The 110,720-nt window shown below is 70.9% G+C and carries 105 protein-coding genes and 2 riboswitches (1 of these 107 running past the window's edge); of the genes, 61 read left to right on the forward strand and 44 right to left on the reverse strand.

The features are described 5' to 3' along the window. Window positions 1-37: 37 nt before the first annotated feature. The gene (locus LZ017_RS03710) at window positions 38-2,920 is read right to left on the reverse strand and encodes a TonB-dependent receptor (RefSeq protein ID WP_241298726.1); all 2,883 of its coding nucleotides are present in this window, start codon (window positions 2,918-2,920) and stop codon (window positions 38-40) included. Window positions 2,921-3,020: 100 nt separating this feature from the next. Between LZ017_RS03710 and LZ017_RS03715 the strand changes: the two genes are divergently transcribed. Continuing rightward, complete coding sequence (locus LZ017_RS03715) at window positions 3,021-3,995, forward strand: LysR substrate-binding domain-containing protein (protein ID WP_241298727.1); 975 nt, start codon at window positions 3,021-3,023, stop codon at window positions 3,993-3,995. A 27-nt stretch (window positions 3,996-4,022) separates the two neighbouring features. Here LZ017_RS03715 and gshA read toward each other — a convergent pair whose 3' ends face one another. After that, window positions 4,023-5,318, reverse strand: coding sequence for a glutamate--cysteine ligase (gene gshA / locus LZ017_RS03720; RefSeq protein WP_241298728.1), 1,296 nt, complete (start codon window positions 5,316-5,318; stop codon window positions 4,023-4,025). 114 nt (window positions 5,319-5,432) lie between these two features. Here gshA and LZ017_RS03725 point away from each other — a divergent pair, with 114 nt between their 5' ends. After that, window positions 5,433-5,816, forward strand: a complete 384-nt coding sequence (locus LZ017_RS03725) for a response regulator transcription factor (RefSeq protein ID WP_241298729.1) — start codon at window positions 5,433-5,435, stop codon at window positions 5,814-5,816. Window positions 5,817-5,945: 129 nt separating this feature from the next. Here the strand turns inward: LZ017_RS03725 and LZ017_RS03730 are convergent, their stop codons facing one another. Genes LZ017_RS03730 through LZ017_RS03740 form a run of 3 tightly spaced genes read right to left on the reverse strand, consistent with a single transcriptional unit; the run spans window position 5,946 to window position 8,616 of the window. Further along, the gene (locus LZ017_RS03730) at window positions 5,946-7,463 is read right to left on the reverse strand and encodes an ammonium transporter (protein WP_241299257.1); all 1,518 of its coding nucleotides are present in this window, start codon (window positions 7,461-7,463) and stop codon (window positions 5,946-5,948) included. Window positions 7,464-7,516: 53 nt separating this feature from the next. Beyond that, window positions 7,517-7,855, reverse strand: coding sequence for a P-II family nitrogen regulator (glnK, locus tag LZ017_RS03735; RefSeq protein WP_241298730.1), 339 nt, complete (start codon window positions 7,853-7,855; stop codon window positions 7,517-7,519). A 20-nt stretch (window positions 7,856-7,875) separates the two neighbouring features. After that, complete coding sequence (locus LZ017_RS03740; RefSeq protein ID WP_241298731.1) at window positions 7,876-8,616, reverse strand: TorF family putative porin; 741 nt, start codon at window positions 8,614-8,616, stop codon at window positions 7,876-7,878. A gap of 260 nt (window positions 8,617-8,876) precedes the next feature. Between LZ017_RS03740 and LZ017_RS03745 the strand changes: the two genes are divergently transcribed. Beyond that, entirely contained in the window at window positions 8,877-10,373 is a 1,497-nt protein-coding gene (locus LZ017_RS03745) for a YifB family Mg chelatase-like AAA ATPase (protein ID WP_241298732.1), read from the forward strand. Window positions 10,374-10,451: 78 nt separating this feature from the next. Beyond that, entirely contained in the window at window positions 10,452-11,063 is a 612-nt protein-coding gene (locus tag LZ017_RS03750) for a LysE family translocator (RefSeq protein ID WP_241298733.1), read from the forward strand. Window positions 11,064-11,107: 44 nt separating this feature from the next. Here LZ017_RS03750 and LZ017_RS03755 read toward each other — a convergent pair whose 3' ends face one another. Together LZ017_RS03755 and metH are read right to left on the reverse strand one after the other, a co-directional pair. After that, the gene (locus LZ017_RS03755; protein ID WP_241298734.1) at window positions 11,108-11,782 is read right to left on the reverse strand and encodes a glycine zipper 2TM domain-containing protein; all 675 of its coding nucleotides are present in this window, start codon (window positions 11,780-11,782) and stop codon (window positions 11,108-11,110) included. Window positions 11,783-11,940: 158 nt separating this feature from the next. Then, on the reverse strand, window positions 11,941-14,688 hold the full coding sequence (metH, locus tag LZ017_RS03760; RefSeq protein WP_241298735.1) for a methionine synthase: 2,748 nt from the start codon (window positions 14,686-14,688) through the stop codon (window positions 11,941-11,943). A gap of 73 nt (window positions 14,689-14,761) precedes the next feature. Beyond that, window positions 14,762-14,869: riboswitch (S-adenosyl-L-homocysteine riboswitch) on the reverse strand. Between the two features lie 117 nt (window positions 14,870-14,986). Between metH and LZ017_RS03765 the strand changes: the two genes are divergently transcribed. Next, window positions 14,987-16,195, forward strand: coding sequence for a hypothetical protein (locus LZ017_RS03765; RefSeq protein ID WP_241298736.1), 1,209 nt, complete (start codon window positions 14,987-14,989; stop codon window positions 16,193-16,195). Window positions 16,196-16,213: 18 nt separating this feature from the next. On the opposite strand, the gene LZ017_RS03770 is transcribed toward LZ017_RS03765, so the two are convergent. The 4 genes from LZ017_RS03770 to LZ017_RS03785 are packed head-to-tail and all read right to left on the reverse strand — an operon-like array spanning window position 16,214 to window position 19,717. Next, on the reverse strand, window positions 16,214-17,272 hold the full coding sequence (locus LZ017_RS03770) for a homocysteine S-methyltransferase family protein (RefSeq protein WP_241298737.1): 1,059 nt from the start codon (window positions 17,270-17,272) through the stop codon (window positions 16,214-16,216). A gap of 60 nt (window positions 17,273-17,332) precedes the next feature. Next, window positions 17,333-17,980: a pyridoxamine 5'-phosphate oxidase family protein gene (locus LZ017_RS03775; RefSeq protein WP_241298738.1), complete on the reverse strand. Its 648-nt coding sequence runs from the start codon at window positions 17,978-17,980 to the stop codon at window positions 17,333-17,335. Between the two features lie 40 nt (window positions 17,981-18,020). Continuing rightward, window positions 18,021-18,719: a DUF4197 domain-containing protein gene (locus LZ017_RS03780; protein WP_241298739.1), complete on the reverse strand. Its 699-nt coding sequence runs from the start codon at window positions 18,717-18,719 to the stop codon at window positions 18,021-18,023. Beyond that, window positions 18,716-19,717, reverse strand: coding sequence for a fumarylacetoacetate hydrolase family protein (locus LZ017_RS03785; RefSeq protein WP_241298740.1), 1,002 nt, complete (start codon window positions 19,715-19,717; stop codon window positions 18,716-18,718). Before LZ017_RS03785 ends, LZ017_RS03780 begins: the two co-directional genes overlap by 4 nt. Window positions 19,718-19,758: 41 nt before the next feature. Here LZ017_RS03785 and LZ017_RS03790 point away from each other — a divergent pair, with 41 nt between their 5' ends. The 15 genes from LZ017_RS03790 to LZ017_RS03860 all read left to right on the forward strand — a co-directional run bounded on the left by LZ017_RS03790 (window position 19,759) and on the right by LZ017_RS03860 (window position 36,321). Then, window positions 19,759-20,829 carry a hypothetical protein gene (locus tag LZ017_RS03790; protein WP_241298741.1) on the forward strand — a complete coding sequence of 357 codons (1,071 nt, stop codon included), beginning with the start codon at window positions 19,759-19,761 and terminating at the stop codon, window positions 20,827-20,829. 201 nt (window positions 20,830-21,030) lie between these two features. Further along, a complete protein-coding gene (locus LZ017_RS03795; protein WP_241298742.1) occupies window positions 21,031-21,315 on the forward strand; it encodes a DUF3567 domain-containing protein in 285 nt (94 codons plus the stop codon). Window positions 21,316-21,428: 113 nt separating this feature from the next. Beyond that, the gene (locus tag LZ017_RS03800; protein WP_241298743.1) at window positions 21,429-21,935 is read left to right on the forward strand and encodes a TIGR02281 family clan AA aspartic protease; all 507 of its coding nucleotides are present in this window, start codon (window positions 21,429-21,431) and stop codon (window positions 21,933-21,935) included. Beyond that, window positions 21,932-22,879, forward strand: a complete 948-nt coding sequence (locus tag LZ017_RS03805; RefSeq protein ID WP_241298744.1) for a TraB/GumN family protein — start codon at window positions 21,932-21,934, stop codon at window positions 22,877-22,879. The genes LZ017_RS03800 and LZ017_RS03805 overlap by 4 nt, the downstream gene beginning before the upstream one ends. Before the next feature lie 67 nt (window positions 22,880-22,946). Next, entirely contained in the window at window positions 22,947-23,624 is a 678-nt protein-coding gene (locus tag LZ017_RS03810) for a MarC family protein (RefSeq protein WP_241298745.1), read from the forward strand. A 63-nt stretch (window positions 23,625-23,687) separates the two neighbouring features. After that, window positions 23,688-24,377 (forward strand): PhaM family polyhydroxyalkanoate granule multifunctional regulatory protein, encoded by a 690-nt coding sequence (locus tag LZ017_RS03815; RefSeq protein WP_241298746.1) that lies wholly within the window; start codon window positions 23,688-23,690, stop codon window positions 24,375-24,377. Between the two features lie 23 nt (window positions 24,378-24,400). Next, window positions 24,401-25,570: an FIST N-terminal domain-containing protein gene (locus tag LZ017_RS03820; RefSeq protein ID WP_241298747.1), complete on the forward strand. Its 1,170-nt coding sequence runs from the start codon at window positions 24,401-24,403 to the stop codon at window positions 25,568-25,570. Then, on the forward strand, window positions 25,567-26,451 hold the full coding sequence (locus LZ017_RS03825) for a LysR substrate-binding domain-containing protein (RefSeq protein WP_241298748.1): 885 nt from the start codon (window positions 25,567-25,569) through the stop codon (window positions 26,449-26,451). The genes LZ017_RS03820 and LZ017_RS03825 overlap by 4 nt, the downstream gene beginning before the upstream one ends. Before the next feature lie 210 nt (window positions 26,452-26,661). Next, window positions 26,662-28,323 carry an L-lactate permease gene (locus LZ017_RS03830; RefSeq protein ID WP_241298749.1) on the forward strand — a complete coding sequence of 554 codons (1,662 nt, stop codon included), beginning with the start codon at window positions 26,662-26,664 and terminating at the stop codon, window positions 28,321-28,323. A 17-nt stretch (window positions 28,324-28,340) separates the two neighbouring features. Then, complete coding sequence (locus LZ017_RS03835) at window positions 28,341-29,843, forward strand: FAD-linked oxidase C-terminal domain-containing protein (RefSeq protein WP_241298750.1); 1,503 nt, start codon at window positions 28,341-28,343, stop codon at window positions 29,841-29,843. Beyond that, window positions 29,843-30,931, forward strand: coding sequence for a glycolate oxidase subunit GlcE (gene glcE / locus LZ017_RS03840; RefSeq protein ID WP_241298751.1), 1,089 nt, complete (start codon window positions 29,843-29,845; stop codon window positions 30,929-30,931). Before LZ017_RS03835 ends, glcE begins: the two co-directional genes overlap by 1 nt. Then, window positions 30,931-32,172 carry a glycolate oxidase subunit GlcF gene (gene glcF / locus LZ017_RS03845; RefSeq protein WP_241298752.1) on the forward strand — a complete coding sequence of 414 codons (1,242 nt, stop codon included), beginning with the start codon at window positions 30,931-30,933 and terminating at the stop codon, window positions 32,170-32,172. The genes glcE and glcF overlap by 1 nt, the downstream gene beginning before the upstream one ends. After that, on the forward strand, window positions 32,169-32,447 hold the full coding sequence (locus tag LZ017_RS03850; protein ID WP_241298753.1) for a hypothetical protein: 279 nt from the start codon (window positions 32,169-32,171) through the stop codon (window positions 32,445-32,447). Before glcF ends, LZ017_RS03850 begins: the two co-directional genes overlap by 4 nt. A 90-nt stretch (window positions 32,448-32,537) precedes the next feature. Continuing rightward, a complete protein-coding gene (locus tag LZ017_RS03855; protein WP_241298754.1) occupies window positions 32,538-34,229 on the forward strand; it encodes an alkaline phosphatase family protein in 1,692 nt (563 codons plus the stop codon). Window positions 34,230-34,425: 196 nt separating this feature from the next. Continuing rightward, window positions 34,426-36,321 carry an ABC transporter ATP-binding protein gene (locus LZ017_RS03860; protein ID WP_241298755.1) on the forward strand — a complete coding sequence of 632 codons (1,896 nt, stop codon included), beginning with the start codon at window positions 34,426-34,428 and terminating at the stop codon, window positions 36,319-36,321. On the opposite strand, the gene LZ017_RS03865 is transcribed toward LZ017_RS03860, so the two are convergent. After that, window positions 36,314-37,291 (reverse strand): SGNH/GDSL hydrolase family protein, encoded by a 978-nt coding sequence (locus tag LZ017_RS03865; protein WP_241298756.1) that lies wholly within the window; start codon window positions 37,289-37,291, stop codon window positions 36,314-36,316. The genes LZ017_RS03860 and LZ017_RS03865 overlap by 8 nt on opposite strands. A gap of 218 nt (window positions 37,292-37,509) precedes the next feature. On the opposite strand from LZ017_RS03865, the gene LZ017_RS03870 reads away from it, so the two are divergent. From LZ017_RS03870 to pssA, 6 genes are all read left to right on the forward strand, one after another. Further along, complete coding sequence (locus LZ017_RS03870) at window positions 37,510-38,403, forward strand: neutral zinc metallopeptidase (protein ID WP_241298757.1); 894 nt, start codon at window positions 37,510-37,512, stop codon at window positions 38,401-38,403. Window positions 38,404-38,562: 159 nt separating this feature from the next. Then, window positions 38,563-39,213 (forward strand): hypothetical protein, encoded by a 651-nt coding sequence (locus LZ017_RS03875; protein ID WP_241298758.1) that lies wholly within the window; start codon window positions 38,563-38,565, stop codon window positions 39,211-39,213. A gap of 15 nt (window positions 39,214-39,228) precedes the next feature. Then, window positions 39,229-39,597: an HPr-rel-A system PqqD family peptide chaperone gene (locus LZ017_RS03880; protein WP_241298759.1), complete on the forward strand. Its 369-nt coding sequence runs from the start codon at window positions 39,229-39,231 to the stop codon at window positions 39,595-39,597. Then, window positions 39,594-40,517, forward strand: coding sequence for an HprK-related kinase A (locus tag LZ017_RS03885; protein ID WP_241298760.1), 924 nt, complete (start codon window positions 39,594-39,596; stop codon window positions 40,515-40,517). Before LZ017_RS03880 ends, LZ017_RS03885 begins: the two co-directional genes overlap by 4 nt. Further along, window positions 40,514-41,596 carry a nucleotidyltransferase family protein gene (locus LZ017_RS03890; RefSeq protein ID WP_241298761.1) on the forward strand — a complete coding sequence of 361 codons (1,083 nt, stop codon included), beginning with the start codon at window positions 40,514-40,516 and terminating at the stop codon, window positions 41,594-41,596. Before LZ017_RS03885 ends, LZ017_RS03890 begins: the two co-directional genes overlap by 4 nt. Window positions 41,597-41,686: 90 nt before the next feature. Beyond that, complete coding sequence (pssA, locus tag LZ017_RS03895) at window positions 41,687-42,304, forward strand: CDP-diacylglycerol--serine O-phosphatidyltransferase (protein WP_241298762.1); 618 nt, start codon at window positions 41,687-41,689, stop codon at window positions 42,302-42,304. Between the two features lie 54 nt (window positions 42,305-42,358). On the opposite strand, the gene LZ017_RS03900 is transcribed toward pssA, so the two are convergent. After that, complete coding sequence (locus tag LZ017_RS03900; RefSeq protein WP_241298763.1) at window positions 42,359-43,984, reverse strand: S41 family peptidase; 1,626 nt, start codon at window positions 43,982-43,984, stop codon at window positions 42,359-42,361. Window positions 43,985-44,210: 226 nt separating this feature from the next. Between LZ017_RS03900 and LZ017_RS03905 the strand changes: the two genes are divergently transcribed. Beyond that, on the forward strand, window positions 44,211-45,746 hold the full coding sequence (locus tag LZ017_RS03905) for a methyl-accepting chemotaxis protein (protein ID WP_241298764.1): 1,536 nt from the start codon (window positions 44,211-44,213) through the stop codon (window positions 45,744-45,746). Here the strand turns inward: LZ017_RS03905 and LZ017_RS03910 are convergent. The 4 genes from LZ017_RS03910 to LZ017_RS03925 are packed head-to-tail and all read right to left on the reverse strand — an operon-like array spanning window position 45,736 to window position 49,598. Next, window positions 45,736-46,707 (reverse strand): DMT family transporter, encoded by a 972-nt coding sequence (locus tag LZ017_RS03910; protein ID WP_241298765.1) that lies wholly within the window; start codon window positions 46,705-46,707, stop codon window positions 45,736-45,738. The genes LZ017_RS03905 and LZ017_RS03910 overlap by 11 nt on opposite strands. Before the next feature lie 20 nt (window positions 46,708-46,727). Then, window positions 46,728-47,567: an AraC family transcriptional regulator gene (locus LZ017_RS03915; protein WP_241298766.1), complete on the reverse strand. Its 840-nt coding sequence runs from the start codon at window positions 47,565-47,567 to the stop codon at window positions 46,728-46,730. Between the two features lie 55 nt (window positions 47,568-47,622). Further along, window positions 47,623-48,669 (reverse strand): AraC family transcriptional regulator, encoded by a 1,047-nt coding sequence (locus LZ017_RS03920; RefSeq protein WP_241298767.1) that lies wholly within the window; start codon window positions 48,667-48,669, stop codon window positions 47,623-47,625. After that, entirely contained in the window at window positions 48,669-49,598 is a 930-nt protein-coding gene (locus LZ017_RS03925) for a diguanylate cyclase domain-containing protein (RefSeq protein WP_241298768.1), read from the reverse strand. The genes LZ017_RS03920 and LZ017_RS03925 overlap by 1 nt, the downstream gene beginning before the upstream one ends. 217 nt (window positions 49,599-49,815) lie before the next feature. Between LZ017_RS03925 and LZ017_RS03930 the strand changes: the two genes are divergently transcribed. Both LZ017_RS03930 and LZ017_RS03935 read left to right on the forward strand, forming a co-directional pair. Then, window positions 49,816-52,392, forward strand: coding sequence for a TonB-dependent receptor (locus LZ017_RS03930; RefSeq protein WP_241298769.1), 2,577 nt, complete (start codon window positions 49,816-49,818; stop codon window positions 52,390-52,392). A gap of 46 nt (window positions 52,393-52,438) precedes the next feature. Next, window positions 52,439-54,094, forward strand: a complete 1,656-nt coding sequence (locus tag LZ017_RS03935) for a phytase (RefSeq protein WP_241298770.1) — start codon at window positions 52,439-52,441, stop codon at window positions 54,092-54,094. 99 nt (window positions 54,095-54,193) lie between these two features. On the opposite strand, the gene LZ017_RS03940 is transcribed toward LZ017_RS03935, so the two are convergent. Next, window positions 54,194-54,817 (reverse strand): diguanylate cyclase domain-containing protein, encoded by a 624-nt coding sequence (locus LZ017_RS03940; RefSeq protein ID WP_241298771.1) that lies wholly within the window; start codon window positions 54,815-54,817, stop codon window positions 54,194-54,196. Between the two features lie 281 nt (window positions 54,818-55,098). Here LZ017_RS03940 and LZ017_RS03945 point away from each other — a divergent pair, with 281 nt between their 5' ends. The 7 genes from LZ017_RS03945 to LZ017_RS03975 all read left to right on the forward strand — a co-directional run bounded on the left by LZ017_RS03945 (window position 55,099) and on the right by LZ017_RS03975 (window position 61,144). Then, window positions 55,099-55,665, forward strand: a complete 567-nt coding sequence (locus LZ017_RS03945) for an ECF-type sigma factor (protein WP_241298772.1) — start codon at window positions 55,099-55,101, stop codon at window positions 55,663-55,665. A 58-nt stretch (window positions 55,666-55,723) separates the two neighbouring features. Then, complete coding sequence (locus LZ017_RS03950) at window positions 55,724-58,468, forward strand: serine/threonine-protein kinase (RefSeq protein WP_241298773.1); 2,745 nt, start codon at window positions 55,724-55,726, stop codon at window positions 58,466-58,468. 20 nt (window positions 58,469-58,488) lie between these two features. Continuing rightward, the gene (locus LZ017_RS03955) at window positions 58,489-58,866 is read left to right on the forward strand and encodes a hypothetical protein (RefSeq protein ID WP_241298774.1); all 378 of its coding nucleotides are present in this window, start codon (window positions 58,489-58,491) and stop codon (window positions 58,864-58,866) included. A 190-nt stretch (window positions 58,867-59,056) separates the two neighbouring features. Continuing rightward, window positions 59,057-59,830, forward strand: a complete 774-nt coding sequence (locus LZ017_RS03960) for an ABC transporter substrate-binding protein (RefSeq protein WP_241298775.1) — start codon at window positions 59,057-59,059, stop codon at window positions 59,828-59,830. Window positions 59,831-59,863: 33 nt separating this feature from the next. Next, the gene (locus LZ017_RS03965; RefSeq protein ID WP_241298776.1) at window positions 59,864-60,292 is read left to right on the forward strand and encodes a hypothetical protein; all 429 of its coding nucleotides are present in this window, start codon (window positions 59,864-59,866) and stop codon (window positions 60,290-60,292) included. A 5-nt stretch (window positions 60,293-60,297) separates the two neighbouring features. Continuing rightward, complete coding sequence (locus LZ017_RS03970) at window positions 60,298-60,783, forward strand: hypothetical protein (RefSeq protein WP_241298777.1); 486 nt, start codon at window positions 60,298-60,300, stop codon at window positions 60,781-60,783. 13 nt (window positions 60,784-60,796) lie between these two features. After that, the gene (locus LZ017_RS03975; RefSeq protein WP_241298778.1) at window positions 60,797-61,144 is read left to right on the forward strand and encodes a DUF2200 domain-containing protein; all 348 of its coding nucleotides are present in this window, start codon (window positions 60,797-60,799) and stop codon (window positions 61,142-61,144) included. Window positions 61,145-61,186: 42 nt separating this feature from the next. Here the strand turns inward: LZ017_RS03975 and LZ017_RS03980 are convergent, their stop codons facing one another. Then, on the reverse strand, window positions 61,187-61,480 hold the full coding sequence (locus tag LZ017_RS03980; RefSeq protein ID WP_241298779.1) for a hypothetical protein: 294 nt from the start codon (window positions 61,478-61,480) through the stop codon (window positions 61,187-61,189). A 357-nt stretch (window positions 61,481-61,837) separates the two neighbouring features. Here LZ017_RS03980 and LZ017_RS03985 point away from each other — a divergent pair, with 357 nt between their 5' ends. Then, entirely contained in the window at window positions 61,838-62,020 is a 183-nt protein-coding gene (locus LZ017_RS03985) for a hypothetical protein (RefSeq protein ID WP_241298780.1), read from the forward strand. A gap of 228 nt (window positions 62,021-62,248) precedes the next feature. On the opposite strand, the gene LZ017_RS03990 is transcribed toward LZ017_RS03985, so the two are convergent. Both LZ017_RS03990 and LZ017_RS03995 read right to left on the reverse strand, forming a co-directional pair. Next, the gene (locus tag LZ017_RS03990) at window positions 62,249-62,707 is read right to left on the reverse strand and encodes a T6SS immunity protein Tdi1 domain-containing protein (protein ID WP_241298781.1); all 459 of its coding nucleotides are present in this window, start codon (window positions 62,705-62,707) and stop codon (window positions 62,249-62,251) included. Further along, entirely contained in the window at window positions 62,707-63,045 is a 339-nt protein-coding gene (locus LZ017_RS03995) for a hypothetical protein (RefSeq protein WP_241298782.1), read from the reverse strand. The genes LZ017_RS03990 and LZ017_RS03995 overlap by 1 nt, the downstream gene beginning before the upstream one ends. A gap of 136 nt (window positions 63,046-63,181) precedes the next feature. Here LZ017_RS03995 and LZ017_RS22225 point away from each other — a divergent pair, with 136 nt between their 5' ends. Next, window positions 63,182-63,808: a transposase gene (locus tag LZ017_RS22225; RefSeq protein WP_241298783.1), complete on the forward strand. Its 627-nt coding sequence runs from the start codon at window positions 63,182-63,184 to the stop codon at window positions 63,806-63,808. 311 nt (window positions 63,809-64,119) lie between these two features. Here the strand turns inward: LZ017_RS22225 and LZ017_RS04005 are convergent, their stop codons facing one another. From LZ017_RS04005 to LZ017_RS04030, 6 genes are all read right to left on the reverse strand, one after another. Further along, window positions 64,120-64,593: a hypothetical protein gene (locus tag LZ017_RS04005; RefSeq protein WP_241298784.1), complete on the reverse strand. Its 474-nt coding sequence runs from the start codon at window positions 64,591-64,593 to the stop codon at window positions 64,120-64,122. A gap of 187 nt (window positions 64,594-64,780) precedes the next feature. Further along, complete coding sequence (locus LZ017_RS04010) at window positions 64,781-66,013, reverse strand: transposase (RefSeq protein WP_241298785.1); 1,233 nt, start codon at window positions 66,011-66,013, stop codon at window positions 64,781-64,783. A gap of 355 nt (window positions 66,014-66,368) precedes the next feature. Then, window positions 66,369-66,773: a hypothetical protein gene (locus LZ017_RS04015; protein ID WP_241298786.1), complete on the reverse strand. Its 405-nt coding sequence runs from the start codon at window positions 66,771-66,773 to the stop codon at window positions 66,369-66,371. 410 nt (window positions 66,774-67,183) lie between these two features. Next, window positions 67,184-67,552, reverse strand: coding sequence for a DUF2834 domain-containing protein (locus LZ017_RS04020; RefSeq protein WP_241298787.1), 369 nt, complete (start codon window positions 67,550-67,552; stop codon window positions 67,184-67,186). A gap of 500 nt (window positions 67,553-68,052) precedes the next feature. Beyond that, on the reverse strand, window positions 68,053-68,268 hold the full coding sequence (locus LZ017_RS04025; RefSeq protein WP_241298788.1) for a putative motility protein: 216 nt from the start codon (window positions 68,266-68,268) through the stop codon (window positions 68,053-68,055). A gap of 121 nt (window positions 68,269-68,389) precedes the next feature. After that, complete coding sequence (locus LZ017_RS04030) at window positions 68,390-69,964, reverse strand: diguanylate cyclase domain-containing protein (protein ID WP_241298789.1); 1,575 nt, start codon at window positions 69,962-69,964, stop codon at window positions 68,390-68,392. Between the two features lie 342 nt (window positions 69,965-70,306). Here LZ017_RS04030 and LZ017_RS04035 point away from each other — a divergent pair, with 342 nt between their 5' ends. From LZ017_RS04035 to LZ017_RS04075, 7 genes are all read left to right on the forward strand, one after another. After that, the gene (locus tag LZ017_RS04035) at window positions 70,307-71,197 is read left to right on the forward strand and encodes a tetratricopeptide repeat protein (protein ID WP_241298790.1); all 891 of its coding nucleotides are present in this window, start codon (window positions 70,307-70,309) and stop codon (window positions 71,195-71,197) included. Between the two features lie 128 nt (window positions 71,198-71,325). Next, complete coding sequence (locus tag LZ017_RS04040) at window positions 71,326-72,345, forward strand: zinc-binding dehydrogenase (RefSeq protein ID WP_241298791.1); 1,020 nt, start codon at window positions 71,326-71,328, stop codon at window positions 72,343-72,345. A gap of 8 nt (window positions 72,346-72,353) precedes the next feature. Then, window positions 72,354-72,656, forward strand: a complete 303-nt coding sequence (locus LZ017_RS04045) for a YciI family protein (protein WP_241298792.1) — start codon at window positions 72,354-72,356, stop codon at window positions 72,654-72,656. A gap of 15 nt (window positions 72,657-72,671) precedes the next feature. Further along, complete coding sequence (locus LZ017_RS04060; protein ID WP_277604510.1) at window positions 72,672-73,583, forward strand: LysR family transcriptional regulator; 912 nt, start codon at window positions 72,672-72,674, stop codon at window positions 73,581-73,583. Between the two features lie 305 nt (window positions 73,584-73,888). Then, window positions 73,889-74,953 (forward strand): ribosome small subunit-dependent GTPase A, encoded by a 1,065-nt coding sequence (gene rsgA, locus LZ017_RS04065; RefSeq protein WP_241298793.1) that lies wholly within the window; start codon window positions 73,889-73,891, stop codon window positions 74,951-74,953. A gap of 314 nt (window positions 74,954-75,267) precedes the next feature. Continuing rightward, window positions 75,268-76,146 carry an RNA ligase family protein gene (locus tag LZ017_RS04070; protein ID WP_241298794.1) on the forward strand — a complete coding sequence of 293 codons (879 nt, stop codon included), beginning with the start codon at window positions 75,268-75,270 and terminating at the stop codon, window positions 76,144-76,146. A 24-nt stretch (window positions 76,147-76,170) separates the two neighbouring features. After that, window positions 76,171-77,328 (forward strand): AAA family ATPase, encoded by a 1,158-nt coding sequence (locus tag LZ017_RS04075; protein WP_241298795.1) that lies wholly within the window; start codon window positions 76,171-76,173, stop codon window positions 77,326-77,328. A 13-nt stretch (window positions 77,329-77,341) separates the two neighbouring features. On the opposite strand, the gene LZ017_RS04080 is transcribed toward LZ017_RS04075, so the two are convergent. Continuing rightward, window positions 77,342-78,892 carry a hypothetical protein gene (locus LZ017_RS04080; protein WP_241298796.1) on the reverse strand — a complete coding sequence of 517 codons (1,551 nt, stop codon included), beginning with the start codon at window positions 78,890-78,892 and terminating at the stop codon, window positions 77,342-77,344. Window positions 78,893-79,310: 418 nt separating this feature from the next. Next, a complete protein-coding gene (locus tag LZ017_RS04085) occupies window positions 79,311-79,832 on the reverse strand; it encodes a hypothetical protein (protein ID WP_241298797.1) in 522 nt (173 codons plus the stop codon). Between the two features lie 685 nt (window positions 79,833-80,517). Between LZ017_RS04085 and LZ017_RS04090 the strand changes: the two genes are divergently transcribed. Further along, entirely contained in the window at window positions 80,518-80,760 is a 243-nt protein-coding gene (locus tag LZ017_RS04090; RefSeq protein WP_241298798.1) for a hypothetical protein, read from the forward strand. Beyond that, the gene (locus LZ017_RS04095; protein WP_241298799.1) at window positions 80,753-82,648 is read left to right on the forward strand and encodes an AAA family ATPase; all 1,896 of its coding nucleotides are present in this window, start codon (window positions 80,753-80,755) and stop codon (window positions 82,646-82,648) included. The genes LZ017_RS04090 and LZ017_RS04095 overlap by 8 nt, the downstream gene beginning before the upstream one ends. On the opposite strand, the gene LZ017_RS04100 is transcribed toward LZ017_RS04095, so the two are convergent. After that, the gene (locus tag LZ017_RS04100; RefSeq protein WP_241298800.1) at window positions 82,645-83,136 is read right to left on the reverse strand and encodes a hypothetical protein; all 492 of its coding nucleotides are present in this window, start codon (window positions 83,134-83,136) and stop codon (window positions 82,645-82,647) included. The genes LZ017_RS04095 and LZ017_RS04100 overlap by 4 nt on opposite strands. 172 nt (window positions 83,137-83,308) lie before the next feature. On the opposite strand from LZ017_RS04100, the gene LZ017_RS04105 reads away from it, so the two are divergent. The 3 genes from LZ017_RS04105 to LZ017_RS04115 all read left to right on the forward strand — a co-directional run bounded on the left by LZ017_RS04105 (window position 83,309) and on the right by LZ017_RS04115 (window position 85,170). Further along, the gene (locus tag LZ017_RS04105) at window positions 83,309-83,857 is read left to right on the forward strand and encodes a hypothetical protein (protein WP_241298801.1); all 549 of its coding nucleotides are present in this window, start codon (window positions 83,309-83,311) and stop codon (window positions 83,855-83,857) included. A gap of 24 nt (window positions 83,858-83,881) precedes the next feature. Continuing rightward, window positions 83,882-84,373: a GNAT family N-acetyltransferase gene (locus LZ017_RS04110; RefSeq protein WP_241298802.1), complete on the forward strand. Its 492-nt coding sequence runs from the start codon at window positions 83,882-83,884 to the stop codon at window positions 84,371-84,373. Window positions 84,374-84,543: 170 nt separating this feature from the next. Further along, window positions 84,544-85,170, forward strand: coding sequence for a GNAT family N-acetyltransferase (locus LZ017_RS04115; RefSeq protein WP_241298803.1), 627 nt, complete (start codon window positions 84,544-84,546; stop codon window positions 85,168-85,170). Window positions 85,171-85,181: 11 nt separating this feature from the next. On the opposite strand, the gene LZ017_RS04120 is transcribed toward LZ017_RS04115, so the two are convergent. After that, on the reverse strand, window positions 85,182-85,832 hold the full coding sequence (locus tag LZ017_RS04120) for an FMN-binding negative transcriptional regulator (RefSeq protein WP_241298804.1): 651 nt from the start codon (window positions 85,830-85,832) through the stop codon (window positions 85,182-85,184). A gap of 149 nt (window positions 85,833-85,981) precedes the next feature. Here LZ017_RS04120 and LZ017_RS04125 point away from each other — a divergent pair, with 149 nt between their 5' ends. Then, a complete protein-coding gene (locus LZ017_RS04125; RefSeq protein ID WP_241298805.1) occupies window positions 85,982-86,368 on the forward strand; it encodes a VOC family protein in 387 nt (128 codons plus the stop codon). Between the two features lie 51 nt (window positions 86,369-86,419). Here the strand turns inward: LZ017_RS04125 and ppk2 are convergent, their stop codons facing one another. After that, entirely contained in the window at window positions 86,420-87,652 is a 1,233-nt protein-coding gene (ppk2, locus tag LZ017_RS04130; protein WP_241298806.1) for a polyphosphate kinase 2, read from the reverse strand. 211 nt (window positions 87,653-87,863) lie between these two features. On the opposite strand from ppk2, the gene LZ017_RS04135 reads away from it, so the two are divergent. Beyond that, window positions 87,864-89,237 (forward strand): DUF3422 family protein, encoded by a 1,374-nt coding sequence (locus LZ017_RS04135; RefSeq protein ID WP_241298807.1) that lies wholly within the window; start codon window positions 87,864-87,866, stop codon window positions 89,235-89,237. Between the two features lie 21 nt (window positions 89,238-89,258). On the opposite strand, the gene LZ017_RS04140 is transcribed toward LZ017_RS04135, so the two are convergent. Beyond that, window positions 89,259-89,810, reverse strand: a complete 552-nt coding sequence (locus LZ017_RS04140) for a hypothetical protein (RefSeq protein ID WP_241298808.1) — start codon at window positions 89,808-89,810, stop codon at window positions 89,259-89,261. Between the two features lie 127 nt (window positions 89,811-89,937). On the opposite strand from LZ017_RS04140, the gene LZ017_RS04145 reads away from it, so the two are divergent. Both LZ017_RS04145 and LZ017_RS04150 read left to right on the forward strand, forming a co-directional pair. Then, window positions 89,938-90,513 (forward strand): outer membrane protein assembly factor BamE, encoded by a 576-nt coding sequence (locus LZ017_RS04145; RefSeq protein ID WP_241298809.1) that lies wholly within the window; start codon window positions 89,938-89,940, stop codon window positions 90,511-90,513. Between the two features lie 164 nt (window positions 90,514-90,677). Then, a complete protein-coding gene (locus LZ017_RS04150) occupies window positions 90,678-92,231 on the forward strand; it encodes a methyl-accepting chemotaxis protein (RefSeq protein WP_241298810.1) in 1,554 nt (517 codons plus the stop codon). Window positions 92,232-92,287: 56 nt separating this feature from the next. On the opposite strand, the gene LZ017_RS04155 is transcribed toward LZ017_RS04150, so the two are convergent. The 5 genes from LZ017_RS04155 to glpD all read right to left on the reverse strand — a co-directional run bounded on the left by LZ017_RS04155 (window position 92,288) and on the right by glpD (window position 96,719). Continuing rightward, a complete protein-coding gene (locus tag LZ017_RS04155) occupies window positions 92,288-92,791 on the reverse strand; it encodes a DUF1993 family protein (RefSeq protein ID WP_241298811.1) in 504 nt (167 codons plus the stop codon). 106 nt (window positions 92,792-92,897) lie between these two features. Then, window positions 92,898-93,599, reverse strand: coding sequence for a signal peptidase I (gene lepB / locus LZ017_RS04160; protein WP_241298812.1), 702 nt, complete (start codon window positions 93,597-93,599; stop codon window positions 92,898-92,900). Between the two features lie 160 nt (window positions 93,600-93,759). Next, complete coding sequence (locus LZ017_RS04165) at window positions 93,760-94,440, reverse strand: hypothetical protein (protein ID WP_241298813.1); 681 nt, start codon at window positions 94,438-94,440, stop codon at window positions 93,760-93,762. A 163-nt stretch (window positions 94,441-94,603) separates the two neighbouring features. Continuing rightward, the gene (locus LZ017_RS04170; RefSeq protein WP_241298814.1) at window positions 94,604-95,038 is read right to left on the reverse strand and encodes a GNAT family N-acetyltransferase; all 435 of its coding nucleotides are present in this window, start codon (window positions 95,036-95,038) and stop codon (window positions 94,604-94,606) included. Window positions 95,039-95,090: 52 nt separating this feature from the next. Further along, a complete protein-coding gene (gene glpD / locus LZ017_RS04175) occupies window positions 95,091-96,719 on the reverse strand; it encodes a glycerol-3-phosphate dehydrogenase (protein ID WP_241298815.1) in 1,629 nt (542 codons plus the stop codon). 96 nt (window positions 96,720-96,815) lie between these two features. On the opposite strand from glpD, the gene glpK reads away from it, so the two are divergent. From glpK to LZ017_RS04195, 4 genes are all read left to right on the forward strand, one after another. Further along, window positions 96,816-98,309 (forward strand): glycerol kinase GlpK, encoded by a 1,494-nt coding sequence (gene glpK, locus LZ017_RS04180; protein WP_241298816.1) that lies wholly within the window; start codon window positions 96,816-96,818, stop codon window positions 98,307-98,309. 145 nt (window positions 98,310-98,454) lie between these two features. Then, window positions 98,455-98,889 (forward strand): VOC family protein, encoded by a 435-nt coding sequence (locus tag LZ017_RS04185; RefSeq protein WP_241298817.1) that lies wholly within the window; start codon window positions 98,455-98,457, stop codon window positions 98,887-98,889. A 180-nt stretch (window positions 98,890-99,069) separates the two neighbouring features. Next, window positions 99,070-99,426 (forward strand): hypothetical protein, encoded by a 357-nt coding sequence (locus tag LZ017_RS04190; protein ID WP_241298818.1) that lies wholly within the window; start codon window positions 99,070-99,072, stop codon window positions 99,424-99,426. Between the two features lie 242 nt (window positions 99,427-99,668). Beyond that, a complete protein-coding gene (locus LZ017_RS04195) occupies window positions 99,669-100,853 on the forward strand; it encodes a M48 family metallopeptidase (protein ID WP_241298819.1) in 1,185 nt (394 codons plus the stop codon). 91 nt (window positions 100,854-100,944) lie between these two features. Here LZ017_RS04195 and LZ017_RS04200 read toward each other — a convergent pair whose 3' ends face one another. The 3 genes from LZ017_RS04200 to LZ017_RS04210 all read right to left on the reverse strand — a co-directional run bounded on the left by LZ017_RS04200 (window position 100,945) and on the right by LZ017_RS04210 (window position 104,693). After that, window positions 100,945-101,529 carry a TMEM165/GDT1 family protein gene (locus LZ017_RS04200; RefSeq protein WP_241298820.1) on the reverse strand — a complete coding sequence of 195 codons (585 nt, stop codon included), beginning with the start codon at window positions 101,527-101,529 and terminating at the stop codon, window positions 100,945-100,947. Between the two features lie 67 nt (window positions 101,530-101,596). After that, a riboswitch (yybP-ykoY riboswitch) is annotated at window positions 101,597-101,805 on the reverse strand. 24 nt (window positions 101,806-101,829) lie between these two features. After that, window positions 101,830-103,260 (reverse strand): insulinase family protein, encoded by a 1,431-nt coding sequence (locus LZ017_RS04205; protein WP_241298821.1) that lies wholly within the window; start codon window positions 103,258-103,260, stop codon window positions 101,830-101,832. After that, window positions 103,257-104,693 (reverse strand): pitrilysin family protein, encoded by a 1,437-nt coding sequence (locus tag LZ017_RS04210; RefSeq protein WP_241298822.1) that lies wholly within the window; start codon window positions 104,691-104,693, stop codon window positions 103,257-103,259. The genes LZ017_RS04205 and LZ017_RS04210 overlap by 4 nt, the downstream gene beginning before the upstream one ends. Window positions 104,694-104,813: 120 nt before the next feature. On the opposite strand from LZ017_RS04210, the gene LZ017_RS04215 reads away from it, so the two are divergent. Continuing rightward, a complete protein-coding gene (locus tag LZ017_RS04215; RefSeq protein ID WP_241298823.1) occupies window positions 104,814-105,200 on the forward strand; it encodes a VOC family protein in 387 nt (128 codons plus the stop codon). A gap of 22 nt (window positions 105,201-105,222) precedes the next feature. Here LZ017_RS04215 and LZ017_RS04220 read toward each other — a convergent pair whose 3' ends face one another. Together LZ017_RS04220 and LZ017_RS04225 are read right to left on the reverse strand one after the other, a co-directional pair. Then, window positions 105,223-105,891: a PEP-CTERM sorting domain-containing protein gene (locus tag LZ017_RS04220; protein ID WP_241298824.1), complete on the reverse strand. Its 669-nt coding sequence runs from the start codon at window positions 105,889-105,891 to the stop codon at window positions 105,223-105,225. Between the two features lie 34 nt (window positions 105,892-105,925). Continuing rightward, the gene (locus LZ017_RS04225; RefSeq protein ID WP_241298825.1) at window positions 105,926-108,100 is read right to left on the reverse strand and encodes a phosphocholine-specific phospholipase C; all 2,175 of its coding nucleotides are present in this window, start codon (window positions 108,098-108,100) and stop codon (window positions 105,926-105,928) included. Window positions 108,101-108,338: 238 nt separating this feature from the next. Between LZ017_RS04225 and LZ017_RS04230 the strand changes: the two genes are divergently transcribed. Further along, window positions 108,339-109,034 (forward strand): YafY family protein, encoded by a 696-nt coding sequence (locus LZ017_RS04230; RefSeq protein WP_241298826.1) that lies wholly within the window; start codon window positions 108,339-108,341, stop codon window positions 109,032-109,034. Window positions 109,035-109,055: 21 nt separating this feature from the next. On the opposite strand, the gene LZ017_RS04235 is transcribed toward LZ017_RS04230, so the two are convergent. Beyond that, on the reverse strand, window positions 109,056-110,156 hold the full coding sequence (locus tag LZ017_RS04235) for an acyltransferase (protein ID WP_241298827.1): 1,101 nt from the start codon (window positions 110,154-110,156) through the stop codon (window positions 109,056-109,058). A 181-nt stretch (window positions 110,157-110,337) separates the two neighbouring features. Here LZ017_RS04235 and LZ017_RS04240 point away from each other — a divergent pair, with 181 nt between their 5' ends. After that, window positions 110,338-110,720, forward strand: partial view of a Crp/Fnr family transcriptional regulator gene (locus tag LZ017_RS04240; RefSeq protein WP_241298828.1) — the 5' portion only. Its footprint extends 301 nt past the window's final position; 383 of the gene's 684 nt are visible here — the first part of the coding sequence; the start codon lies at window positions 110,338-110,340; its stop codon lies off the right edge, out of view.

Here is a 110,720-nt window from a genome sequence, read left to right on the forward strand (position 1 = left end):
CGCCGAAGCGGGCCCTGGCGTCGCGCGAGGGCGCGGATTACAGGAAGCTGTAGCTGGCGCTGACCGTCAGCGTGCGGCCCGCAGCGCTGTACAGGCCCTTGTCCCAGCCATACAGATCGTAGGTCGGGGTGTAGGGCGCGGCGCGGTCGAAGGCGTTGCGCATGGTCGCTTGCAGGCTCAGGCCCTTGATCGGCCGGAAGGTCACGCCCAGATCCACCGTGGTGTACGAGGCCACGCGGCAATCGCCACCCAGGGCCGCCGTCACCTGCGGGCTGCCCGAGTAGGACGGGCTGCAGTCCTGGCGCTCGCCGGTGGCCAGGTTGTAGCGCGGCAGGCCCATGCTGTGGACATAGTTCACCGCGCCGAACAGGGTCACGTCGCCCAGCGAGTAGGACGAGCTGATGCGGCCCTTGTACTTGGGCAGTTCGTCGGCCATGGAGTCGTTGATGTCCACCATCGGCAGACCCTTGTCGCGCTGCATGCGGAAGTCATGCACATAGCCCAGGAACAGGCTGGTGTTCAGACGACCGCCACCCAGCGCGGCACGGTGCGACAGCTCCAGGTCGATGCCGCGCACGCGGGTCTGGCCCAGGTTCAGGTACTTGCGCTTGACCAGGGCCACGCGCTCGGTGCCGGGGATGACGTTGCCGTCCTTGTCCTTCAGCGCGGTCGCCGGGTCGGCACTGCGGATGATGTCGTTCTTGTACGAGGTGTCCCCCAGTTCGAAGAAGCGCTGCATCACGTCGCTGGAACTCAGGCGGTCCACCTCGTTCTTGCGCGTGATCTGGTAGACGTCCAGCGTGCCGTTCAGCGACTCGATGGGCGAGAACACCATGCCCAGCGTGAAGCTGCGCGACGTCTCAGGCCGCAGGTCCGGGTTGGCCACGATGAAGGCGGCGATGGTGCGCGAGTTGCCGCTGCTGGCGTTGCGGTTGCACTCGTTGGCCAGCTGGGTGTCGTAGTTGGTCGCGCCCGGGATCTTGGCCGGCAGGCCATCGGCGCCCAGCGGGCAGCGCACGGCGTCGCGCCAAGTGCCGATGGACTGGAAGCTGGCCACGGCGGACTTGGAGATCTGCGTCAGGCTGGGGGCACGGAAGCCCTCGGCCGCGGTACCGCGGAAGGCCAACTGAGGCAGCGGCTTCCACTTGAAGCCCAGCTTGGGCGTCGTGGAGTTGCCGTAGTCGCTGTACTGGTCGGAACGCAGCGCGGCTTCCAGCGTGAAGGTCTTGAACACAGGCAGCACCGCCTCGGCGAAGACCGAGGTCACACGGCGGTCGCCGGTGGCCTTGGAGCCGCCGCGGCCGACGAAGTTGCCGGCGTCCAGGTTCGCGTCGGGACGCATGTCGATGCTTTCCTGGCGGAACTCGACACCCGCGGCCACGCCGATCGCGCCACCGGCCAGTCGGCCGAATTCGCGGCTGCCCTTCAGGTTCACCATGGTGACCTTGGTGTCCCCCTTGCTGATGGCGGTCGGGCTGATCTGGGCCAGCAGCTCGGGGCTGTTGTTGCCACCGAAGCGGTACTTGTCCAGCGCGGCCTGGGCGGTCACGGAGTGGATCAGGCCGGTTTCGGTCTCGGTGCGCTTGGAGGTGTTGTACAGAATGCCGCCGTTCCAGTCCCAGCCGAAGTGCGAACCGCTCAGGTCGAAGACCAGTCGCACATCATCCTGCTTGACCTCGGAGCCACGGGGGATGTCTCCCAGGCGCGCGCTGGTCACCACACGCAGCTTGTTGTTCGGGTCCGCCTGGAACAGCGGATTGTCCGGATGATTGGCCGCCATGATGTGGCGGAAGGTGCGGCGGTTGCCGTTCGGGTCGAACCACTCGGACAGGCCGGAACCCAGCGTCGCGTAGCCGGCGGCGTTGGTGTATTGGTTTTCCAGGCGCGAATAGGCCGCTTCCACGGTCGCCGTCAGGTCAGGCGACACGATGAAGGTGGCACGCGAGAACAGGTTGGCGCTCTTGGAGGGCTCCTGGAAGCGCTCGTAGACGCTGGTGTCCATCGCACAGACCGGGGCGCCATTGGCCAGGAAGGTCGTGCTGTAGACAGCGGGCGCCGGGCAGCTGCCGTTCTTGGGCGGGATGGGTGTGGAGGTGTTGAACGAACCCGTGCCAGCGCCGGTCTCGCGCCAGAAGTTGGGCGAGAAGACGAGAGCGCTGTCGGGGTCGGTGCGATTGGACAGCTTGCCGCCGGTGCCGGTGGCGAGGGCCCATTCGTCATAAGACACGCCCTGCAGCTTGTCCACGCCGGTGGAGTAGCGCTTGGAGACGTCCAGGCCCACCATCACGTTGAAGCCCTGGCTGTCAATGTCGCCGAAGCCCCCGAAGATGTTGGCGGAATTGGTGCGGAAACCACCCTGCGTCGCGCCGGAGGCGGTCAGCTTGGCTTCCAGGCCCCGGTATTCCTTCTTCAGAATGAAGTTCACGACACCGGCCATGGCGTCGGAGCCATAGATCGCGGACGCGCCATCCTTCAGCACCTCGATGCGCTCGATGGCGGACATCGGGATGTTGTTCAGGTTGTACAACGTAGACTGGCCGGCGTTCGGGTTGGCCGTGGCGGCGGCGGCCATGCGGCGGCCGTTGATCAGGGTCAGCGTGGATGCCGAGCCCAGGCCACGCATGGAGATCGTCGACACACCATCGGAGAAGCTGCTGCTCGTGCCGTCGGCCTGGCCACCACCGGACACGGACGGCAGCATCTGGATCAGCTCAGCCAGGCTGGTCGCGCCGGAGCGGGCGATGTCCTCGGCCTTCAGCACCTGCAGCGGCGAGGCGGTTTCCGAATCGACGCGCTTGATCGACGAACCGGTCACTTCGACGCGTTCGATCTTCTGGGCAGGCACGGGGGCTTGCTGGGCCTGAGCGTGGGCCGCGATGGCCATGGCGGCCAGCGCGATCAGATGGGGGCGGTGCTTCATCGGTATCCTCTGTGTTCTGTCAATCCGCCTGATGGCGGAAGCTGGACCGTATTTCAGTCATAAGTACGGCACATGAAGCTTTGTTAAGTGGAGTTTCTGGATGGTTATGAACGCGCCGCCAGCGGTATCGCCCGAGCAGGCCGAGGCCTTCGTCGCCCGACGCCTGAGCCTGCGTCATCTGCGGGTGTTACTGGCCGTTGCAGATGGGGGAAGCGTCAGCGCGGCGGCCGAGTTGCTGCATGTCACGCAGCCCGCGGTCAGCAAGGCCTTGGCGGAGCTGGAGCAAGAGCTAGGACAAACCCTGTTCGCCCGCCGCGGCCGTAGCTTCCGCGCGACAGCCGTCGGTGAAAGGCTGCTGCTGCTGGCCCGCAAGCTGGAGGCCGACCTGCGCCGCGGCAGCGAGGACATCGCGTCCATGGTGCGCGGCGCCTCGGGCGCGCTGCTGATCGGCGCCACCAACGCGGTGCTGGCCGAGGTGTTGCCCAATGCGCTGGTGGCAATGAAGGCCGATTACCCGCAGGTCACGCTCAGTGTGCGCACGCACGCGCTGCGCGACCTCTTCGCCGAGCTGCGCGCGGGGCGGCTGGACATGGTGATCGCGCGCACGCCCGAACCGGAAGAGCCCACAGACCTGGAAGGCCACTCGCTAGGGGAAATCCCGGAGGTGGTCATCATGAGCCTCAACCATCCGCTGGCCAAGGCGCGGCGCGTCAGCTGGGAACAGCTGCGCGACCAGACCTGGATCTGGCAGCTGCCTGGCACACGCTCGCGCGCGCTGCTGGACCGCATGTGGCAGAACATCGGACTGCCGCCGCCCACGCAGCTGATCGAGCTGGGCGACGTGATGCTGGCGATGGAATTGATGCGTCGCATGCCGCTGGTCAACATCGTGCCGCTGCACGTGGCGCGCCTGGCGACGCGCCGCGGCATCGCCAAGATCCTGCCGCTGCCCGTGGACATCCGCCTGTCCTCGCTGATGGTCTGGCATCTGCCCGAACCGCAGGGCGAGGCGGTGCAGCACTTCAAGATGCTGCTGGACCGCGCGGCGATCGATGCCGCACAGGCCGGCGACTGACGCGGCGGCGCGCGCCGCGCCGCCGGATCAGCTGTAGTTCTCGGCCTCGGGATCGGTGGCCTCCAGCTCGTAGCTGGCGGCCAGCATGGCCAGGCGGGCGATCACACCGTACATGTAGAAGCGGTTGGGGGCGCTGGCGCCCGGCCGCTCGCCGGGTCGCGGCAGCTGGGTGGCCTGCGCGAAGGCCAGCGGCACGAAGCTGGAGCCCGGGGCGTTGAGGTTTTCGTCCTCGCCGCGCTCGGCATGCACGCGGTAGAACCCGCCCACCACGTAGCGGTCCATCATGTAGACCACCGGCTCGGCCACGGCGTCGTGGATGCGCTCGTGGGTGGCCACGCCCTCCTGCACGATGACCTCGTGCACCGGGCGGCCGTCCTTGATGGTGCACATCTTGTTCTTGGTACGCCGGTTCAGCTCGTCCAGTTCCTTGGCGTCGCGCACCGTCATGATGCCCATGCCGTAGGTGCCGGCGTCGGGCTTGACGACGACGAAGGGCCGCTCCTGAATGCCGTACTCCTTGTACTTGCGCCGGGTCTTGGTCAGCACCGCGTCCACCTGGGCCTGCAGCGCGTCCATGCCCTGGCCGGTCTGGAAGTCCAGCCCGTCGACCGCCACCGACATCGGATGGATCAGCCACGGATCCATGCCCAGCAGCTTGGAGAACTTCTTCGCCACCTCTTCGTAGGCACGGAAGTGGTTGCGCTTGCGCCGCAGCGCCCAGCCGGCATGCAGCGGCGGCAGCAGGTACTGCTCGTGCAGATGGCGCAGCATGTCCGGGATGCCGGCCGACAGGTCGTTGTTGAGCAGGATGGTGCAGGGATCGAAGTCCTTCAGCCCCAGCCGCGAGCGCTGGCGCTGCACCGGCTCCAGCAGCAGCGTGCCGCCGTCGGGCAGGTTCAGGGTTTGCGGCTCCTTGACGCTATCGTCCAGCGTCCCCAGCCGCACATTCAGGCCCGCCAGCGTGAACACGCGCACCAGGGTCTCGATGTGGGTCAGGTAGAAACTGTTGCGGGTGTGGTTCTCCGGGATCAGCAACAGGTTCTTGGCCTCGGGGCAGATCTTCTCGATCGCCGCCATTGCCGCCTGCACCGCCAAAGGCAGCATCTCCGGGGTCAGGTTGTTGAACCCGCCGGGGAACAGGTTGGTGTCCACCGGCGCCAGCTTGAAGCCCGCGTTGCGCAGGTCCACCGAGGTGTAGAACGGCGGCGTGTGCTCCATCCATTCGAGGCGAAACCAGCGCTCGATCGCTGGCATGGACTCGAGGATGCGCTGCTCCAGCTCGTTGATCGGGCCGGTCAGGGCGGTGATGAGATGTGGGACCATGTTGGACAATCGGGCGGGGCCAAACGGATCCGGCCCATTCTAGGGACCGATGAAGGTGGGGGCGCGGGCCAGCCGTTCAAGGGTGTACACAGAGCTTGCGAGGAAGCAGCTGGCATGACCGCCAAGGTATTGATCGTCGACGACCAGGCCGAGATCCGGCGCCTGGTGCGTTGGACACTGGAGGAGGAAGACCTCCAGCTCTTCGAAGCCACCAATGCGCAGCTGGGCCTGCAGATGGCCCGCACCATGCACCCGGACGTCGCGCTGCTGGACTGGATGATGCCGGGCGAGATGGACGGCCTGGCTCTGTGCCAGGCCTTGCGCTCCAGCCCCGACCACGCGCGGCTGCGCATCGTGATGCTGACCGCGCGCGCGGGCACCGCCGACCGCAACACCGCGCTGGAGGCCGGGGCACATGCGGTGCTGCACAAGCCCTTCAGCCCCGCCAAGCTTGTGGAGCTGATCAAGCAGCAATTGACCGAATCCGCTCCGGACTAAGGCACGCGGCGGCGTCAACGCTTGCGCCCGCGGAGTCTCCCCCGCGGGCGCGTTTGGCCGGGTTGGCCGGATTGGCGGCCGTCCGGGGCTCGGCCCGCCCCGAGCCCACCGGGCTCCGGGGCGATCCCGTCACTTGTGATAGGCCGTCTCGCCGTGGGCCGAGATGTCCAGGCCCTCGCGCTCTTCTTCCTCGCTGACGCGCAGGCCGATCACCAGGTCCACGATCTTGTAGGACAGCAGCGACACGACGCCGGACCAGACGACGGTCACGCCCACCGCCTTGGCCTGGGTCCAGACCTGGCCGGCGATGGAGTACGCCTCGGCGGTGATCGCGCTGGCCGTAACCCAGTCGCCCACCGCGCTGGGGCCGCCCAGGCTGGGCGAGTTGAACACGCCGGTCAGCAGCGCGCCGACGATGCCGCCCACACCGTGGACGCCGAACACGTCCAGCGAGTCGTCCGCGCCAAGCAGCTTCTTCAGGCCCGACACGCCCCACAGACAGGCAAAGCCAGCAATCAGGCCGATCACCAGCGCGCCACCGATGCCCACGTTGCCCGCGGCCGGCGTGATGGCCACCAGGCCGGCCACCGCGCCCGAGGCGGCGCCCAGCATCGAAGCCTTGCCCTTGGTCAGCGCCTCGCCCACGCACCAGGCCAGCACCGCGGCGGCGGTCGCGAAGAAGGTGTTGATGAAGGCCAGCGCGGCAAAGCCGTTGGCTTCCAGCGCCGAACCGGCGTTAAAGCCGAACCAGCCCACCCACAGCAGCGAAGCGCCCACCATGGTCAGCGTCAGGCTGTGCGGCGTGAAGGCTTCGCGGCCATAGCCGATGCGCTTGCCCACCATGAAGGCGCCCACCAGGCCCGCCACCGCGGCGTTGATGTGCACCACCGTGCCGCCGGCGAAATCCAGCGCGCCCCACTGCCAGATCAGGCCGGCCTTGCCGTTCATCTCGTCCACCACGTTGGCGGCCGTGTAGGCATCCGGGCCCATCCAGAACCAGACCATGTGAGCGATCGGCAGGTAGCTGAAGCTGAACCACAGCACCATGAACAGCAGCACCGCGCTGAACTTGATGCGCTCGGCGAAGGCGCCAACGATCAGGCAGCAGGTGATGCCGGCGAAGGTGGCCTGGAAGGCGGCGAACACGATCTCGGGGATCACGACGCCCTTGCTGAAGGTCGCCGCGTTGGCGAAGGTGCCGGTGGCGTTGTCCCAGATGCCCTTCATGAACAGCCGGTCGAAGCCACCGATGTAGGCATTGCCCTCGGTGAAGGCCAGGCTGTAGCCGTACAGGGCCCACAGCACGACGATCAGCGAGAAGGTCACCATCACCTGCATCAGCACAGACAGCATGTTCTTGCTGCGCACCAGGCCGCCGTAGAACAGCGCCAGGCCCGGCACCGTCATCAGGATGACCAGCAGCGTGGACAGCATCATCCAGCCGGTGTCGCCCTTGTTGGGCACGGGGGCCGCAGCGGCGGCGCTGGCGGCTTCGGCCGCCGGAGCGGCGGCGGAGGCCGCCGCGGTGGCGACCACGGCGGAGGCGGCATCGGCGGCGGAGGCCGCGGCGGACGCGGCCTCCTGCGCCCAGGCGCCCGGCGCCAGCACCGCCAGCGCCAGCACGGCGCCGGCAAGGAGTTTCTTCAACATGAACGATCTCCGGGTTGTCTAGGGGCTAGTGAGGGAGAGCCGGCGCGCCGTCAGAGCGCGTCCTGGCCCGTTTCGCCGGTGCGTATGCGCACCACCTGATCCAACGGGGAGACGAAGATCTTCCCGTCACCGATCTTGCCGGTCCGGGCAGCTTTTTCAATCGCCTCGATGACCTGCTCGACCACCGCGTCGGCCACCGCCGCCTCGATCTTCACCTTGGGCAGGAAGTCGACGACGTACTCGGCGCCTCGATACAGCTCGGTATGGCCCTTCTGGCGACCGAAGCCCTTGACCTCGGTGACCGTCAGTCCCTGCACGCCGATGGCGCTGAGCTGCTCGCGCACCTCGTCCAGCTTGAACGGCTTGATGACCGCAGTGATCAGTTTCATGGCTCTCTCCTCGAGCGGATTCAGAAGTTGTACTTGAGCGCGACGACCACGCCGGTCTTGCCCAGGAACTTGGTGCTGTTGGCGTTGGCGCCCGGCACGTAGAAGTCCTTGTCGGCATTGGTCGAGACCACGCTGAGGCTGGGGACCAGGCCCTTGAAGTCCTTGGACAGCGCCAGCGAATAGTCGGTGTAGGACGCGGCCGAGCGGGCCGGCCCCTTGATCCACTGGTGGCCCACATGCGGCGCCAGCGTCCACCCATCAACGATCTCGAAGCTGGCCGACACGTCCAGGTAGCCGCTGTTCTTGCTGTCCACGTTGCCGAAGGTGTTGGTCAACGCATGCGAGTACTTGGCCGTCACCGGGCCATAGCTCAGCGCGGCGTACAGCTCGGTGGTGTTGGCGTTGGGGCTGAGCTTGTTGCTGGGGTAGATGTAGGTCAGCGCGCCCACGTCCAGCGTCAGGCCCTGGGCGACCTCGGTCTTGTAGCCGCCATAGACATCGATCTCGACGCTGGCGTCGCCGCCGGGCACGTCCTTGATCCACTTGATCGTCGAGGCCCAGCTGCCGATGTAGAAGCCGCTGGCGTGGGCATAGTCCACCCCGCCCTGCAGCGCCGGCTTCAGGCGCGACTGCGAGATGCCGCGATAGCGATAGTCGCTGGTCGCGCCGATGTTGAAGGTCAACGGGCTGGCCTCCTCGGCGTGGACCGGCAGGGCGGTGGCGGCGAGGCTGGCAGCAAGCACGGCGATCATGGACTTCATGCGAGGGCTCCTGGAGCGTTGAGTAGCGTGGGAGAAAGGGTTCGAGCTGCTTTACGCAGCTTCCGTGCCAGCTCGCGGCGCGGCCTGCACCAGCTCGGGCCTCCCTCCGGCAACCCGCTCCCGGATGGCATCGATGCACCAAGATGGTGAGAATCCGTCTGGCCCCGGCCGGCCGATGTCGCCCCGAAAACGTGCATGACGGCCGCCACGGTGCATGCCCACAATGCGGCCGGCCGCAAAGGCCGGCACGAGGAGGCGCGATGTCGTTGGCGGTGGTGCACAGCCGGGCCCTGGACGGCCTGCATGCGGCGGCGGTGGACGTGGAAGTCCATCTTGCCAATGGCCTGCCCAGCTTCACGCTGGTGGGTCTGGCGGAGACCGAGGTCAAGGAATCGCGCGAACGCGTGCGCGCGGCGCTGATCAGCAGCGGCCTGAGCTTCCCCCATGACAAGCGCATCACCGTCAACCTGTCCCCGGCCGACCTGCCCAAGGAGGGCTCGCGCTTCGACCTGCCCATCGCGCTGGGCCTGCTGGCGGCCAGCGGCCAGATCGCCGCCGACCGCCTGCCCGGACTGGAATGCGCCGGGGAGCTGGCGCTGTCCGGCGAGCTCAGGCCGGTGCGCGGCGCGCTGGCCATGGCCCTGGCCCTGCGCAACGGCAGGCGCGAGCTGCTGCTGCCGCGCGGCAGCGCCACCGAGGCGGCGCTGGTGCAGGGCTTGACGGTGCGCGAGGCCGGCCACCTGCTGGAACTGGTCGCCGCGCTGCAAACCCCACCTCAGCGGACGCTGCCGCCGCCCTCCGGCAGCGCCGCGCCGCCGGCCCCGGACCCGCTGGACCTGCGCGACATCAAGGGCCAGGCCGGCCCGAAGCGAGCGCTGGAGATCGCCGCGGCGGGCGGCTTGAGCCTGCTGCTGATCGGCCCGCCCGGCACCGGCAAGTCCATGCTGGCGCAGCGCCTGCCGGGCCTGCTGCCGCCGCTGGACGACGAGCAAGCCCTGGAGTCGGCCGCGCTGCAAAGCCTGGCCGGTCCCTTCGATCTCGCGCGCTGGGGACGGCGCCCCTTCCGCGCGCCGCACCACAGCGCGTCCGCGGTGGCCCTGGTGGGTGGCGGATCCCCCCCGCGCCCCGGGGAGATCACGCTGGCCCAGCATGGCGTGCTCTTCCTCGACGAACTGCCCGAGTTCAGCCGCCCGGCGCTGGAGGCGCTGCGCGAACCGCTGGAGACCGGCCGCATCCTCATCTCGCGCGCGGCGCGGCAGGCCGAATTCCCCGCCCGCTTCCAGTTGCTCGCCGCGATGAACCCATGCCCCTGCGGCCAGCTGGGCAATCCGCTGACCGCCTGCCGTTGCTCGCCTGAACAGGTGACGCGCTATCAAGGCCGCATTTCCGGCCCCTTGCTGGAGCGCATCGACCTGCGCGTGGAGGTGCCCGTGCTGCCGCCCGAGGCACTGTCCGCCGCGCCCGACGGCGAAGCCAGCACGGCGGTCGCCGCCCGCGTGCGGCAGGCCCAGACCCTGGCGCTGGCTCGCCAGGGCCGAGTCAACGCCCGGCTCGGGGCCGCCGAGCTGGACCAGCAGGCCCACCCCACCGACGCGGCGCTCGCGCTGCTGCACCGCGCGGCCACCAAGCTGGCCTGGTCGGGCCGCAGCTACCACCGCGTGCTGCGCATCGCGCGCAGCATCGCCGACCTGGCGGGCAGTGATTCGATCCAACCGGCACAGATGGCCGAGGCGGTGCAGCTCAGGCGCGGGCTCTGAGCCCGTCTATGCCGGCAAGTCCTCGGTCCAGGGTTGCGCCGGAGCCAGCCGGCCGTCGCTGGCGCTTAGCATGCGCGCATGGACCTGCACACCTGGCTGATCTATCTGCTGGCCGCCACCGGCCTGTCGCTCTCGCCCGGACCCAACGGCCTGTTGGCGCTGACCCATGGCGTGATGCACGGGCCGCGGCGCACGCTGTTCACCATCCTGGGCGGCGCGCTGGGCTTCGTGATCGTGATCGCCGGGTCCATGTTCGGCATCGGCGCGCTGCTGAAGAGCTCGCTGACCTGGCTGATCGTGATGAAGTGGCTGGGGGGTGCCTATCTGGTGTGGCTGGGCCTGCAGGTGTGGCGCTCGCCTCCCATCGGGGTGGAGCTGAGCGCCAAAGCCCAGCCGGCGCGCGGCATGCAGATGTTCCGCCAGGGGCTGCTGTCGGCGGTCACCAACCCCAAGGGCCTGCTCTTCTTCGCCGCCTTCCTGCCCCAGTTCATCGATCCGCAGCGCAGCCTGTGGCTGCAGTTCGCGATCATGGCGGGCAGCTTCGCGCTGGTCGAGATCGCCACCGAATGCCTGATCGCGGGCATGGCCCACCGCATCAGCCCCTGGCTCAAGCGCAGCGGGCGGCGCTTCAACCAGGGCTGCGGCGCGGTCTTCATCGCCATCGGCGCGGCGCTGCCCGCGCGCAGCTGACGCGGGGACGGCTGCGACGGGCGGTGCGCCTCGCGCGCAGCGCCTTACTGACGCTCGATCTGGCCGTCGCGCACGCGCACGACGTCGCCACTGCGCAGGCCGGGGTCATGGCGCAGCTCCATGCTGCGGGTGCTCTGGTCGCCATAACGCAGCCGTACCACCCAGACCTGGTGGGAGTTGGCGCGCTTCTCGATCTCGCGGCCGGCATAGCCACCCGCCACCGCGCCCCCCACCGTCGCGATCTTGCGTCCGGTGCCGCCGCCGATCTGGTTGCCCAGCAGGCCGCCCACCACCGCACCGCCTATCGTGCCCAGCGCGCTGGCTTCGCCCTGGCGAGTCTCGGCCCGCACCGACACCACCGTGGCGCATTCGGCGCACAAGCGAGGCGCCGCGGCCTGAGCCGGGGGAGCCGTTTCGCCAGCCACCACGGGGGGCTTGCCACCACCCTGATGCGTCATCGGCGGCTGGGCAGTGCCCGTGCGCGCCATCGGCGCCGGCTTGGACGGAGCGGCCTCGCGCGCGGCCTCCGTGCCTCGGCTCTCCGTCAGCACGGCCTGACTCGCCGCCGGAGCCAGTGCTTGCGAAGACGCCGCGGCCAGCGCCGCCGGGGCGGTGACCGGTTCCGAGACGCCCTGGTGCCGCCCCAGCGCATAGGCGGCGACGAACACCACACCGGCACCCGCGACGCCGGCCAGGATCTGGTTGGAACTGAGGGCCATGGAACTACTCCTTCTTGTTGCTGCGCCCGGCAGAACCCGGGCACCCATGGAGAAAGAATGCCACGCTGTTACATGTTTGCGGCCCGGGCCGACGCAACGGGTGCAACAGCCTGAAACAGCAGGGCCGCAGGGCGGCGCTGCCGCGCCGGGCCTGCCGCTCAGTCCAGCAAGGGCGCCAGCGCGCGCTGCGCCGCCGCGGCGTCCAGCGCCATGCGCGCCGCCCAGTCCTGCAGCTGGTCGTCGCCGATGCGGCCGACGTTGAAGTACGTGGATTCGGGATGCGAGAAGTAGAAGCCGCTGACGCTGGCGGCCGGCGTCATCGCCATGCTCTCGGTCAGGCCCATGCCGATCGCGTCGGCCTGCAGCACGCGCAGCAGGTCGCGCTTGACCAGGTGGTCCGGACAGGCCGGATAGCCCGGCGCGGGGCGGATGCCGCGGTACTGTTCGGCGATCAGCGCCTCGTTCGACAGCTGCTCATCGGCCGCATAGCCCCACAGCTCGGTGCGCACGCGCTGGTGCAGCCGCTCGGCGAAGGCCTCGGCCAGACGGTCGGCCAGCGCCTTGAGCATGATGGCGGAGTAGTCGTCGTGGTCGGCGAGGAACTGCGCCTCTTTCTTGTCGCAGCCCAGGCCGGCGGTGACGGCAAAGAGGCCGATGTAGTCCGGCACCGTGCCGGCCGGCGCGACAAAATCGGCCAGCGCGCGGTTGGGGCGCTTCACGCCGTCGACCACCGGGCGCTCCGACTGCATGCGCAGCCCGCGCCAGGTCATCAGCACCTCGCGGCGGCTCTCGTCGCTGTAGATCGCGATGTCGTCGTCGCCGACCTGGGCCGCGGGGTACAGCGCCATCACGCCATTGGCGGTGAGCCAGCGCCCTTCGATCAGGCGCTGCAGCATGCGCTTGCCGTCACTGAACACGCGCTGCGCCTCGGTGCCGACGATCTCGTCCTTCAGGATCGCCGGGAAAGGACCGGCCAGGTCCCAGGTCTGGAAGAACGGGCCCCAGTCGATGCACTGCGCCAGCTCGGCCAGGTCGTAGTTGCGGAACTCGCGCCGGCCGACGAACTTGGGCGCAGGCGGCGCATAGTGCGCCCAGTCCACGCGGTGCTTGTTGGCGCGCGCCTCGGCGAGCGTGACCAGCGGCGTTTTCTTCTTGTTCGCGTGCAGCGTGCGGACCTTGTCGTAGTCGGACTTCAGCTCGTCGATGAAGCGGGTGGCGCGCTCGTCGGACAGCAGATCGGCGCACACGCCCACCGAGCGCGAGGCGTCGGGCACGTAGACCACCGGGCCTTCGTAGTGCGGCGAGATCTTCACCGCGGTGTGCACGCGGCTGGTGGTGGCGCCGCCAATCAGCAGCGGGATCTTCTTCATGCGGAAGTAGTCGTCGCGCTGCATCTCGGCGGCGACATGCTGCATCTCCTCCAGGCTGGGCGTGATCAGGCCCGAGAGGCCGATGATGTCAGCGCCCTCCACCTTGGCCTTGGCCAGGATGTCCTGGCAGGGGACCATCACCCCCATGTTCACGACCTCGAAGTTGTTGCACTGCAGGACGACGGTGACGATGTTCTTGCCGATGTCGTGCACATCGCCCTTCACGGTGGCGATGACGATCTTGCCCTTGGGCTTCACGTCCCCGCCGGCCGCGGCCAGCTGGCGCTTTTCCTCCTCGATGTAGGGCACCAGGTGGGCCACCGCCTGCTTCATCACGCGGGCGCTCTTGACCACCTGGGGCAGGAACATCTTGCCGGCGCCGAACAGGTCGCCGACCACGTTCATGCCCGCCATCAGCGGTCCCTCGATCACATGCAGCGGCCGCCCGCCCTTGGCGTGGATGGCCTGCCAGCACTCCTCAGTGTCGGCATCGATGAACTCGGTGATGCCGTGGATCAGCGCGTGCGAGAGCCGCTCGTCCACGGTGCCGGCGCGCCAGGCCAGCTTGGCGCTGTCATCCTTGGCCGCGCCCTTCACGCTCTCGGCCACCTCCAGCAGGCGCTCGGTGGCGTCGGCGCGGCGGTTCAGCACCACGTCCTCGACGCGCTCGCGCAGGTCCGGCTCGATCTCGTCGTAGACACCGACCATGCCGGCGTTGACGATGCCCATGTCCATGCCGGCCTGGATCGCGTGGTACAGGAACACCGTGTGGATGGCCTCGCGCACCGGCTCGTTGCCGCGGAAGCTGAAGGACACGTTGGAGACCCCGCCCGAGACCTTGGCGCCGGGCAGGTGCTGCTTGATCCAGCGCGTGGCCTCGATGAAGTCCACCGCGTAGTTGTTGTGCTCCTCGATGCCGGTGGCGATGGCGAAGATGTTGGGGTCGAAGATGATGTCCTCGGCCGGGAAGCCCACCTCATCGACCAGGATGCGGTAGGCGCGCGCGCAGATCTCGGTCTTGCGCTGGTAGGTGTCGGCCTGGCCCTGCTCGTCGAAGGCCATCACCACGGTGGCCGCGCCATAGCGGCGGATCAGCGTGGCCTGGCGCTTGAACTCGGCCTCGCCCTCCTTCAGCGAGATGGAGTTCACGATGCCCTTGCCCTGGATGCACTTCAGACCCGCCTCGATCACCTCCCACTTGGAACTGTCGATCATGATGGGCACGCGGGCGATCTCGGGCTCGGACGCGATCAGGTTCAGGAAGCGCACCATCGCGGCCTTGCTGTCCAGCATGGCCTCGTCCATGTTGATGTCGATGACCTGGGCGCCGTTCTCCACCTGTTGGCGGGCCACGCTGAGCGCCTCCTCGAACTGGCCGTTCAGGATCATGCGCGCGAAGGCCTTGGAGCCGGTCACATTGGTACGCTCGCCGATGTTGACGAACAGCGTGCCCGCGCCGATCTGCACCGGCTCCAGGCCGGACAGCTTCATCGGCGCGATGGCAAGGGTCGGGGCGGGGGCGGCGGTGGCGGTCATGGCGGCGGCCTTTTTCGGGGTCGGGACGGGACCGTCCCCGCAAGGCCGCGGACTCACCGCGGCCATGGACATGGGACGGTGAGCGTCGTTGGGCTGCGGCCTCCGCCCAGAAGGAAGAAGACCGCCGGTCCGAGCCTGGCGGGCCGGCTTGGCCGGTCCCATCGCAACGCTCCTCGGAACGCGCGCAATTCTACCCGCGGCCGCGCGGAATCCCGTGTCGGGACGCGGGAATTCAAGCGTATGCTGCGCCGCGCCGATAAGCATCTGGGGACGCCCCACGCGTGCCCGCGACCTCATCTTGGACCTGGTTCATCTGCCTCCCCACAGCCTGCGCCTCGGCCAGGTGCTGAGCTTTTCCGTGCGCGACGCGCAGGGCAAGCTGCTGTTCGCCGCCGGCCAGGTGCTCAGCGACACGCCGCAGGTCCGCGAGCTGATCCAGTCCGGCGGCTGGGTCGCCGCACACGAGACACGCGAGTACCAGCGCGCGCTGGCGCACAAGATGGACACCCTGATGCATCAGGGCGCGCCGCTGGCCAAGATCGTGCAGGCCGAGGCCGAATTCCGGCCCGACCGCCCCGCCGCGCGCGGCATCGAGACCGGCGAAGCCGCGCTGTGGGCCGACCTGCAGCTGCAGACCCACACCCTGCTGCGCGACCCCGCGCGCAGCGAACTGCCCGGCCGGCTGGACGAGCTGCACCGACGCCTGCTGGAGCGGCTGGATGCCCAGCCCGACGCCGCGCTGATGCTGCTGATCGCCGAGGCCGGCCACGACTACCAGAACTACAGCGCCCGCCACGGCCTGCTGTGCCTGGTGCTGGCCGAACTGGCCGCCCGCGCGCTGGACTGGCCGGCCGCCGAGCGCCAGGCCCTGGGCCGCGCGGCGCTGACCATGAACCTGGCCATCACGCTGCAGCAGGACCGCTATGCCGGGCAGACCGAGCTGCTCAGCCCGGCGCAGCGCCAGCAGCTGCAAGACCATGGCGAACGCGCCGCCGCGCTGCTGGCCCGCCAGGGCGTGGACGACGCGCTGTGGCTGAACACCGTGCGCCTGCACCACGACGCCGGCCCCGGCGCGCTGGCCGGGCGAGAGCCGGCCGACCGCCTGGCGCGGCTGCTGCACCGCGTGGACCTCTACGCGGCACGCCTGAGCCCGCGCCGCTCGCGGCCGGCGCTGTCGGCCACGCAGGCGGCCCGCGCGATCCATCTGGACGAGCTGCAGCAGTCCGACGAGGCCGGCGCCGCGCTGCTCAGTGCGGTGGGCCTGTACCCACCGGGATCGCTGGTGCGCCTGGTCAGCGGCGAACAGGGCATGGTGCTGCGCCGCGGCCCGCGCCCCAACGAGCCGCGCGTCGCCGCGTTGCTGGGCAAGAGCGGCACGCCGCTGAGCGACCCCGTGCCGCGCGACACGCGCCAGAGCGCCCATGCGGTGGCCGCCAGCCTGGCGCCGCACGAGCTCAAGCTGCGGCTCAACTACGACAAGCTGCTGAAGGCCGCGCGCTCCGCCTGAGCCGGCGCGCGGAGCGTGTCAGCCCTGCACCAGCTCGCTGAACAGCTTGCTGCCCCAGCGGCGCGGCTGGTAGGCCGAAACCTTGTGCGCGATCGCGCGGATGTGCTCCGGCGTCGTGCCGCAGCAGCCGCCGGCGATGTTCAGGAAGCCCGCCGCGGCGAACTCGCCGACCAGGCGGCCGGTGACGTCCGGCGTCTCGTCGAAGCCGGTGTCGCTCATCGGGTTGGGCAGGCCGGCGTTCGGGTAGCAGGAGATCGCGGTGTCGCCCGCGGCCTTGGCCAGCTCCTCGATGTAGGGGCGCATCAGCGTCGCGCCCAGCGCGCAGTTCAGCCCCACGGCCAGCGGCCGCGCATGGCGCACGCTGTGCCAGAACGCGGTCACCGTCTGGCCGGACAGGATGCGGCCCGAGGCGTCGGTCACGGTGCCGGAGATGATCACCGGCAGCCGCTCGCCGCTGTCCTCCATCAGCTCGTCCAGCGCGAAGATCGCCGCCTTGGCGTTGAGCGTGTCGAAGATGGTCTCGACCAGGAAGAGGTCCACGCCGCCTTCGAGCAGCCCCTTGGCCTGCTCGTAATAGGCCGCGCGCAGGGTGTCGAAGTCGACATTGCGCGCACCCGGGTCGTTCACATCGGGGCTGATGGATGCGGTGCGCGGCGTCGGGCCCAGCGCGCCGGCGGCAAAGCGCGGCTTGTCCGGCGTGCTGTACTTGTCGCAGGCCTGGCGCGCCAGGCGCGCCGCGGCCACGTTCATCTCGTAGGCCAGGTCCTGCAGGCCGTAGTCCTCCTGCGCCACCGAGGTGGTGCCGAAGGTGTTGGTCTCGATGATGTCGGCGCCGGCCGCCAGGTATTGCTCGTGGATCTCCAGGATCACCTCGGGCTTGGTCAGCACCAGCAGGTCGTTGTTGCCCTTCAGGTCCTTGGGATGGTCGGCAAAGCGGCTGCCGCGGAAATCCGCCTCGGTGAGCTTGTAGCGCTGGATCATGGTGCCCATGGCCCCGTCCAGCACGGCGATGCGCTGTTGCAGGATCTCGGGCAGGGCGGCACCGCGGGTGTAGCGGACGGAGGCGGGGGCGTTCATGACCACCATTGTAGGAAGGCGGTCAAGCCCCTGGCCGGGAAAGGCCACGGGGCGCTCAGCTCAGTACAGCGTGCGCGCCTGGCGCGCCTCCAGCTCGGCGTCGTAGGCGGCGCCATCCACGCGCGGGCTCAGCGCGGCCAGGATGGTGCCGGTGGACGGCAGCCGCTCGCGCGGGACCTGCGCGGACGGGTCCCACAGCCGCGAACGCTTGACGGCGCGGGCGCACTGGAAGAAGACCTTGTGCACCTCGACCACCAGCACCGAACGCGGCAGCTGCCCGTCATGGCGAAAGCGCTCGCACAGCGGCGGCGACGCGCTGATGCGGCCGCGCCCGTTGACGCGCAGCGCCTCGCCGATGCCGGGGATCAGGAACAGCAGCGCCAGATGGGGATCGTGGACGAGGTTGCGCAGGCTGTCGATGCGCTGGTTGCCGCGCCGATCGGGCAGCAGCAGCGTGTGCGCGTCGGCCACCTGCACGAAGCCCGGCCCGTCGCCGCGCGGCGAGGTGTCCAGCCCATGCGGGCCGCGGGTCGCCAGCACCGCGAAGGGCGCGGCCTCGATGAAGGGCCGGTAGACCGGGTGGATGTGGTCGGCCTCCTTGTCCAGCGTCGCTGGCGATTCCGGCTCCGGATAGACGCGCCGCAGCGCCTCCACGCTGGCCAGGTCGTGCGTCAGGTCCAGCCAGGGCGGCCGGGGATCCGGGCTCATCAGGGCGCCCTCCGAACCCGCCTCGTCGGCGCCCCCACGGTCAGGCACCGAACACCCGCTTCAGGATCGCGCTGCCGGTGCCCACCGGGTCCTGGCGGATCTTCTTTTCCTCTTCGCCGATCATCAGGTAGAGCCCGTCCAGCGCGCGCTCGGTGACATAGCCCTGCAGATTGGCGTCTTCCTTGCGGACCAGCCCGAAGCCGGCGGCGCGGCCGGCCACGGCGTTGTACTTCTCGGCCAGCTGCTGGCGCTCGGTGGCCTGCGTGACGATGGGCAGGAACTTCTGCGTCAGCGGCGCGCGCGTCTTGGTTTCGAAGAAGCGCGTCACCGCGTCGTCGCCGCCACGCACGATGCGCAGCGCGTCGTCCACCGAGATGTTGCGCACGGTCTGCACCAGCAGATGGCGGGCCTCGGGCATCGCCGCCTCGGCCGCACGGTTCATCGCGGTGATCAGCTCGTCCAGACGCTGCCCCTGGCCCATGCCGCGCATCAGCTTGGCGCCGTCGCGCAGCGCGCCGGGCAGCTCGATGCGCACCAGCGGATTGCCCAGGAAGCCGTCGCGCCGGCCCAGGCTGGCCAGCGCGGCATCGGCGCCGCGTTCCAACGCCGCGCGCACGCCGGACGCCGCATCGCTCTCGCTCAGGGCCAGCGCGGGGCGCAGCCCGCCCAGCAGGGCCAGACCGCCCAGGCTGGCGTTGCGAAGCAGACGGCGGCGGCGGATGGGCATGGGGTTCTTCATGGGCTGGTTCCTCCGGTTTCGGTGGGAGCAAGGTCGGCGGCCGGATCGACGAGGTCCAGATCCAGCACGCCGAAGGGTGTGTCGCCGTCGGCATTCTTCAGCAGGATGTGCAGGCTGTCGCCGGGTTGCAGGGCGCCGGTGCGGGCGTCGCCGCGGTCCGCGGTCTCGCGCGCCTGCAAGTCGGCCAGGCAGGCCGGGTCGCCGGCCGGGCAGCCCAGCCCCACCAGGCTGCCGGCCGCGAGCGGGCGGCTGCGCGCCAGCTGGGCCAGCAGTTCGCCGCCACCCCAGCGCTGTCCTTCGTCCAGCGTGGCGCGGCCCAGCTTGCGGCCGTTCCACATCCAGTGCAGCGCCAGCCGCGCCCGCCCCTGCGCCCAGGCCAGGCCCAGCTCATCGGGCGTGACGAACACCGGCGCGAAGCTCAGCGCCGGCCGGCTGTGCAGCGCCGGCTGCCCGCGCTGCAGCTCCAGGCGCTGCAGCGCGCGCGCCACCCAGGCGCAGCCCAGGCCCAGCAGCCGCACGCCCTCCAGCGCCTGCCCCGGCTCCGCGCCCTGCGCGATGTCGCCACAGACCATCACCAGCTGCGGCTCCAGGTCCAGCTCGTGCGCGGCGAGCACGCCACCCAGCGCCTCGGTCGCCCCCAGCAGCCGTTCGCTGCCACCGGCCTGCCAGGGCGCGTCGGTGCCCGGCTCGGGCAGGGCCAGGCCCAGACCGCGCAGCCTCTCGGTCGACGCCGGATAGGCCGCGGCCGACAGCCAGCAGGCCGGGCGCGGCAGCGGCGCCATGCATTGCCTGGGGTCGAAGGCGAAGGCGTGGCGCGCACGGCCCTGGTTCAGGGCCTGCGACAGCGCCTCCAGCTGCGGCGCGACGAAGCCCCAGTCGTCCAGCAGCTCGCGCATGCGCGTGGCGATGCCATTCGCGTAGCATGCCTGGCTCAGATCGCGCGAGACCACGACCAACTGGCCGTCGCGCGAACCGTCTCTGTAAGTGGCGAGTTTCATTGCTTGCGCAATCCTTGATTCAGGCCCAGTTCCCAGCCCGGTTGTTTGCCTGGCTTCGCGCCCATTGTCGCCCGCGGCTCGCGGAGTCCCCGCATGCGCTGCGGCGCTGGTTCGTCTGCCTGGCCCTGGTGCTGGCCGGGCACCTGTGGCTGCTGCGTCCCTCGACGCCCCTCCCGCTGGCCCAGCGGCACGGCGACGCGCGCGCGGTGCAGGCGCGCCTGGTGCTGCCGCCGGTGGCGCCGCCGGCGGCCGTGCCCCAGCCCGTCCCGCAGGCGCGCCCGCGCGGACCCGCGCCCGCCACCCCGACCAGCCCCTCGCCCGCGGAGCCCACGCCGGCAAGACCTGACACCGACATGCCCCGCCCGCTCCCCGACGCCGGGCATGCGTCCACCCGGCCGGTCGCCGGCTTCGCGCTGACCGAGGGCGAGGGCATGCAGGCCTATGTGCTGAGTCAGGGCGACGAAACCGGCGAGGCCCGGCTGGACTGGCAGTTCGGCGATGGCCGCTACCGACTGGAGCTGCAGCGCCAGCTCGGCGAGCGCGCGCTGCCCGGCTGGCGCAGCGAAGGCCGCTGGGACCGCGACGGCATGATCCCCGAGCGCTTCGCGGTGCTGCGCAAGGGGCGCGAACGCCAGGCCCTGCAGTTCCGCAACGGGCGCGATCCTGATGCCGCGCTGCTGCGCACCGGCGCCGGCGCGCTGCCCGAAGGCGCGCAGGACCCGCTGTCCGTCTGGTGGCAGCTCGCCGGCTGGGTGGTCGCCCAGCACCTGGGCTCAGGCGACCGGCCGCTGCCGCGGCCGGGGCTGCAATGGCAGGTGCCGCTGGCCACGCCGCGGCGCGGCCTGCAGACCCAGGTCTACGAACTGATCAGCGCCAACTACGAGGTCTGGAAGCTGCGGGGCCTGCCCCCCGTCGGCGCCCCGCCACAGGCCGCGCACTGGGAGCTGTGGCTGGATCCCACCGGCGCCGGCGCACCGCTGCGCATCCGCCTGTGGCAGGGCGGCGAGCTGCGCTGGGACATGTGGCGCGTCCCGGCCGCGGCGGTGGAGCCCGGCCCGGCGACCGCGCCGGAGGGGTCAGAGGGGCCGGAGCGGCCGGCGTCGGCCCCCTGAACCTCGCGCGCCCGGGGGGCGGCCGTATCCGTGATCTTGTGCCGCGCCCGCCACAAATAAAGCCCCGCCCATCGGCAGCCCGCGCGCTTTCTGCCACCATGGTTCAAGGATGCCCACCTCTTGAGCGGCCGCGCCGGGGTTACCCGGCCGGCTCTTGAAAAGACAGGAGGCGCCCGCAACTCCGCGTCAAAGGAGTCCGCCATGCACATGCTCTACAACTCGTCCAGCTACATCGTGCTGCAGTTCGATGTGCCCCTGCAGACGCAGAGCCACGAACGGCACGAGGACGGGCCGGCGCTGCGCCGCGGCGGCTTCGAGATCGTCGACAAGTTCTCGCGCAAGGAAATCTTCATCGAGGGCGCGCTGGCGGAGCAATTCCAGGAAGGCGTCGCCGCGCTGATCGAGCAAGGCCCCGACGAAGAGGACCTGGACGACTTCATCGGCCGCTATGCCGACATGGGCCAGCAGCCCGTCGTGATGCACTGAGTCCGCACGCACCTCGCACGGCCGGACGCAGCCCCCACGTCGGCCGTGGCAGGGTGGCGTCCTGGTGAACGCCCGGCCGGGCGTGGAAAATCGCCAGGCTCCACCATCGTTCCATGTCCGCCCGCGAACTGCCCTCCACCTTCAAGCTCGCCACGCTGTGGCTGCTCATCCTCACGCTGGGATTCCTGGGCTTCAAGGCCTGGGAGCACCAGCGTGCGCAGAGCCGCATCGAGATCGCCGGCGGCGAGATCGTGCTGCAGCGCGGCCCCGACGGCCATTTCCACTGGCGCGGCCAGCTGCGAGGGCCGCAGCACAGCCGCATGGTGGACTTCCTGGTCGACACCGGCGCCACCAGCACCGCGCTGCCCGAGGCGCTGGCGCGCGAGCTGGCGCTGGAGACCGAGGGCTTCGCACTGTCGCAGACCGCTGGCGGCACCGCGCAGGGCCGCATCGCACGCACCGATCTGCAGTTGCAGGGCGGCGTCAGCGCGCAGCGGCTGCGCGTGATGGTGCTGCCCCAGCTGGAATCGCCACTGCTGGGCATGGATGTGCTGTCGCGCCTGCGCTTCAGCCAGCAAGGCGGCGAACTGCGCATCCAGGCCCCGGTGACCACCCCATGACCCGCGCTCTTCGCCCCTGGCACCGGCTCGCCCGGCTGTTGCTGCTGCTCGCCCCGCTGCGGGCGGCGGCGCTGGAGCCGCCCGCGCCACCAGCCTGCCCCGCCGCGCCCGCGCCGCTGGCCGCCGCCCAGCTGGCCGAACAGGCCAGCGACCGCGGCATGCTGTGGCGGCTGCGCCGCGATGGCCGCGACTCCTATCTCTACGCCACGCTGCACCTGGGCCAGCCCGGATGGGCTTACCCCGGCCCACGGCTGCAGCAGGCGCTCGCGGGCGTGCGCCGCATCGCGCTGGAGCTGGACCCGCTGGACCCCGCCGCGCTGCAAATGCCGCCCACGCCGCCGCTACCCCTGGACGCGCCGCTGCGCCAGCGCCTGGCCGCGCAGGCGCGCGCGCAATGCCTGGACGCCGCGGCGCTGGAACGCCAGCATCCGCTGCTCGGCCTGAGCCTGCTGAGCCTGCTGGACGCGCGCCGCGACGGCATGGACGTGCTCTACGGCCAGGACCTGATGCTGGCCGTCTGGGCGCGCCAGCATGGCCTGCCGGTGCTGGCGCTGGAAAGCGCGGCGCTGCAGCTGCAGGCGCTGATCCCCGCCGATGCCGGGCTCGCCCGCGCCGAACTGGCGGAAGGCCTGGAAGCGCTGGAGCGTGGCCGCAACCGGCCGCAGATGCGCACGCTGGCCGCGCTGTGGGCCGCCGGCGACCTGGCCGCGCTGCAGGACACCGGCCGCTGGTGCGACTGCGACCCCGAGGGCCCGACGCGCCAGATGCTGGCGCGCCTCAATGACGAGCGCAACCCCGCGCTGGCGCGCCGCATCGCCGCGCTGCATGCCGAGGGGCCGCCGCTGCTGGCGGCCGTGGGCGCGCTGCACATGACCGGCCCGCAGGCCTTGCCGCGGCTGCTGCGCGAGCTGGGTTTCGAGGTCAGCGCCGTCCATCCGCGCTGACCCGGGGATCGCGGGCGCCGTTCTGCGGCACACTGCCGCTCTCCGTCCTCTCGAGAGCCCGACACCCGTGGAAGCCCTGCCCTCGGTCCTGCAATCGCTGCTGCTGGTCCCGCTGACCCTGCTGCCCATCATCAACCCGCTGGGCGCCGCCCCTATCGTGCTGACCATGGCCGGCGGCCAGGAGCACATGCTGAAGAAGCTCTCGCGCCAGGTGGCGCTGAACGGCTGGTTCGTGATCGTGGTCTCCATGCTGGTCGGCACCTATGTGCTGGACCTGTTCGGCATCTCGCTGCCCATCGTGCGCGTCGGTGGCGGGCTGCTGGTGGCCAGCAGCGCCTGGCAGATGCTCAGCAGCCAGGAGGCCGACGCGGTGCGCGCCGCGGTGCGCAACCAGTCCAGCCCCGACCTCGGCGAATCCGAGATCGCGCGGCGCAGCTTCTTCCCGCTGACCTTTCCGCTGACCACCGGTCCCGGCTCCATCGCCGCCTGCATCGCGCTGGGCGCCCAGCTGCCGCGCAAACCGCTGCTCTACGTGGCCGGCGCCGGCATCGCGGCGCTGGGCGCGGCGCTGACCGCGCTGGTGATCTACCTGGTGTTCCGCCATGCCGGCCGGCTGCTGATGCGCCTGGGCAGCATCGGCACGCTGGTGATGATGCGCATGAGCGCCTTCATCCTGCTGTGCATCGGCATACAGATCCTGTGGACCGGCTGGAGCGAACTCAACGCCCTGCACGCAGGAGGCTGAAGAAGCCGGCCGACACCCCCGCCCATTAACATCCGCACACTGGCAACGCGAACGGAGGGCCTCATGGCCGACAGCAGCAGCTTCAGCAAATTCGTTCCCGGTTTCGACTTCCTGCAGGGCCTGGTGAAGAACGCCGGCGCCGCGCTGCCGGGCATAGGTCAGTGGGTGGCCCCGACGCTGAACCCGCAGGAGCTGGAAAAGCGCATCGAGGAGCTGCGCACCGTGCAGTTCTGGCTGGAGCAGAACGCGCGCATGCTGGGCGCCACCATCCAGGCCCTGGAGGTGCAGCGCATGACCCTGTCCACGCTGCAGGCGATGAACGTGCCCATGGCCGACCTGAAGGACGTGCTCAAGCCCGCGGCCCCCGCGCCGGCGGCCACGGACGCCGGCAAGCCAGCGGGCCGCGCGTCACGCCCCGCCGCCGCCGACGCCAAGCAACCCGCGGCCGAAGCGGCCGCGCTGCCGGTGGACCCGATGCAGTGGTGGTCCGCGCTCAGTCAGCAGTTCACCCAGCTGGCCACCACGGCGATGAAGGAAGGCGCCACCGACGCCGCGAAGAACCTCGCGGGTGCGATGGTCAAGCAAAGCTTCGATGCCGCCGGCGAAACCCTGCGCAAGGCCGCCGCCGTGCCCGGCGCGATGGCCGGCGCGGTGGCGGGCAGCGTGGCCAAGACCGTCGCCGGCGCGGCGGCCAAGCCGGCCGGCAAGACGACGGCGCGCCGTCCGGCCGCTTCCCGATCACGCAAGACCTGACCCCCGGGCGCCGACCGGCCTCCATGGCGCGCTTCATCCACGCCCACGCCACGCATCCGGACGCCTTCATGGCGCTGGCGCTGGCCGCGGCGCAAATCGACGCCCAGCTGGCCACGCCGCTGTGGGCGGAGGGCCCTCGGCCGACGCTGGGCTGGGTGTATTTCAGCGAGCTCTTCGCCGGACAGGCGCAGCCCCTGCTGGAGGAGCTGCGCCAGCGCTGGCCCGGGCTGGCCTGGGTGGGCTGTTCGGCCGTCGGGCTGTGCGCCACCGGCGTCGAGTATTTCGACGAGCCGGCGCTGGTGCTGCAGGTCTGCGACCTGCCGCGCGACCAGTGGCGGGTGTTCTCCGGCGTGCGGCCGCTGGGCCACTGGCCGGCCGCGACGCTGCAGCTGCACGCCGATGGCGGCACGCCGGAGCTGCAGGAGCTGATCACCGAACTGGCCGGGCGCAGCCAGGACCACTACCTGTTCGGCGGCCTGGTTTCCGGCCGCGAACAGACGCTGCAGCTGGCCGACGGCGTGTTCAGCGGCGGTTTCTCCGGGCTGGCGTTGGGGCCGCAGGTGGCGCTGGTCTCGCGCGTCAGCCAAGGCTGCCAGCCGCTGGGGCCGGAGCGCCGCATCAGCGCCTGCGAAGGCGGGCTGCTGCTGGAACTGGACGGCCGGCCGGCGCTGGACTGCCTGCTGGAAGACCTGGGACTGCCCGCGGCGAGCAACCAGGCCGCGCTGCGCGGCCTGCTGCCGCGCCTGCGCAACACGCTGGCGGGACTGCGCCACGAGCGCGAAGCGCGCCGGCCGGGCTATGGCGCCGAGATCCGCGTGCGCCACCTGCTGGGCGTGGACCCGGCGCGGCGCGCGGTCGCGGTGGCCGAGCGGCTGGAGTCCGGCGATGCACTGAGCTTCTGCGTGCGCGATGCCGAGGCCGCGCGGCGCGACCTGCTGCGCATCTGCACCGAGATCCGCGCCGAGGCCGAGGACCGCGAGCAGCGCATGGCGGGCGCGCTGTACTTCAGCTGCGCCGGCCGCGGCGGCCCGCATTTCGGCGCGCCGTCGGCCGAGCTGCAATGGGTGCGCCACGCGTTGGGCGATCTGCCGCTGGCGGGCTTCTTCGCCGCCGGCGAGATCGCCCATGACAAGCTCTATGGCTACACCGGCGTGCTGACCGTGTTCCTGTCGCCGGCCGAGGGCGCGCGATGAGCCCCCCGCCGCGCATCCCGCCCATCCAGTGCCTGCTCGCGTTCGAGGCGGTCAGCCGGCTGCGCAGCGTGAACTTGGCGTCCGAGGAGCTGGCGGTCACGCCCAGCGCGGTCAGCCACCGCATCCGCCAGCTGGAGTCGCAGCTGGGGCTCAAGCTGTTCAAGCGCGACTTCAGCCTCACCGCCGACGGGCTGGCCTACCTGGGGCCGGTGCGCCAGGGGCTGAAGTCGCTGCAGCAGGTGCCCGGCCGGGCCGACCACGTCGAGCGCCCGGTGCGCCTGCGCCTGGCGGTCACGCCCACCTTCTCGCGCCAGATCCTGCTGCCGCGCCTGGCGCTGTTCCGCCACGCCTACCCGGACATCGAACTGGTGATGCAGGTCTCGGTGCCGCTGGGCGACCAGAAGCACGACGACGCCGACCTGGAGGTCCGCTACAGCCTCGGCCCGCTGCCCGGCATGGAATGCCGGCGCGTGCTCAGCGACGAGGTCACCCCGGTCTGCAGCCCCGAGTACCTGCATGAGTTCGGCCCCTTCGGCGAGTTCGACCGCGCCGAGGACATCGCCCGCGCACGCCTGATCCGCAGCCCGCTCGACCCCTGGAACACCTGGTTCCAGGCCCATGGCCTGCTGCTGTCCGAACCGCGCGAGGGCGCGCAGTTCAACGATGTGGGCCTGGTCGCCGATGCCGCCGCGGCCGGTTTCGGCGTGGCGTTGATGCGCATGAAGCTGGGGCTGATGTGGCTGGACTCGGGCCGGCTGCTGCGCCTGTCGCCGCGCACCGTGCCCTCGCCCTTCCATCACTGGCTGTGCTGGCGGCCCGGCACCCTGGAACGCTGGGAGTGCGCCGCCTTCGTCGACTGGCTGGTGCGCGTGCTCGCCTGAGCCCGCCGCCGCGGACGCCTCCACGCCGCGGCTGTGCCGCCCTGCTCTCAGGGTTGACCCTGTGTCAGCCCTCCGGCTGAAAAATGCTCAATCGGGTTGTCGGGAAGTTTCACGCGCCCGATTCGTGCGAAATCCGACCATTGCGCCTCGCGCACGCACCGGACATCCGTTGTCCGCACGTTTGTGCGCCATCGACAACAGGAGACAAGCATGGTCTGGCAACAGGTCTACGACCCCTTTCACAGCATGACGCTGAGCACCTTGGTGGCGGTGATTCCCGTCGCGGTGATGCTCATCGGCCTGGGCTTTCTGCACCTGAAAGCCCATATCGCGGCCGCGGCCGGCCTGGTCGCGGCGCTGGCGATCGCGGTCTTCGCGTTCGGCATGCCCGCCGGCATGGCCGGGCGGGCGGCTTTGCTGGGCGGCCTGACCGGGCTGCTGCCCATCGGCTGGATCGTGCTCAACATCATCTTCCTGCACCAGCTGACCGAACAGAACGGCAGCTTTCAGGTGCTGCAGGACTCCATCGCCGGCATCACCCAGGACCGCCGTCTGCAGCTGCTGCTGATCGCCTTCGCCTTCGGCGCCTTCTTCGAAGGCGCGGCGGGCTTCGGCACGCCGGTGGCGGTGACCGCGGCCATCCTGATCGGCCTGGGCTTCTCGCCGCTGGCGGCCTCGGGGCTGAGCCTGATCGCCAACACCGCGCCGGTGGCCTTCGGCGCGCTGGGCACGCCGGTGATCACGCTGGCCAAGGTGCATGGTTACGACGTGCTCGAGGTCTCGGCCATGATCGGCCGCCAGCTGCCCTTCTTCTCGGTGCTGGTGCCCTTCTGGCTGATCTGGGCCTTCGCCGGGCGCAAGGCCATGATGGAAATCTGGCCCGCGATCCTGGTCACCGGCGTGGCCTTCGCGGTGCCGCAGTTCCTGGTCTCCAACTACATGGGGCCGGAACTGGTGGATGTGATCGCCGCGATCTGCTCCATGGTCGCGCTGGTCGGCTTCCTGCGCGTCTGGCAGCCCAAGACCATCTGGACCTCGGTGTCGCTGAAGGGCCGCGAGAAGGACGGCGGTGTCGCCAGCCAGCCCGTCGCGCCGCGCCAGCACAGCACCGCGGCCGTGGTGAAGGCCTGGACGCCCTGGGTCATCCTGACCGTCTTCGTCTTCGTCTGGGGCCTGCCCGCGACCAAGACCTATCTGAACGGGCTGTTCGCGCCCAAGTTCCCGATCGAAGGCCTGCACAAGCTGATCGAGAAGATGCCGCCCGTGGTGCTCAAGCCCACGGCCGAAGGCGCCGAGTACGTGCTGGGCCTGCTGTCGGCCACCGGCACCGGCATCTTCGTCGCCGCGGTCATCGGCGGCCTGGTGATGGGCTATGGCCTGCCGTCGCTGCTCAAGCACTTCTTCCGCACGCTGTGGCTGGTGCGCTACTCGCTGCTGACCATCGTGCTGATGCTGGCGCTGGGCACGCTGACGCGCTACTCCGGGCTGGACACCACGCTGGGCCTGGCCTTCGCGTCGACCGGCGTGTTCTACCCCTTCTTCGGCACGCTGATGGGCTGGCTGGGCGTGGCGCTGACCGGTTCGGACACCGCGTCCAACGTGCTCTTCGGCGGCATGCAGAAGGTCGCGGCCGAGCAGCTCGGGCTGTCGGGCAACCTGATGGGCGCGGCCAACAGCTCCGGCGGCGTGATGGGCAAGATGATCGACGCCCAGTCCATCGTCGTCGCCTCCACCGCGACGCGCTGGTTCAACCACGAGGGCGACATCCTGCGCTATGTCTTCGTGCACTCCATCGTGCTGGCCTGCCTGGTCGGCGTGCTGGTGACGCTGCAGGCCTACGTCTGGCCGTTCACGCTGATGGTCGTGCATTGACCCTAGACTAAGCGTCGATGAACGCCTTTTCCGAGCTCCCCGCCGCCGCGCCCGGCGAGCGCGCCGCCGCCCAGGCCCGCCTGGTCGATGCGCTGCGCCCGCTGCTGCCGGCGCATGCGCTGCTGTGGCAGTCCGAGGACACCACGCCTTATGAATGCGACGGCCTCACCGCCTACCGCGAGCGTCCGCTGGCGGTGGCGCTGCCCGAAACCGAGGCCCAGGTGGCCGCGGTGCTGCAGGCCTGCCATCGCCTGGGCGTGCCGGTGGTGGCGCGCGGCGCCGGCACCGGGCTGTCCGGCGGCGCCATGCCCCACCCCATGGGCCTGACGCTGGCCCTGGCCAAGTTCAACCAGATCCTGGCCGTGGACCCGCTGGCGCGCACCGCGCGCGTGCAGTGCGGTGTGCGCAACCTTGCGATCTCCGAGGCCGCGGCGGCGCATGCGCTCTATTACGCGCCCGACCCCAGCAGCCAGATCGCCTGCACCATCGGCGGCAACGTCGCCGAGAACTCCGGCGGCGTGCACTGCCTGAAGTACGGGCTGACGCTGCACAACGTGCTGCGCGTGCGCGGCTTCACGGTCGAGGGCGAGCCGGTGGAGTTCGGCGCCGAGGCGCTGGACGCGGCCGGGCTGGACCTGCTCAGCGTGGTCGTCGGCAGCGAAGGCATGCTGGCCGTGATCACCGAGGTCACGGTCCGACTGACGCCCAAGCCCCTGCTGGCGCGCTGCATCATGGCCAGCTTCGACGACCTGCGCAAGGCCGGCGACGCGGTCGCGGCCATCATCGCCGCCGGCATCATCCCGGCCGGGCTGGAGATGATGGACAAGCCCATGACCGCGGCGGTGGAGGATTTCGTGCACGCCGGCTACGACCTGACGGCCGAGGCCATCCTGCTGTGCGAAAGCGATGGCACGCCCGAGGAGGTGGCCGAGGAGATCGAGCGCATGAGCGCCGTGCTGCGCGACAGCGGCGCCACGCAGATCGCCGTCAGCGAGGACGAGGCGCAGCGCCTGCGCTTCTGGAGCGGGCGCAAGAACGCCTTCCCCGCGTCGGGTCGCATCAGCCCGGACTACATGTGCATGGACTCGACCATCCCGCGCAAGCGCCTGGCCGACATCCTGCTCGCGATCCAGCAGATGGAGCAGAAGTACGGGCTGCGCTGCGCCAATGTCTTCCATGCCGGCGACGGCAACCTGCACCCGTTGATCCTCTTCGACGCCAACGACCCCGACCAGCTGCGCCGCTGCGAGCTTTTCGGCGCCGAGATCCTGGAAACCAGCGTGGAGATGGGGGGCACGGTGACCGGCGAGCACGGCGTGGGCGTGGAGAAGCTCAACAGCATGTGCGTGCAGTTCTCGCCCGAGGAGCGCGCGCAGATGCTGGCGCTCAAGGCCGCGTTCGACCCCGCCGAGCTGCTCAACCCCGGCAAGGTCATCCCCACGCTGCACCGTTGCGCGGAGTACGGAAAGATGCATGTGAAGCGCGGCCTGCTGCCGTTCCCGGAACTGGAGCGCTTCTGATGTCTATCGCCTTCCTGCAGGACCGCATCCGCGAGGCCGGCGCGCGCGGCCAGTCCTTTGAAATCCTCGGCCATGGCAGCAAGCGCTTCTATGGCGGCACGCCGCGCGGCGAGCCCCTGTCCACGCTGGGCCTGGCCGGCGTGCGCGCCTACGAGCCCAGCGAGCTGGTCGTCACCGTCGGCGCCGGCACGCCGCTGGCCGAGCTGGAGGCGCTGCTCGCGACCCAGCAGCAGCACCTGGCCTTCGAGCCGCCGCGCCTGGGCGGCGCGACAGGCCACGGCACCGTGGGCGGCATGGTCGCGTCCGGGCTGTCCGGCCCGGCGCGCGCCACGGCCGGCTCGGTGCGCGACCATGTGCTGGGCGTGGCCCTGCTCAACGGCCGTGGCGAGCTGCTGCACTTCGGCGGCACGGTGATGAAGAACGTGGCCGGCTACGACCTCTCGCGCCTGATGGCGGGCAGCCTGGGCGTGCTGGGGCTGATCGTCGAGGTCTCGCTGAAGGTGCTGCCCCAGCCGGTGGCCACGCGCACGCTGCGCTTCGAGGCCACGCAGGAAGCGGCGCTGCAGCAGCTCAACCGCTGGGGCGGCCAGCCGCTGCCCATCTCCGCCAGCGCCTGGTGGGACGGCGCGCTCGTGCTGCGCCTGGCCGGCGCGCGCGCCGCGGTGGACGCCGCGACCCAGCGCCTGGGCGGCGACGCCATCCCCGACGAAATGGCCACGGCCTTCTGGCAAGGCCTGCGCGACCAGAGCGACGAGTTCTTCGCCGGCGCCCGCCGCGCCGTGGCCGGCGGCGCGCGGCTGTGGCGCATCAGCGTGCCCAGCACCGCGCCGGCGCTGGCGCTGCATGGCGAACAGCTGGTGGAATGGGGCGGCGCCCAGCGCTGGGTGGTGACGCCGATGGCGCCCGAGGCACTGCGGGGCGCCGTCGCCGCGGTCGGCGGCCATGTCACGCTGTTCGCCGCGCAGGACAAGAGTCCCGGCGCCTTCACCCCGCTCTCCGCCCCGCTGGCGCGCATCCACCGCGAACTGAAGACCCGCTTCGACCCGCAGGGCGTCTTCAACCCCGGCCGCCTCTATCCCGAGCTCTGATGCAAACCCATCTGTCTCCCGAGTTCCAAGGCACGCCCGAAGGCGAGGCGGCCGAGGCCATCCTGCGCCGCTGCGTGCATTGCGGCTTCTGCACCGCGACCTGCCCCACCTACCAGCTGCTGGGCGACGAGCTGGACGGCCCGCGCGGCCGCATCTACCTGATCAAGCAGGTGCTGGAAGGCACGCCGCCCACGGCCGCGACCCAGGCCCACCTGGACCGCTGCCTGACCTGCCGCAACTGCGAGTCCACCTGCCCGTCCGGCGTGCAGTACGGCCAGTTGGTCGAGATCGGCCGCCAGGTCGTCGAGGCCAAGGTGGCGCGGCCCGCGGGCGAACGCGCGCGCCGCTGGCTGCTCAAGGAAGGGCTGACCTCGCCGCTGTTCAAGCCCGCGCTGCGCCTGGGCCAGGCACTGCGCCCGCTGGTGCCCGAGTCGCTGCGCGACAAGGTGCCGGCGCGCCCGGGGCCGCGCGCCCACCAGTGGCCCCAGCGCCAGCACCCGCGCAAGGTGCTGATGCTGATGGGCTGCGTGCAGCCGGCCATGATGCCCAACATCAACGCCGCGACCGCGCGCGTGCTCGACGCCGTCGGCATCCAGACCCTGGTCGCCGACGAGGCCGGCTGCTGCGGCGCGATCCGGAGCCACCTCAACGACCATGAGGGCGGCCTGGCCGATGCGCGGCGCAACATCGACGCCTGGTGGCCGCGCGTCCAGGCCGGCGAGGTCGAGGCCCTGGTGATGAACGCCTCCGGCTGCGGCGCGACGGTGAAGGACTACGGCCGCCTGCTCGCCCACGACCCGGCCTATGCCGACCAGGCGCGCCGCATCAGCGAGCTGACCCGCGACCTCAGCGAACTGCTGCCCGCGCTGGCCCCGCGCCTGAAGGCCGTGCTGGACACCCGGGCCCAGCGCCCCACGCTGGCCTACCACCCGCCCTGCACGCTGCAGCACGGCCAGCAGCTGCGCGGCGGCGTCGAGGGCCTGATGCGCGAGCTGGGCTTCCGCATCGAGCTCGCGCCCTGCGACAGCCACCTGTGCTGCGGCTCGGCCGGCACCTACTCCGTGCTGCAGCCCGAGCTGTCCAAGCAGTTGCGCGAACGCAAGCTCGCCGCGCTGGCGCCGCTGCAGGCCCAGACCATCGTGTCCGCCAACATCGGCTGCATCCAGCACCTGCAGGCCGGCACCGGCACGCCGGTGCGCCACTGGGTCGAGGTGCTGGACGAGGCGCTGCAACAGCCATGAGCCTCTCCCGCAAAGACGGGGGCGCCGGCCCCGAAGGCATGAGCCCGGAACTCACGTCCGGCATTGTCATCGGCCTCCTGCATGTGCTCAGCGCGATGACCGACGCGCTGGTGCGCTCCGGCAGGATGCCCAAGGACGAGTTCCTCGCGCTGATCGAGGCGCAGATCCGTGAGGAGACCGGCAAAGAGTCGCCCAGCGGCGCCGCCGTGAAGGCCTACACCTTGGGATTCCTGGAAAGCTACAAGGCCCAGGTCACCCGGATCGACCCCGAGTGAGGGCGGGCAAACGCTGACCGCTGTGCGCCCCTCGGCGCGGCGTGCGGAGCGATACTGCGCGCTTCCCACGCTCCGCCCTGCCCGCACGCCATGGTCCTGCGTCCTGCCTTCTCCCGCCTTCCCTCCATCCGCGCGCTGGCGCCGGCCCTGCTGGCCCTGGGCCTGCTCGCCGGCTGCGCCACCTCCAGCCCGCCGGCCGCCGGCCCCGCGCCCAAGCCACCCAAACTGGTGGTCTTCATGGTCGTCGACGGCCTGCCCATGCGCCAGGTGCTGGGCTACCGCGACCAATTGCAGCCCGACGGCTTCCGCCGCTTCCTGGACCGCGGCCTGTGGTTCTCCGACGCGCACTACGGCCACGGCTACACCGTCACCGCGGCCGGCCACTCGGTGATGCTGTCGGGCGCCTACCCGCAGCGCAGCGGCATCATCGGCAACGAATGGCGCGACCGCCAGAGCGGCGAGCCGGTCTACTGCACCGGCGACAGCCAATACCAGTACATCGGCAACAAGACCGAGCCGCTGGCCGGCACCAGCCCGCGCAACTACAAGGTCGAGACCGTCGGCGATGTGCTGCGCACGCTGCAGCCCGAATCCAAGGTCATCGGCATCTCCGGCAAGGACCGCGGCGCCATCCTGCCCGCCGGCCACAAGGGCACGGCCTATATGTTCATGGGCGCCAGCGGCCAGTTCGCGTCCAGCACCTATTACATGCAGCAGCACCCGGCCTGGGTCGAGGCCTTCAACGCCGCCAAGCCGGCCGACGCCTTCTTCGGCAAGACCTGGGCGCCGCTGCTGAAGGAAGCCGACTACGCCCGCTCGGTGCCGGACGGCCAGCCCTGGCAGGCCAACAGCGGCAACGGCAACAAGCTGCCCGCCGTGCTGGGCGCCGGCATGGACGGCCCGGGGCCGCGCTTCTACGGCAACATCCTGCCCAGCCCCTTTGGCGACGAGATCACGCTGGCCTTCGCGCGCAGCGCGATCGAAGGCGAGCAGCTAGGCGCCGACGACAAGACCGACATCCTGTCGGTGAGCCTGTCCAGCCACGACTACGTCAACCATGCCTTCGGCCCCGAGTCGCGCCTGTCGCACGACCACTTCCTGCACCTGGACCGCTATCTGCAGGGCTTCTTCCAGTACCTGGACGCCAAGGTCGGACGCGACAACTACGTCGCGCTGCTGACCGCCGACCACGGCTTCATGGACACGCCCGAATGGGCCAAGACCCAGGGCCGCGATGCCGGCCGCCTGCCGCCGGCCCAGGTGATCGCGGCGATCAACACCGGGCTGTCGCAGCGCTATGGCGAAGGCCGCTGGGCGCTCAACTTCTCGGCCACCGGCGTGCTCTTCGACGAGGCGCTGATCCGCAGCAAGGGTCTGGAGCCCGACGCAGTCTACGCCGAGGCCAAGCGCGCGGCCGAGCAGCTGCCCGGCGTACAGGCCGCCTTCACGCGCGCCCAGCTGGCCGGCGACGACACGGCCACGCCGCACCTGGCGCAGATGCGCAAGTCCTGGCACCCGGACGTCGCCGCGCCGCTGCAGATCGTCGTCAAACCGGGCTGGATGCTGGGCTCGCGCATCGGCGGCACCACCCATGGCTCGCCCTACCGCTACGACACCCATGTGCCCATCCTCGGCTGGGGACCGGGCTGGCTGGGCCAGGGCGAGGTGAAGACGCCGGTCGAAGTGGCCGACATCGCGCCCACGCTGGCGCGCCTGCTGGGCATTCCCGCGCCGGCGCAGGCCCAGGGCAAGCCGCTGCCCGTGCCCGCCATGGCGCGCTGAGCGCCCGCCCCGGGGCCACACCGGGGCTCGCCGGGCCGCGGGGCCCGGGCGGCGTGCGCATCGCGCGCGCCGCCGTCCAACCGCCCCGGCCGCCATTCGGGCGGCCGCTCCCACCACCCGCCGCCTGCTGACAAGGCCGGCAACCCGCTTGCGCTACGCTGACCGGCTGTTCATCACCCCACGAAGGTGAGCCCCCGTGTTCAGCTGGTTCGAGAGACGCGTCAACCCCTTCCCCGAGACCCCGCCGCCGCAGCCGCCGGCCGGCTTCTTCGCTTTCATCTGGGCGGGCACGCAAGGCATGCGCGGCCTGATCCTCGTGCTCACCCTGCTCACGGCGGGCATCGGCGCCTTCGAGGCCCTGCTGTTCTCCATGCTGGGCTCGGTCGTGGACTGGCTGGCCGCGGTGCCGCCGGCCCAGTGGTGGGACACGCAGAAGCCCAAGCTGCTGCTGCTGTTCGGCATCCTGATGGCCAGCCCGCTGCTGATCGCGCTGCAGGCGATGTGCAAGTACCAGGGGCTGTCGAGCAACTTCCCGATGCGGCTGCGCTGGAACTTCCACCGCCACCTGCTCGGCCAGAGCATGAGCTTCTACCAGGACGAGTTCGCCGGGCGCGTCTCGGCCAAGCTGATGCAGACCTCGCTGGCGGTGCGCGAGGTGGTGCTGATCATCACCGACATCCTGGTCTTCGTCGGCATCTACTTCGTCACCATGCTGGGCGTGGTGGGCAGCTTCGACCTGACCCTGCTGGGCCCCTTCCTGCTGTGGCTGGCGGCCTATGTCGCGGCACTGGTCTACTTCGTGCCGCGCCTGGGCAAGGCGGCGGCGGCGCAGGCCGACGCGCGCAGCCTGATGACCGGCCGCGTCACCGACGCCTACACCAACATCAGCACCGTCAAGCTGTTCTCGCACAGCCAGCGCGAGGCCGGCTTCGCGCGCGGCGCGATGCAGGAGTTCCTGCAGACCGCCTACCGCCAGATGCGCCTGATCAGCGGCTTCGAGATCGTCAACCATGCGCTGTCCATGGGCCTGATCGCCAGCACCGCCGGCATGACGCTGTGGCTGTGGACCCAGGGCCAGGTGGGCGTGGGCGCGGTCGCCGCGGCCACCGCGATGGCGCTGCGCCTGAACGGCATCTCGCACTGGATCATGTGGGAGATGGCCAGCCTGTTCGAGCACATCGGCACCGTGCAGGACGGCATCACCACGCTGTCGCGTCCGGTCGCGATCCGCGACGCCGAGGACGCCCGCCCGCTGCAGGTCAGCCGCGGCGAGCTGCGCTTCGACCAGGTGGACTTCGGCTACGGCAGCGGCAAGACCGTGCTGCACGGGCTGGACCTGACCATCCACCCGGGCGAGAAGATCGGCCTGGTGGGCCGCTCCGGCGCGGGCAAGAGCACGCTGCTGAACCTGCTGCTGCGCTTCCACGACATCGAGAAGGGCCGCGTACTCATCGACGGCCAGGACATCGCCCACGTGACCCAGGACAGCCTGCGCGCCCAGATCGGCATGGTGACCCAGGACACCTCGCTGCTGCACCGCTCGGTGCGCGACAACCTGCTCTACGGCCGGCCCGACGCCGATGACGCGCAGATGATCGCCGCCGCCCAGCGCGCCGAGGCGCACGAGTTCATCCAGGGCCTCAGCGACCCCAAGGGCCGCCAGGGCTACGACGCCCATGTCGGCGAGCGCGGCGTCAAGCTCAGCGGCGGCCAGCGCCAGCGCGTCGCCATCGCCCGCGTGATGCTCAAGGACGCGCCCATCCTGCTGCTGGACGAAGCCACCAGCGCGCTGGACTCCGAGGTCGAGGCCGCGATCCAGCGCAGCCTGTACCGGCTGATGGAGGGCAAGACCGTGGTCGCGATCGCGCACCGGCTCTCCACCATCGCGGCGATGGACCGGCTGATCGTGATGGACCAGGGCCGCATCGTCGAGCAGGGCGACCACGCCAGCCTGCTCGCGCAGGGCGGTCTCTACGCCCGGCTGTGGGCGCACCAGAGCGGCGGCTTCCTGGTCGACGAGGACGCGCCCGCGCCGCGCGAGGACGAGGACGACGACGCGGCCGAGGCGATCACCGAGGAACCCGTCAGCTGACCCGGCGGCGCCGGCTCCAGCCCAGCAGGGCCAGCGCCAGCAGCGCGCAGCCCAGCGAGGCCGGTTCCGGCACCGCCCGTTCGCGCATGAACTCGGCCAGCAGCTCGTGGCCGCGCGCGGTCGGATGGATGCCGTCCCAGAAGAGCGCATGCTCTGGGTCGCAGCCGGCCAGCGCGCCGCAGGCGTCGGCCACATTGCTCAGGCCATAGCCCTGCGCGTTTGCCGCCACCTGGTGCAGCGCCGAGAACACGTCGAAGCGCGCCACCGAGCTGCCCGACAGGCGCTGGTCCAGCGCCTGGTTCATCGCCATCGACAGCGCCGTGGCCAGCCCCGCGCCGCCGGGGCCGAAGCTGCCGGCCAGCGGCGTCAGCCCGAAGTCCGGCGCGTTCCAGACCACGATGTGGCGCGCGCCCGCGGCCTGCAGCCCGTCGACGATGTAGCCCAGGTCATCGGCGAAATGCGCCGCCTGGGTCTGCAGCGTCTGCGCCGGATCGGCGCCACCCAGCACCGCCAGCAGCCCGCGCAGCGCGTTGCCGCCGCCCGCGCTGAGCACATAGAGCGCATCGGGATCGGCCTGCAGCCCGTGGCCGCCCAGGTACATCTGCATCTGCGTGCGCAGGCTGGGCGAGCCGCCGGGCGTCTCGTCGCCGGTCATCGCGCCACCGAAGGCGTAGTTGCTGCCGCCCAGCAGCGCCGGCGCGGCGCTCAGCCCCAGCCCGGCGGCATAGCGCTGGCTCCAGACCGGGCCGGTGCTGTAGGTGCCACCGGCATAGGGCAGGCTGGCGAAATAGCCGTTGCCGCCGATCACCTGCCCGGCGTCGGTGCCACGTGCCACGGCGACATTGCCCGCGTCCGACAGGCTGTCGCCAAAGACGACGAACTGACTGTAAGCACTGGCCTGGACCGCGCCCAGGCTCAGACCCAATACGCCCGCGGCCACGCCCGACCGGACGATCTCAAACAATTTCATGACTGGCTCTCCCTGATGTCCCATGTGCGCTATGCGCCATGCACAGCATCCGGGTCGCGGCCCGACCCTGTCAACGGCAACGCCGGGGGGAGCTCCCACCTGTTTCGAGGGGGTGGCCCGCCGCGATCGCGGGCCGACCCCAGCCCCGGCGATGACGTCGAACAATCACAATCCCACTCAGGGCCGGCCACCAGGGACCGCGCCCGAGGAGGTCCGGCATGAAGTGGGAAGGCGAGCGCGAAAGCGACAACGTGGAAGACCGGCGCGGCCAGCCCGGCGGCGGTGGCGGTAGCGGTGGCGGCATGCGCCTGGGCAGCGGACGCGGCCTGGGGCTGGGTGGCGTGGTCGTCGCGCTGCTGGCCGCCTGGCTGTTCGGGTTGGACCCGGGCAACGTGCTGCAGATGCTGGACGGCGGCGTGCCCGGCACGGCCGCGCCGGAGTCCCCCGCCGCGCCGCGCGCCAAGCCGCAGGACAGCCCGGGCCGCTTCGTCAGCACCATCCTGGCCAGCACCGAGGACGTCTGGCGCGACTACTTCGCGCGCCAGCAGATGGAATACCGCCCGCCCAAGCTGGTGCTGTTCAGCGGCCAGACCGGCACCACCTGCGGCCAGGGCGTCGCGGCCATGGGCCCCTTCTACTGCCCCGGCGATCGCAGCGTCTACATCGACCTGGGCTTCTACGCCACGCTGAAAGAGCGCCTGGGCGCGCCGGGCGACTTCGCGCAGGCCTATGTGATCGCCCATGAAGTTGGCCATCACTTGCAGAATCTGCAAGGCATCACCGCGAAACTGGACGAGGCGCGCAGCCGCGTGTCGGATCGCGTCTACCGTGGCCTCAGCGTGCGGCTTGAGCTGCAGGCCGACTGCTATGCCGGCGTCTGGGCGGCGCGCGCCCAGGCGGCCAAGGGATGGCTGGAGTCCGGCTATGTCGAGGAGGCGCTGAACGCGGCCTCCCGCATCGGCGACGACGCCTTGCAGCGCAGCGCCGGCGGTCCGGTGGTGCCGGAAAGCTTCACCCACGGCAGCAGCGAACAGCGCGTGCGCTGGTTCCGCCGCGGCCTGGAGGCCGGCGATCTGTCCGGCTGTGACACCTTCGGCAGCCAGCGGCTCTGACCCGCCCCCCGGATGGCAGGGGCCGCGCCGGCCCTCCACCCGTTCAGGGGGGCCGCCGCAAACGCCGCGGCGGCCGAATGTGGAACACTTCGCATACACGGCCGGGCGAATCCGCATAGCATGCCTGTCCGCGTTCCGCATTCCACTGAAAGCCCAGCCATGGTCAACCGCAGCACCCCCGAAGCTCCGCAAGCTCGCGGCACCGAGCCCGTCAAGGCTCCGCTGTCGTCCAGCCGCCGCCGCCTGCTGAAGGCCGGCGCCGTGCCGGTGGGCCTGACCCTGGCCAGCCAGCCGGTGCGCGCCTGGCACTGCAACACCGCGTCCGCCTGGGGCTCCGCCCAGGTCAACGCCACCGCCAGCGTGACCGCGCGCGCCGCCGACGCCGAGATCGTCAACGAGTGCTGGACCATCACCGAGTGGAAGAACAACACCTACCACTCGCCGGTGGGCTATCCCTGGTGCAAGCTGGGCACGCAGAGCAGCACCTACGGCGTGACCGGCACCTCCAAGAACTACACGCTGGCGACGCTGTTCGGCAGCTCGGGCCCCTTCCCCAAGGGCTGCAGCGGCAGCCAGACCGTCTGGTACGTGCTGAACAACGGCACCACCTTCCAGAAGTACATGGTCGTGGCCAAGCTCAACGCCAAGCTGCTGCCCGGCACCGTGGGCCAGTGCCTGAAGTCCAATACCTCCGACCAGATCACCGCGATGCTGGACGGGGTCTACTCGCCCAATGGCGTGGATGGCAGCGGCTGGGACGAGTCCAAGATCATGACCTATCTGTACGACAACTGGATCGTCCGCCCCTGATTCCCTGACCACGGGGTGCACTCGCAAGAGGCGTACGCCACCCAGGAGGCCTGGGCCTGGCGCTGGGCCGCGGATCCCGGACGTTTCGTCGCGCGGAGCTGGCCCGACGAGGATTCGGCGCTGGTCTTCGACCGCGCCAGCGGCGACACCCATCTGGTGTCCTCCCTCGCGCTGGACCTGATGGAGCGCCTGCGCACCCACGGCCAGCCGCGCACCCCCGAAGCCCTGCTCGCCGAGCTGCAGGACGAACTGCAGGACGACCCGCCCGGCGAACCGCTGGACGACCAGGCCCTCGCCGTGCTGCTGCAGCAGCTGCGCCGGCTGGAGCGGCTGGGCGTGCTGGCCTCGATCCCGGCCGATGCTTCCATGTCCGCCCGCTCATGAAGGTCGCCGAGCTGAGCGTGCCCGACTTCGCGCGCCGCCTGCGGCGCGGCGAGCTGTTGCTGGACATCGCGCCCTTCGTCGCGCGGCTGCGCAGCGGGCTGCCACGCCTGGCGCAGGAGCTGCAGGGCCTCTATGCCGACTTCGAGCTGCTGCCGCCCGAGCGCTTCGCCGACTTCCACCTGGAAGTGCGCCGCGAACCCGGGCTGCGCGGCTGGCTGCGCCCGCAAGCGCGCTTCTTCTACGACGGCCAGCCCGCCTTCCTGCCGCTGCCCGCGCCGCATGGCCCGGTGATGGTGGAGTGGGGGCTGAACTGGTGCGTCGCGTCGCATGCCCACCAGTACCTGGTGATCCACGCCGCGGTGCTGGCGCGCGGCGAGCAGGCCGTGGTGTTGCCGGCGCCGCCGGGCTCGGGCAAAAGCACGCTGTGCGCGGCGCTGATGCACCATGGCTGGCGTCTGCTCAGCGACGAACTGGGCCTGCTGGACATGCCGAGCGGCCTGCTGCGCGGCATGGCGCGGCCGGTCAACCTGAAGAACGACGCCATCGCGCTGATCCAGGCCTTCGCGCCCGCCAGCCGCTTCGGCACCCCCATTGCCGACACCACCAAGGGCCGCGTCGCGCTGCTCGCGCCGCCGCCCGACAGCGTGCGCCAGCGCCGCGTGCCCGCGCGCCCGGCCTGGGTGGTGCTGCCACGCTATGAGGCCGGCGCCGCCACCTCGATGACGCGCTGCGACAAGGCGCGCGCAATGATCCTGCTCGCCGAGCAGTCCTTCAACTACCACGTCCATGGCGAGGCCGGCTTCGACGCGCTGACCCGCCTGGTCGACGAGGCGCAATGCCTGGAGTTCCGCTACAGCCGCCTGGACGAGGCCATGGCCGCCTTCGACGCGCTGTGCCCGCGGCCGGAGGCGGCGCGATGAGCCTGCTGCTGCGCGTGCTGCTGGACCCGGCGCAGGCGCGGGCGCTGCCCGAGTCCGGCTGGGACCTGCTGGTGCGCCAGGCGCGGGCCGCCCGCCTGCTCGCCGAGCTGGACCGCCGGCTGGCCGCCACGCCGCAGCTGACCGTCCCCGAGGCCCCGCGCCTGCACCTGGAGGCCGCGCGCCGGCTGGTGCAGCGCCAGGCGCAGATGACACGCTGGGAGCTGCGCTGCATCGCCCGCGCGCTGGACGGCGAAGGCCTGCGCCCGGTGCTGCTCAAGGGCGCCGCCTACCAGGCCCTGGGCCTGCCGCTGGCGCGGGGCCGCATGTTCGGCGACGTCGACCTGCTGGTGCCGCGCGAACAGCTGGAGCGCACCGAGAGCGCGCTGCTGCGCCAAGGCTGGGAGCCCGAGCCCATGTCGGCCTACGACCAGCGCTACTACCGGCGCTGGATGCATGAAATCCCGCCGCTGCGCCACCGCCACCGCGCCAGCGTGCTGGACCTGCACCATGCGCTGCTGCCGCCCACCTCGCGCATCGCGGTGCGCAACGCGCTGCTGTTCGACGCGCTGCAGCCGCTGCCCGAATGGCCGGGGCTGTCCGCGCTGGCGCCTGCCGACCTGCTGCTGCACAGCGCCACCCACCTGTTCCAGGAGGGCGAGCTGGAAAGCGGCCTGCGCGACCTGCTGGACCTGGACGCGCTGCTGCGCCACTTCGGCGCCACGCCGGACTTCTGGGCGGCCCTGCTGCCGCGCGCCCGTGCGCTGGGCCTGGGCCTGCCGCTGTACTACGCGCTGTGGCTGTGCCACGAGCTGCTGCAGACCCCCGTGCCGCCCCAGCTGCTCGCCGCCAGCCGCGCCGACGGCCCGCCGCGCTGGCGCGCGCCGCTGATGCGCGCGCTCTACCGCCGCGCGCTGCGGCCCCACCATCCCAGCTGCGACGGCGCCACCGAGCGTCTCGCCCGTTTTGCGCTGTATGTGCGCTCGCACTGGCTGCGCATGCCGCTGCCGCTGCTCAGCGCCCACCTGGCACGCAAGGCCTGGATGCGGCTGTCGCCGCCCGCGCTGCCCGAGCAGGCCTGATCCGGCCCGGCGCCCATGGGACCGCAGGCCCGGGCCCCCTGCCCAGGGTCATAGGTCGCAGACCCGGGACCATCGCGTATGCTGACGGCCATGGACCGACCCAAGCCTTTCTCGATGATCCGCGAGTTCCACCTCGCGGACTGGTTCACGCTGGCCAACGCCTTCTGCGGCGTTGGCGCGCTGTTCTCGGTGATGACCTATCTGCAGACCCGCGAGGTCCTGCACCTGTACTACGCCTGCGCGCTGATCCCGGCGGCGCTGGTGTTCGACGTGCTGGACGGCCGCATCGCGCGCTGGCGCCAGCAGAGTTCCGCGATGGGCCGCGAGCTGGACTCGCTGGCCGACGTGATCTCCTTCGGCGTCGCCCCCGCGGCCATCGCCTACGGCTGCGGCATGCAGGGCCTGTACGACCGCGTCGTGCTGGTCTTCTTCGTCGCCTGCGGCGTGTCGCGCCTGGCGCGCTACAACATCACCGCCGAAAAGCTCTCCGATGGCGGCGACAAGGTGCGCTACTTCGAAGGCACGCCCATCCCGACCTCGCTGCTGCTGGTGCTGCTGCTGTGGGTGGCCGCCGCGCAGGGCGCGATCGGCGACGCGTTGTGGCTGGGCGTCACCACCGTCGCCGGCTTCAAGCTGCACCCGCTGGTGCTGCTGTTCGCGCTCTCCGGTTCGCTGATGATCAGCCGCATCCGCATTCCCAAGCTCTGACGCAGCCGGCCCGCCGACGGCGGGCGCGCCGGGGCGCCCGCCTCGGCGCGGGCTTCAGCGCACGCCCAGGAAGCGGTTGTTGCGCAGCTGCGGTCCCTCGCTGATCGCCAGGCCCGGCAGCGCGCTGTGGCGCGCCTGCTGCGACTGCACCGAAACCGGCGGGCAGCTGCCGTTCAGGCGGTGCTGCAACGCGGCCGCCAGCTGGCCCTCGCGCACGTCGCCCAGGTCGCGGCTCAGGTCGTCGGCCACCTGGCAGCCCGGCACGCCGGTGCCCGGCTGGCTGCTGGCGGGGATGAAGCCGTCCGAGTAATCGCCGAAGCCCTTGGCGTTGACGCCCTCGAACTCGATGGGCAGGAAGCGGTTGCCACAGTTCTCCTGCCCCGAAAAGCCATAGGGCTTGCCGCAGGTGCGCCCGCCGACCAGCCGCACCTCGACGTCCACGCCGCGCAGCCCGTTGATCAGCGCCTCGCTCGCCGAGCAGGTGCCGGACTGGCTGAGCACATAGAGCCGGCGCAGGTTCAGCGTGGGCAGGTTCTGCGGCGTGCTGCACTTGCCGTTCACCGGCAGGCAGGACTGGTTGTAGAAGGGCGTGCTCTCGTTCTCCGTCGAACGACGCGCGTTGTAGCGCAGCTGCTCGAAGGTGCGCCCGTTGGTGGGCTGCGCGCCGGCGATCATGTAGGCCAGCTCGCTGGCCAGGTAGAGGTAGCCGCCGCCGTTGTAGCGCAGGTCCAGCACCAGCTCGCTGACCCCGGCCGCCGAGAAGCCGCGCACCGCGTCGATCAGCCCCTGCTCGGCGGTCTGGATGTGGGTGGTGAAGACCAGATAGCCCACCTTGGCGCCGTCCGCCGCGTTCAGCACGCGCGCCATCGGCACGGCGTTGGTGTTCAGCTGCGCGCTGACCAGGCTCATGCTGCGCGCGATGCCGTCGCGCGTCGTGAACACGAAGTTGTGCGTCTCGCCGCTGGCGCCGGGATAGAGCGCCGCGTTGAGCTTGTCCACGCCCGTGCGGTCGTTGGCGTCGGCGCTGACGCCGTCCACCGTCACCAGCCGGTCGCCGCGCTGCAGGCCGGCCAGCGCCGCCGGGCTGCCCGGCTCCACATAGGCCACGCGCAGGTTGCGCGGCGGCGTCGGCGACCCCATGGACCAGCGCAGCCCGTAGCCGGCCGCCACGCCCGCCTGCATCTCCTGCTGCCATTCCTGCTCCGGCACCATGAAGCTGAAGCGGTCGCGGCGCGCGCCGCTGGCGGTCAGCTGCGGCGTGCGCAGGTCGTCGAAATAGGCCTGCAGCGCCTGCTGCACATCGCTGCCGCTGTAGGCCGCCGCGTCGGCGTTGAGCTGCGGCACCTGATCGCGCCACAGATAGGCCTCGTCGTAGTAGGCGCGCAGCCATTGCTTCTCGGTGCCCAGGCTGGCGGTGCGCCGCGCCGCCGGCGCCAGCATGTTGCCGGGCGCGCACTGCTGGGCGTAGGTGCTGCTGGGCTTGATCGGCTCGCTGCCGCTGCCCGAGCTGCCCCCGCCACTGCCGCCGCCGCCGCTGCTGCCGCTCCCGGGGCTGGGGCCCACCAGCGGATCGCCGGCGCGGCCGCCGCCACCGCCACACCCCTGCAACGCCAGCAACAGCGCCACCGCGGCCGCCAGCAGGCCGCGCTCGTTCCAGTTCCGGTTCTTCTTCGTTCGCAAGGCTTGTTCTCCCTGTGCCGGAAGGTCCGGCTCCCTGTCGTGGCCCGCTTTATACCGTCGGCGGCCCCAAAGACCGAGCAAAACACTCCACTTTGAGCCCTCGGCACTGTTGCGCGCCAGCACATCGAACAGCACGCAACAGCGCCCTGTATTTCCATGGCGGGAGCGTGGATGTCGAACTAGAGTCAAGACCTGACACCCCCCCTGTCACTCCCCAAGGTCCATCATGAAGTCCTTCCACAGCATCAAAACGAGGCTGCTGCTGCTTTCCGCCGTGCTGCTGGCCCTGCTGGCCATCGTCGGCGGCTGGAGCGTCCTGTCCCTCAACCAGGTCCAGGGCGCGCTCGCCACGGTCTACCAGGACCGCGTCGTGCCGCTCAAGCAGCTCAAGCGCGTGGCCGACGCCTACGCGGTCAGCATCGTCGACACCAGCCACAAGGCGCGCGCCGGCTCGCTGGACAAGGCGGCGGCGCTGAAGTCCGTGCAGGACGCCGAAACACTGATCCGCAATGAATGGTCGGCCTACACCGCGACCCGCATCGAGGGCCGCGAGCGCGAGCTGGTCGACAAGGCCAAGGCCGCGCTGGCGCCCGCGCAGGCCGCCACCGAGAAGCTCAAGGCCATCCTGCAGGCCAACGATCACGCCCAGCTGGAGGAGTTCTGCAACAAGGCGCTCTACCCGGCGATCGACCCGCTCAGCGGCACCATCGGCGAGCTGGTCGACGAGCAGCTGCGCATCGCCGCCGCCGAGTACGCCAAGGGCGAGGCCACCAGCCGCCAGGCGCGCTGGGTGGTCATCGCCGTGTTCGCGCTGGCGCTGGCCAGCGGGCTGGTGCTGGCCTGGCGCATCATCGCGTCCATCATGACGCCGCTGGGCGAGGCCCTGCACCTGGCCGAGCGCATCAGCCAGCGCGACCTCTCCGCGCCCAAGGCGACCGCCGGGCGCGACGAAATGGGCCGCCTGCTCGGCGCGATGCAGTCCATGCAGGAGCAGCTGAGCCAGACCGTGGTGCAGATCCGCAGCAGCGCCGACACCGTGTCCAGCGCCTCCGAGGAAATCGCCAAGGGCGGCAGCGACCTCAGCATGCGCACCGAGCAGCAGGCCGCGTCGCTGGAAGAAACCGCCGCCTCCATGGACCAGATGGCCGCCGCCGTGCGCAGCAACGCCGACCTCGCCGCGCAGGCCAACCAGCTCGCCACCGAGGCCTCCGGCACCGCCACGCGCAGCGGCGAGGCGGTGGAGCGCGTGGTTTCGACGATGGCGCAGATCAACCGCAGCGCGCAGCGCATCGCCGACATCATCGGCGTGATCGACGGCATCGCCTTCCAGACCAACATCCTGGCGCTGAACGCGGCGGTGGAAGCCGCGCGCGCCGGCGAGCAGGGCCGCGGCTTCGCCGTCGTGGCCGGTGAGGTGCGCACGCTGGCGCAGCGCAGCGCGCAGGCCGCGCGCGAGATCAAGTCGCTGATCAGCACCAGCGTCGAGGAGGTGCACAGCGGCACCCAGGTCGCCGAGGAGGCCGGCCGCACCATGGAGGAGCTGGTGGGCCAGGTGCGCCACGTCACCAGCCTGCTGGCCGACATCTCCACCGCCACGCGCGAGCAGAGCGCCGGCGTCGGTCAGGTCAACATCGCGATCTCGCAGCTGGACAGCACGACGCAGCAGAACGCCGCGCTGGTGGAGGAGTCCGCCGCCGCCGCCGACAGCCTGCGCTCGCAGTCGCGCCAGCTGGCCGAGATCGTCGGCTCTTTCAGGCTGTAGCCGCGCCGCCGGCCGGGCGCTGCGGCTTCACGCGCAGCGCCCACAGCACGCCGCCCACCAGCAGCGCCACGCCCAGCAGCGTCATCAGCGGCGGCCGGCCGCCGCGCAGCATCAGCGCATAGGCCAACGCGGCCAGGGTCTCGAACACGATCAGCTGGCCCACCAGCGTGGTCGGCAGGCGCTGGCTGGCCTCGTTCCAGCACAGCGTGCCCAGCCAGGAGGCGAACAGGCCCACCGCCAGCATCAGCCCCAGGTACACCCAGGGGCGCGGCCCCAGTGGCGCCGCGAAGCCCGGCGGCAGCAGGTCCAGGCCCGCCGCCTGCAGCCCGCCCAGCACGGCAAAGCCCAGCAGCGCCATCGGCAGCGTCACCAGCCCCTGCGCCGTGGCCCAGACGCGCGGGCTGCGTCCCGCATGCTCGCGCAGCCAGTCGGCATTGCGGATGGGATACCAGGTCCAGCACAGCAGCGCCACGCCGGCCAGCAGCGCGCCCTGCAGATAGCGGCCCAGCTCGCCGTCGGCGAGCGCGGCGCGCTCCACCGCGTTGACGCAGGCGATGCCGGCACCGATCAGCAGCAGCGCCGGTGCCAGCCGGCCCCAGGGGTACTGGCCGTCGCGCGCCGCGTTGCGCCGGTTGGATGCGATCGCGATCACCACCGGCAGCGTGCCGATGATCATGGTCGGCAGCGGCCCGCCGGCGCGCTGGATGGCCGCCGACAGCGTCAGGTAGTAGAGGAAGTTGCCGATCGCGCTGAGCCGCACCGCCTGCCACCAGTCCGCGCGCGTCAGGCGCGCCAGCTCGGCGCGGTCCATCAGCGCCAGCGGCAGCGCGATCAGCCCGAAAGCCAGGTAGCGGCCCGCGGTGAGCCAGGCGGCCGGATAGTCCGGCAACAGCAGCGGCGTGACGAAGACCAGGCCCCACATCAGGCCGGCCGCGAGCGCAAAAAGAAGTCCAGACAGCATGGACGCCACTGTGGCGCCGTTCAGCCCGCGGGTCTTGTACGCGCTTGCGCCGCGCCCACCTGCTGCTGGTAGCGCGACGGCGTCACGCCATAGCGGCGCGCGAACTGGCGCGTCAGATGCGCCTGGTCGGTCAGCCCCACGGCGGCGGCCACCGCGGCCGGCGCCTCGCCGCCGGCCAGCCGGCGCTTGGCCTCGGCCAGGCGCAGCACCATCAGCGCCTGCTGCGGCGTCGCGTCGCAGGCGCTCTTGAAGCTGCGCAGGAAATGGAAGGGGCTCAGCCCCGCCACCGCGGCCAGCTCCTCGGTGGACAGCTTGCGCTCCAGGTGGGCGCGCATGTACTCGGTCACCGCGGCGAAGCGCGGCGACGCGCGCTCGTCCGCCGGCGCCGGGCCGTGGCGCGCATGGCGGGCGAGCGTCTGCAGCAGCTCCATCAGCAGGCTGTCGAAGGCCAGCGGCTCCTGCGCGCGCCACAGCGCCGCGATCAGCGCGGCGGCACGCGCCGAAGCCTCGGCGTCGTGCGCCACCGCCGCGTGGAAGCTCCAGGCCGAGCCGCCGCACAGCTCGCGCAGCAGGCCCTCCTGCAGGTAGACCATGCGATAGCCCCAGGCCTCGCCGCTGGCGGCGCGGCCGGTGTGCAGGTCGTCCGGGTTCATCAGCATCAGGCTGGCGCGCGGCGCGAAATGCTCGCCGCCGCGCCAGCGAAAAGCGCCCACGCCCGCGGTGATCGCCCCCAGCCCGTAGGCCTCGTGGGTGTGCGGCTCGAAGCTGTGGCGCAGGATGTTGGCGTGGTACAGCTCCACCCCGGCGCGGTGCGCGGGGCGGCGGTACTGCGCCTGGTCCTGGGGATGCTCGAAGCCCATGGCCGCGATGATCGCAGATCGTGCCCCCTGTTTCCCCGACAGGGTCGGCCCCAGGTCAGCGCCGCAGCGCCCCCGGCGTCAGCCCGGTCCAGCGCTTGAAGAAGCGGCGGAAATTGGCGGCGTCGAAGAAGCCCAGCGCGCGCGCCACCGACTGGCTGGGTTCGCCGCGGCGCAGCAGCAGGTAGACCGCGCACAGCGCGCGCACCTGGTCCAGCTCCGCCTGGAAGTGGGTGCCGTGCTGGGCCAGGTGGCGCTTCAGCGTGGCCGGGCTCACCGCGAAGGCGGCGGCCGCCTGGTCCAGCGTCGGCGCCTGCTCCAGCCGTGGCGCCAGCCAGTCGTGCAGCGCCGCCAGCAGCCCACGCCGCCGCCCCGCCGGGTCGGCCTCCAGCGCCTGGCGCCACAGCGGCGGCGCCGCCGCGCCGGCCTGCCCGCGCCAGGGCCGCGTCGCGGCGGCCAGCGGCAGGCGCAGCGCGTCCGCCTGGGCGCCGAAATGCAGCGCCGCGCCCAGGTGCACCGCATGGTGGGCCAGCTCGCGCGGCCGGCCACGGTTGAAGCAGAAGGCCCAGGGCAGGCGCTCGCCGGCCAGCCAGTCGCACATGCCCGCCACCGCGGCCACGTGCAGATCCACGATGAAGCCGCGCCGCGCCGGCGGCAGACCGCAGGCGTCGGTCCAGAGCAGCAGCAGCTCGTCGCCCTCCTCCAGCAGCCGCGGCGTCAGCAGGGGCGTGAGCCGGCCGGCATGGCCGCAGAGCAGGCGCAGCGCTTCGCGCGCGTCGGCCGCCTGCTGCAGCGCCTGGCTGGCCAGCCCGTAGTGGCCCGGCAGCCAGGCGCGGCCGAGCACGAAGGCGGCGTCCGGCCCGCAGTCCGCCAGCGGCGCCAGCAGCGCCAGCAGCTGGCGCGGGCTCAGCAGCTGGCCCTCCCGCACGCCCGCGGCGGCCAGCCAGTCGGCGCGGTCCAGCTCGCGGCTGCGCGCGAACTCGGCCAGCAGCACGCCCTGCTCGCCCCAGGGCAGCAGCGGCGTGTCCAGCTGGTAGGGGCGGGCCTCGCCGGGCGCCGGCAGCAGCCCGGGCGGCAGCATCGGGGTACCGGCCTGCGCCGCCATCAGCCGCGCTCCAGCCGGGCCAGCAGCGCCAGCATCAGCGCCTCCGGGTCGGTGCCCTGCGCCACCGGCGCCCAGGCCGTGCGCAGCGTCAGACCCAGGCCCGCCGTGCCGCCGCCGCCGCCGTCCCAGAGCGCCAGCGCGGCCTCCAGCCGCTCACCCAGCCGGCGCGCGCGCGCCGCGTCGGCGCCGGGCAGCAGCAGCACGAAGCGGTCGCCGCCGTAGCGGCACAGCAGCTCGCCGGGCCCCAGGTGCAGCAGGATCAGCTGCGCCGCGTTCTGCAGCAGCCGGTCGGCCTCGGCCAGGCCGAGCGCCCTCGCCCGCGCGTCGAAACCCTGCCAGCCCAGCATCAGCAGCTGCGCCGGTCGATCCAGGCGCCGCTCCAGCGCCACCTGGCGCGCCATGTAGCCGGCGTCGCCCAGGCGCGTCAGCCCGTCCACCTGGCGGTGCTCGCGGAACAGCCGCTCGCGCTCGCGCAGCTGCGCGTTGAGCACCTGCTGCTCGCCGCGCCACAGATGCAGGCCCCAGGTCAGCAGGCCCATGCCCAGCGGCGTCAGCCCCGACTCCATCCAGTTGTCCCACAGCACCGACTTGGGCAGCAGCCAGAACTCGTCCAGCCAGTCGACGAAGCCGCCCAGCATCATCGCCGCCAGGCCCAGGCACAGCAGGTCGGTGACGCGCCCGGCCGGCCGGCTGGCGCGCAGATAGCCCATCCACAGCGCCAGCATCAGCGCGCCACCGCCCTCGCCCAGCACATCCATCCAGCGGTACTGGGCCAGCGGCCGCGGCCCGCCCTGCTGCGTGAAGGCCCAGACCAGCAGCGCCATCGCCAACAGCAGCAGATGACCGAAGTGGCGCAGCCCCAGCACCGGCGCCAGCTGCAGGCGCCGGCGGCGGCGCCCGAGCACGAATCCCGGAGTTCCGATACGCATGGGCGCGCATGCTAGGCCGCGCCTGTGACAGCCCGCGCACGCGCCGGCGCGGGGGGTCAATTCGGCTCAGCCGGCGCGCGCCGCTGCGCCGCGCGGCCCGCGGCGACGGCGCCACGCCACGCTGTCACGGGAGCGCCATCTGCGCCACCCAGGATGCGGCCCCGATCGACTTATCGCCCCGACGCGGGCCCCAACGCTGCACGCAGCCCCCACCACCATGGCCTCCTCCACCCCGACCTCCCTGCGACTGAACCCCTTCTGCGCCCCCTGGGCCGGCCCGCGCCCGGCGCGCGGCCTGCTCACCGGGCTGGGCCTGCTCGGCGTGCTGGGCCTGGCCCAGGCCCAGACCACGGCCGCCCCCACCGCGCCGGCCCGCCCGGCCGACACGCTGGAGCGCGTCGTCGTCACCGGCCAGGCGGCCAGCCTGCGCTCGGCGCTGGACAAGCAGCAGGCCGCGCAGGGCGTGGTCAACGTGGTCCATGCCGACGGCATCGCCCAGCTGCCCGACAACAACGCCGCCGAGGCGCTGGCGCGGCTGCCCGGCGTGTCGGTGGAGCGCGACCAGGGCGAAGGCCGCTTCATCCGCGTGCGCGGCCTGGGGCCGGACTACAACAGCGTCAACATCAACGGCGCGCTCACCCCCGCGTCCGAGTCCGACCGCCGCGCGCCCGGGCTGGACCTGGTGCCCGCCGGGCTGATCCGCGCGCTGGAAGTCGAGAAGACCCTGAGGCCCGAGCAGGACGCCAACTCGCTGGGCGGCCTGGTCACCGTGCGCACGCTGAGCGCCTTCGACCAGCCCGGCTCGCTGTTCAGCCTGGAGCTGGGCGCCAACCACGACGCCAACGCCGGCAAGACCCGGCCCCGCGGCGCGCTGACCTGGGCCGACCGCCTGGCCGGCGGCCGCCTGGGCGTGGCGCTGGCGCTGTCCGCCGACCAGCGCCGCTTCGCCAGCGACAACAGCGAGACCGGCGGCGCCTGGGACGGCGCCAAGCTCGCCAGCTTCGAGCTGCGCCGCTACGAGATCACCCGCGAACGCCTGGGCGGCGCGCTCAACCTGGACTTCAAGCCCGACGAGCACAGCCTGGTCTACCTGCGCAGCTTCAGCAGCCGCTTCACCGACGAAGAAGTGCGCCAGTCCCTGAAGATCAGCTTCAAGAACCCGCAGCTGGAGGGCCAGCGCGGCGATGCCAGCGCCACCCGCGGCCTGAAGTCGCGCCGCGAGGTCAACCGCTCCACCGCGCTGGTGCTGGGCGGCGAGCGCCGCATGGGCGACTGGACGGGCTGGCTGGAAGGCGGCTGGGCGCGCGCCAGCGAGGCCAAGCCCGACGCGCTCGCGTCCTCGGGCTACAAGGCCAGCCTGAAGAGCGTCGGCTTCGTCGACGGCGCGCGCCCACTGCCGCTGGCCGGCCTCGAGCTGAACCTGAGCGGCCCCTACAGCTTCGACAAGGCCAAGCTGCAGGACAGCGAGGCCACCGACACCGTGCGCCATGTCAAGCTGGACCTGCAGCGCGAGCTGGAGCTTTCGGGCTGGGAGCTCACGCTCAAGGGCGGCGCCAAGCACAGCCGGCGCGACAAGGACAACCAGCTGGAGACCTACGCGCCCAGCGCCAAGCTGCTCGGCAAGCCGCCCTACAACCTGAACGACGCCCAGCTCTCGCTGTACGCCGTGCGCGCCAGCGACGCGCTGCGCTACCCCTGGGCCGACCTGGGCGCGGGCATCTCCGAGCCGGCGCTGCGCGCGCTGCTGGCGCCGCTGCCGCGCGCCGCCTTCCGCGACGCGGTGGACTCCGAGGTCAACGACTTCCAGATGCGCGAACGCGTCAGCGCCGGCTACCTGCAGGCCCAGCTGGAGCGCGGCGCCACGCAATGGCTGGTCGGCCTGCGCCATGAGCGCCTGGACTTCGAGGCCCAGGGCCAGGCGGCGCGCGACGGCAAGCTCAGCCCCACCCGGCACGACAGCCGCAGCCGCCACTGGCTGCCCGCGCTGATGCTCAAGCAGGGCCTGGGCAGCGCCACCTGGCTGCGCGCCGCGCTGACCCATTCGGTGGTGCGCCCGGCCTTCGGGCAGCTCAGCCCCGGGCTGACCGTGGACGGCGACCAGGCCACGCTGGGCAACCCCGAGCTCAAGCCGCTGCGCGCGCGCAACCTGGACCTGGGCGTGGAGCACCGGCTGGACCGCGACGGCGCCCTGTCGGCCTACGTCTTCCACAAGACCATCCGCGACTTCGCCTTCCAGACCGACCTCGCCGGCACCCCGGGCTGGACCGCCTTCAGCCATGTGCAGACCTATGCCAACGGCGACGACGCGCGCGTCAGCGGGCTGGAGCTGTCCTACACCCAGGCGCTGCGCCGGCTGCCGGCGCCGCTGGACGGGCTGATCCTGGGCGCCAACGCCAGCTTCACCGACTCGCGCGCGCGCATCGGCGGCCATGGCGCCAAGGGCTATGTGGCGCGCGACATCCCACTGCCCAGCCAGTCCGACCGCAGCATCAACCTCAGCCTGGGCTGGGAGCGCGGCCCGCTGAGCACGCGGCTGGCGCTCAACCACAAGTCGGCCTACCTGCTGGAGGTCGGCGACGTGATGGACGCCAGCAAGGACCGCTGGGTCGCCGCGCAGAACCAGGTCGACTTTTCGCTGCGCTGGCAGATCACGCCGCGCTGGCAGCTGGGCCTGGAGGCGCTCAACCTGGGCAACGCGCGCTACCGCGTCTACCAGGGCGATGCCTCGCGCAACGTGCAGTACGAGCAGTACGGCCGCAGCTACAAGCTGGGCCTGAAGATGGCCATGTACTGAGCCGGCCCCGCAGACCGCCATGCCGACGAACCCGACGAATCCGACGATGACGACCTCTTCCGCCCCCTGGCGCCCGCGCGCCGCGGCGCTCGCCACCCTGCTGGCGGCGGCGCTGCTGGCGCTGTCCGCCCCGCCCGCCGCCGCGCAGACCCTGCGCCTGGACGACAAGAAAGGCCTGCTGCTGCTCGATGACCAGGGCCGCGAGCAAGACCGCCTGACGCTGCGCGCCAAGCGCTGGGACCAGCGCCGCGGCGCCGACGGCGCGCCGCAGGCCGTGGTGCTGGACGCCGACCGCGGGCGGCTGCACTGGCTGGCCGCGCGCGGCGGCCGCCTGCAGCCGCTGGCCACGCTGGACGGCCCGGACTTCGCGGTCGAGCGCCTGTGCCTCTACCGCGATGCCGACCAGGGCCTGCTGCAGCTCTTCCTGCTCGGCGAGGACGGGCTCAGCGAGCAATGGCTGCTGCACCAGGGCCGCGCGCACGTGCTGCGCCGCCTGGCCACGCCGCTGCACCCGGCCGCCTGCCAGGCGCGCGACGCCGACGCCGAGCTGCTCGTGGCCGAACCCGGCGTCGGCCTGTGGGCCTATGCCGCCGACGCCGAGCAGACCCGGCGCCGCCTGCTGCAGGCCCTGCCCGCCCAGGGCGACGGCAAGGCCCAGGAGCAGGCCGCCGCGCAGGCCCTGGCGCAATGGCAGGCCGCCCATCCCGAGGCCGCGGCCCGCCCCGGCCCGGTGCCCGTGCTGCGCCCCAGCGCGCAGACCGAGCCGGTGCGCGGCCAGGGCGACGCCGCCGACGACCCGGCAATCTGGGTCCACCCGCGCCGGCCGGCCGACAGCCTCATCCTCGCCACCGACAAGAAGCGCGGCCTGGCCGTCTACGACCTGCGCGGCCGCGAACGCCAGTTCCTGCCCGTGGGCCGGGTCAACAACGTCGACCTGCGCCAGGGCCTGCGCTATGGCGGCCAGCGCTGGGACCTGGCCGTGGCCACCCAGCGCGACGAGGCCAGCCTGCTGCTATGGGCCATCTCGCCGCAAGGCCGGCTGCGCGAGCTGGCGCGCCTGCCCAGCGGGCTGGACGACCTGTACGGCGTCTGCGTGGGCCGCGCCGCCGGCGGCGAACTGGACATCTACGCCAACGACAAGGACGGCCGATTGCGCCGCCTGCGCGTGGAGCGCGGCGCCGACGGGCGCTGGCAGGGCCGGCTGCTGCGCGAATGGAAACTCGCCAGCCAGCCCGAGGGCTGCGTGGTCGACGAGGCCGGCGCCCAGCTCTTCGTCGGCGAGGAAAAGCGCGGCGTCTGGCGCATCGCGCTGGACGACGCGGCGACGGGCGGCGAACCGCAGCTCGCCATCCCGCTGAGCGACGCGCTGCACGCCGACGTCGAAGGCCTGGCCATCCATGCCGCGTCGCCCACCGAGCGCCTGCTCGTCGTGTCCTCGCAGGGCAGCGACAGCTACGCCGTCTACGACGCCCAGGCGCCGCATGCGCTGCGCGGACGCTTCCGCATCGGCATCCATGCCGAGCTGGGCATCGACGGGGTGTCCGAGACCGACGGGCTGGATGTCGTCGCGGCGGACCTGGGCGGGGCCTACCGCGAGGGGGTGCTGGTGGTGCAGGACGGGCACAAGCGCCTGCCGCAGGGGCGGCAGAACTTCAAGCTGGTGCCTTGGGCGGCGGTGAAGGGGGTGTTGGGGGCGCGGTGAGGGCTAGGCCCTGTGGCCTGGCTGGGTTGCTGGGCCTTCGCCTTGGGCCTGGGATCATCTAACCCGCACCGGAGCTTCGGTGCTCAGGCCAAAAAACGCTCAGTTCGGATTCACCGGCACCGCATCCCCACCGGGAGCAATCCGCCCCGCGCGGTAGCGGTCGTCGGCCCAGGGCCCCAGGTGCCAGCTCAGGCTGGCTTCGGCGCGCTGAACCAGCTCGGTGCCGGAACCGCCCTGCTGCGGGAAACTGGCCGAGCCCATGCTGAGCCCGACGTAGAGCAGGTGTTCGTCCAGGCCATAAGGGCCGTTGAGCACCTCGTGCAGACGCAGCTGCACGATGGCCACTTCGGCCGCGCCGCAGTCGCCCAGCAGCACCGCGAAGCGCTGCGGCCCCACGCGGTAGACCTGGTCGGTGCCACGCACGCGCGCCACCAGGCGGCGGCCCATGGCCTGCTGCAGCGACTCCATGCGCTCTTCAAGCGGCGGGCTGTCGGGATGCTCGCCGCCCAGCACGCGGGCCTGCACCAGCAGCAAACCCAGGCGGCGGCCGTAGCGGCGGCAGACGTGCAGCTCGCGGGTCAGTACCGCGGCCAGCTGCGACGGGGTGGACAACGCGACGGGGTCGGCCAGCGTGCCGCGCGCGCCGTCGGACAAGGCCGGGTCCGCCGCATTGGTGGCCCAGCCTTTCTTGCCCGACGTCAAGTCTCCCTCACGTGCGCTCATCGCCCTCGCCGCCCAAGGCGGTTCCTGTGATTAGTGGGGCATGGTGCGTAATCCCCCGCGCGTTGGCGGCCTCCCCGGGACCACGCTCCTTGCCCTCACCTCTATAAACGCCCGCCCGACAGCAGACCCGACATCGACACCGAAAATAATTTTTCACCGCCTTCCGGGGCCGCCCGAGGCGGCTCGACAAGCCGGGCCACGTTCTTTCATTGCCCTGCCCCACGGACGCGGCTAGAGTGCAGGCCGGCCCGCGGCTTGCCCCGCCCGCGCGCCGCAGCTCGATGAACAACGAAATCACCCAACTGCTGCACAAGGCCGGCGCTGGCGACGCGCAGGCCGCCGATCAGGCGGTCTCCCTGCTCTATGGGGAGCTGCAGAAGATCGCGCGCAGCAAGCTGCGCCACAGCGGCGACCTGACCCTGCTGGACACCGGCGCCGTGGTCCACGAAGCCTGGATGCGCCTGCAGGCCGCCGGCCCGGCACCGCGCGACTTCCCCGACCGCGCCCATTTCCTGGCCTATGCCTCGCGGGTCATGCACTCCGTCATCGTGGACATGGTGCGCGCCCGCCGCGCCGAGCGCCGTGGCGGCGGCCAGATCTTGATGACGCTCAATACCGCGGTCGCCGAACAGCTGGCCCCCGAGGGCGAAGACGAAATCCTGCGCGTGCACGAGGCCCTGGCCGAACTCGCCGAGATGGACCCGCGCCTGGCCCAGGTGGTGGAGATGCGCTATTTCGGCGGGCTGATGGAGGCGGAGATCGCCGCCGCGCTGGGCGTTACCGAGCGCACCGTGCAGCGCGACTGGAAGAAAGCACGCCTGCTGCTCGCCCAGGCGCTCAAGAATTGAGCGCAACGGCCGATTTCCCCGGATTGGACCGACACCTTAGAACGACAAGCCTGCCCGGATGGACAAATCGCGTTGGGCCGAACTGAGCCCTCTGCTGGACGAACTGCTGGACCTGGCCCCCGCCGCCCGCGAGGCGCGGCTGCGCGCGCTGGGCGAGCAGGACAGCACGCTGGCCGCCGATCTGCAGGAACTGCTGGCCGAGGAAGACCAGCTCAGCCGCGAAGGCTTCCTGGACCGCGCCAGCGTGCTGCGCGCCGATGCCGTGGCCCAGGCCGCCGCAGCGCTGGACGGCGGCGCGCCCAAGCCGCAGATGCCCGACCTGGGCGGCCAGCGCCTGGGCCCCTACGAACTGGAACGCGAGCTGGGCCAGGGCGGCATGGGCGCCGTGTGGCTGGCGCGGCGCGCCGACGGGCGCTTCGACGGCCTGGTGGCGGTCAAGTTCCTCAAGGCCGGCCTGGTCGGCAAGACCGACAGCGGCCGCTTCGCGCGCGAAGGCCAGATCCTCGCCCGCCTCTCGCACCCCCACATCGCGCGCCTGCTCGACGCCGGCGTGCAGACCCTGCCGCAGGGCCCGCAGCCCTATCTGGTGCTGGAGTATGTCGACGGCCAGCCCATCGACCGCTACTGCCAGGAGCAAGGCCTGGGCGTGGAGGGGCGCATCCGCCTCTTCCTCGACGTGCTCGCCGCGGTGGGCCACGCGCACCAGCGCCTGATCCTGCACCGCGACCTCAAGCCCAGCAACATCCTGGTGGACGCCCAGGGCCAGGTGAAGCTGCTGGACTTCGGCATCGCCAAGCTGCTCGACGACGCCACCCAGGGCGAACAAGGCGCCGCCGCCACCGAGCTGACGCGCCGCGCCGGCCATGCCTTCACACCGCAGTTCGCCGCGCCCGAACAGGTGCAGCAGCTGGACGTGACCACCGCCACCGACGTCTATGCGCTGGGCGTGCTGCTCTACCTGCTGCTGGGCGGCCGCCACCCCACCGCCGACGACACCCAGACCGAGCTGGACCGCCTGCGCGCGGTAATGGAGCTGGAGCCCAAGCGCCTGTCCGAGATCGCGCGGCGCAGCGGCGACCCCGCCATCTCGCGCGAAGCCGGCCTGCTGCGCGGCGACCTGGACACCATCGTCGCCAAGGCGCTGAAGAAAAAGGCCGCCGAGCGCTACCCCAACACCGAGGCCTTTGCCGACGACCTGCGCCGCTGGCTGGTCCACGAACCCATCAGCGCGCGGCCCGACAGCAGGCTCTACGTGCTGGGCCGCTTCGTGCGCCGCCACCGGCTGGCCGTGGGCGCCGGCAGCCTGGCCGTGCTGGCCCTGGTGGGGCTGACCAGCGTCAGCGTGCTGCAGGCGCGCCGCGCCGAGGCCGCCGAACAGCAGGCCCAGACCCGCCGCCAGCAGGCCGAGGACCTGCTCTCCTACATGCTGGGCGAGTTCGCCGACAAGCTGCGCCCGGTGGGCCGGCTGGAGCTGCTGGACAGCGTGGGCAGCAAGGCCCTGCACACCCTGACCCAGGGCCGTGACGGCACGCTGGGCGCGATGGAGCGCCTGCAGCGCGCCAAGGCCCTTACCGTGATCGGCGAGGTGCGCGTGTCCAAGCGCGAGCTGGAACAGGCCATCGAGCCGCTGACCGCCGCCAACGCGCTGCTGCAGGGCGAACCGCCGTCGCCCGAGATGAACGCCGCATGGCGCAAGGCCCAGGGCGCGACGGCGTTCTGGCTGGGGCATGTGGCCTACACCCAGCGCCGCTTCGACGCCGCGCAGCAGTCCTGGTCACGCTACCGCGAGGTCAGCCGGCAATGGCTGAAGGCCGCGCCGCAGGACCTGGACGCGCAGGTGGAGCTGTCCTATGCCGAGAACAGCCTGGGGTCGCTGCACCTGGACCAGGGGCAGCTGGACGAGGCGGAGCAGGCGTTCAGGCGGTCGATTGCGTTGAAGGACAGGGTGCTGGCGAAGAGACCGGAGGATGCGGATCTGACCGGTTATTGGATCGACAGCGCCAGTTGGTTGGGTTCCACGTTGATGCGTCGGGGACGCTTTCTGCAGGCACGAGCGGTGTCATTGGAGGCGCTGCAGCGTGCCGATCAATTGCGCAGGCGCTACCCAGCAGACCTCAGCTGGCTCAAGCGGTATGCGGACAGCGCATACGCGACTGGACTTGCAGAGTTCCAAATCGATGGACGAGTTGGTGCGTCGGGCTACTTCGCTCAGTCGGTTCAAGGATTTGCCAGCCTGACCCGTCAAGACCCGAGTAACCGCCTATGGGCTTCGGGATTGATCCGCGCAGAAACCGCTCTGCTACGCACGAGCAACAAGACTCCATCGCTGGCGCCAGTACAAGCGCTGTCACAAAGGCTGACTGCGCTGGAAGCTGGGCGCCGTCCCTCTGCTCGCTGGCATCCGTTAAGGGTAGAGCTGGCCCTCATGGAGGCTCAGGCTTTGGCAGGCCAAGGCCAAGGCCGCCTGGGACGAGTGCGGCTGGAAAAGGCCTGGGAGCTGGTTCAGACTGATTTGAGTACCAGCCTTCGTGATTTGGACCTGACGGTCGCGGACTTAGACCTGCAGCTCATGATGGCGCGGCTTACTCAGCAAGGATTGGAGCGCCGAGCAGAGTGCCAGCGACTGATGCACCAACATCCAGTTGGCACTGGTATGCAACTGCTGCGGGTTCATGCCGGCGTCACTAAGGCGTGGGCCGGAGTTCTTGAGTGCGCCGGCCTGAGTTCTGACGCCCGATCACTGCAGCATTGGTTGGAATCCCAGCGAATGTTGCCCGCACAACCCCTTTCTTCCACCCCCTAACCATATTGAGGGAGTTTTCGATGTCCAACACCTTCTACGTCACCGCGCTGGTCTCGGCCGATGGCACCCATGCCGCCTGCGAGTTCTATGACAACCCGCAGGGCACCGGCGAGCCGCTGCAGCAGCCGCTGAAGATCAAGAAGAGCGCCGGCTCCGCGCTCTTTGCGCTGATCCAGTCGCAAAGCCCGGACCTGGTGCTGGTGGGCGCCATCGCCGACCGCGCCGACACGCCGGAGATCGACCCCGCGTTCACCCCTGCCACCTACAACCAGGTGGCGGTGGCCATGCCCACCGACAAGGTGGTGACCAAGGGCGTGCTGCTGACCTTCTCGACCATGGGCGCGGTCACCGAGCTGTACTCCAGCACCGACCCGCAGGTCCTGAACGACGGCCTCTGATCCGCATCCGCCACGATCCCCTAGACATCCCCCGCCTCCCGCGCCACCATCGCAGCACGAACGCGATGAAGGCAGATCCAACAGGGAGGATCGGATGCGCGGGGTGGTGTTGGCGCTGGTGCGGCGGCCGTGGCCGCCCGGATGGAGACCGCGGCGCGCCTGGGCCGTTCTGATCGCAGGCGCGCTGGCCGTGACGGCCGCCCAGGCCCAGCCGGGCTGGGCGGCCTATACCCACAGCACCGGCGAACAGGCCGAGGTGCGCGACGGCGAATTGCGCGGCCGGCCCCACGCCGGCAAGCGCGCCTATTACCTGGAATTGCTGCGCGCGCTGCTGCAGGAGCTGGGGCTGCCGCCCCAGGTCGAGGACGTGCCGCTGGCGCGCGGCCTGATGCTGCTGCAGAACCAGGACCGCGTGGCCCTGGTCAACGTGAACCGCAGCCCCGAGCGCGAAACCCAGTTGCACTGGGTGGGCCCGGTTTCGCTGGAACACTTCTACCTCTACGACAACCCCGGCCGGCCGGTGGCGCTGAGCCGGCTGGAGGACGCGCGCCAGCTGCCCGTCTGCGTGGTCAAGGGCAGCTCGGTCGAGGCGCTGCTGCAGGCGCGCGGCTTCGCGCGGCTGACGCCGGTGAGCAGCTACACCGGCTGCATGCGCATGCTGGTCGCCGGCCGCGTGCGCCTGGCCGTCGCCGCCGAAAGCAACCTGGCCCAGCACCTCAGCGAAGCCCAGCTGGACGAGAACGCCGCGCGCAGCACCGGCGCGCTGGTGCTGCGCATCGAGGGCTATGTGGCGCTGTCGCGCAACACGCCTCAGGCCGAGGTGGCCCGCTGGCAGGCGGCGCTGCACCGCCTGACGCAGAACGGCCGCCTGCAGGCGCTGTGGAGCCAGTACGCGCTGGCCGCGTCGCCGCCCGAGCAGGGCGCGCGTTCGCGCCCGCTGCCCGGCGACGCCACGGCGCGTTAGCATGGCCCACGCACCACGGCCGGACGCCCACCCATGGACCTTCCCCAGATCGCGCGCCTGCTTTCCGCGGCGGACACCTATGCCGTGCCGATCGGCTTCGCGCTGGTGACGATGTATCTGCAGCTGATGTGCCGGGTGTTCAACGCCAAGACCTTTGGCGCCGACCTGGCCGCGGCCGCCACGGCCATGGTGGTGTCGGCGGCGGTGTCCAAGGCCACGGGCATCGCGGCCTCGGGGACCGTGGGGCCGGCGGTGCTGGTGGCCGCGGCCTTTCCCGTGGTCTGGTTCACTTGCCTGCGCCTGGCCGCGCCGGACGAGCGCCGCTTCGCGCTGGCGGCCGAGTCCCCGCCCTCGGCCCGGCATGCGCTGTCGGCCTTCATCGGCCTGCTTTCGCTGTTTCTGGCCACCTGGTTCGTCAAGCAGCTGCTGGCACTGGGCGCAGCCACCACCCAGGGGGCGTGATGCGAATGAACGAACTGGTGCTGGCCTTGCTGTGCGCCGTGGTGGCCTTCCCCCTCGTCTGGTGGCTGGCGTTGCGCGCGCATGCGCGCGTGGGCGGCGCGGCGCGGGCGGTGCTCGACCGCGACCGCACGCTGGGCGACGAGATCGCGCGCCGGCGCGAGCAGGCCGACGCCCAGGCGCGGCAGCTGCGCGAGCAGGCCGAGGCCGACGCGGCGCGGCTGCGCGCCAGCGCCATGCACGAAGCCGCGCAGCTGCAGGCCACGGCCCGCGCCGAGCGCGAGCGGCTGGAGGCCGAGACGCGCGCGCGCGTGCAGGCGCTGGTCGACGGCGGCCTGCGCGAACTGGAAGCCAAATCGCAGGAAGCCCGCGCCCGGCTGCGCGGCGAGCTGGTCGACGAAGTGCTCAAGGTGACGGCCGACGCGCTGCGCCAGCAGGTTGGCCCGCAGGCCGCCACCGAATTCCTGGCCCGCCTGAAGACCGAGCTGCGGTAGACGGAGCCGGCGCATGACCCGACCGCGCATCTTCGCCACCGAGTTCGCCAAGGTCTATCCGCTCTACGTCCAGAAGGCGCAGCGCAAGAGCCGCAGCGCCGACGAGGTGGACCAGATCATCCACTGGCTGACCGGCTACGGCCCGGCCGGCCTGCGGGAACAGATCGAGCGGCGGCACGACCTTGAAACCTTCTTCGCCCAGGCGCCCGCCTTTCACCCGAACGCCGCGCGGGTCAAGGGCAGCGTCTGCGGCGTGCGTGTGGAAGCGGTGGAAGACCCGCTGATGTGGAAGATCCGCGTGCTGGACAAGCTGATCGACGAGCTGGCCCAGGGCAAGGCGATGGAGAAAATCCTGCGCTAGGCGCGGACGCGGGCGCGGGCGTGAGCGCTGGCTTATCGAGGGTCAGGTCTTGCCCTGCTTCTTCGCCGCGCGGTCCAGCGCGTTGACCAGGCCCCACCACAGCGCGCCGCCGATCACAGCCGCCGCCGTCGTGATGAGCGCCGCCCGGCCCAGGCCGGCGAACCACCACAGCCCGCCGAACCCCAGCGGCATGCTGGCCAGCCCCAGCACACCCGCCACCAGGATGGTCAGGCCGTTGGCGCCATTGACCCGGTGGCGTATCGCGCTCCACTCCATCGCCGCGGCCAGGCCGAACAGCAGGGCCAGCGCGGCGACCCAGACAAGCAGGATGTTCATGGGGCGGGAGCATAGCGTGCGCTTGGGGGGGCGGCTGGGTGGCGCCAGACTTGCCGGCTAACGAACGGGTCCCCGCGTGCGTCCTTCATCAGGGGTCGTGGCATCGAACGCCACACGAATGACCGTTTGTAGTTTGGCCAGTCCGTACCTTGTTGTCTTTGCCAGTGCTTGCCTCACGCCACGGCTGCAGGCCCTGAAAAGGAACCGAAAAGCCAATGCCCCGCGGCGCGGGCCATCTGGAGTTCGTTTGGCTTGACGGACGGGGAAGCCCTTGTAGTAGAGGTAACCGGCTGCCGGAGCCGAAGGCGGAGGGGGCCTGCAAGTACTTGCTTGCAGGCCGTCTGATTGACCGCCGGGGTGGACCTACTGTTTTTGGCCACCGCACTTCCTTTCGAGGGAGCGCCACTGCATGTGCTCACGAAGGCGGAGAAAGGCAGCCACGACAAGCGCCACTACGGCTGCGCCGCTGAACACGAGAAAGCCGAGCCAATTGAACTCAACGAGCCAAAACGTTCGGTAGGTTTCAAGGCCGCGCCCTGAAGCGACCATATGGAAGGCCGTGGTCAGCATGTAGCCGAGAGCAGAGAATGACGCCAACCCGACAACCACAAACCCAACGGCGACCCAGCGCGGGAAGTGCCGCGGCTGGCGCGCCTGGGAGGCTGATAGTGTTTGATGGCTCACGGGATTAGTAGGCCCAACTTCAAAGCTCAGCGGCGCCGTCAGGCGCCCGCTGGAGCGCATTGTTGGGATTTACCAGAATTTGAACTATGGCTTTTTCTCAGGAATGGCCTTGGCTCGTTGTTGAAGTTGGCAGTGCAACTGCCCCATAAGGCTTTGATACACCAGCATTGAGAAGCATTGAAGATTCCCCACTTCGAACTTTCCGCCCAATAGAGGGTGTAACTTCCAACCTAAGCACTCAGCTTCGCCGGGCTTAATTTCATTTCCAACAGCGATATCAAACCAGACCGATTGAAAAGTTTCTTCAATCCACTTCTGCGATTTGTTCAGTTGATTGTATTGGACGGAGTCGTCCGCGATCTTTGAATATGACCCATCAAGCATCGAGAGAAGCCATAAGCTTCCATCAGGCGATCCGAAGACCCAATCGCCCATCGCAGTCAGAAACAATGGCGTTTCGGAAGGTGGGACAAGCCAGCGCCACTCATCGAGGAGAGCAGTCGCATCGACATGTTCAGCACCAGTAAAAAACGGACGGAGCATTAACATAGATCCCAACGTGAAAGCTGAGCCGAGAGCGGTGGCTTGCCGACGCGAGTCGGCACGAGTGATGGGATGGACTCCCCCGTTTGTTTGCCGCGCAAGATCACGGTACTGGTTTCCATGGGCGTGGGGATCAGCTTCACAAACACGATGAGTCCGACATGCATGCTACGACCGTGGCCGTGGATTTGGCCAAGAGTGTTTTCCAGATTGCCGTTGCCGATGAGCATTGGCGCCTTGTCGAGACGCAGCGCCTCACGCGCTCTCAGTTCGAACGCTGGTTCCTGAATCGCGAGGTCGGCCTGGTCGTCATGGAAGCCTGCTGTTCGGCTCATCATTGGGCGCGCTGGCTGAACTCGCTGGGCATCGAAGTGCGGTTGTTGCCGGCCCAGTACGTGCGAGCCTACGTGCGGCGCAACAAGACCGACGCTACCGACGCTGCTGGAAGCGGTTCGGGCCTCCGACCTGCGTCCGGTGCGCGTGAAGTCGGTGGAGCAGGATGCGCTGCACGGCCTGCACCGCATCCGCTCGCTGTGGATGGGCACCCGCACCTCGCGCATCAACGCGCTGCGTGGCTTCTGCCGCGAGTTGGGGCGCATCGCCCAGGTCGAGCGCGAGCTGGCCAACGCCGCGCGCCACAGCCCGGCCTGCACGCTGCTGCTCAGAGTGCCGGGGATCGGGCTGCTGACGGCCACGGCCATGGTGGCCGCGACCTCGGGGGATGTGACCCACTTCCAGGATGCGCGGCACTTCGCGAGCTGGTTCGGCCTCACACCGCGCGAGTTCAGCTCGGGCGGCACTCGCCACCTCGGCCCCATCTCCAAGAAGGGCGACCGCTACCTGCGCATGCTGCTCACCCATGGGGCGCGCAGCGTGCTGCGGGCGGCGACCGCGGCTGTCCAGAAGGGCAAGGTCCTGGGCGGTGTGCGCCAGTGGGCACTGCAGGTCCAGGCGCGCTCCAACCCAAACAAGGCCACCTGCGCGCTGGCCAACAAGCTCGCGCGCATCTGCTACGCCACGCTGCGCGACCACGCCACCTTCGATGAGAAGGCGGCTCTTGAAAGGATGGCCCAGCGCCAGAGCTTCGCGATGCCGGCCTGAGCGCCAGCTCCTTCCCCACAACCCAGCTACTTCCACCACTTGCGATGGGTCTGATCGACCATCATGGCCAGCCGGGAACCCTCCCACACCGCGCGACGCCGATAACTCTTCCGGCAGCCTCATGGCCTGCCGCTTGTAGCGTATGGCGCCGCGGTGACGCAGATTCCATGTCGGCACGAGACAAACTCGATCCCACACCAGATGCCGGATATACGACTGCAGGTGCTTCTCCCAGCCAGTCACTAGCGGTCAGGCCTTTGCCGTTGTGGGGGTGTCCATATATGAGGTGTTAGGCCTCACGCGCTCGGCCCTCACTTGGAGACAGGGGCGGATGCTGGTTTGCCAAGCGCCGCCGGAAGAAGATCTCGAAAATAGACCAGCAAGCTCTCGGACTCGCCGAACTGAACACGCTTGGCCACCTTGTGAAACGGCTGAACGATGTTGACCTTGCCGTTCGCCGGCACCTCAAGATGAATGCTGTTTTTGGCTTCAACCCAAGCGCCACCATACGTGGAGACGATGCACTCACCCAGAAACGCGCCGAACAGGCTGATGAAGCGATCTTGTGACTGAGCATCTTTGGTTATCGTGCCTGCTTGACGCGATATGAATGCGTCCAGGTATGCGACAGAATCACCATTGCAGCCAAAGCTCGCTACGCCACTGGCTGGGCCAAACCGGTCGGCAACAAACTTGGCGTTCTGCTTTATCTGATCAAGCTGAGGGCTCGCCATGACTGGCGACAGAACCGCCACACTGAACAGAAGAGCTAAGACGCGACGCATGTGTGATTTTCTCTCTTGAGGCCTAACGAAGCTGTCCAATAACCCACAGCCCACGCCTCATGGACTTTGACGCGCGGAACGGGAGCTGGTTCAGCAGGGTTTTCATTCCGGCTTATTGTGGCGCCAACTGCGGCCGCCTGTGAGCGCTGCCTATCCCTGCTGATGGGGGATATCAGGGCCCTGGCCCTCACCGCCGCCAGCCGCTGTGCGCCAACTTCTCGATGTTGTGCACCAGGCAGAACAGCTGCCACTGCGCCCGCACCTTGGCCGTGCCGCGCAGCGTGAAGCGGCTCAGCCGCTTGTTGTGCCGCAGGTTGGCGAAGACCGGCTCCACGGTGGCGATACGCCGGCTGTACAGCATGCGGCCCTGCAGGCTGTCGATGGCCCGGCGCATGCGCTGGCTCGGATCGTTCGGGTCGAGCTCGCTGGCGTGGAACAGCGAGACCTTGCGAGCCCGGGTGCGTTCGGGGTGGCGCAGGCACTGGGTGCGCAGCGCGCAGTCGTGGCAGTCCTCGGGCCTGGCCTTGAAGTCTTCGCGCCGCTGGCCCTTGCCCACCGGGTAGATCGCCCCGCTGCTGCGCAGGGTCTGGCCGGCCGGGCAGATCGCCGTCCTGGCCTTGGAATCAAAGCGGAAGTCGCTCGGCCCGTCCACCGCGGCCTGCGCCGCGTAGCCCTGGATCACGCCCTTGCTGGTGGCCATCTTGGCGCTGTCCGGATCGGTGATGTTGGTCTTGAGCTCCTGGCCTTTGCGATTGCGCAGCGGCGTGTTCTCGGCCAGAAACGCTCGCGTGCGCTGGGCCTCTCGGCGCAGGGCGTCCACGCGCCGCTGGCGGCGCGCGTCGAGCACTTCATCCCCTGGCGCCCCGGTGCGCCTGTCCTGCGCTTGGTGCAGGCTCACGATCTTCTCGGCCGCCTTCTCCAGCCGCCGTGCCCGGTGGTGCAGTTCCGCATGCGTGCCGCTGCGTTCCTTGCTGGCGTTGGCCGGCAGCTTCACGCCGTCGATGGCAAACAGCTCCCGACCGATCAGGCCCTGCGCATCGCAGGTCAGCAGCACTTGGTGGAACAGCGCCTTGATCTGCGACCCCAGCCCACTGACGAACTTGGCCAGCTGCGCATGGCTGGGGTGGCTGTCCCCGCTGATCGCGATGAACTGGATGTCATGCCCGCAGGCCCGCTCCAGTTGTCGGCTCGACACCAGGCCGCGGCTATAGCCCAGCAGCACGATCTTGAGCAGCACGCGCGGATCGTAGGCGCTTGCGCCCACCGCTTCGTTGCGAAAGCGCGCACCCAGCGCCGAGAGGTCCAGCTCCTCATCCACCAGCAGGTTCAGCGCAAAGGCGAAGCTGCCCGGCACCAGCTGCTCCGAAAGCACCACCGGCAGGAACATCGCACCTCGAACCTGGGGCTTGTAGCGCGACATCCCTGGCCCCCTCTGACTTGGCCTCGATTGCAGCGCCCAGCGCCTGATCGCGCTATTCGGGGATTCTCGCGTGGGGAGGTTTCTTTACAGCCTCAACCCTGTGCCGCGCCATAAGTGACGACGGCGGCGAACGAATGGAGCCCTGCTGAGCGGTTGGTATCTGGGCCCGCACCAAAACCCGAGTGCAACAAGGCCGCTTGTAGATGTGCAATCTGTTCTCTGTGGCGCCGCATCGAACCCGAACTCAGTTCTGGATGGGAGAACAGCAAAGGCACTTATCGGAAACAGTCAGTACCGGGCAGATTTATTCGCTGGGAAGTCCCTGTAGTCTGGTTAGACTAAAGACTCTTGCCCATCAGTCGCCTCCGACAAAGTACGCCATCTTCCACTGGCCGCCATCGAGGCGAAATCCAGCCCGGAATTGTGTTCCGGCCTTCGCCGGGCACTGAATGTATTCGGGGCCTTCAGCACCACACTTCGCCCGTGTCGCTGCAGCGAGGTCACGAAGGTATTGCGGGTATTTCTTCCACTCCGCGATAGCCTGATCGGCGTCTCCGTCGCCTCCAAAGCTCCAGACGAATTCTCGAACCATGGCAGAGCGCAAAGTCACGAAGTCTTTTCTCTTTGCGGCGTCGCCGACCTGGGAAATGAGCTTCTTTAGCTCCGGCGGAACACTCGCCTGCTTCTCAACTCCGTGCTCGCGCGCGCAAGCGTTTATTGCGACGGCGCCAAGCACGATGGCGGCAATGGATGTGCGCATTTCTGTGGCCTAACTTGGCTATATACGGACAGCTGCGCCGCATAACGCGGCACGCTGTCTCCCTAACGTTTTCGATCCAACAGGGCTGCAGCCCGCTTGCAGCATGGCTATGCGCGGCACGGCCTGAACAGAACAACAGCCTTAAATATCAGTCAAACACATCATTCAAATGATGAGCTGCTTTCCTGCTGGCGTGCTCGGTAGCAACCCACAACGGGATGGCTTTTGCATTGGAGACGCCCATGCGCGATCTGCCTATCGCACCGATTGGGGTGTCGAACACAGCGTCAACCCTGCTCGGCCTCTTGGCGGGAGCCCATGAGGCGAGCGCGAGTCTTCCCGCCCACACATCAAAAGATCCCCGAACGGGTCAAGGGCAGCGAGCCGCGCTTTCGCCGCCGGGGGATCGTTCAACGCCTGAATGAAGCCGAACCGAGAGGCGGCGTCGGCTTGGACGAATGGTTGGGCCTGGCAGCGACAAGATGGCGCTCCCGCATCAGCAGGAACAGCGGCAAGGCCAACGAAGGGCCAACCATCAGGCAGAAGAGCGGCAACCACCATCGACGCATGGCGAGCCTGCGACCTTCGGCGACAACGAAGACACCGACGGCAACGCCGGAAATGAGCACATCCGACCAGGCGAAGGCGGCGATATGCGTCGATGTGGCTTGCTGCAGCAGCAGCGGTAGGTCGAGACCCTGCACGGAGAGCCACGGGACGAACTGCGAGAGCGGCAGTGCCGTTCCCGCCACACACAAAAGAAGGTAGATGAGTTGCATGGTGGGTCCTGCGCGTCCTCGACACGGACGCCTGAGGCCGCGGCGGCGGTTGTCCGACGCGGGTCGGACCGGGTGATGCGCCGGACGCCCCCGTTTGCCCCGCAGCGCGAGAGGCGCTCACGGGTCTTCATGAGCGTGGGGATCAGGTCCATGAACGAGAGAGGTCCGCCTTGGATGCTAATGCCGTTGCCGTGGATCTGGCCACGTTCCTCCTTCAACGGGCGGTCGCCGTGCGGACGACATCCGCCCGGTGCAGAAGGGCGAGTTCACGGCGACATGGCCTCGACCCCGATCGGGGCACAGGCGCTCAGGCAGGGGAGCGCAGTTCGAGGCCCGGCTGATGGATGGCGCAATGGGCGGCCAGCGGATGGCCTGCAAGCAGAGGCTCTAGAAGGCCCGTTCCCGGCCGGCCACGGGCGTGAATCACCCCGCGCAGCCCTCGCACGATCCGGAGCGCTCAAGCCCCGTGACTGGCCCCAAGCGGCAGCACGCCCAGGCGTTCAGGCGTAGGTGTTGAGGTTCCGCCCCAGGTGCCCTTCGGTGGCCAAGGCGGGCTGCTGCGGCAAGGCGGCGAGCAACGCGGCGGCGCCGGCTTCCTGGGCGTCCATGGCCTTGCGCAGCACCAGCAGGCTGGCGGCATTGCCGACCGTGCCAGGCGTGCTGTTGGAGGCATTGCTGACCGCGGCGTTGACGCTGAGGGCGTTGATGGTGCTCATGCCTGTCTTATCGGCACCGGCCGCGCAAGGCTGAGTGCCGCGTTCACGAAACCACGTGACGAAGATGGTGAAGACGGGTGGCACGGCCCTCGCCCCCGGCGGCGAGAGGAAGGCGGGCAGGCTAGGTCCTGAGCGCCGCGCGCTGAGTGGCGGGCTCCGCCCCCCAGTAGCAGACCTGGTTGCGCCCGGCTCGCTTGGCGCGGTACATGGCCTGGTCCGCGCACGACAGCAAGTCGTCGGGCCCGCCCTGCACGCCGGGGAGCAGGACGACCCCGATGCTGGCGGTGACCACGGCGGCCGGCCCGTCGCCCAGCACGACCGGCTGGGCGATGCTGGAGAGGACGCGGCGCAGGATCTCGTCGCAGTCGTCCTGGCTGTCGACCGGCGCCAGCAGCAGGACGAACTCGTCGCCGCCCAGCCGCGCCGCCGTGTCGCTAGCCCGCACGCAGGCCTGCAGCCTGTGTGCCACTTCCTTCAGCAGGAGGTCGCCGGCGTCATGGCCTCGTTCGTCGTTGACCGCCTTGAAGCCGTCGAGGTCGATGAAGCAGAGCGCGAAGCTGGACTGGGTTCGCTCGCCCTGCAGCAGCGTCTGGCGGATGCGGTCGGCCAGCACCAGCCGGTTGGGCAGGCCGGTCAGCGGATCGTGGAAGGCGATGTCCTGGACGCGCTGCTGCTGCAGCCGCTGCTCGGTGATGTCCTGCAGCATCCACAGCGACTCGCAATGCTCCGGGCCCAGCATGACCCCGCTCATCTCGGCCCAGAAGAGCTCGCCATTCTTTCTGCGCATCTGCATTTGGGTGCGGTAGGTGCCGCCGGATTGCAGAACGGGGCTGGCCTCCCGGCCCTGGGCATCGTAGGTTTCCTGGTCCAGGTACAGCAGCCGGCTGGGCAGCTGCGCCAGTTCGCCCGCGTCGTAGCCGAACATGCGCTCCAGCGCCCGGTTGGCCCACACCGTGCGTCGATCCCGCAGCCGCGCGATGCCGATCAGCTCGGTGTCCAGCATCGCCTGCTGCAGACGGCTGAGCTGCTGCAGCTGGTCCGACAGCGCCACCTTGCTGCGCGTCATGCGCTCCAGGCAGGCCAGAACAAACCCGATGCCCGCCCCCAGCGGGAACAGAAAGGAAGCCAGGTAGGTCATGCCATTGCCGGCACTGGCCTGGAAGAAATCGGCGTACTCGCCGGGCGACACGGTGGCATGGACCGCGCGCACGATCAGCGCGAAGACCGTCAGGGCCAGGGAGAGGCAGACCGTGCGCAGCGACGGCTCGGCCTGCCACCCATGGGTGCAGACGAGACGCGCCATCGGGAAAATCTGCAGCGCGAACAACAGCGACAGCACCGCGGTCCGGACGGGCAGCGGCTGGTTGACGATGAGAAGAAGCGCCCCCAGCCCCAGCACGAACAGGCTCGGATGCGCCGGCCCGGCGGCGCGCCCGAGGACGAAGCGGCGCAGCGCATGGGCATAGCACCACAGCCCGGCCATCACGCACGCGTTGCCGCCGACGATGGCCAGCCATTCAGGCCCCACGACCCGCGAGATGGTCAGCGCGAACCCGGCGATGTTCAGCCAGGTCCCATGCGCCCACAGGCCCAGCTCCGGGCTTTGCGGCAGCGAGCGCCGGGCAACGACCAGCGTCAGCCCGAAGAGGGCCAAGGCGGCGAACAGCGCAACGAAGAGGGTGGAGGTGCTCAGCATGACGACGGGCCGGTATCTGGCTCGCCACCCGCTCGACGGTCGAGCATGGGCAACCGCGAGCGTTCGCGCCGGCCATCCATCGTTTCGCCGGGCAAGGGCTCGGGGTCAGGATGCGGCGGAGGCGGGAACGCGCAAGGGGGAGGGCCGCCAGAGGCCCGGAAGGTTGATCAAAAGCAAGCAAATTCTAAATTGATCAATTTGATATATGTGATTCATCGGAGAGAACTTCATCACGGTCTGCGCGTTCACGCGTCGTATAAAGGCGGCCCGTCACGTCCACTGTCCAGGGAGATCCTCTTGCGCCCGCCATCCGCCCCCCTGCGCCGCGGGTCCGTCGAGCAATTGCTTGACGAAGCGGCCGCGCTGGACGATCTCGAGGCCGCGTTGCCGCTCTACGAACGTGCGTTGGCGCTGGACCCCGACCACGCCACGACGCACTACAACATCGGCCTGGTGCATAAATACCGCGGCGCCTGGGCCGAGTCGCTACGGCACAGCCGTCGCGCCTCGGAGCTGGACGCCGACAACGAGGCGGCCCACTGGAACATGGGCATCGCGGCGACGGCGCTGCGCGACTGGCCCGCGGCGCGCGACGCCTGGCGCCGCGCCGGACTGCAGATTGCGGCGGGCCAAGGCCCCATCGAGGAAGACTTCGGCATCACCCCGGTGCGCCTGAATCCGGACGATCAGGGCGAGGTCGTGTGGGGGCTGCGCATCGACCCGGTGCGGGTCGTCGTGGGGAACATTCCCTATCCCGCCTCCGGCTTCAGGGCCGGCGACGTGGTCCTGCACGATGGCGCCCCTACGGGCGAACGCCAACACCAGGGGCGCAGCTACCCGGTCTTCAACGTGCTGGCGCTGTTCGAGCCGTCCGCGAACAGCACCTATGAAGCCGAGGTGCGCACGCGCGATGCGGCCGATCTGGAGGCCCTGACCACGGCGCTGGCCGCGGCCCGGATCGCCCACGAGGTCTGGACCACCAATGTCCGCGTGCTGTGCCAACAGTGCAGCGAAGGGACACCGCACGAGCACGACGCCGAGCGCGATCCGCAGCCCGGCTGGCCGGACCGTCATGTGCTGGGTCTCAGCACGGCGTCGCCCGAGGCGGCGCGACGGGTGCTTGAGCACTGGAGCGCGGACGCGGACGGGCGTGGGGCACCGCGCGCCGGCAAGGGCGCTGGCGACCGCCTGCTGCGCTTCGAATGCGCGCTGGCCGGGGCCGGCGTGCCTTGATCGGCGTTGCCGCGGGCGCCCCCCGCCGCGGCATCGAAAAGTGTTGTGCGTGGCCACCGCTGTTTCCGCGGCGTGCGCCTTCCTACAGTGAAGGCCTTGTTCCACTCCTGCGGAATCACGGGGTTCACATGCGTGCAGTCCACATCGAACGGTATGGCCCGGCGGAGTCACTCGCCCGGGTCGAGGTCCCCACGCCCCAACCCGCCGCCGACGAGGTGCTCGTCCAGGTGCAGGCCTGTGGCGTCAACCGGCTGGACCTGCTGCTGCGCGAAGGCCGGGTGTTCCAGGTGCCGCTGCCGCGCATTCCGGGCACCGACTTCGCGGGCACCATCGTCGCGATCGGTGAGCAGGTCCGCGATCGCCGCGTGGGCGAACGGGTGCTCGCGGCCCCCATCCTGTCCTGCGGCCATTGCGGGCATTGCCTGCAGGGCGAGGACAACCTGTGCCAGGCCTTCGGCACGGTGGGCTCGAGCATCGACGGCGGCTACGCGGCTTATGCCAGGCTGCCGGCCCGCAACGCGGTGCCCGTGCCGGAAGGCCTGGACTGGATCACGGCGGCGAGCTTTGCCCTCACCTACGCCACCGCGGCCGCCATGCTGCGGCGCGGCCGCCTGGGCGCGGGCGAGTCGGTGCTGGTGCTGGGCGCGAGCGGCGGGCTGGGCCATGCCGCCGTGCAGCTCGCGCACCAGGCGGGCGCGCGGGTGATCGCGGTCTGCCGCGGGACGCAGCGCGGCGAGGCGCTGCGGGCCGTGGGAGCGGATGCGGTGGTCGAACCCGGCCCGCAGCTGGCCGCACAGGTGCGTGAGCTGACGGGCGGCCAGGGCGTGGCGCTGGTGTTCGAGCATGTGGCCGCGCAGACCTTCGCGCAATCCGTCGCCGCGCTGGCCCCACAAGGCCGTCTGGTGCTGGGCGGCGTGACCACCGGCACCGAGGCCACGCTCGATCTGAAGGCGGTGTTCGCGAACCGGCTGGAGCTGCTGGGTTGCCGCGGCAGTGGCCGCCGGGACCTCGACCAGGTGCTGGATCTGCTCGCCCGCGGCCGGCTGCGACCCCATGTGGAGCAGGTGCTGCCGCTGGAGCGCGCGGCCGAGGCGCACCGGCGGCTGGAGTCGGGCACACTGCTGGGCAAGGTCGTTCTCACCCTCTGACGGATTCCATGTTCATCGTCCTGCTTCACTATCTGCAGCCGCTCACGGTCGTGGAACAGCATCTGGCCGAGCACCGCGCCTTTCTGGACCGGCACTACGCGGCGGGGCACTTCGTGGCCTCCGGTCCGCAGGTACCGCGCATTGGCGGCGCGATCCTGGCCCGCGGCCTGTCGCGCCGCGAGCTCGACGCGGTGCTGGCGGAGGATCCCTTCCACCGCGAGAAGGTTGCGCAGTACCAGGTCATCGAGTTCGAACCCAACCGATTCGCCGCCGGCGCGCAGGCGGCGCTGCTCGGGGAGCTGGCGGCCTAGCCACGGAGCGCCACCATGGACATGCTGGCGGCGATGCGCGTGTTCCAGAAGGTCGCGGCGACCTTGAGCTTCACCGAGGCCGGTGATCGGCTCGGGCTGGCGCCGTCCAGCGTGTCGCGCCATGTCGATGGCCTGGAGACGCAGCTCGGCGTGAAGCTGCTCACGCGCACGACGCGCCGTCTCTCGCTGACGGAGGCTGGCGAGGCCTACCAGCAGCGGGTGGACGCGCTGCTGGCGGAACTGGATGCGGTGCACGAGCACATCGCGGCCTTCGGCGACGCGCCGCGCGGGCGGCTGAAGCTCAGCGCGCCCCGCGTGTTCGGCAAGCGACTCCTCACGCCCCTGGTCCCCGAGTTCCTGGCCGCCCATCCCCAGGTCACGCTGGAGCTGACGCTGACCGACGACTATGTCGATCTGGTCGAGACGGACACGGACCTGGCCGTTCGCATCGGCGCGCTGGGCGACTCCAGCCTGATCAGCCGGCCGCTGGGTCGCTATCGGCGCGTCCTTGTCTGCGCGCCCGCCTATCTGCAGGGGCAGCCGGTGCCGCGCAGCCCCGCGGACCTGGCGGCACACCGCTGCCTGCGCTACCGCCGCGCCGGGGAGCGGGTCGTGTGGACCTTTCTGCGGCCCGAGGGCGAGGGCTATGTCGAGCACCTGCCGCAAGGCGGCTTCGTGGCCAACGACGTCGAGGCGCTGCTGCAGGCGGCCGAGGCCGGGCTGGGCATCGCCATGCTGCCGTACTGGCTGGTGCGCGACGCGCTCGAGGACGGACGACTGGTCCCGCTGCTCGCCGGGCATCCCTGCGCGAGCACGGTGCAGGAGGCCGGCATTCACTTCGTCTACGCACTCAACCGCCGGCAATCGCTCAAGGTCCATGCGTTCATGGACCATGTGATGGGCCGCCTCGCGCCCCTGCTCACTTAGCCATCCGCGCTTCGCCCTTCGCGGACAGCGGACCCGCTACGCCTCGATTGACGCGGGCCGCCCGCCACTGGCAGACTTGCGCCTTCATCAACGCAGCCACAGGAGAAGACCATGGAACAAGCAGATCGTGTCGCCCTTCTCCTGGCCGGCTGCCTGAGCGCCCAGCGCCGCTGACCCCGCCCTCTCTGCGGGTCCATTGATCGCCGCGTCAGCCGCGGCCGGCTCCCCACCCCTTGGTGCCATGCGCCCGCGCGCATGGATAGTTCCGCGCACGCGCGGACCCAGCCCGTCTTCAATGGATTCCCATGATCGACCTCGACTTCGAGACGCTGCACGCGCTCGGGCTCACTCCCCTCATCGCCACCCGCGCCGCGCAGCTCGCGGCCTCCCCACCCGGCACGCGCCTGGCGCGCGTGATCGAATCGCAGCGCGATTGCTTCATGCTGCATGACGGCCGCGCCGAGCAGCAGGCGCGCGCGCTGCCCCGGCTGGTACAGCACCTGCAGGCCACCGCGCAGGCGCTGACCATCGGCGACTGGGTCGCCGTGCAGGAGGACGCGCACGGCCAGGCCTGGATCCTGGAACGCGTCGACCCCGTCACGCAGCTCGCGCGCCGCGCCAACGACGGCCGTCGCCAGCCGCTGGCCAGCAACGTCGACACCGCGCTGCTCGTGATGGGGCTGGACGCGGACTTCAACGCGCGCCGCATGGAGCGCTATCTCGCGATGGTGCGCGCCTGCGAGGTGACGCCAGTCGTCGTGCTGACCAAGCAAGACCTGGCACCGGACGCGCCGCAACGCATCGCGGAGATGCGCGCCCGGCTGCCCGCCGCCGTGCCGGTGCTGCCGGTGAACGCCCTGTCCGGCCAGGGCTGCGCCGAACTGGCGCCCTGGCTGCATGCCGGCCAGACCCTGGTGGTGCTGGGCTCATCGGGCGTCGGCAAGTCGACGCTGATCAACGCGCTGACCGACGCCGGGCAGGCGACGGGCGGGGTGCGCAAGGGCGACGGCCGAGGCCGCCACACGACCACGGCGCGCTCGCTGCACCGCTGTGCGCACGGCGGTTGCATCATCGACACGCCGGGCCTGCGCACCTTCCGGCCCGACGCGGATGCGCGCACGCTGGCGGAGACCTTCGACGATGTGCAGGCCCTCGCTCAGCACTGCCGCTTCCGCGACTGCCACCACGACGGCGAGCCGGGCTGCGCCGTGGCCGCCCAGGTGGATGCCGACCGGCTGGAGAACTACCAGAAGCTGATGCGCGACGCCCAGCGCGGCGAGATGACGGCGCTGGAGCGCATCGCGCAGCGAAGCAAATGGAAGGCGATCGGCAAGGCCGGCAGCAAGCGCGCGCGCGAGAAGAGGTCCTGAGCACCGCGGGCCCGTGGGCCCGTGTCGCCGCGGCACGTTGCCGCGGCGACACGGGCGGGCTTGCGCCGCCGGGGCCGGGTCCCTAGACTGCGCAGCCTTCACCCACCGCTCGCCTCACGGAGTTCATCGTGTCCCGCTGCATCGCCGCCCTTTAAGCCGTCGACCGCCATCCGTCTCATGCCCGCCATGAGCACGGCCGCTGCAGCCGTTCTCCGTGTCCTCCCCGCCCACGCCATGCAGGCGGCGGACCCTCAGCCCGACATGCATCGCGCACGCCCAGTCGTCGGTTCGTTCCATCGAACCAGGAGACGATCATGTCCGTGCACACGGGGTCGACGCCGTCCGTCGCCCCTTCCCCTCACTCCCTGGAGATCCTGAAGTACCCCAGGACTCCGCATCTCGAAGGCTCGCGCCTGCAACCCGGCGACGAAGGCGACGAACACGTCCGCCTGGCCGCGCTGGCGGGTCGCCCTGCCGTGGTCGAAGAGAAGCTCGACGGTGCCAACGTCGGCATCTCCTTCACCAGCGGCGGCGAACTGCTGCTGCAGTCGCGCGGCCACTACCTCGTCGGCGGAGGCCGCGAGCGGCAGTTCGCGCCGCTCAAGCCCTGGGCCTGCGCGCACGAGTCCTGGCTTCTTGCGCGCCTCGAAGACCGCTATGTGATGTACGGCGAATGGCTGTACGCCAAGCACTCCGTCAGCTACGACCGCTTGCCGCATTGGTTCTGCGAGTTCGACATCTACGACCGCGTGGAGCAGGTGTTCCTCAGCACGCCGCGGCGGCATGCGCTGCTGGCGGGCGGGCCCGTCGTCAGCGTGCCGGTGCTGCGGACGGGCCCGCTGCCGCGCGAGGTCAAGGCGCTGCGCGCACTCGTGCGGCCCTCGCTGGCCAAGAGCACGCGGTGGCGCGAGGCCTTCGAGCAGTCCGTGCGGCGGCAGTGCCTGGACCTGGCGCTGGCCTGGCAGCAGACCGACACCTCGGAACTGGCGGAGGGGCTCTACGCCAAGGTCGAGGACGAGCACCGGGTGCTCGAACGCTACAAGTGGGTGCGCCCGGACTTCGTGCAGACCATCCTCGATTCGGGCTCGCACCACAGCACGCGCCCGCTGATTCCCAATGGGCTGGCGCCGGAGGCGGACCTCTACGCGCCACGGGCCATGGCGGGCTGGGCGCCCGCTTGGGACGGCCGCTGAACGCCCGTCCGCAAGGAGAAAGACATGAACCACGAAACGATTCGCGCGCTGTGCCCCACCCACGCCAGCGCCGGCTATGACTGGGCCGATTGCTGCGAGGTCTTCCCGCGCCTGCGCGCGCTGGAGACCACGCCGCAAAGTCCGCGCCACCACGCCGAAGGCAATGTCGGCATCCATACGCGCATGGTGCTGGACGCGCTGCTGGCCTCGGAGCACTTCCAATCGGCCCGCGGCGAGCGCCGCGAACGGCTGTTCCTGGCCGCGCTGCTGCATGACCTGTGCAAGCCCGAAACCACGGTCATCGATCCGGTGACGGGCGACATCGGCCAGCCCGGCCATTCGCGCCGTGGCGCGGTGGACGTTCGCGGGCTGCTGTGGCGCGCGGGCCTGCCCTTCGCGCTGCGCGAGGCCGTGTGCCGCCTCATCGCCGTGCACCAGGTGCCCTTCTTCGCCTTCGACTCGCGGCGCGGCGAGTCGCCGGAGTTCATCGCCCGGCGGCTCTCCTGGAGCCTGGACCTGCCCGACCTCATCTGCGTGGCGCGCGCCGACATGCAGGGCCGCCTCTGCGCCGACCAGCAGGCGCGCCTGGACGACATCGCGCTGTTCGAGCAGTTGGCGCGCGAAGACGGCTGCTGGGACGGCCCGCGCGCGGCGGCCTCGGCGCACACGCGCCTGATGTATGCGCGAGGCGCCTCGGTGCATCTGGACACGCCGCTGTTCCAGCGGCCCGGGTCGCAGGTCACGGTGCTGTGCGGGCTGCCGGCCTGCGGCAAGGACAGCTGGGTGGCGCGCCATGCACGGGGCCTTGAGGTCGTGTCCTTCGACGACGCGAAGGCGGAACTCGGGCTGAAGCATGGCGAGAACGACGGCCTGGCGGCGCATCGCGCGATCGACAAGGCCAAGGCGCTGCTGCGCCGCCACGCGCCCTTTGTCTGGAACGCCACCCACCTCAGCGAACAGATGCGCGGCAAGACCCTGGACCTGCTGTTCGCCTACGACGCCCAGGTGCGCCTGGTCTACCTGGAAGTGCCCTGCCCCACGCTTTTCAAGCGCAATGCCGACCGCGACACGACGCTCAAGCAAAAAGACCTGGAGCGCATGCTGCACCGCTGGGAAGTGCCGCTGCCCTGGGAAGCCCATGAGCTGCGGTACGACGTGACGCCGGCGGGCCACGGCCCCTGATCGCGGCCGGGCCTCAGCGCAGCCGTTCGACGTAGCTCCGGTCCTGCGGCGCCTCGTGGTGTGCGGTCACGCGGTGGTTCTCCAGCACATCGAAGCTGAGCCGCTTGTGTTCGTCGGTCTTGCGCAGCGCGCGGGCGACCTGGTTCTTGGCGGTCTCGATCAGCGTGGTGACGGTCTTCTCGTCCTGGATCTGGGTCGAGTCGTAGTTGCCACTGCCGGGGTCCAGCATCAGGGTGCGCGTGCGCAGGTAGTCGGCACGGAGCTTCTCGCTGCGGGTCTCGGTGATGGCGTCGCCACCGCCCGCGCTGTTGGGCTTGCTGCTGGTGTGCTGGCTGGCCGTGTATTCGGCGTGCCCCTGCTCCTTCAGGCCGCCATAGCGGTTCTTCTTGCTGGTAGCGCCGGAGAAGCTGGCCTCGAAGTCGGCCAGTCCGCTGCGCAGCGAGTCGACCTCGGCCTTCAGCGGCGACGACGGCGCCGGCCTGGCGGCGTCCGGGGCCTCGACGCCGGGCTTCGCCGCGTCGGCGGGAGGCGCCTGCAACTGCTTGAACCCGTCCTTGAAGCGGGCCACCAGCTGCGCGTCCGCATGGCCGCGTTCGGCGGCGGCGTCGATCTGCTGGAGCATTTTGTCGACCGCGGAGCGCCGTTGCGCCGCGCTGCCCTGGCCCAGCGGCGAGGCAGCGTCGACGCGGATCGACATCTCGCCGTTCGCGCTCTTCATCGACAGGTTCTTCGTTTCCGGGCCCAGCTGCAGCGAGAAGGACCCCAAGGCACCCGGCGCCGCGTTGGGCCCCAGGCCTCGGGGGTCCTCGACCTTGAGGTCCAGGCTGGTGAACACCTGCTTGTCCACGCTCATCAGCTGAGCCAGGTCGAGCTGCGGCGCGCCCTGCCCCAGGCCTTCGAGCGCCCGGTCCAGGCCCTCGGACAGATGGGCCAGCGCGGCCTTCTCGGCACTGTCCAGCGGACCGGAACTCTTGAGCTGCACCTGCAGGCCACGGGTGCCGCCCAGGCTGCCGTCGTTGACGGCGATGCTGAGTTCCAGGGTCTGGCCGGAGCGCGTCTGGACCTTGAGTTCCACCGTGGCGGCCTGGGTCGCGACGCCGCTGAGCGCCTGCTGGCGCAGCGCCTCGGGGTCGGCGGCGGCCTCGGTGGCGGCGGCGCCGGCCGCGTCCGCCACGGGCTCGACATAGTCGGCCAGCGTCTGTTTGTACGAGGTCGGCGAATCCGCCAGCTGGGCGAGCAAGGCGCCGCCCAGGCCGCGCCAACGCTCGGCCAGCGGGACCGCGCCGGTGTTCGCGCTGTTGCGCGCCATCAGGCTGCTGATGTCGTCGCGCGCGGAGCTGGCCCAGGCGCGCTGCGGCTGGAAGGCGGCGGCCGACGGCTTGGCGTAGACCACATCGTTGGCGGCGCCGCTGCCCAGCGTGACGCGGGTCGGCGCGCGCGCGGGATCGGCCTGGGCCGGGGCCTCGGCCTCGCGGCCGGGCGCCTTGTAGGGGCGGTTCAACGCGGCGCGGCTGGCGGCGATGCGATCGAGCAAGCCGGAGCCCGTCGACGAAATGGCGGTCATGGTGCGCCCTCCCTGGCGGCGAGGCCCGGCGCGGCTCTGGCGGCCTGGCGCGCGGACCCTGGTTTCTCTCCGTGCTATCGGCGCGGGGCGCTCAGGCTGTAGGGAGAGGCCCGGCCGGGTGGGCGATGGGCGACCCAAGGAGCGCCATCCACCCGATCACGGTTCGCACAGCCGCTTCTCGTCGTTCCAGCGGCCTCCGCCATCCAGGCAGGCGTCCGCCCGAACGAACCGGACCACCGACACGCAGGTCGATGCCAGCGCGAGGACCAAGCCGGCCGCCAGTAGAAAGGCGCCGATTCGCTTCAGCCGCCGAGGACTCAAGGCCGACAGGCCCTGACCGTCGTCGGCCGGTGCGCCCAAGCATCGCGGACGCGGTGCCTCCCCGCGTTCGCGGCGCGGCAAAGGCGGGCGCCGGCCCTCAATGCGTCACCTCGAACTTGTATCGGAGCGGGAAGTCCATACGACACGGTCGACCCGAGCAAACTGCCGGTTTGAATTTGGTGAGAAACATCACCGACGCGGCGAACTGCGTCATTTCCGCGCTGGGCGATCCCAGCGCATCGACGGACGCGACATCGCCGTGGGCGTCGACTTTGGCAATCAGAAAGAGCTCCCCGTTCACGAGAAGCTTGGCCTGGGCCTTCCGCATCGCGTCCAAGATGGGCTTGAGCCCGGCCTCCGGAAATGGCGGCTCGTCTCCTTCACGAATACCTTCCCACCAATCGTGCAGCTTGGCTCGATCGTCGGCGCTCAGCTGCGCATAGCTTCTGTTGATGGGAATCGAGAAGGGCAACACCGAATCGCGGCGCAGCAGCGTGCCGGTGCGGGGTTCGTCCTCCTTGATGCCATGCTGAGCCCTGGGCTCCTCGGCCAGCGCATGGGCGTGAAGCAGGATGCCGAGAAGCACGGCGGCCGCAGGGCGGATGAGCGTGTTTTTCATGGGGCCCGGTTTGAAGCGAAGTCGCAGACACGGGGCTCGCTCGACGCACAGCGCATCAAGCGGCACACCACAAGGTACTGCCCAAGGTCGGATCACGACGACATGGCACCGGCATCGGTTGGAACGACGCCATCCTCACCCCGCCGAGCCCATAGATCCGGGACCAAGAATAGCCAAGCTTCCATCGTTCGCGTAGCTGTGGTTCTCACCAGTCCGTTCGGTCATGTGGGCATCGTGGCCATGGCGTTTGCGCCCAGACAATCCGCGAGGTGGCCCCACGGGCAGTACCGTTTCCGTATGCCGGCAAAGAACGACGACTTGGCCTGTTGACTGCGCTCGCCGGGGTTCCGGCCGAATGCCCGGCGAGGTGTCCATGTCGGATCAGACTCGGAATCCACCGTCGCGGCGAAAGCCGGTCCACGCGCGCCGCGTTGGCACCCCACAACGCAGCCGCTTGCGCACTTGCATCGGCATCCGCATGATTCGCACCCTATTGCTGAAGGCGCCCACGACAGCGCCCGCATGACGGAGATCCCCTTATGTCCTCCCTGTTCATTTCGAAGATCGACTGAACACGGTTCCCATGCCCCGGCTGAACCGTGTCTGTTCCCAGATACGGCCTCAGATCGCGCGGCAAGCAAGGCCCGCAGCCCTCGAGCCGGGGCTTTGCATTTCGGAAACCGCAATGAGTGCACAACTCCGTTCCCGCGCCCTCCAGGAGGGGCGGGTCAAGGCCCTGCGCCGCATGAAGCAACCCATGGCTCTGGTGCTCGAAACGAGCGCCGGCACGCGTGACCCGGTGGCACGCGCGCTCGGCCAGCGTGGCTTGCGCGGCGCAGGCCAACATATCCAAAGCCGCGGCGCACAGCGCCGCGCCGACCGCGTGGCGCTGCAGGCGCTGCTGCGACGAGAGGAATGGGATGAGTGATCCCCAGGAACTGCGCACGCAACTGGCGCAGAGAAACCAGCAGTTGCAAGCGATCGCGGCCCAGCTCAAGACCGAGCTGTTCGGCATCGACGCCATCATTGACCGCGTCATCGATTCGGTGCGTGCCTGGTATGTGCTGCCCGAGCTTGTCTCGCGGCCCGTCATCGTCTGCCTGTGGGGCCTGACCGGCACCGGCAAGACCCAGTTGGTGCGCCGTCTGGCGCAACTGCTGGGCTTTTACGATCGATTCGTTGAAGTGCAGATGGACGGCTTCTCCAACGGCGCGAGCTGGCGCGGCGCGCAGAGCATCTCGGGCATGCTGGCCAAGTCCTGCGTGCGCGAGGGCGAGCCGGGCATTCTCGCGCTCGACGAGTTCCAGCGTTTCCGCACCATCGACAACAAGCGCAGCGAGCTGCGCGTGGAGCGCTACCAGGATGTCTGGGCCTTGCTCTCCGATGGCCGATTGCCGCCCTCTCTTTCGCTGTTGGGCGACATCGAATCGTCCATTGCCGAGGCAGCTTTCGACGCCGAACGCGCCGAGGACAGCGAAGCCCAACTGCGCTTCAAGCTGCGCAGTTGGGAAGCGAAGGAACTGCAGCGCAATCTCAAGCTCGACGCACCGCTGATGGAGATCATGGCCTGGACGCCCGAGCAGCTCCAGGAGCGCCTGCGCGCCTTCCGCGAGAGCGGCGAGCAGCGCTGGGAGACCGATTACAGCCGGTTGCTGGTCTTCGTCTGCGGCAATCTGGACGAGATGTACGAGGACCTGGCCACCAGCGTGGACGACTGCGACAGCGACGCGGACATCTTCCATGCGCTCACCGGCAAGCTGAACGTCATCGACGTCAAGCAGGCGCTCAACCGACGCTTCAAGCCCGAGCAGGTGGCGCGGCTGGGCAATGAGCACGTGATCTACCCGTCCCTGTCGCGCCGTGCGTACGAGCAGTTGATCGAGCAGGGCTGCGTCCGATATGCCCGCGAGACCCAAAGCCGCAGCGGCCTGCGCTTCGAGGTGGACGCCAGCGTGCGCGAGCAGATCTATGCCAACGCCGTCTTCCCCGCCCAGGGCACCCGGCCGCTGTTTTCGTCGCTGCATGCCATCCTCGGTGCGGGGCTGTCCAAGGCGGCGTTGTGGGCGCTGGAGCGCGGCGCGGCGGCCGGCGATAGCGTGGGGCTCACCGCCGATGGCCGCAGCCTGATCGCGCATTGGCGTGGCCAGTCGCATGCCATCGCGGCCCCGTTCGAGATCAACCGGCTGCGCCAGCGCAACAACGCCGACTTCCGCGCCCTGCTGGCCGTGCACGAGGCCGGCCATGGCCTGGTCCATGCCCTGCTGTTCGGCCGCGCGCCGCAGGAGATCAAGATCCACGTGGCCAGCTTCGAGGGCGGCTACAACGCCTACACCTCGCGCAAGGTGTGGTCGCGCCGCAATCTGCTCGACTCCATCTGCACCAGCCTGGCCGGCCGCGCCGCGGAGCTGCTCATCTTCGGACCCGAGCTGAGCTCCAGCGGTGCCGAGAGCGATCTGCGCAAGGCCACCGAGACCGCCGCCCGCATGCTGCGCCACCTGGGCCACGGCCCGCGCATCGGCCGCAGCGATGTGTCCAACGACAGCGAAGACAACCTCTGCACCGACGTGGAAGCCAGCAACGCGCCGATCGAGGCGCTGCTGCAGGCCGAGCATGCGCGTGCCACGCGGCTGATCGAAACCCATCGCACCGCCCTGCTGGCCCTGGTGGACGAACTGATGGACCACGGGCAGATCGCGCCGGCCCGCTTCGCGGAACTGGTGGGACTGCCTTTGGAACGTCCGGAGGATGCCTTGGACCCGTACGCGCGCAAGCTGGCCGAGTTCCGCAGCGCTGGGCCGGAGCGGCTGCGGGCCTAGGAGGGTGCCGCGCCGGCAAAGGGCGGGACGACGAAGGGCAGCGAATGGTTGGCCGGGCAGAAGAGGATCGCTTCACCCGCGCCCACGCGGGACAGGTCCAGGATGGATGAGGAACGCGTCATCGCGACGACCGGCGCGGCGCGCGACTTCAGGCGCCAGCGCAGCAGCGCCATCAGCGCCTCCTGCGAGGCGCGCGACAGGCCTTGCTCGATCATCTCGATGACCAGGGCCAACTCGCCGCCCTTCGCTTCGAGGGCCGACAGCAGCAGGCGCAGGGGCGCCAGTTCCGTCGCTCCCTCGTCGCGCAGCCAGTCCAGATGACCGGCCACCGCGGCGGTTTCGTCCTCGGTCAGCGCCAGGCCGCGCTCGAACGCGGTCGGGTCCTCCAGCCGCTGCAGGCCGACGAAGCGCCCGTGGGGCAGGGTCTGCGCGAGCAACTCGGCCAGCCGGGGCTTGCCGCTGCCCAGCGGTCTTACCCGATAAGTCAAGGGCGAGAGTTCCGCCGGAGTGAAGACTTCGCCGCCTCTGGGGCCAGGTCAAGCACACACCGGTGCGCACAGCGGCGGCGGTGCGGGCCCGGGCCGCCACCGGGCCGGCCAACGCCCTATCATCGCCGCGCGACGCAATGACAACGGCGGCCACCCCGCCTGGATGCCCGCCATGAACACCCCCACCCACATGCCTGGCCTGCGAGCCGCCGCCTTGCTCGCCTGGCTGGTCTTCGTGGCGGCGGCCCTGGTGCTGCTGGCCGGCATGTATCACCGACCCGCCTGGGGAGCTCTGGGCGTGCTCCTGTCCGCCACGCTGACGGTGCGAGCAATCCGCAACGCCCAGCCGCGGGCACCCTTGATGCTGGCGGCCATGGTGCTGGTGCCGCTGACCACCGGCGTGCTGGTCAGCCTGACCCCCTCCCCCGGGGCCTGGCAGGTGCCGGCGATCGCCGCCGCAGTGGTCCTGTTGCTGGGCCTCGGCCTGCTGGCGCTGGCTCGGACCCGCCCGGCCATGGCCGGGCTCGTGTTGAGCTGGCAACTCTTGCTCGCGATCCCGGTCGACATCGCGTTCGCTCCGGGCACCCAAGGCCCGCGTGTCCTGCCGCTGGTCATGGGCCTGCTGAAGGACGAGGACTTGGCAGCCGCCGAGCGGGCAGAATTCATTGTCGGCGGGTGCGCCGTGTCAGGCCTGGAGCCCCGCTGGGTCCTCGCGCTGTGATCGCCCGCCACGCCACCACGTTCCATGCACCTTCTCCCAACCTCGATCATTCGCCCCGCCCGTGCCCAGGAATCCGCGGCACTGGGCGCCGTTGCCTATGCCGCCAAGGCCTTCTGGGGTTATTCGGCGGCGCAGCTGGAGGCCTGGCGTGAGGGGCTGACGCCCAGCCCCGCATCCATCGACGCGGGCTGGACCTTCGTGGCCGAGGTCGACGGCCGCATCGCCGGCTTCTACCAGGTCCACGCGGACGCCCGGCCGCCCGAGCTGGAGCATCTGTGGGTCCACCCCCAGTTCATGCGCCGCGGCCTGGGCCGGGCACTGCTGCGGCATGCCATCGAGGCACTGCGGCGCCATGGCGCCCACGAACTCGCCATCGACTCGGACCCCAACGCCGAGCCCTTCTACCGGGCCTGCGGCGCGGTCCGCGTTGCCGAGATCCCCGCGCCCACCGAGGCGGAGCCGCAGCGCATCCGGCCGCAGTTGCGGCTGGCCCTCACGCCGGCCAGCGCGGGCTGAGCCGCGCGTCGGCCCCCGGGCGGACCCGCCACCCCGTCCAACGCGCCATTCACCGCGTCATCCGGCAGCCGGGCCGCGCGCCCGGTCCGCTCGTCCCGGCCGCCTGGCACCGGCGCCACCCGCCGCCCAGAATGGCCGGTTCGAACGCAAACCCCGGGAGGAGCCCCGCGATGTCAGAAGAACCCCACCGTCCGCCGTTCCCGCAGCCCGGCGCCCCCACGCTCCGGGGCGCCCGCCTGCTGCTGCGCCCGCTGCGGGACGAAGACCTGGAGGCGGTGTTTGGCGCGCTGTCGAACCCACGGGTGATCGCGCACTACGGCGTGCACTACGACAGCCTGGAGGCCACGCGGGCGCAGATGGACTGGTTCGCGCGCATCGAGCAGGAAGGCAGCGGGCGCTGGTGGGCGCTGTGCCGGCCGCAGGCGCCGCAGATCCTGCTGGGCGCCTGTGGCTTCAATGACCGCGACGCGCTGCACCAACGCATGGAGCTGGGCTACTGGCTGCTGCCGCAGCATTGGGGCCAGGGCCTGATGAGCGAGGCGCTCGCGCTGGCGCTGGACCACGGCTTCGGGGCCATGGGCGCGCACCGCATCGAGGCCGTCGTGGAGCCGGAGAACCGCGCCAGCGGCCGGCTGCTGGAGCGGCTGGGCTTCCGGATGGAGGGCTTGCGCCGCGAGTGCGAACGCCGCCAGCGCGGCAGCGGCCCCGACTGGATCAGCCTGTGCGGCTACGGTCTGCTGGCGCACGAGTGGCCGACGACCGCGCCAAAGGACGGGCCCGCGCCAACCGTCGACTGAAGGCCGCCCCGTTAGACCGAATCGGCCTCCAGCGCCTGCTGCACCAGCCGCCCCATCTCGCGGGCCGCGCCGTCCGCGCTCTGCCGCAGGCCTTGCACGGTGCCGCGGCGGTCCTCGGGCGCTTCGTCCTGGCTGGCCTTGAGCTTGCCCTCCAGCCGCGCGATCGGGATTTCGATGCCGACGATGGCGCGCACCAGTGAATCGATGAAGCCCGCGGGCGCGTCGCCCACGCGCCAGGGCTGCGCGTGGCCCGCTTCCTGCGCCTCGGTCAAACGTTCGAGCATGGCGAGCAGCCAGTCGCGGTCGTCGATGGCCCGTGCCTCGCCGTGCGCGTGGACGACGGCATAGTTCCAGGTCGGCACGACCTGGCCATGCGCGGCCTTGCCCGGATACCAGCCCGGCGTGATGTAGGCCTGGGGCCCCTGGAACATCACGACCGACGGCGCGCCGCGGCCCAGCGCGCGCCACACGCCATTGGCGCGCGACACATGCCCGATCAGCGTGCCATGCGGCCCCCGGTCGCGGTCCAGCACAAAGGGCAGATGGTTCGCCACCAGCCCACCGTCCCCGTCCTGGCACACCCAGGCGCCCAGCGGATGCCGGGCCATCAGCGCGAAGAGCGCGTCGCGATCGTCCAGCCGGTGGTCCTTCCTGATGTACATGTCCGTGGCGTCTCCCTGATCGACATCGGCGCCGCCGACGCCGTCAACCGCGCAGCTTGCCAGTGCGCCGCGGCAAAGACAAACTCATTCGCCTCAACCGGCCGAACCGGCACCAGCCCGGCGGCCGTCCACCACGGCGGGAGTTCGACATGAAACGAGTCACGGGCATCGGCGGCATCTTCTTCCAGGCGAAGGATCCGGTGGCGCTGCGCGCCTGGTACCAGCGCCACCTGGGCATCGACGTGCAGGCCTGGGGCGGCGCGGCCTTCCGCTGGGCGGACGAGGCCGGCAGCCCGACCGGCGGCAGCACCATCTGGTCCATCGGCGCCACCGACGGCCAGCCCTTCGCGCCGGGCCGCGCGTCCTTCATGGTGAACTACCGGGTCGACGACCTGGCGGCCCTGCTGCAGGCCCTGCGGGACGAGGGTTGCGAGGTGCTGGACAAGACCGATGACTCCGACTACGGCAAGTTCGGCTGGGTCCTCGATCCCGAAGGCAACAAGGTCGAGCTCTGGCAGCCGCCCGCGGGGCAGTAGCCGCGCAGGCCCGCCGGGACGCGGCGCCGCGCACCCGGCCGGGTCCCGGGGTCAGGTCTTGAGTTCGGCCTGCGGCGACACCCCGGGCAGCGCGGACTCGCCGCGTTCGTAGACCACGTTGGCGCGCCCCACCAGCAGCGGGTCCAGCGCGCCGATGCGGCTCAGGTCCTTGTTGGCATAGGGCAGCTGGTGCAGCACGTAGCGCATCGCATTGAGGCGCGCGCGCTTCTTGCAGTCGGACTTCACCACGGTCCAGGGCGCCTCGGCGATGTCGCAATGGAAGAACATCGCCTCCTTGGCGCGCGTGTAGCTGTCCCACTTGTCCAGCGAGGCCAGGTCGATGGGCGAGAGCTTCCATTGCTTGAGCGGATGGGCCTCGCGCTCCTTGAAGCGGCGGCGCTGCTCGGCGCGGCTGACCGAGAACCAGAACTTGATCACATGCACGCCGGAGCGCACCAGGTTGCGCTCGAACTCCGGGGCCTGGCGCATGAACTCGTTGTACTCGGCATCGCTGCAGAAGCCCATCACGCGCTCGACGCCGGCGCGGTTGTACCAGCTGCGGTCGAACATCACGATCTCGCCCGCGGTGGGCAGGTGCTGCACATAGCGCTGGAAGTACCACTGGCCGCGCTCGACCTCGCTGGGCTTTTCCAGCGCGACGACGCGCGCGCCGCGCGGGTTCAGGTGCTCCATGAAGCGCTTGATGGTGCCACCCTTGCCGGCGGCGTCACGCCCCTCGAACAGGATGACCACTTTCTGCCCGGTGGACTTGACCCAGGCCTGCAGCTTCAGCAGCTCCACCTGCAGGCGGTATTTCTCCTTCTCGTAGGCCTTGCGCGACATCAGGTTCTTGTAGGGATAGCCGCCGCGGCGCCAGTCGGGGGCCAGCTCCTCGTCGGGGTTGCGCGCCTCGGGGCCGGCCTGGTGCAGCTCGTCCAGCAGCGCGCGGCGCAGCGCCAGCGCGTCGTCCGGCGCGGCGCCCGCCACCATGGCGCGCACCGAACTGGCCAGCGCGGCCGGGCCGCCGCTGGCGACGATGTCCTTCAGCGCCTCCAGCTCACGCGCCTGCGCCTTGCTCACCGCTTCGCGCACCACGTGGCGGGCGATGCGCTGGGCGTCCTGGGCCGGCGCGATGTCGCCGCGCGCGGCACGGCGCGGACGCTCCGCGGCGGGCTGGGCTGCCCCCACGCGGCGCGCGGTGCGCATCGCCGGCTTCAGCAGGGGCGTGGCATCGGCCGGCGCGGACGGTTGCGGTTCGGCCTGGGGCTTGGCGCTGCGAGTCATGGCGGGCGTCTCCTCATTCTGAAACCCTGACCATCGCAGCTGAACGGCCCGCGGGCCTTGACGCAACTCAAGCCCCGTGCGCCGCCGGGCGTCGCGACGCCGCGTCGCGGCCACGCCACGGTGGGCGTTACAGAATGGTGGCCCGCCGCCGCACGCCCCATGGGAGCGCAAGCCCCCTCAAGGGCGGCCCTTCGTTTCCTGGGAGAGCCCCATGTGCCCCGACGACCTGCCGCCCCCGCCCGCCACCGCCCCCGCGGCGCGCCTGCTGCCGCCGGACGACGCGCAACGCGCGCTGCTGCACAACGAGATCCACGCCCGCCCCTCGGCGCGCATCCGGCTGCCGGCGCTGATCGTCTATGTCGCGGTGCTGAACGAGGGCGTGAGCCGCGAGGACGAATGCGCCCACCTGCGCCGCCTGCCGGGCCAGCAAGACCTGGCCCCGGCGCAGCTGGCGGGCAATTTCCTGCGCCTGCGCCTGGGCGGGCACACGGTGAAGTGGGAGCGCCACACCGAGTTCACGCGCTATTCCATCGTGCAGCCGCTGCCGCCGGAATGCGGCCTGGGCCAGGACGCGCCGACGCTGGGCCATGCGCTGCGCGTGGACCCGGCCTGGCTGGCCGCGATTCCCGGGCGCACGGTCGCGGCGATCCAGCTGGCGCTGGTGGAGCACGAGCTGTCCGATGCCGGCGCCACGCTGGGCCTGTGCGAGCGCTGGCTGGGCGGCGACCCCGTGAAGCTGGCGTCGATGATGGGCGCGGGCGGCGACATGCAGGGCGGCCATTCGCTGGTGATGACGGACCTGCGCCTGCGCGACGACGGCTTCGAGCGCATGCTGGTGCTGATGCGCCCGGGCGCCAGCGGCGCGCGCGCCGGGCGCATCGCGCAGCGCCTGATGGAGCTGGAGACCTACCGGCTGATGGCGCTGCGCGGACTGCCGGTGGCCAAGTCGCTGGCGCCCACGCTGGGCGAGGCCGAGGCCGCGCTGCAGGCGCTGACCGACAGCCTGGTGCAGGGCGGCCGCGCCGAGCAGGCGCTGCTGGACACGCTGCTGGGCGTGGCCGCGCAGGTGGAGCGCGCGACCGCCCAACACGCCTACCGCTTCTCGGCCACCCAGGCTTACGAGGCGCTGGTGCAGCAGCGCATCGCCGAGCTGCGCGAGCGGCCGCTGCAGGGCTACCAGACGCTGGGGGTGTTCGTGCGCCGGCGCTTCTCGCCCGCGGCCGCGACGGTGGCCGCCACCGCGCAGCGGCTGGCCTCGCTGTCGCTGCGCATCGAGCGCAGCAGCGCGCTGCTGCGCACCCAGGTCGACATCGCGCGCGAGGCGCAGAACCAGGAACTGCTGGCCAAGCTGACGCGCGGACAGTCGCTGCAGCTGCAGTTGCAGAGCACGGTGGAGGGGCTGTCCATCGCGGCGATTTCCTACTACGTGGTCAGCCTGCTGTTGTATGGCGGCAAGGCGGCCAAGTCGGCCGGGCTGCCCGTGAACCCGGAGCTGGCGGCCGGCGCGCTGATCCCGCTGGTGCTGTGGTCGGTGTGGAAGGCCACGCAGCGCATCCATCGCCGGCTGCATGACGACGGGCATTGAGCCGCGCGGCCGGTGCGGCCCTCAGGGCTGGGCCGCCGCCAGCTCCTCGGCCATCGCGTGGGCCAGGGCCTCGACGCCGGAGCCCAGCGCCAGGCGTTCCAGCACGCGGGGCTCCAGCGCCAGCTCGCGCCGGCTTTGGTAGATCGGCTCGCCGATGCGCGGCGGCAGGCCCGGACGCAGCGGGCCCTGGGCCTGCAGCAGCGGATGCAGGCGCAGCCGCAGGATCAGCAGGCCCTGGGCCGGCTCGGCGAACACGGTGCCGTCCAGCACCCGCGTGCAGCCGCGCTCGCGCGCCTGATCGAGCAGGCGCTGCGCGTTGGCCTGCAGGTCGGTCTCGGCGACGCCGAGCCAGAGCCCGTCCAGCGTCCAGCCGGCCTGTGCCAGCCGCTCCATCACGGCTTGGTGGAAGCGGCGGTTGAGCGCGTCCCACTGGCGGTTGGCGGCCTCGTCCCGCGGATCATGGTTGCGGCCATGGCCATGGACCAGGGTGCAGCCGGCCCAGGCCGGCTGCAGCGGCAGCGCGGCGAACAGGACGACGGCGATGCGGGCAAGGCGATGGATGACGCTCGACATGAGCAACCGGGGTGTCAAGGACGACGAGAGCAAGGCGCGGCGCGAGGCCGGCGCCAGTCTAGGGCGGCGGACGCGGCTGCAGGCCCCTCACCCCCGCAACAAGAGGGCTTGAGGCCACAATGTCGCCATGGACGCCCTGACCGCTTCGCCGCTTCCTTCCGCCCCGCCCCAGGATGGCGCACGTACGGCGCGCCGCGCGCTGTGCACCGCCCTGCTGCTGGCCGGCGCCGCGCCGCTGACCCTGCTGCAGGGCTGCGCCGGCCCGGGCCGCGACGCGCGGCTGCAGCCGGGGCGCAGCACTGGCGCGGAGATCATCGCCTGGTGGGGCGAACCCAAGCGCGCCTGGGCCGAGGCCGACGGCGGCCGCACGCTCGAGTATTCCAGCCAGCCCTTCGGCCAAACCTGCTGGCTGGTGCGGCTGGATGACCAGGACCGGGTGCAGCGCGTCTGGGACGGGCTGGCGCCCGACAGCCTGGCCGCCATCGTGCCAGGGCTGAGCGCGCAGCAGGTCAGCCGGCGCCTGGGACTGGAGCGCAGCCGCGTGTTTTTCCGTCTCAGCGGCGAGGACGTCTGGGACTGGAACGTGGCCCCCGACCCGGGCGGCTATCCGGTGCGCTTCAACGTCCACTTCAAGGACGGCGTGGTGCTGCGCACCAGCCGCAGCCTGGTCTTCCCGGACCGGCTGTTCCCCTTCGAGCGTTGAGGCCGCCTGTTGCCGAGGCGCCGCGCAAAATGACGGCGAACCGTGCGTTTTTCTCGGCTTCCCCCCGGTCGCTCGGGCGCTGACACAGTCTTGACTTGCAGCAGGAGACGGCTTGATCTGCAACAGCAGACTCAGGGCTATCCCTAGGCTTCCTGGTGTTCGAGATGTTGTCGCTGAGAAAGATGAAAGTGGCCACGCTGCTGGCCCTGGGCAATGGGCTGCTGTGGCTGTTGATGGCGCTGATGGGCGCCGCGGCCTGGCAGCAGCTGGACCATATCGACGCGCAGTTCCAGCTCGCGCTGGCCGACCGCTACCCGCGCGTGAAGCTGCTGCACGAACTGAAAAACGCCAACAACCAGGTGGCGCGCCTGGTGCGCGACCAGCTGATCTGGCCCGACGCGGACGCGGTGCGCGACAAGGCGCAGCAGATCGCCGAGGTGTCGCGCACGACCACCGCCACGCTGACCGAGCTGGAAAAGCTGCTCGACAGCCCCGAGGGCCGTGCCGATCTGGAGCGCCTGGCCGTGGTGCGCAAGGCCTATCACAGCGAGCGTCAGGTGTTCACGCGCATGGTGGAGCAGGGTCAGACCGACGCCGCGCGCCAGCAGCTGAGCGAGCGCATGCTGCCACGCCACCTGGCCTACATGGGCGAGGTGGACCGGCAGGTGAAGCAGGGCGAGCAGCTGATGCAGGAGGCCGCGCGCGACGCCGCCGCGGCCGCCGCGTCGGCACGCCAGCGCGTGCTGCTGCTGCTGGGCGCGGCGACGCTCGCGGCGCTGGCGCTGAGCGTGTGGCTGCAGCGCCTGATCACGCGGCCGCTGAATGACGCGGTGGCCGTGGCCAACCGCGTGGCCCAGGGCGACCTCACCCGTCCGGTGGAGGTGAGCGAGGCCGACAACGAGACCGGCCGTCTGCTCAAGGCCCTGCAGCACATGCAGCAGCGCCTGGCCGGCATGGTGCGCGAGGTGCGCCTGAACGCCGAGGGCGTGGCCAGCGCCTCGGCGCAGATCGCCACCGGCAACAGCGACCTGTCCAGCCGCACCGAACAGCAGGCCGCGGCGCTGCAGCAGACCGCCGCGTCGATGGACCAGCTGGGCGCCACGGTGCGTGGCAATGACCAGCACGCACAGCAGGCCGACACGCTGGCCCGCGAGGCCGCGCGCATCGCCGACGAGGGCGGCAGCGCGGTCGGCGAGGTGGTGCGCACCATGCGCGAGATCAGCGCCAGCTCGCACAAGGTGGCCGACATCATCGGCGTGATCGACGCGATCGCCTTCCAGACCAACATCCTGGCGCTGAACGCCGCGGTCGAGGCCGCGCGCGCCGGCGAACAGGGCCGCGGCTTCGCGGTGGTGGCCAGCGAGGTGCGCCAGCTCGCGCAGCGCAGCGCCGAGGCGGCCAAGGAGATCAAGGGCCTGATCGGCAGCAGCAATGACCGCGTGGAACAGGGCTGCGCCCAGGTGGACCGAGCCGGCATGACCATCCAACAGGTGGGCCAGGCGATCGCGCGCGTCGCGGCGCTGATGGCCGAGATCAGCCACGCCAGCCGCGAGCAGAGCGCCGGCGTGCAGCAGGTGGGGCTGGCGGTGACGCAGATGGACCGCAGCACGCAGGAGAACGCCGCGCTGGTGGAGGAGTCCGCCGCGGCGGCCGAGAGCCTGCACGAGCAGGCGCGCCGTCTGCTGGGCACGGTGGCCCAGTTCAGGGTGGCGGGCTGACCGGCTGACAGGGGCCGGGGCCCCGCGCCACCGCGGGGCCGTTCAGCCACGCCGGTTCAGGACCGGCCCATGTAGTCCGACTTGCCCAGCGCCACGCCCTGCTGGCGCAGGATGTCGTAGGCGGTCGTGACGTGGAAGAAGAAATGCGGCAGCGCGTAGTGCAGCAGGTAGTCGCGGCCGATGAAGCGCTGCTCGCGCTGGGTGCCTGGGCGCAGCACGATCTCGCGCGACTCGGCGTCGAGGAACTCCTCGGCGTCCACGCCGCCGATATAGCCCAGCGTGCGCGCGATGCGCGACTGCAGCTCGGCAAAGCTCTGCTCCTCGTCGGCCCAGGCCGGCGGCTCGCGGCCGGCCAGGCGCGCCGCCGCGCCCTTGGCGAAATCGCAGGCGATCTGCACCTGGCGCGTCAGCGGAAACATGTCCGGCGCCAGCCGCGCCTGCAGCAGCGAGGCCTCGTCCAGGTCCTGCGCCTGGGCATGGGCCTGGCCCTTGGCCAGCACGCCGGACAGCGCGCCCAGCATCTGTTCGAACACGGGGATGGAAGCGATGTAGAGATTCATCGGAAGCCTCGCGCAAAGCGGTGGGGTGTGCGCGATTCTGGCCGTTTTGCGCGCCCGCTGCCGCCGCGGGCCCAAACCCCTGCGCGACCTGCTGCCGCCGCGCTCGCTAGCGCAGCGCCGCGCCCCAGCGCGCGAAGCGCGGCTGCCAGCGATCCTTGATGTCGGCCGAAACCAGGATGTGGTGGGCACGCCCATTGAGCCGCTCGCGCGGCACCGGGCCGATGACGCGCGAGTCGGCGCTGTCGTCGCGGTTGTCGCCCATCATGAAGAAATGCCCCTCGGGCACGCGCAGCGGCCCGAAGTCGGCACCGCCGTCACCGCGCAGGCCCGGCAGCCATTGCACCGTGTGCGCGTGGCCGCCCAGGGTTTCGCGTTCGCGCCGCGCGTTCAGCATCAGCCCGGGCAACACCGTCTCGGCCCGGGTCTCGCCCTGGTCGTAGGTGGCCGCCTCGCCATTCAGATACAGCCGGCCCTGGCGCAGCTCGACCAGATCGCCCGGCAGGCCGACGATGCGCTTGATCAGCCGCGTGCCGTCCTGGGGCGAGCTGAATACCGCGATGTCGCCGCGCCGCGGCTCGCCCAGGGGCAGCAGGACGTGGTCGGTCAGCGGCAGCTTGAGGTCATAGGCCAGCCGGTTGACCAGCACCACGTCGCCCTCCAGGATGGTGGGGCGCATGGACCCGCTGGGCACCGGGTTCCAGTCGGCCACCGCGGTGCGCAGCACGCCGAAGCAGAGCAGGAACAGCAGCAGGCCGCGCTGCTCGCGCCAATGGCGGCGCCAGAAGGAGTCATGCGAAGAAGTGCTCATGGGGATGCCGAGGTAGGCGGTGGTGACGACGACGCCAATGTGCCCGCGCCGGCCGCGCCGCCGTGACCCGATGCGACGGACGCCAAGTCCACGGGGATGGATGGCGGCGCCGAGGGGCGTTTGACGGCACGGGCGAGCGCGCTCGCCGCCCACGCGCAGCTCAGCGGTCCGACGGCTCCTCCCACTGCACCGGCACATAGCGCAGCGCCTCGTCGTTCCAGGCGGCCACGACGCCCAAAACCACCTTGCCTTGCGCGCTGTGGACCCTGCGAAGTGAGGTCACGTGATACTGGAAGCCCGGACCGGCCTGCTGCGCCGCCAAGGCCTTCGCCCGGCTCGCGGTGTCTCCGAGAAACATGGGCACCAAGCTGCCCGTCACCACGACCAGCCCGCCCCCGACGGCCGCTGGAATTCGCAGGCTGCGTGCTTTGCGACCGGCGGCCGCGCGGGCGGCTCGCACCGGCTCACGCCCCAGCTCGCGCACCACCCAGACCAGCAGCGCGATCGCCAGCGCCCATACAACGCCGGTGCCCAGGATCGTCCAGGTATCCAGTCGCAACTGCGCCCGCGTGAGGCTCATCGGCTGCATGAACGGCCACATGACCACGGCGGCAGCCAGCGTCGCGAGCATGAACACGGCCAGCCATCGGATCACAGACGCGGCCTTCAAGCTGCCGCGCAGCAGAAAAACGCCAGCCAGCACGGCAAACACATTGAAGCGGGAGACGTACGAAATGCCATTGACGATGCAGTAGGCCACCGCCGCCATGTCCACCAGCCCCACCGCCACCAGGACCCAACCGACGCGCTGAAGCACAGGCAGATATGGTTGATCGGTCATCGAAGGTCCTTCATTCGGTTGGCCGCAGCGGGCAAGCGCTGGCGGGGTTGGAGAATCGGCGGGCTGCACGGCGACTGCGGGGGCTCAGAGACACGGCCCCGAGATTGGAGGCGCCCCGCCAACCTCCGTCAATCGCATCAACGGCGGGCGCAGCGAGCCCCCGTCATGGCTCGCACAAATGCAGCAAGGGAAACGGCCGCCCCGCGGCATCGGTCGCCGAACGGCCGAACGGCTTGAAGCCCTGGGCCAGGTAGAAGGCGGTGGCGCCGGGGTTCTGTTCGTTGACGTCGACCGTCAGCGGCCCCTTGAGCGCACGCGCATGGGCCAGCAGGCGCTTGCCGCCGCCGCGACCGAAATGGCTGGGCGCGATGAACAGCGCCTCGAGCTTGTTATCGTCCAGGCCCATGAAGCCCACGGGCTCGCGCGCGTCGCCGCACAGCACCCAGACTTCCAGCTGGGTCAGGGCCTGATCGCGCACGACGGGAATCAGGTCCTCGATGTCCGACTCGGACAGGAAGTGATGCGTGGCCCGCACCGATTGCAGCCACAGGGCCAGCAGCGCGGGATGGTCGGACAAGTCGGCGGGGCGGAGGGTCATGGGGGCGGCAAAGCGCGGGATGATGAATCGACCCGGCCCGGCCGGCCGGTGGTCATGCCGCCGCGCCCGCGCGTCCGTCCCACCAGCGCGCCACCTGGGCCCGCTGGGCCTCGCTGTAGTGCAGGCCCAGCTTGGAACGCCGCCACAGCACGTCCTCGGCGTCGCAGGCCCATTCCTCGCGGCGCAGGTAGTCCAGCTCGCGTTCGAACAGGCCCGGCGCGACTTCGGCGCCCAGCGCCTGCAGATCCCGCGCGTCGTCCAGCACGCGCTCGACGCGCGCGCCATAGGCGCGCGCCAGGCGATGGGCCAGCGCCGGCGGCAGGAAGGGATAGCGGCGCAGCACCTCCTGCACGAAGCGCAGAAAGTCACGCTGCGGATGGCGCGGCTGGGCCGCCCCCACCCAGTCGCTGAGGTCGCCGCCGGGCAGGAAGGCGCCTTCGGTCCAGGCCGGGCGCGGCTGGTCCAGCATCTCGCCGATGCGGTCGGCCGCGTCCTCGGCGAGCTTGCGGAAGGTGGTGATCTTGCCGCCCCAGACGGTCAGCAGCGGCGCGCCGTCGCGGTGGGTTTCGAGCAGGTAGTCGCGCGTCACCGCGGCCGGGTCGCCGGAGGCGTCGTCCAGCAGCGGCCGCACGCCGGCATAGCTCCACACCACCTGCTGCGGCGTGACCGGGCGGCGGAAGTAGCGGCTCGCCTGTTCGCACAGGTAGGCGATCTCGTCGGCGTCGATGCGCGCCCGCGCCAGCCCCTGCAGCGACGCCGCCGGCACCTCGACGTCGGTGGTGCCGATCAGCGTGAAGTCCTGTTCGTAGGGGATGGCGAAGATGATGCGCTTGTCGGGGTTCTGGAAGATGTAGGCGTGCGGGTGCTCGAAGCAGCGCGGCACGACGATGTGGCTGCCCTTGACCAGGCGCAGGCTGCGCGTGGCCAGCGCCTCGCCATGGGCGCTGCGCGCGGCCTCGCGCAGGAACTGCTCGGCCCAGGGGCCGGCGGCGTTGACCAGGGCGCGGGCACGCAGCGTGCGCGTTTCGCCCCGTTCGCCGCGCAGCGTCGCGCGCCACTGGCCCGCTTCGCGCTGCGCCGCCACGACGGCCGTGCGGGTTAGCACGGTGGCGCCCTTGTCGCGCGCGTCCTGGGCATTGAGCAGCACCAGCCGCGCATCGTCCACCCAGCCATCGGAATAGGCGAAGCCGCGCGTGAAGCGCGGCTGCAGCGGCGCGCCGGCCTCGTGGCGGCGCAGGTCCAGGCCCTCGGAGCCAGGCAGCAGCTCGCGCCGCGCCAGGTGGTCGTAGAGGAACAGGCCCACGCGGATCATCCAGGCCGGACGCATCGCCGGGTCGTGCGGCATCACGAAACGCAGCGGCCACATGAGATGCGGCGCGCTGCGCAGCAGCACCTCGCGCTCCTGCAAGGCCTTGCGCACCAGCGCGAACTCGTAGTACTCCAGATAGCGCAGCCCGCCGTGGATCAGCTTGGTGGACGAAGACGAGGTGTGCGACGCGAGGTCCTGCGCCTCGGCCAGCAGCACGCGGTAGCCGCGCCCGGCCAGGTCGCGCGCGATGCCGGCCCCGTTGATGCCACCGCCCACCACCAGCACGTCGACCGGCTCGGGGCCGGGGTCGCTCGGCGGGGTCGGCGCGGCAGAAATTCCGCGAGTGGGGTGGCGGTCTGAAGACGGGCCCATGGACTCCGACTGTAGCCCCAACCGCCCCCCGCCCATGCCAGACTGCGGCAAGATCGCGGCAACCCGCAACGCCCACGACGGGAACGAGGAGACCCCATGAGCTTTCTGCTGGCCCTGGACCAGGGAACCTCCAGCTCGCGCGCCATCGTGTTCGACATCGAAGGCCGCGTGCGCGCGATGGCGCAGCGCGAGTTCCGCCAGATCTATCCCCAGTCCGGCTGGGTCGAGCACGACCCGCTGGAGATCTGGGACACCCAGCTGGCCACCGCGCGCGAGGCGCTGGCACGCGCCGGGCTGACGGCGAGCCAGCTGCGCGCGCTGGGCATCACCAACCAGCGCGAGACCACCGTGGTGTGGGAGCGCGACAGCGGCCTGCCCATCCATCCGGCCATCGTCTGGCAGGACCGGCGCACCGAGCCAATCTGCGCGCGGCTGCGCGAGCAAGGCCTGACCCCCTGGGTGCGCGAGCGCACCGGGCTGGTGATCGACGCCTATTTCTCCGCCACCAAGCTGGCCTGGATCCTGGACCATGTGCCCGGCGCGCGCGAACGGGCGCGGCGCGGCGAGCTGGCCTTCGGCACGGTGGACAGCTGGCTGGTGTGGAAGCTGACCGGCGGGCGCGTGCACGCCACCGATGTGAGCAACGCCGCGCGCACCATGCTCTTCGACGTGCACGAGAACCGCTGGGACGAGCGCCTGCTGCAGGCGCTGGACATCCCCGCCGCGCTGCTGCCCGAGGTCCGCCCCAGCAGCCATGTGCATGGCGAGACCGACCCCGGACTGCTCGGCGCGGCCGTGCCCATCGCCGGCATCGCCGGCGACCAGCAGGCGGCGCTGTTCGGCCAGGCCTGCTTCAAGCCGGGCATGGCCAAGAACACCTACGGCACCGGCTGCTTCATGCTGATGCACACCGGCGACCGCTTCCAGCCCTCGGCCAACGGCCTGATCGCCACCTCGGCGGCGCAGCCCGACGCGCACACCGCCTACGCGCTGGAGGGCAGCGTCTTCATCGGCGGGGCCGTGGTGCAGTGGCTGCGCGACGGGCTGCAGGCCATCAAGGCCAGCGGCGAGGTCCAGGCCCTGGCCGAAAGCGTTCCGGACGCGGGCGGCGTGATGTTCGTGCCCTCCTTCACCGGCCTGGGCGCCCCCTACTGGCAGCCGGACGCGCGCGGCGCCATCGTCGGCCTGTCGCGCGGCTCCACGGTGGCCCACATCGCGCGCGCGGCGCTGGAGTCCATCGCCTTCCAGAGCGCCGCGCTGCTGCAGGCGATGAGCCGCGACGCGGTGGCCGCCGGCGGCCAGCCGGTGAGCGAGCTGCGCGTGGACGGCGGCGCCAGCGTCAACAACCTGCTGATGCAGTTCCAGGCCGACCTGCTGGGCATCCCGGTGCTGCGCCCGCGCGTCACCGAAACCACCGCGCTGGGCGCGGCCTACCTGGCCGGCCTGGCCACCGGCGCCTACCGCGGGCTCGCCGAGCTGGAGCAGCAATGGCAGGCCGAACGCGTCTTCCACCCCACGCTGGCGCGCGCCGCCGCGCAGGAGAAGATGGCGCGCTGGGAACATGCGGTGCGCCAGGCTTGCGCGCCCTGAGCCGCGGCCAGCGGGTGTACCGCCACCCTGGCCTACCCCTTCTGCGCGCGGGGCCGGCACTTCCCCCGCCGCACGCGCGGGCCTACATTGGGCTTCCCCCGGGGCGCCATCAGGCGCCCTTTCCCCCGCCAGCAAGGAGCCCGCGATGCGTATCGAACCCTATCTGTTCTTCAACGGCCGCTGCGAAGAGGCCATCCAGTTCTACAAGACCCGGCTCGGCGCCGAGGTGCAGATGATGATGCGCAACGCCGAGAGCCCCGAGCCGCCGCCGCCCGGCGTGCTGCCCCCGGGCAGCGAGCAGAAGATCATGCACGCCTCGCTGCTGGTCGGCGGCGCGCTGCTGATGCTCTCCGACGGCATGTGCAACGGCGAGGTGGGCGACAAGGCCTTCAAGGGCTTCTCGCTGTCGCTGGACTGCGCGAACGAGACCGAGGCGCGGCGCTGCTACGACGCGCTAGCCAGCGAGGGCGGCCGGGCCGACATGCCGCTGACCAAGACCTTCTGGGCCCCGCTGTTCGGCATGGTGACCGACAAGTTCGGCATCAGCTGGATGGTCGGCGTCTCGGACAAGACGAGCTGACCGCGCATGGGGCGACAACGCCCCGTGCCCGACCTCCGTTCGAGGTCTGACGAACGCCCGGATGCAGCGTTTACATCTTGCGCGTCAACCGATTCCCGGCGCCATCAGTTGGACAGACGTCAAGCCGGCGGTGCCACCAGCGCCCGCGCCGCGGAGCCCAGCGCCGGCAAGGAGCGACAGATGACAACGAAGACCGACACCCGGCAGCGCGCGCTGCAGGCCCTGGCGGCGCTGGCCCTGGTTCTGGGCGCCGGTGCCGCGCAAGCGCGTGGCGACGTGCAGTGGTCCATCTCGATCGGCGCGCCGGTCTATGCACCGCCGCCGGTGGTCTACCTGCCGCCGCCGCGACCCGTCTACCTGGCCCCGCCGCCTCCACCGGTGTACGTGCAGCCGGCCCCCATGGTCTACGGCTACAGCTATGGCTATGTGGAGCGGCCCCACCATCACCACCACCACCGCCGCGGCTGGCGCGACAGCGACGGCGATGGCGTGCCCGACCGCTACGACCGCCGCCCGGGCAACCCCTGGCGCTACTGAGCGCCGGTCCGCGCGGACCGTACAGAGGGTCAGGTCTTGCCTGAGCCGGGCGACTGCCGGCCAGACCGGGCCTGACGCTCGCCAACCGCCCACTCACCCCCCTTTGGAGGGGCAAAAGCCCCCTTCTCCTCCCGGGACAATCCGCCGGCCCCGCGCCACCGTGTCGTGAGTCACGGTCCGGCGCCTCCGGCCGCGCGCCCGTCGGCGGCGCGCACGACCACAACCTCCCCGGGAGTTTCCCTTTGCAATCACAAAACCTCGTCTATCCGCGCGAGCGGACGCTGGGCGTCATCGCGCTGGTGCTGGGCCTGCTGATCTGGCTGGCCCTGATCGTCGGCACGCTGGGCGTCATCCTCGTCGTGCTGCTGTCCTTGTCGCTGGTCTATCTGTTCGCGCAGTCGGCCTTCATCAGCTACATCAAGGGTTCGGGCGTCCAGCTGTCGGAGTCGCAGTACCCGGATCTGTACCGCCGCTACCGCGACTGCTGCGAGCGGCTGGAAGTCCGCGACGAGCCCTCGGTCTACCTGCTGCAGGGCGGCGGCTGGCTGAACGCCTTCGCCACCCGCTTCCTGGGCCGCGACTTCGTCGTGCTGCTGTCCGACGTGGTCGACGCGATGGACGAGCATCCCGACGGTGTGAGCTTCTACATCGGCCATGAGCTGGCCCATATCCGCCTGGGCCACCTGGGCTTCGGCAGCCTGGTGCGCGCGCCGGCGCTGTGGTTCCCGCTGCTGGGCGCCGCCTATTCGCGTGCCAAGGAGTCCAGCTGCGACCTGCACGGCCGCGCCTGCTGCAGCAGCGACGAGAACGCCGCGCGCGCGCTCGCCGCGCTGGCCGTGGGCGGCAAGCGCTGGCAGACCCTGAACCTGGAGAAGTACGACAGCCAGCTGCAGGACACGCGTGGCTTCTGGATGTCGCTGCACGAGCTGTGCAGCGGCTATCCCTGGCTGAGCAAGCGCATCGCCCGCGTCCAGGGCCGCGGCGTGCCGTCGCGCCATGGCGTGGCCTGGCTGCTGGCGCTGTTCGTGCCCTATGGTGGCGGCGGCGCGATCGCCGCGGCACTGCCGCTGATGCTGGTGGCGCTGGTGGGCGTGGGCGCGGCCGTGGGCCTGCCGGCCTACCGCGACTACCAGCAGCGCGCGCAGTTCGCCTCCGACCTGGTCGCCGCGCAGGCGCTGCAGCAGCGCTTCGCCGACCATTACCTGGAGAACGAGAGCATCCCCACGCTGGCCGATGTCGGCGTCAACGAGCTGCTGCCCACCGGCGCCACGCTCAGCGTCAACGAGGACAACATGGTGCTGACCGTGCAGCGCGAGGCCGGCGGCTTCGAGCTGACGCCCTCGGTGAACGACAGCGGCAAGATCGAGTGGAGCTGCGGCCCGATGGAGGGCACGCGGGCCAAGCTGCTGCCCGCCAGCTGCCAGTGAGGCAGGCGGGAGCCACGCGGCTCCCGCGGCACCCAAAACCCGGGCGGCCCAGGCCGCCTTTTTTCATGGGCGCGCGGACCGGCGGACCCGGTCAAAGACCCAGCGAGGCGCCCGCGCCGGCCAGCGTCGCCACGCCCAGCACGGCGAAGATCAGCGCGGCCACGCCATGCACCAGGCGCACCGGCATGTGCTGCGCCAGGCGTCCGCCGACGAGCACGGCCGGCACGTTGGCGATCATCATGCCCAGCGTGGTGCCGGCGACGACCGCGCCGAAGTCGGCATAGCGCGCCGCCAGCGCCACGGTGGCGATCTGCGTCTTGTCACCCATTTCGGCCAGGAAGAAGGCCACCACCGTGGTGCCCAGCACGCCCAGGCGCCGGCTCAGACCGCCGCCGGCTTCGTCCTCGTCCAGCTTGTCGGGGATCAGGGTCCAGACGGCCATCGCGAGGAAGCCCAGGCCCAGCACCCAGCGCAGGGTCTGCGCGCCGACATGGGCGGTGATCCAGCTGCCCACCGCCGCCGCGCCGGCATGGTTCACCACGGTGGCGAGCAGGATGCCCAGGCAGATGGTGCCGGGTTTGCGGAAACGGGCGGCCAGCACAAAGGCCAGCAGCTGGGTCTTGTCGCCGATCTCGGCCAGGGCCACCAGGCCGGTGGCCACGAGGAATGCGTCCATGCAATGACTTTCGCGCGGCCGGGAGGCTTACCCATGACCATGCCTCCTCCGGCCGCAACCCGGGGGCATGGTCAAAGGTCTCGCCAGGCGCGGGACCGACGCGGGTCGGTCCGGACGCTGCCCGCGCCATGATCGCGGTGCACGGAGCACAGCGATGCAAGTCTGTTGACGCGGGCCTGCTCTGAGGTCTCCGGGACGCCGGACCAGATGATGGCTCGGTCGGGCCCGGGGATGGGACGATGGCAGCGGCTACTCCCCAATGACGGGACGCATTGTAGGCGAGGTCGCCGCCCGGCCCGCTCAGGGCGGCGGCTGCAGCGGCACGCGCGGCCAGTTCTGGCGCAAGGCCGCGCGCCCGGCCAGCCCGCCCAGCGCCAGCAGCGCGACAGGGCGGCGCGGCAGCGCGGCGAAGGCCGTCGCCACGGCCTCGGTCGTGGGCGGCCCCGGCGGAAACAGGCGGCGCAGCGCCTCGGCCGGCGCGAGGCCGCGCGCCAGCAGCCGGCACAGCGAGGCGCCCAGCACCAGCGGATCGGTGGCGCGCTGCGCGGCCTCGGCCTGCAGCCGGCCCCAGGCTCGCGCCAGCTCATCGGGCGTGGGCGCGTCGGCCAGCGCGGCGCTCCAGCCGGCCTGCAGCGCGGCAAGCATCTGCGCGGCCTCGCCCCATCGCAGCTGCAGGCGCCAGGTCTCCGGCTGCGCTTCGGGCAGATCCAGCGGATGCAGGCGGCAGCCGTCCAGCAGGCCCTCGTCCGCGCCGCGCGGCTGCAGCCGCAGCGCCACCAGCTCCAGCGCCAGGCGCCGCGCCAGCGCGTCGCCACCCGGCGGCAGCGCGAAGAGCAGCTCGGCATGATCGGGTGCCGCCCCAATTTCCGCGGCCAGATCCAGGAACAGCGAGGACGGCGCGACCGCCGGCCGCGGCGCCGCCGGCACGGCGGCCGGCCCGGGGCGCCAGTCCTCGAACAGCGCGCGCGCCAGCGCCAGCCCCTCCTGGGCCCCCAGCTCCCCGGCCAGCACCAGGGTGCAGCGCTCGGGCCGCAGGTACTGGCGGCGAAACAGCAGCAAATCCTCGCGCCGCAGGCGCTGCAGCGCGGCGGCCGGGACAGGCGCCGCGCCACCGGCCAGGCGTGGCGCCCAGAGTTCGGCCAGCGCGGCAGGATCGAAGCGCAGCAACCGGTCGCGGTCCTGCGCCTGCTGGCGCGCATGCGCCAGCGCCTGCGCACTCAGCAGCGGCTCACGCACCAGGTCGGCGAGCAGGGCCAACGCATCGCCCAGCCCGTCCTCCAGGCCGGCGGGCAGCGCCAGCCCCAGCAGGCTGGCCTGGCCGCCGCCCTCCAGGACCAGCGGCGCGCCCAGCGATTCGGCGGCGTAGGCGATGTCGTCGAAGTCCATGTCCTCGCCGTCGCGGCGCGCACCACGTGCCAGCGCGGCCATGCCCAGCGCGATGACGCCTTCGCGGCCGGCCGGCTCGTGGGCCGCGCCGGCCGCGACCATCAGCTGCAGCCCCAGGCGGGCGCAGCCGGGCCGCGGCAGCACCAGCACGCGCAGTCCGTTGGCCAGGCGCTGCTGGGCCAACGGCGGCGCGCCGAGCGCGGCCAGCGGCTCGCGCGGCGGCGGCTGGTCCAGCCGTACCTGGGCCCGCGCGGGAGGCAGCAGCCCCGCCCCAGCGCCGGCCAGGCCGCCGGCCAGCAGGCGGCGACGGCGCGGATCCGGCGCTTGTCCTTGGATCTCGCTCATGCGTCGCCTCCACCGGGATGGCTGAGGCTCAGCCAGGCGGCCCCCAGCATGCGTTCGCGCCACAGGCGCTGGATCTGCGCGCCGTCCACCGCGCTCCAGGCCTCAAAGCTCTGTTGCAGCGAACGCAGCACGCCGCCCTGCTGCCACTGCTGGCGGGCCAGATGGCCGGCCAGCGCGACGGGGTCCAGCGCGTCGCGCTGCAGCTGCACGCGCAGCAGGCGGCGCGCCTTGTCCAGCTCGGGCGCGCTGATGGGCTCCTCGGCCAGGCGCAGCAGCTCGCGGCGCAGCGCCGCCAGCAGCGGGCCGGCGGCTTGGCCGCGCGCCGCCACCGCGCGCGCCACCAGCAACCCAGCTTGGGCATGCTGGCGCAGCTGCAGCACCAGGCTGTGCGCCACGCCCTGCTCCTGCACCAGGGTCTCGACCAGGCGGCCGGAGCGCCCCTGGCCCAGCACGGCCTGGGCCAGTTCCCACAGCGGACGCTCGGGGCTGTCGGCCGGCGGCAGCTGCCAGACCAGGGCCACGGCCGGCAGCGGCGCGCGCCAGCCCTGCAGCACCAGGCTCTGGCTGGCCGGACGCGCCGGTTCGACCCAGCGCTGCTGCTCGCCGGCCGCCTGCACAGGCGCGCGCAGGCTGCCAAACAGGGTCTCGGCCAGGCGATCCAGCTCGGCCGCGTCGAAGCGGCCGGTGACGATCAACGCGGCGTTGTCGGGCCGCAGCCAGGCGCCGCGGTGCTGGCGCAGCGCGTCCAGACTCAGCGCCGCCCAGCCGGCAGGCTCGCCCAGCAAACCGCGCTGGTAGGGATGGGTCAGAAAGCCCTGGGCGCAGGCCGCCTCGTCCAGCCGCGCATAGGGATGGGCCAGCTGCGCCGCCTGGCGCGCCTGGGCCAGGCGGCGGCGCGCCAGCGCCAGCCCGGCTTCGTCCAGTTCGGCGTTGCCGAAGCGCTCGGCCACCGCCCACATCAGCCGCGCCAGCTGCGCGGCCGGGCCCTGCGCGGTGAAGGCGCAGAAGTCCTCGCCCAGCTGCAGCGACGCGCGGCCGCCGCTTTCTTCCACCAGGGCCTGGTGGCCCTGCGCGTCCAGGTAGCGGCTGCGCAGGCTCATCGCCTGCAGCAGCGCAAAGCCCAGGCCGGCCTGGCCGGCGGGATCGTGGCGGGCGCCCATCTGCGCGCTCAGCACGACACCGACCTGATCGCCAGGCGCGGGCAGCGAGATCAGCCACAGCCCGTTGCCCAGGCGACGCCGGCGTGGCTTCTGGCGCATGAAGGCGCTCAGCGCCTCCAGCGCCTCGGGCGGGTCCTCATCGCCCGGCACCGCCGTGGCGGCGCTGGCGGCTTCGTCGGCGGGCGGCAGCACAGCGGCCGGCCGCGGCGCCTTCAGCGGCGGAGCGGGCAGCACCGGCGAGGCCGGCTTGGGGGCGGCGGCGAGTCGCATCATGGGGCCAGCATAGCCGCGGGGGCGAGGACGATCAGCCTCCCTGACAAGGCGGTGTCAGCAGGGGGCAACGATGATGTCCGCCTGTTACAGCAGGCCCCGGCGGGGCCCAGGGAGCACCTCATGCAATTCGCCTACACCATCCTCTACGTCGACGACGTGCGCGCCTCGCTGGCCTTCTACGAGAAGGCCTTCGGGCTGGAAACGCGCTTTCTGCACGAATCAGGCACCTATGGCGAATTGGCCACCGGCGCCACCGCGCTGGCCTTCGTGGCCCATGAGGTGGCGCGCGACAGCCTGGGCCAGGACTACCGCCGCGTCGGCGACGGTGCGCCGCTGGGCGTGGAGGTGGCGTTGGCCTGCGCCGACGTGCCCGCCGCCTATGCGCGCGCGCTGGAGGCCGGCGCGCAAGGACTGAAGGCCCCGCAGCAAAAGCCTTGGGGCCAGACCGTGGCCTATGTGCGCTGCCCCGACGGCAGCCTCATCGAGCTGTGCACGCCGATGGGCTGAGCCGGGGCAGCGCGCCTCGGCCTCAGGCCTTGCGGCGACGGCTGCGGGCGCCGAAGGCGGCGACCAGGCCCAGCGAGGCCAGCGCCAGACCGCCGGGTTCCGGCACCTGCTGCGGCGCGGTGACGATGAAGGACAGGTTGTCCGCGTAGCCGTCGTTGTCGCCGCCGCCCTGGCGCTCCATGCTCAGCCAGAACTGCACGCTGACCGCTTCCTGCGGCAGATAGCCGGTGGTTTCGCGGTAGAACAGGCCGGTCTGGTTGCCACGGTCACCCGGGGTCACCGGGCCGATGGCGGCGGAGCCGACTTCGCTGCCCCAGGCGTCCAGGAAGGACGCGTAGAGCAGCGCGTTGTCGCCCTGGGCCTGCCAGCCGCCCAGCCAGCCGCTGAGCGTGAAGCTGGCGCTGTGGCCGGCCAGGCTGTCCAGGTTCAGGGTCTGGTAGCCCACGCTGCGCGCGCCCACGCCGATGAACAGGCGCTGGCCGCGGTCGGCCGGGCCGGGCTCGCTGGGACGCACCCAGTTCGGGCCGTAGACGTCGGTCTGGAACAGGTCATAGCTGTCGAAGCCGGACCAGCCGGCGGTGCCGGCTTCAGCGCCGCCGTTGACGATCAGGTTCTGGCCGTAGACGGCCGCGGCCTGGGCGGTGGCGCTGATCGCCAGCGCGAGGCCGGCCAGCAGGGTCTTGAGTTTCATATGCAGTCCTTGCAATGGAGGGTGGAAACAGGGGTCAGAGGCGGAACTGGTCCAGCTGCGCCGGGCCGCTCATGGCCGGATCGCTGATGGAGGGCTCGCCGTTCTCCAGGTGGCCGGCGAGGCGGCGTGCATAGCCCGGCAGTTCCTTGACGCGTAGCAGCAGGTCGTACCAGTGGCGGCTCTCGGCCAGCGGCAGGCGCAGCTCGATGCGCTGGCCGGCGGCCAGCGGCAGCTCCTGCACCGGCTGCTCCAGGTACTTCAGCGCCTGCAGCAGGAAGGTGCAGGGCAGACGGCCCTCGTTGGAAAGCGTCAGCAGCAGCTCGCCGTTGGCGCGGTCGGCACGCGCCAGCACCTCGGGCTGGGCGCGCTGGGGCAGCTGCGACAGCTGACCCATGACATGGCGGTGGAAGCCGTTGGGGCCCAGCACCCACAGGTCGTACTGGCCGTTGGGCGCGGCGGTCCACTGGCCCTCCAGCGACTTGCCCGCTTCCACGGTGTAGCGGCGCGGCAGCGCGCCCAGGTCCAGGCGGTTGTACACATGCAGCACCGCGCCGGCCTCGCCCTCGTTCTCGAAGCGCAGCACGAGGGTGTTGCCCTGCTGGCGCGCCTGCACCTGCAGCTCGTAGGGCAGCGCGCGCGCCGGGCGCACGCCTTCCAGCTGCACCGGCGCCACCAGCGCGCCCGGCGTGGCCGGGGTCTTGGTGTTGACCAGCGCCTGTGCGCGGGCGCGCAGCGCGGCGGTGGCCGGCAGTTCGCCGATGAAGGGGCCGTCCTGCGGCGAGCCGAAGTCGAAGCAGCTGGTCAGGTCGCCGCAGACCGCGCGGCGCCACGGGCTGATCAGCGGCTCCTGCACGCCGAAGCGAGCCTCGATGAAGCGCAGCACCGAGCTGTGGTCGGCCACCTGCGAGTTCACCCAGCCGCCCTTGGTCCACGGCGAGACCACGTACATGGGCACGCGCGGGCCCAGGCCGTAGGGGCGGTGGTGGTAGCGCGCGTCCGAACCGTTGAGCTGGTGGTGGTACTCGCCGGTGGTGTCCACCGTGGAGGCACCGGCCAGGCGGGCCTTCGCGGGGTCGGCGTCATAGGCCTCGTAGGCCGGCACCGCGGGCGGCGGCATGTGGTCGAAGAAGCCGTCGTTCTCGTCGAAGTTGATGAACAGGACGGTCTTGCTCCAGACCTCGGGGTTGGCGGTCAGCGCTTCCAGCACGCGGGCGGTGTAGTCCGCGCCCTGCGCCGGGCTGGACGGTCCGGGGTGCTCGGAGCCCTCGGCGGTGGCGACGATCCAGCTCACCTGCGGCAGCTTGTTGTCCAGCACATCGCGCTTGAGCAGGTCCAGGTCGCGCGTGGACACGCCACGCTCGCGCAGCACCTGCGAGTAGCCGGGACGCTGGTACCAGGCGTCGCGGAAGCTGCGGAAGCCGGCCAGCGGGTTGTCGGTGAAGTTGTCGTCCATGTTCTGGTAGACCTGCCAGCTCACGCCGGCCTGCTGCAGCCGTTCGGCATAGGTCACCCAGGTGTAGTCGGTCGCCGGGTTGGGGTTGAAGCTGTCGTGGCTGTTGTCGGTGCTGGGGCCGCCGGCCACGCCCAGGGGGTCGTTGTGGCCGGTCCACAGGAACAGGCGGTTGGTGTTGGTGCCGGTCTGGGTCGCGCAGTGGTAGTGGTCGCACAGCGTGAAGGCGCGCGCCAGCGCGAACTGGAAGGGAATGTCCGCTTCCTTGAAATAGCCCAGCGAATGGTTCTGCTTGGCCGCGGGCCAGTTGTTCATGCGGCCGTGGTCCCAGGCGGCCTGGGCGTCGGGCCAGCTGTGCGGCGTGCCGCTGACGCGCATCACCGCGAAGTCCTGCTGGGTGTTCAGGTGGAAAGGCGCGATCGCGGCGCGGCTGCCCCAGTTGGGGCGGCCCGGCACCGGCGCGCCGCCGATGGGCTGCACGAACACGGTCTTGCGGCTGTAGGTGCCGGCACGGTCGATGACCGGCACGGGGAAGGGATCGGCAAAGCCGCGCACGCCGGCCAGCGTGCCGAAGTAGTGGTCGAAGCTGCGGTTTTCCTGGGTCAGGATGACGATATGTTCGACGTCCATCAGGGTGCCGGTGCGGCGGTTGGCTTCGATGGCCAGCGCGCGCTGGATCACGGGCGGGAAGCTGGCCAGCGCGGCGCTGGCGCCGACGGCGCTGCCCAGCTGCTGGAGGAAATGGCGGCGGTTGCTCATGGGGAGTCCTGGTTGAGGTTGGGACGGCCGGCACCCGGAGCGCCAGCGCGCCGCGCAGACTAGGTAGCGGTGTTGAAAGCCCCGTGCGGGCCGCGCTGGTCCGTTGGGACTAGACGCCCGCCCCACCCCCGATGAACACGGGCCGTGCGCCCGCCGCTGCGTTCGCTGATCGCCCAGGGCCGGACGGCGCCCCCGCGTTCCAGGGGGGCGGTCGCGGCGCTCGCGCACAATCGCAGCCATGCGCCGAGCCGACCGTTTGTTCCAGATCGTCCAGCTGATACGCGGACGTCGCCTGACCACCGCCGAGTACCTCGCCGAGCGGCTGGAGGTTTCCGTGCGCACCGTCTACCGCGATGTCGCCGCGCTGCAGCTGCAGGGTGTGCCGATCGACGGCGAGGCCGGCGTGGGCTACCGCATGAAGGCCGGCTTCGAACTGCCGCCGCTGATGTTCAACGCCGAGGAGGCGCAGGCCCTGGTCGCGGCGGTGCGCGTCGCGCGGCCGCAGCTGGACAGCGAGCTGGGCCGCTTTGCCGAGGACGCGCTGGGCAAGATCCTCACCGTGCTGCCGGCCTCGGCGCGCGCCGCCGCCGAGCGGCTGGCGCTCTATGCGCCGCTGGTCGGCCTGGACGACGCGACGCGCGAGCGCCTCGCTCAGCTGCGCCAGGCCACCGAATCACGCCACAAGCTGGCGCTGCACTACCTGGACCTCGGCGGCCAGGTCACCGAGCGCCAGGTGCGCCCGCTGGCCTGCTTCTTCTGGGGGCCGGTGTGGACCTTCTCCGCCTGGTGCGAGCTGCGCGAGGACTTCCGCAGCTTCCGCGTCGACCGCGTGCAGCGCCTGCTGGTGCTGGACGAGCGTTTCCGCGACGAGCCGGGCAAGACCCTGGCCGACCTGCAGCGCCACGAGGCGGCGCGCGCCCGCAGCGGTCACTGAGCCGCGCGGAAAGCGGCCGCTTCAGCGCGCCGCGAGCCGCGGCGCGGGCGAAACCAGCTGGCCCAGCCGGCCCGCCGGCCGTTCCACCCAGCGATGGAAGGGCAGCGACGCGGCGTTGCACAGCAGCCAGGCGGCCAGCGCATAGACGCCGGCCCACAGCGGTGCCTGCGGATCCATGCGATCAAAGGCGGCGTTGAGCAGCAGCAGCACCGCGAAGTGGGTCAGGAACAGCGCATACGAATGACGACCCGCGGCGGCGATGCCGGCGGCCAGCGCCGGGCGGCGCTCCAGCCAGGCGTTCCACTGCGGGCGCCGCAGCCACAGCGCCAGCAGCGCCGCGGTGCACAGCGCCAGCGCCAGGCGCTCGCGGAACTCCAGCCACAGCGCCACGCCGCCCAGCGCCAGCAGCAGCGCCATCCAGCGCCGGGGCCGGCCGCTGAGGCTGAGCCAGTGCACCAGCGCGCCCAGGCCGTAGGCGCCGAAGAAATAGGGGGCGATGGTGTCCAGCTCGGGCAGGCGGTTGAACCACAGCATCGCGCCCGCGCACAGCAGGCCCACCAACAGCGGCCCCAGCGCGGCACGCCAGCGCGGCGGCAGCCGCGTCGCGCCGCGCGCGGTGGCCAGCAGCGCCAGCATGAGCGCGAACAGCTGCAGATCGATCGCCACATACCAGGCGCCGACGGTCAGCGACTCATGGCCCAGCAGCGAATGCAGCAGCAGCGCATGGCTGAGCAGCTGCAGCCCGTCGATGCGCTGCGGCACCAGCTCCGGCAGCGTCGAGGCCACCAGGGCCGAGCAGGCCAGCACCAGGCCCACCGCCGCCAGGAAGGGCAGCACCAGGCGCAGATAGCGGCGCCACAGCAGGCCCCGGACCCCGCCCTGCAACAGGCCGCCGCGCGGCGACAGCGCACGCGCGCTGAGATAGCCGCCGACGACCAGGAAGACCTGCACCGCGACGCGCCCCTTGTCATAGAACCACTGCGACAGCACCGGCAGCAGCCCGGACAGGGCCTCGGCGATCGGCCCGTAGGCCGTCAGGTGGTGCAGCATGATGACCTGGGCGGCCAGCGCCTTCAGCGCATCCAGGTGGAGCAGTCGGGGCGTTCGGGAAGGTTCGGACATCGGAGGGCAGCGCGCGGCCCGCCCTCGCCGCCCCGCGAGGGGGACGGGCGTCGGGCGCGGAGGCGGTGGAAAGCGGAGGGATGCGCCGATGCGGGCAGGGCCTGCCGGGGCGCGGGCGGTTTCATGGAGTTTCGGATTTTAAGGAAAGGCGGGCCGGCCCGCCGGTTGCAGAATGTGAACCATGCGAGCCCCCCTTCCCGACCAGATCGAACGCCTGTTCGCGCTCTACCCCGCCGTGGCCGCGCTGCCCGAGGCGCTGCGCGCGCCGGTGCTGAGCCAGGCCACCCTGGCGGTGGCGCTGCCGGCCGCGCAGCTGCTGTTCGAGGAAGGCCAGCCCTGCCGCGGCTTCCCGCTGCTGCTCGCCGGCGAGGTGCGGGTGGCGCGTGGCTCGCCCGGCGGCCGTTCGCTGGAGTTGTACCGTGTGCGCCCCGGCGAGCTGTGCGTGGCCTCCACCGCCTGCCTGTTCGGCCAGAGCGCCCTGCCCGCCCATGGCCAGAGCACCGAGCCCTGCGAGATGCTGGTGCTGGCGCCCGAGGGCTTTGCGCAATGGACCGCCGACCCCGG

The organism is Pelomonas sp. CA6 (assembly GCF_022549225.1).
Lineage (GTDB): Bacteria > Pseudomonadota > Gammaproteobacteria > Burkholderiales > Burkholderiaceae_C > Roseateles.

Coding starts and splice junctions, on each gene's coding strand:
- LZ017_RS03935 (WP_241298770.1), top strand. CDS start 52,439: ATGACGACCTCTTCCGCCCCCTGGCGCCCGCGCGCCGCGGCGCTCGCC.
- LZ017_RS04150 (WP_241298810.1), top strand. CDS start 90,678: ATGTTGTCGCTGAGAAAGATGAAAGTGGCCACGCTGCTGGCCCTGGGC.
- LZ017_RS03815 (WP_241298746.1), top strand. CDS start 23,688: ATGGCCGACAGCAGCAGCTTCAGCAAATTCGTTCCCGGTTTCGACTTC.
- glpK (WP_241298816.1), top strand. CDS start 96,816: ATGAGCTTTCTGCTGGCCCTGGACCAGGGAACCTCCAGCTCGCGCGCC.
- LZ017_RS03825 (WP_241298748.1), top strand. CDS start 25,567: ATGAGCCCCCCGCCGCGCATCCCGCCCATCCAGTGCCTGCTCGCGTTC.
- LZ017_RS04090 (WP_241298798.1), top strand. CDS start 80,518: ATGAGTGCACAACTCCGTTCCCGCGCCCTCCAGGAGGGGCGGGTCAAG.
- LZ017_RS03955 (WP_241298774.1), top strand. CDS start 58,489: ATGTCCAACACCTTCTACGTCACCGCGCTGGTCTCGGCCGATGGCACC.
- LZ017_RS04110 (WP_241298802.1), top strand. CDS start 83,882: ATGCACCTTCTCCCAACCTCGATCATTCGCCCCGCCCGTGCCCAGGAA.
- LZ017_RS03745 (WP_241298732.1), top strand. CDS start 8,877: ATGTCGTTGGCGGTGGTGCACAGCCGGGCCCTGGACGGCCTGCATGCG.
- LZ017_RS04165 (WP_241298813.1), bottom strand. CDS start 94,440: ATGACCGATCAACCATATCTGCCTGTGCTTCAGCGCGTCGGTTGGGTC.
- LZ017_RS04025 (WP_241298788.1), bottom strand. CDS start 68,268: ATGAGCACCATCAACGCCCTCAGCGTCAACGCCGCGGTCAGCAATGCC.
- LZ017_RS04235 (WP_241298827.1), bottom strand. CDS start 110,156: ATGTCCGAACCTTCCCGAACGCCCCGACTGCTCCACCTGGATGCGCTG.
- LZ017_RS04030 (WP_241298789.1), bottom strand. CDS start 69,964: ATGCTGAGCACCTCCACCCTCTTCGTTGCGCTGTTCGCCGCCTTGGCC.
- LZ017_RS03850 (WP_241298753.1), top strand. CDS start 32,169: ATGAGCCTCTCCCGCAAAGACGGGGGCGCCGGCCCCGAAGGCATGAGC.
- LZ017_RS04080 (WP_241298796.1), bottom strand. CDS start 78,892: ATGACCGCCATTTCGTCGACGGGCTCCGGCTTGCTCGATCGCATCGCC.
- LZ017_RS03990 (WP_241298781.1), bottom strand. CDS start 62,707: ATGCTCCGTCCGTTTTTTACTGGTGCTGAACATGTCGATGCGACTGCT.
- LZ017_RS03820 (WP_241298747.1), top strand. CDS start 24,401: ATGGCGCGCTTCATCCACGCCCACGCCACGCATCCGGACGCCTTCATG.
- LZ017_RS03925 (WP_241298768.1), bottom strand. CDS start 49,598: ATGCGTATCGGAACTCCGGGATTCGTGCTCGGGCGCCGCCGCCGGCGC.
- gshA (WP_241298728.1), bottom strand. CDS start 5,318: ATGGTCCCACATCTCATCACCGCCCTGACCGGCCCGATCAACGAGCTG.
- LZ017_RS04140 (WP_241298808.1), bottom strand. CDS start 89,810: ATGTCGAGCGTCATCCATCGCCTTGCCCGCATCGCCGTCGTCCTGTTC.
- LZ017_RS04155 (WP_241298811.1), bottom strand. CDS start 92,791: ATGAATCTCTACATCGCTTCCATCCCCGTGTTCGAACAGATGCTGGGC.
- LZ017_RS03800 (WP_241298743.1), top strand. CDS start 21,429: ATGTCCGCCCGCGAACTGCCCTCCACCTTCAAGCTCGCCACGCTGTGG.
- LZ017_RS03830 (WP_241298749.1), top strand. CDS start 26,662: ATGGTCTGGCAACAGGTCTACGACCCCTTTCACAGCATGACGCTGAGC.
- LZ017_RS03965 (WP_241298776.1), top strand. CDS start 59,864: ATGGACCTTCCCCAGATCGCGCGCCTGCTTTCCGCGGCGGACACCTAT.
- LZ017_RS04125 (WP_241298805.1), top strand. CDS start 85,982: ATGAAACGAGTCACGGGCATCGGCGGCATCTTCTTCCAGGCGAAGGAT.
- LZ017_RS03970 (WP_241298777.1), top strand. CDS start 60,298: ATGAACGAACTGGTGCTGGCCTTGCTGTGCGCCGTGGTGGCCTTCCCC.
- LZ017_RS03980 (WP_241298779.1), bottom strand. CDS start 61,480: ATGAACATCCTGCTTGTCTGGGTCGCCGCGCTGGCCCTGCTGTTCGGC.
- ppk2 (WP_241298806.1), bottom strand. CDS start 87,652: ATGACTCGCAGCGCCAAGCCCCAGGCCGAACCGCAACCGTCCGCGCCG.
- LZ017_RS04010 (WP_241298785.1), bottom strand. CDS start 66,013: ATGTCGCGCTACAAGCCCCAGGTTCGAGGTGCGATGTTCCTGCCGGTG.
- LZ017_RS04170 (WP_241298814.1), bottom strand. CDS start 95,038: ATGACCCTCCGCCCCGCCGACTTGTCCGACCATCCCGCGCTGCTGGCC.
- LZ017_RS04220 (WP_241298824.1), bottom strand. CDS start 105,891: ATGAAACTCAAGACCCTGCTGGCCGGCCTCGCGCTGGCGATCAGCGCC.
- LZ017_RS03785 (WP_241298740.1), bottom strand. CDS start 19,717: ATGAAACTCGCCACTTACAGAGACGGTTCGCGCGACGGCCAGTTGGTC.
- LZ017_RS03740 (WP_241298731.1), bottom strand. CDS start 8,616: ATGAAGTCCATGATCGCCGTGCTTGCTGCCAGCCTCGCCGCCACCGCC.
- LZ017_RS03930 (WP_241298769.1), top strand. CDS start 49,816: ATGGCCTCCTCCACCCCGACCTCCCTGCGACTGAACCCCTTCTGCGCC.
- LZ017_RS03890 (WP_241298761.1), top strand. CDS start 40,514: ATGAGCCTGCTGCTGCGCGTGCTGCTGGACCCGGCGCAGGCGCGGGCG.
- LZ017_RS03975 (WP_241298778.1), top strand. CDS start 60,797: ATGACCCGACCGCGCATCTTCGCCACCGAGTTCGCCAAGGTCTATCCG.
- LZ017_RS04040 (WP_241298791.1), top strand. CDS start 71,326: ATGCGTGCAGTCCACATCGAACGGTATGGCCCGGCGGAGTCACTCGCC.
- LZ017_RS04075 (WP_241298795.1), top strand. CDS start 76,171: ATGAACCACGAAACGATTCGCGCGCTGTGCCCCACCCACGCCAGCGCC.
- LZ017_RS04145 (WP_241298809.1), top strand. CDS start 89,938: ATGGACGCCCTGACCGCTTCGCCGCTTCCTTCCGCCCCGCCCCAGGAT.
- LZ017_RS03995 (WP_241298782.1), bottom strand. CDS start 63,045: ATGATGAGCCGAACAGCAGGCTTCCATGACGACCAGGCCGACCTCGCG.
- LZ017_RS04225 (WP_241298825.1), bottom strand. CDS start 108,100: ATGAGCAACCGCCGCCATTTCCTCCAGCAGCTGGGCAGCGCCGTCGGC.
- LZ017_RS04005 (WP_241298784.1), bottom strand. CDS start 64,593: ATGCGTCGCGTCTTAGCTCTTCTGTTCAGTGTGGCGGTTCTGTCGCCA.
- LZ017_RS04135 (WP_241298807.1), top strand. CDS start 87,864: ATGTGCCCCGACGACCTGCCGCCCCCGCCCGCCACCGCCCCCGCGGCG.
- glcF (WP_241298752.1), top strand. CDS start 30,931: ATGCAAACCCATCTGTCTCCCGAGTTCCAAGGCACGCCCGAAGGCGAG.
- LZ017_RS04190 (WP_241298818.1), top strand. CDS start 99,070: ATGACAACGAAGACCGACACCCGGCAGCGCGCGCTGCAGGCCCTGGCG.
- glpD (WP_241298815.1), bottom strand. CDS start 96,719: ATGGGCCCGTCTTCAGACCGCCACCCCACTCGCGGAATTTCTGCCGCG.
- LZ017_RS03770 (WP_241298737.1), bottom strand. CDS start 17,272: ATGAACGCCCCCGCCTCCGTCCGCTACACCCGCGGTGCCGCCCTGCCC.
- LZ017_RS03755 (WP_241298734.1), bottom strand. CDS start 11,782: ATGGCCCTCAGTTCCAACCAGATCCTGGCCGGCGTCGCGGGTGCCGGT.
- LZ017_RS03775 (WP_241298738.1), bottom strand. CDS start 17,980: ATGAGCCCGGATCCCCGGCCGCCCTGGCTGGACCTGACGCACGACCTG.
- LZ017_RS04015 (WP_241298786.1), bottom strand. CDS start 66,773: ATGCGCACATCCATTGCCGCCATCGTGCTTGGCGCCGTCGCAATAAAC.
- LZ017_RS03865 (WP_241298756.1), bottom strand. CDS start 37,291: ATGAAATTGTTTGAGATCGTCCGGTCGGGCGTGGCCGCGGGCGTATTG.
- LZ017_RS03885 (WP_241298760.1), top strand. CDS start 39,594: ATGAAGGTCGCCGAGCTGAGCGTGCCCGACTTCGCGCGCCGCCTGCGG.
- LZ017_RS03805 (WP_241298744.1), top strand. CDS start 21,932: ATGACCCGCGCTCTTCGCCCCTGGCACCGGCTCGCCCGGCTGTTGCTG.
- LZ017_RS04200 (WP_241298820.1), bottom strand. CDS start 101,529: ATGGACGCATTCCTCGTGGCCACCGGCCTGGTGGCCCTGGCCGAGATC.
- LZ017_RS03945 (WP_241298772.1), top strand. CDS start 55,099: ATGAACAACGAAATCACCCAACTGCTGCACAAGGCCGGCGCTGGCGAC.
- LZ017_RS03940 (WP_241298771.1), bottom strand. CDS start 54,817: ATGAGCGCACGTGAGGGAGACTTGACGTCGGGCAAGAAAGGCTGGGCC.
- pssA (WP_241298762.1), top strand. CDS start 41,687: ATGGACCGACCCAAGCCTTTCTCGATGATCCGCGAGTTCCACCTCGCG.
- metH (WP_241298735.1), bottom strand. CDS start 14,688: ATGACCGCCACCGCCGCCCCCGCCCCGACCCTTGCCATCGCGCCGATG.
- LZ017_RS03715 (WP_241298727.1), top strand. CDS start 3,021: ATGGTTATGAACGCGCCGCCAGCGGTATCGCCCGAGCAGGCCGAGGCC.
- LZ017_RS03780 (WP_241298739.1), bottom strand. CDS start 18,719: ATGAAGAACCCCATGCCCATCCGCCGCCGCCGTCTGCTTCGCAACGCC.
- rsgA (WP_241298793.1), top strand. CDS start 73,889: ATGATCGACCTCGACTTCGAGACGCTGCACGCGCTCGGGCTCACTCCC.
- LZ017_RS04205 (WP_241298821.1), bottom strand. CDS start 103,260: ATGAGCGAGATCCAAGGACAAGCGCCGGATCCGCGCCGTCGCCGCCTG.
- LZ017_RS03905 (WP_241298764.1), top strand. CDS start 44,211: ATGAAGTCCTTCCACAGCATCAAAACGAGGCTGCTGCTGCTTTCCGCC.
- LZ017_RS04105 (WP_241298801.1), top strand. CDS start 83,309: ATGAACACCCCCACCCACATGCCTGGCCTGCGAGCCGCCGCCTTGCTC.
- LZ017_RS04045 (WP_241298792.1), top strand. CDS start 72,354: ATGTTCATCGTCCTGCTTCACTATCTGCAGCCGCTCACGGTCGTGGAA.
- LZ017_RS04230 (WP_241298826.1), top strand. CDS start 108,339: ATGCGCCGAGCCGACCGTTTGTTCCAGATCGTCCAGCTGATACGCGGA.
- LZ017_RS03835 (WP_241298750.1), top strand. CDS start 28,341: ATGAACGCCTTTTCCGAGCTCCCCGCCGCCGCGCCCGGCGAGCGCGCC.
- LZ017_RS03750 (WP_241298733.1), top strand. CDS start 10,452: ATGGACCTGCACACCTGGCTGATCTATCTGCTGGCCGCCACCGGCCTG.
- lepB (WP_241298812.1), bottom strand. CDS start 93,599: ATGAGCACTTCTTCGCATGACTCCTTCTGGCGCCGCCATTGGCGCGAG.
- LZ017_RS03710 (WP_241298726.1), bottom strand. CDS start 2,920: ATGAAGCACCGCCCCCATCTGATCGCGCTGGCCGCCATGGCCATCGCG.
- LZ017_RS03875 (WP_241298758.1), top strand. CDS start 38,563: ATGGTCAACCGCAGCACCCCCGAAGCTCCGCAAGCTCGCGGCACCGAG.
- LZ017_RS04085 (WP_241298797.1), bottom strand. CDS start 79,832: ATGAAAAACACGCTCATCCGCCCTGCGGCCGCCGTGCTTCTCGGCATC.
- LZ017_RS04185 (WP_241298817.1), top strand. CDS start 98,455: ATGCGTATCGAACCCTATCTGTTCTTCAACGGCCGCTGCGAAGAGGCC.
- glcE (WP_241298751.1), top strand. CDS start 29,843: ATGTCTATCGCCTTCCTGCAGGACCGCATCCGCGAGGCCGGCGCGCGC.
- LZ017_RS03795 (WP_241298742.1), top strand. CDS start 21,031: ATGCACATGCTCTACAACTCGTCCAGCTACATCGTGCTGCAGTTCGAT.
- LZ017_RS04070 (WP_241298794.1), top strand. CDS start 75,268: ATGTCCGTGCACACGGGGTCGACGCCGTCCGTCGCCCCTTCCCCTCAC.
- LZ017_RS04095 (WP_241298799.1), top strand. CDS start 80,753: ATGAGTGATCCCCAGGAACTGCGCACGCAACTGGCGCAGAGAAACCAG.
- LZ017_RS03910 (WP_241298765.1), bottom strand. CDS start 46,707: ATGCTGTCTGGACTTCTTTTTGCGCTCGCGGCCGGCCTGATGTGGGGC.
- LZ017_RS03920 (WP_241298767.1), bottom strand. CDS start 48,669: ATGGCGGCGCAGGCCGGTACCCCGATGCTGCCGCCCGGGCTGCTGCCG.
- LZ017_RS03950 (WP_241298773.1), top strand. CDS start 55,724: ATGGACAAATCGCGTTGGGCCGAACTGAGCCCTCTGCTGGACGAACTG.
- LZ017_RS04020 (WP_241298787.1), bottom strand. CDS start 67,552: ATGCAACTCATCTACCTTCTTTTGTGTGTGGCGGGAACGGCACTGCCG.
- LZ017_RS04210 (WP_241298822.1), bottom strand. CDS start 104,693: ATGATGCGACTCGCCGCCGCCCCCAAGCCGGCCTCGCCGGTGCTGCCC.
- LZ017_RS03725 (WP_241298729.1), top strand. CDS start 5,433: ATGACCGCCAAGGTATTGATCGTCGACGACCAGGCCGAGATCCGGCGC.
- LZ017_RS03915 (WP_241298766.1), bottom strand. CDS start 47,567: ATGGGCTTCGAGCATCCCCAGGACCAGGCGCAGTACCGCCGCCCCGCG.
- LZ017_RS03855 (WP_241298754.1), top strand. CDS start 32,538: ATGGTCCTGCGTCCTGCCTTCTCCCGCCTTCCCTCCATCCGCGCGCTG.
- LZ017_RS04215 (WP_241298823.1), top strand. CDS start 104,814: ATGCAATTCGCCTACACCATCCTCTACGTCGACGACGTGCGCGCCTCG.
- LZ017_RS04060 (WP_277604510.1), top strand. CDS start 72,672: ATGGACATGCTGGCGGCGATGCGCGTGTTCCAGAAGGTCGCGGCGACC.
- glnK (WP_241298730.1), bottom strand. CDS start 7,855: ATGAAACTGATCACTGCGGTCATCAAGCCGTTCAAGCTGGACGAGGTG.
- LZ017_RS04115 (WP_241298803.1), top strand. CDS start 84,544: ATGTCAGAAGAACCCCACCGTCCGCCGTTCCCGCAGCCCGGCGCCCCC.
- LZ017_RS04120 (WP_241298804.1), bottom strand. CDS start 85,832: ATGTACATCAGGAAGGACCACCGGCTGGACGATCGCGACGCGCTCTTC.
- LZ017_RS03870 (WP_241298757.1), top strand. CDS start 37,510: ATGAAGTGGGAAGGCGAGCGCGAAAGCGACAACGTGGAAGACCGGCGC.